Source organism: Vibrio sp. HS-50-1 (genome assembly GCF_024747315.1).
In the GTDB taxonomy this organism is placed as follows: Bacteria; Pseudomonadota; Gammaproteobacteria; order Enterobacterales; family Vibrionaceae; genus Vibrio; species Vibrio diabolicus.
Window position 1 is genome coordinate 1 of the sequence record NZ_JAMPZF010000042.1, and the last position, 115,343, is coordinate 115,343.

Consider the following 115,343-nt stretch of genomic DNA (forward strand, 5'->3'; position numbering starts at 1 on the left):
TCCGTAGAAATATGATGAAAACGGAATGCCGATTGGCGCGCTTCATCTAGGTTCGACCAATATTGGCGAGCCGCTTCAAGCAAATGGTAAGTGCCCATCACGTTGGTCTCAATAAAAGCAGCAGGACCATCAATAGAGCGATCGACATGAGACTCGGCGGCCAAATGCATCACCCTATCGGGTTGATGCTCTGAAAACACGCGATCTAGTTCAGCTCGGTCACAGATATCTACTTGCTCAAAATAGTAACGTTCACTCTCTGAGACATCAACCAGTGATTCTAGATTCCCTGCGTAGGTCAGTTTATCTAAATTGATAACGGTATCTTGGGTGTCACGAATGATATGTCGGACAACAGCTGACCCAATGAAGCCTGCTCCACCGGTTACTAATATTTTCATTACAAATGTTACCTACGTTAATTTTTGTGCCATCAGATACACATGAATACTTTATGATTATTGTAGTTTATAGACTCACTCGAGCATCGTTAGACTCAAGAAGGCTTACTTAGAGCAATCAATATAAAATGATAAAAAACTCAATTAAGATTGAGAAGCATAACCGTCCTGAAAATGTTCAAAATCGGATTCTTGCCAAATAATCTGTCGCTTTAAACGCTCTTTATTAAATGAACGCAGAAGTCTATTTAGATTTTGATGCTTCCAGTCACCAGAAGTTTCAAAACGACACTTATCAAAATCGATAATCCATACCTTATCTTTGTCGTCGATCAAGATATTGTGGATATTCAAATCGGTATGGTTAACGCCAACCTGATGCATCTTGGCAATTTCTTGCCCTATTTTCTGATACATTTCTGCCGATAAGGATTGTTCTTGCAAGATACTGACCAGATCTCTGGCGTTCGGGATTCGCTCACTTAATAAATCAGCTTGATAGAAGAACCCTGACTTTACGGCTCTTGCTGCAATTGGACGAGGAACGTGCACCCCAGCCTCGATTAGCGCCAACAAAAGCTGAAACTCTTGCGCACAACGGGTGTTATCCCAGCCAGAGAACCAATAATGATCGTTAACCAACTTCCCAAACAAACCGCCACGACGGTAATGACGCAGTGCTGCTTGCATGTTCTCTAGTTGGATAAACCAAGTCGTGCCTCTACCCGTCGCACTGCCAACCACCTTGTCTAAGGACTGCCAGTATTCCGCATCAAATATCGGTTGGCTAGGGTCTGTAATGATCTCGTCATCAAACCAGATCATTTGGTTGTTGTTTGGATACTGTTGAGTCACGCGCTTACCCTCTAGCCTAAATATCGGCTGGCTAATATATACAACCAAGTAAATCCGGCGAACGCCAATGCAACCATAACGGCAGCAGAGCCTATGTCTTTAGCTCGACCACTGAGTTCATGCCGCTCAATACCGATACGATCAACCACAGCCTCAATAGCTGAATTCACAAGCTCTACAATCAAGACTAACACCACGACCCCGATCATTAAGATACGCTCAACCATGCCGACATCCACTAGCCAAGCCAAAATCACAGCGATACTCAACAGAGCCAACTCTTGTCGAATGGCAGCTTCATGCTTAAAAGCCGCTTTTAATCCTTGGATCGAATAACCCGTCGCTTTAACGATGCGCTTTAGCCCGGTATTACCCGGTTTGCCAGATTCTTGCGATTGATGCGGTGTTGTCTTTGACATTGCAGAACACTTATCAGTACTTAGCTATATTCGAGCCGTGTATTTTACATTTATTGGGGATGTCTGCATAATTTACCTGCCTCTATTCATCGAATCAGACAATAATTATGTTCACTTCTGCCCCATCGTCATTATGCATCTTGCGTTTGTCCGCTATTGGAGACGTTTGCAATACCATCGCCACCGTTCAAGCTATTCAGAAACACTGGCCTTCGACCCAGATTACTTGGATAACGGGTAAACTTGAAGCCCAGTTATTAGCCGCCATTGATGGCGTAGAAGTGATTGTTTTTGATAAAAAAGCGGGACTCGATGGCTACAAATCGCTTTGGCGACAGCTGAAAGGCAGAGAGTTTGATGCGCTATTGCATATGCAGTACGCGATTCGAGCGAGTGTCGCGACGTTGGGCATTAAAGCAAAATACAAACTTGGTTTCTCTTCTGATAGAAGCCAAGATTTTCAGACGCTATTTACCAATGTCAAAGTGCCTTCCCCGCAATCTCTGCATGTCGCAGATGGCTTAATGGCCTTTGCCCATCAAATTGGGGTACCAAAGGCAGAACTGGACTGGGTACTTTCTTATTCAGACCACGACCAAGCTTGGGCAGAGTCTCATATTTCTCGTAATAAACCTAACCTGCTGATTGTGCCTGGTGCGAGCAAAGCTTATAAAAACTGGAACGCGGAAGGTTATGTGGATGTGATTCATTACGCCAGAGCAAAAGGCTGGAACGTGATTCTGGCAGGCAGCCCTGCTCAGGTAGAATTGGACCTGGCAGAGGCCATTCAATCTCGCTTGGAAGAACCGTGTCTAAATTTAGTTGGACAAAGCTCAATTCTGCAAATGCTTGCGTTAATAGATAAGGTTGAAATGGTCATCGCCCCCGATACCGGACCAGCACACATGGCAAATGCCATGAAAACGCCAATCATCGGGCTCTATGCACACCATAATCCGCTTCGAGTGGGACCTTACCGCTACCTAAAATACGTTGTCTCGGTTTATGAAGAAACGATCTTTGCAGAAACAGGTAAAAACCGTCACGAGTTAAACTGGCGAACTCGCGCTAAAGATGAAACGGCAATGAACCGCATTACTAACACTCAAGTAATGAGCATGTTCGATCAAGTCTTAGAAGATTTGTATCCTCAATACCAGTAAACTTACTGTCTTGATTTGTTAAGAAGGAAATGACCTTGTCCAAACCAACCTTAGCCGTTGCCTTAATTGTAAAAAATGAAGAGAAGCACTTACAAGCTTGTCTAGACACAGTAAAAGATTGGGTCGATGAGATTGTCCTTCTAGACTCGGGCAGCACCGATCGCACCGAAGAAATCGCCCGACAATACACGGATAAGTTTTACACCAACCTAGATTGGCCAGGTTTCGGTAAACAACGCCAACTTGCGCAGCAATACGTTACGGCAGACTACGTTTTATGGCTTGATGCGGACGAACAAGTCACTCCAGAGCTAAAAGAAAGTATCTTACACGCGGTATCAGCCAATAAGCCGAACGTTTTATACAAACTTAATCGACTAAGCTCAGCGTTTGGTAAGTTCATCTACCATTCTGGTTGGTCTCCAGACTGGATTGTGCGCTTATATCGCACCGAATATACGCAATATAATGATTCGCTCGTTCATGAAAAAGTTGATGAGAAAAACTATCAAACTGAAAAACTGGATGGTCGACTGCATCACTACACTTACGAGCACCTTCATCATTACATCAATAAAACCACTGGCTACCTCAAGGCCTGGACGGATGAACGTGAAGGTAAAAAGAAATCCGGCTTAACCACTGCAATTGTTCACGCTCTTGCGAGCTTTTTGAAGATGTATGTTCTCAAACGAGGCTTCCTTGATGGCAAACATGGTTTCATTCTAGCTTGGCTAAGCATGCACTCTACTTTTGTAAAATATATCGATCTCTACTTACGTGAACAGGCAAAAAAATCATGAAAACGACTTTAATTATCACCACTTACAACTGGAAAGAAGCATTAAAAGCGGTGTTAGAAAGCGTGAAACGTCAAACCGTTTTGCCTGATGAAGTCATCGTTGCAGATGACGGTTCTCGAGACGATACCAAAGCAATGATCGACCAACTGCGTGACGGCTTTCCCGTACCACTTATTCATAGCTGGCACGAAGATAATGGCTTTCAACTTTCAATGAGCCGCAACCGTGCTATCGCAAAAGCATCAGGTGACTACCTCATCATGATTGATGGCGATATGGTGTTGTCTCAAACGTTTATTGAATCACATAAACAAGTCGCAAAGCCAAATTGGTTTGTGCAGGGTGGACGTGTGTTAACGGATGAAAACTGCAGCAAGGCCATCATGGAAAACGGCTTAGTGCCTTCTATCTTCAGCAAAGGCATTCGCAATCGTAAAAACTGCATCACCAACGCTTTGCTATCGAAATGGTTCTCTTACGAGCGCAATAACGATAAAGCCACTCGCGGTTGCAACATGGCGTTTTGGCGACAAGATGTCATCGAGGTGAATGGCTTCAACCAAGATTTTGTTGGATGGGGACGCGAAGACAGCGAGTTTGTTCATCGCATGTTGAATGCGGGTAAGTCACGTCTTTACCTAAAATTCGCAGGTGTAGGCTACCACTTGTACCACGTAGAAAACTCTCGTGCGTCACTCGGACAAAATGACGAGATTTTAGAGAACACCATTAAAAACAAGCTTAAACGCTGTGAGAATGGTGTTGATCAATTTCTAGAAGCTTAAGATTATAAAAAGGGGCGTTTCGCCCCTTTTTTATTGTTGCTGAGATAAAGCGAAGTACTTATCGGCAACCATCAATGAGATCAAACGCTCTTTACGTTTATCTTTGAACTGCTCAACCCACTGGTGCGCATTTTCAATGATCGCTAATGCTTCTTGCTCATTCGCTAGATAATAGTCCATCTTTTCGGGCAAATCCGAATAGTCATCCTTCACTTCAACATAGTGGACACCAGCCTCTAACTTACCTTCCATAAACCAAGTCTCATATTTTGGCTTTGACATAATAACCAAGGAGTTAGACGACATAGCCCACTTAAGGTTGGTGGCCACATCATTGCCTTCTATACACAACAAGAACTTGTATTGAAGTTGCTCCTCAATGCTCATAAAGTCTTTTTCCCAAGGCTGCCCTTCTACCGGGCGGGTCTGGCCAATGTTGCATTGCGGATGGTTGTAGAACGCATGAATCACCTTTTGACGATGAGGCTGAAAGCCCACACCACGCCAAGCGACCATGTCCTTTTTATCTTGATAGCGAACAGGATCATCAACAAATTTAAAATGACGAACTTGGTTGAGTTTCAATACCACTGAATTTTGGTTGCTACCAAAAATAGGGCGGCTTTTTATAAAGCTCGGTACATTGGGAATGTGTGTAACATCACCGTTGATGTAGTTAAACGCAAAACTGGAAGGGAAATAGCGTACAACTTGGCGAAGATCGAAAAAATACGTCCAACCTTTCGTTTTTTTGAATGTATCGACAGTCGCGTAACTTTGTTCTCGGCTATCGACTGAAAACGGCGTTTCACACTTGTTGTAATAGTTCATCCGCTCAAGGCAGAGTTGCTTCTCGGCTTCAGTTAAATTCGAAAGTAAACGCTTTGCTTGTGCTCGATATACAAAACAAGGGATAAGTATCGAGAGAGCGTTTGAGAAATAATAAGGGAATTTACTGTCTTTCATTCAGTTTTTCCCCAATCGCGATGGCTACTGGCTTGGGAACGAACTGATCGATACTTCCGCCATGAATGGCCACTTCTCTCACGATAGTCGACGATAGAAATGCAAACTCTTCTTCAGGTGTCAAAAATACACTTTCGATACCTGGTAATAGCTTTCGGTACATGTTGGTCAGTCCAAACTCGTATTCAAAGTCTACCGTTGTTCGCAAACCACGAATAAGAACCTTAGCTTGCTCATCTCTCGCGAAATCCACTAATAACCCAGAGAACCCCTTTACCGTCACACCAGGTAAATGCGCTACAACGTCCTGCATCAGTGCAACGCGCTCTTCCAATGAAAACATTGTGTTCTTCGATGGGCTTGCGGCTACGCCAATCACAACCTCATCAAACATTTCGTGAGTACGTTCTATTAGATTGAGATGACCATTAGTCACTGGATCAAAAGTGCCCGGATAAATGACTTTCATATAATTTACTAAGTTATTCGAAACTGATTGAATTATTGAGGCTCGAGCGCAAGATTACAACAACTTAAGCTCGATATTAGCTCGTCTTACTTCTGACACTCACTACAAAAGAAGGTATTACGCTGCCCTATTTTTAGCTCTTGAAGTAGTTCGCCACATTCTGGGCATGGCTCTCCGGCTTTTCCGTAAACTAATAACTCTTGTGCAAAATAACCCGGCTTTCCATCGGCTTGCGCAAAGTCTTTCAGCGTAGTCCCACCTTGCGTAATGGCAATCTCAAGTGTCATTTTGATATTTTCAACAAGTAACCCCCACTCTTGAGAAGTTAGCTTACCTGCAGGCCTTGAAGGGTGAATTCGAGATTTAAACAACGACTCATTCGCGTAGATGTTCCCGACACCAACCACGACTTTGTTGTCCATGATGAACTGCTTGACGGCGACACGCTTATTTTTAGCTTTCTCCGCTACATATTCCGCATTGAACTCTTCAGTTAAAGGCTCAGGCCCCATGTTTGCTAGTACAGCATGTGACTCGCCAGGAGCACACCACAGCCATGCCCCAAAACGACGCGGATCGTTATAACGCAGTATTTTTCCACTGCTTAGTTTGAGATCCACATGATCGTGCTTTGCTGGCGGAAAGTCGGCATCTAGGACACGTAAAGACCCAGACATGCCCAAGTGAACAATGGCTGTACCTGTGTTTGTCTCGATCAGTAAGTATTTCGCACGACGGCTAATCGCACGGATCACCTGCCCTTCCAATTTTTTAAGCTCTATAGGAATATCCCAGCGCAATTTAGGCGTTCGAAAAGTAAACGACTGGATCGTTTGTCCAACCATGTGGGGGCTAATTCCCATACGACTGACTTCAACTTCTGGCAACTCAGGCATTAGATTCTCCAATTCACCGGCTAATAGTTCTCGCTGCTAGCATAATCGAAAAGAAAAACGATAAATAGAGAAGCTTATTAGGGGTATAGACGCAAAAAGGCTTTACTCTGGCATAAGGTAGTTTTCATCGACGGAGATAGCGACCCATTTGTCTTGCCAAGTTTTAAATAGCCAAAAATCAGGTAAACGAAAGAAAGTCACCCGCTGCGGCTCTTCGAGATCCTGATACCAGACTTCTACCGTTTCAGGTATCGTCAGGTTAGGTTTTAAATGATCGAACTGTTCCGAGGTAAGCTCGGTCCCTTCCAATGATTGCCAGCGTGATACAAGTTCACTGATCGGTGCATCGACTTTGATGTTGGATTGCCATCGTCCATCATGCAGTTCGAATTCCCAGCCACTATAGTACAAAGACTCCACTGTATAGTCGGAGCGAAGTACATTTGGGTAAGGGTCTGCTTGGTCTGTTAATAGGTAAGTTTTGATCCACATCGGCGCATTTAAGATCACTATAAACGCGATAATGCCCAGAATAAGAATATTGTTCCATCGGCGGCGACGAGCCGGACTCACACGCATAACCATCTCTACTCTCTTATAGTTATGAGTAAACTACCAAAGAGTATTGAGCTTGACTAGAACAACGGTGTGCAAGTGTGTAGGGAAGTGGTAACTAAGCGGCAGAGAGCGATCAATCAAAAAATTCGAGTATAGAGTCGGACCAGTAAAATAACTTCAGCAGTACTTTATAATCCGATGACGTACTGAACACTTTTTTATTCAGGTAATAAAAAACCCAACTCGAAAGTTGGGTTTTTCAATTCATCAAAGAGACTGAAACCAATTATTTGATTTTTGCTTCTTTGTACATAACGTGCTGGCGAACTACTGGATCAAACTTTTTGATCTCAAATTTGCCTGGCATGTTACGCTTGTTCTTATCAGTTGTGTAGAAGTGGCCTGTACCTGCAGAAGATACTAGACGGATTTTCTCACGAACGCCTTTCTTTGCCATTGCTTATTTCCTCTTAAACGTTTTCGCCACGTGCACGCATGTCTGCAAGAACAGTATCAATACCTTTCTTGTCGATGATGCGCATACCTTTAGCAGATAGACGTAGTTTAACAAAACGTTTTTCGCTCTCTACCCAGAAACGATGAGTTTGTAGGTTCGGCAGAAAACGACGCTTAGTAGCATTTCGTGCGTGTGAACGGTTGTTACCCGTTACTGGACGCTTACCAGTTACTTGGCATACTCGTGACATGAATGTCTTCTCCAAAATCGTTTCAGCTCGATATCAACCTTGGTGGCCGAACCTCTCTATCTCTCGAAAAGAAGTTAGAGGTTAAGAACCGCTATGGAAAATCCATACAAGGCTATCAAAGGTCGCGCATTATACTAACTTGATATGCATTGCTCAAGACCCGAACAGATCCTTTTTACAGGTTTTCGTGATCTTTTTTTAGACAGCAGATTTTTTTAGCAGTCCAAGCTGAATTCAGTTAAAAATTTAGTGGCGTGGATGATAGCAGATTTTTAGCAACTAACAACCTAAAAAACGCACAGTTATATCCAACCTCTTTCAGCAAAAGAGACACTTTCCCCATCTCCGATGACGAAATGGTCCAAAATACGAATATCCACCAATGCTAATGCGTCGGTGAGACGCCTTGTAATCCTTCTGTCAGCTTGGCTCGGCTCAGCAACGCCTGAAGGATGATTGTGCGCTAAAATCAAAGCCGCCGCATTATGATGCAGAGCACGCTTGACGACTTCTCTTGGATAAACCGACGCGGCATCCAACGTTCCTTCAAATAAAATTTCATCTTTTATCACTCGGTGCTGGTTATCGAGAAAAAGAATATAAAAAGCCTCTCTTTGCCGATCCCTTAAAATAGAAGACAGATATAACTTAGTTTGGTCGGGGCTGGTTAAGGCGTCACCACGCTTTAGCGTTTCCGCTAAATAGCGCTGCGTCATTTCTAGTACCGCTTGCAACTGAACATACTTGGCTTGTCCCAACCCTTTATGACGACAAAACTCTTGCTCTGATGCTGAAAATAGTTGTCTTAGCGAACCAAAGTCTTGAATAAGGAAGTCTGCAAGTTCAATTACGTTCATTCCGTGGGTGCCCGTGCGCAAGAAAATAGCCAGTAGCTCAGCATCGGTTAATGCTTGCGGTCCTCGTTGCAGCAGCTTCTCCCTGGGCATGGACTCAGTTGGCATAGCTTTCAGTATCATCTGATGTCTCTTTATATGGAAAGTGCCCCTATTCCACAAAACAAAAAGCGAAAGTCGAGTGTGACTTTCGCTTTCTTCGTACCATCAGTGCTTTCAATGCAACTTAACAGTTCATCAGAGTTTAAAGTTGCCAACCAAGCCGTGAATTTCTGTTCCAGACTGTGATAGCTGCGTGCTGATTGACTCGGCATGCTGCAACGTCTCATTAATGTTGTTCACGATCTGTTGAATAGCCACTAAGTTTTGGTTGATGTCTTCTGCAACCGCACTTTGCTCTTCGGCGGCAGACGCGGTTTGAATACCCATATCTCGAATCGTACCGATAGAATGATGAACACCAGAAAGAGATTGCTGAATGAGCGCCGATTCTTCCGCCGTTTTTACACCTCGTTTTTGGCTCACCGACATTGTACTGACCGCTCTTGATACACCATTTTGTAGCTGCTTGAGCATGTCGCCAATTTCATGAGTACTATTTTGTGTACGACTGGCTAACGAGCGAACTTCATCCGCAACGACGGCAAACCCTCGGCCTTGCTCACCCGCTCTAGCCGCTTCAATCGCCGCATTTAGGGCCAACAAATTCGTTTGCTCGGCTATCTCGCCAATCACATCCAGCACTTTGGTTATTTTTTCGGTCTGTAAACTCAACTCAGAAATTGCATCTGACGTGCTATCTATCTCCGTCACGAGTTCGGTAATGCCTTCTATTGCTTGCTCGACCTCATGCTGAGCGGCGGTGACTTGACTGTTGGCATCCTCAATCGCCTGTGCAGTCGCATTGGTATTGCTCGCTACTTCTTTCGCTGTCATGCTCATTTGTGTCACCGCAGTCACGACTTTGTCCGTCTCTAAACAGTGATCCTGCATTTGACCGCTCGCTTGGCTGGTCTGAGTGTTCAGGCTTTGAGAAACGGTCTGTACTGTCGTCGCAGAGCGGTGGATATCCTGCATCAGTGGGTGCAGCTTATCCATAAACTCATTAAACGCGGCCGCCACTTCACCGACTTCATCCTGACTTTCGACTTTTAAACGAGCCGTTAAGTCACCGCCGCCTGCGGCTACATCTTTCAATGACGCCGCGACATGTTGTAATGGCTGAATGCCTTTCGACACCACGATACTGGTGAGAACACTGGTAATGATCAACCCAACAACGGAAATCAACACGGCAGATAACGTATGCTCTTTTAGCTCTTGAGTCTTTAACTCTCTGTGCATCGCAACTTGCTGGTCGATGTCATCAATATAAACACCAGTGCCTAAAACCCAGTCCCATTTCGATAAATATTCTGCATAGCCTAGCTTAGGCGCTTGTGCGTCAATGGTCGGTTTGTGCCACGAGAAATAGAGGAACCCATCCCCTTTTTGAGAAGCATCAATCAAGCCCGCGATAACTGCGACCCCATTTTCATCTTTTAAGTCGTAAAGGTTTTTACCCTCTAAAGAAGGTTTGATGGCATGTAACGTATTCACACCTTGAGAGTCGTAGGCAAAAAAGTAACCATCGCTTTCAAAGCGCATGGCTTTCAGAATTTCTTTTGCTGCCTCTTTATTACTTCCATTTACATCCGTGTCGTATAACGGTTTTATCGCCGTCACGCCCATCATCATGTAGGCTTGTAGCTCTTTCTTCTTCGTTTCGATGAGCTCTTGTCTGTCTCTTGCCAGCTCCGCTTCCAAACTTTTACTGCTGTTGATGTAATACACCACTGAGATCAACGTGGTGATCAACAACAGCGGAATTAGGGTTATCAGCAGCAATTTGTTTCGACTTTTCAACACCATGGTTTCCACTACCTCTTTTTCTTTTCAGACTTGCAAACTCCGCGCAACTTGTCTGTGAGGTAGGCGAGAATTTTCCCTTCCTCGGTCAGATTAATACTCTGGAGTTTGATGTGAATTATCTTCTCGTTATATATGCTCGGGCGGTCAGACTTTGAATTGTGTTAAAATCCGGTCATCAAATTGGAGATCTCACATGCAAACACTAGCAGGAAAGAAAATTCTACTCGGCATCAGTGGCGGTATTGCTGCGTATAAATGTGCGGAGCTAACCCGTCGCCTCATAGAGAGAGGAGCGCAAGTTCAAGTTGTAATGACGAAAGCAGCAAAAGAGTTCATTACCCCTTTAACCATGCAAGCCGTTTCGGGCCGTCCTGTCTCGGACAGTTTATTAGACCCAGCGGCGGAAGCCTCTATGGGCCATATTGAATTGGCCAAGTGGGCAGATTTAGTGCTATTAGCGCCAGCGACCGCGGACTTAATCGCGCGCATGTCCGCAGGCATGGGGAACGATTTACTTACTACGCTCGTGCTCGCGACGGATTCCCCTGTTGCTGTTTCTCCTGCGATGAATCAACAGATGTATCGCAATATCGCAACCCAAGAGAACATCGCTACGTTAGCGCGTCGTGGTATGCACATCTGGGGCCCCGCTGCAGGAGAGCAAGCCTGTGGTGATGTAGGACCAGGTCGAATGCTGGAACCAATGCAGCTAGTACATCTATGTGAACAGTTCTTTCAACCAAAATTGCTAGAAGGTAAGTCGATACTCATTACCGCCGGACCAACTCGCGAAGCGATTGATCCAGTGCGTTACATTACGAACCATAGCTCCGGGAAAATGGGCTATGCATTGGCGAGCGCCGCAGCGCAGATGGGAGCAAAAGTCACCCTCGTGAGCGGTCCTGTCAGTTTAAATACGCCCGTAGGTGTTGAGCGCATAAATGTTTCCAGTGCACAAGAGATGCACGAAGCCGTTATGACACATGCAAACCAGCATGATGCCTTTATTAGCTGCGCTGCCGTTGCCGACTACCGCCCACAAACGATCGCGTCTCAAAAGTTGAAAAAGACAGAAGACAACGACGAAATGGTCATTAATATGGTTAAAAATCCTGATATTGTTGCATCTGTGGCAGCAATGACGGAGAAGCGTCCGTTTACCGTCGGCTTTGCGGCTGAAACCAATGACGTAGAGACCTACGCTCGAGGCAAGTTAACAAAGAAAAACCTCGATATGATCTGTGCAAACGACGTTTCGGTTGCAGGGCAAGGATTTAACAGCAACGACAACGCGATTACCCTGTACTGGCCTGAGGGTGAACTTGCGCTCGATTTAGAATCAAAAGAAGCATTGAGCTTTAAAATTCTCGAAAAAATGCATCAATTGATGTAACTAACGTTTGAAAACCCTGCCAACTTTTCACAAAAGCTGGCATAAATTTGGTACAAACATGACAACTAAGGGTGTTAAATCTCCCATTCCACCCTTAGTGGTCTAGTTTGAGGCGAAATAGCGTCTTATAATCCCCTCCGCTCAACTTTGTATTTTGAAAGGAAGTAACTAATGGCCGGCAGTAAAAAATCCAACCGTCGTGAAGAGATCTTACAAGCATTAGCAGAAATGCTTGAATCAACAGAAGGCGCTTCACGTATTACTACGGCAAAACTGGCCAAGCAAGTCGGCGTTTCAGAAGCCGCGCTGTATCGTCATTTCCCAAGTAAAGCGCGCATGTTCGAAGGGTTGATTGAGTTCATTGAAGAAGCCTTGATGACACGTATCAACCGTATTCTAGACGACGAAAAAGATACACTAGAGCGTATTCGTATGGTGATGCACCTTATTTTGGCGTTCTCTGAACGTAACCCTGGTCTGACACGCATTTTGTCGGGCCATGCTCTAATGTTTGAAAATGAACGCCTACGTGAACGCATCAATCAACTCTTTGAGCGCATAGAAACACAATTGCGCCAGATCCTGCGTGAACGTAAGATTCGTGAAGGGAAGTCTTTCCCTGTCGAAGAGCGCATCCTAGCCGCGCAAATTCTGGGACAAGTTGAGGGTAGCCTAAACCGCTTTGTGCGTAGCGACTTTAAATACCAGCCGACTGCAAACTTTGACGAGTACTGGGCGCTTTTGAGTGCACAAATAAAGTAAAAGATTATGAGTAAAGACAAATACACGCAGCCCGAGTTTTCTCTTTCACTTCTTCACCCTCGTAACTGGGGCGTATGGCTTGGGTTTGGTCTGTTGGCCATCCTCGTCAATATTCTTCCTTATCGGCTGCTGCTTTCATTAGGTCGTTCACTCGGTAAACTTGGCATGCGCTACGGTAAAAAGCGTGTCCACGTTGCTCAACGTAACTTAGAATTGGCCTTTCCAGACAAAACACCTGAAGAGATTCAACATATTGTTGAAGAGAACTTCAAAAATACCGGTATGGCACTCATAGAAACCGGGATCACTTGGTTCTGGCCGACTTGGCGCTTTAAAAACCTGATCGTCGAGAAAGATCTCGGCGCACTGCGTGAAAAAGCCAAAGAAGGTAAAGGCGTCCTACTTTGTTGTGTCCATGCTCTTAATCTAGAGATCACTGCGCGTGCTTTCGCCGTGTTAGGCGTGGCAGGGTACGGCGCGTTTCGTCCGCATAATAATCCTGCTTATAACTTTATCCAGTATTGGGGACGGACACATAACGGCAATAAACTGATTGATCGTAAAGATGTAAAAAAGATGATTCGTGTTTTACGCAGCGGTGAGCGTCTGTTCTATTTACCGGATCACGATTACGGTCGCAAAAAATCAGTATTTGTGCCCTTCTTTGCCGTAGACGATGCGTGTACGACAACAGGCACGAGCATTCTGGCGTATACCTCAAAATGTGCGATCATCCCAGGCTCAGGGTTTCGCAATGACGAAGGAAAATACGACATCATCGCCGATAAGTGCATTGAAGCCGATTATCCACAAAAAGACGAAGTCGCCGCTGCCGTTTATATGAACAAGTATGTGGAAGAAGTCATTCTACGCGCTCCAGAGCAATGGATGTGGCTCCATAAACGCTATAAAACCATGCAAGATGAGCATGTCGAGAAAGGCATTCGCTATAAGTAAGTGGTCAAGGCGATGAATCCAAAAACAAAAAAGGGCAGATGAATATCCATCTGCCCTTTTTACTTTTTCAGAAAAAGTAACGAATTAAATGCCGTATTCTGCGCGGTACGCTTTGACTGCTTCTAGATGCTCTTTGTCTGTGCCTTTCTCTTCAAGGAAAGTCACAAGGTCAGTCAGGCTAACGATTGAGATGATTGCACAGCCAAAGTCACGCTCAACTTCTTGAATCGCAGAAAGCTCGCCCTTGCCCTTCTCTTGGCGGTCGATAGCAACCAACACACCCGCAAGATCAGCGCCATTTGCTTTAATAATTTCCATCGATTCACGGATTGCCGTACCCGCCGTAATCACGTCGTCCACCAGCATGATGCGACCTTCTAACGCAGAACCAACAAGGTTGCCACCTTCGCCATGATCTTTTGCTTCTTTACGGTTGAAACAGTAAGGCGTGTCGATATCGTGGTGATCCGCCAGCGCGACTGCTGTTGTCGTTGCAATAGGAATACCTTTGTACGCAGGGCCAAACAGTACATCGAATTCAATGCCTGAATCTGCAAGCGCTGCTGCGTAAAAACGACCAAGACTCGCTAGGTCACGACCAGTATTGAAAAGACCAGCGTTAAAGAAGTACGGGCTTTTACGGCCAGATTTCAAAGTAAACTCACCAAACTTAAGAACTTCTTTCTCAAGTGCAAACTCAATAAATTCACGCTGGTATGCTTTCATTATTTTCTCTCTATGTCCTTAGTTTCTTGTGTCTCTTCTCGACAATCATTCATTTCTCTATTGTCGAGATAAAAAAATAGCCCCCATAATGGGAGCTATTAAAATCAATTGGCTAACGCCGCCTTCTGCGCTGCGACAATTTCCGTAATGCCGATTTTCGCCGACTCGAGCAATGCCATCAGCTGTTCGTGACTGAACGGTTCACCTTCTGCAGTGCCCTGAATTTCAATCATCTTGCCTTCTTCGGTCATTACCACGTTCATGTCTGTGTCTGCCGCTGAATCTTCAACGTATTCAAGATCACACAATACTTCATCGCCTAGCAAGCCGACAGAAACCGCCGCTACGTGGCCTTTCATTGGATTCGCTTTTAGCTTACCGCTATCCACTAGGTGTTGGAACGCATCAGCCATTGCAACGCTTGCGCCGCTGATAGATGCAGTACGCGTACCACCGTCAGCTTGGATAACGTCACAGTCAACGGTGATCATGAACTCACCCATGGCTTTTAGATCGACAACGGCACGTAAGCTTCGCGCAATAAGACGCTGAATTTCCATCGTACGGCCGCCTTGTTTGCCACTTGCCGCTTCACGACGAGTACGAGAATGTGTTGCTCGAGGTAGCATGCCGTATTCAGCTGTAACCCAGCCTTTACCTTGACCTTTTAGCCAACGTGGCACAGATTCTTCGACGGTCGCATTACACAACACTTTGGTGTTACCGAACTCAACTAGCACTGACCCTTCAGCGTAAGCTGTGTAGTTACGAGTAATTTTGATAGGGCGAACTTGATCCGCCTTGCGATCGTTTGGACGCATGGGCATCTACCTTAAATATGAGGAGAAGACGATTTGGTTGGGCGAAGATTATAACGGAATCGATTCCGGATTCATAGGTTACGCCGCTGGCACAACATAAACAATCCATACATCCCGCGCACCTATCGACGCAGCGTGATACACTCTTTAAGTAATTTTCAAAAAATGAAGACAGGAAAATTCGATGATTTACAGTATGACAGCGTATGCACGCAAAGAAGTAAAAGGCGACTGGGGTTCTGCGGTATGGGAAATCCGCAGCGTGAACCAACGTTATTTGGAAACATACTTCCGCATGCCAGAACAATTTCGCGGATTAGAGCCCGTTTTACGCGAGCGTTTTCGTAAGCGCTTAGCGCGAGGCAAAGTGGAATGTAATCTGCGTTTTGAAGCAAACCCTGCCGCAAAAGGTGAGCTTAGCATCAACGAAGCGCTTGCTAGCCAAGTAATTAAGGCCGCTGAACAAGTCATGCACATGACTGGTGAACTGAGCCGAATCAATCCATTTCAAGTCATGCAATGGCCGGGGGTAATGGAAACGCCAGAGCAAGACATGGATGCGGTAAATAAAGTGCTACTAGAAGCGTTTGATGGCGCAATGGATGAGTTTATTGAAGCGCGTGCTCGTGAAGGCGAGAACATGAAAGCGCTGATTGAACAGCGTTTAGATGCCATCTCTGCAGAAGTCGTAAAAGTGCGTGCCCGCATGCCAGAAATTTTAGAATGGCAACGTGAGCGACTATTCTCGAAGTTCGAAGACGCTAAAGTGGAACTGGATCCGTCTCGTATCGAGCAAGAGTTGATTTTGCTAGCGCAAAAATCGGATGTTGCTGAAGAGCTCGATCGCTTGGACTCTCACGTAAAAGAAACCACAAACATTCTGAAAAAAGGTGGCGCAGTGGGTCGTCGTCTGGACTTCATGATGCAAGAGTTCAACCGTGAATCGAACACGCTAGCGTCGAAATCCATCAGCACCGACATCACCGCATCGGGCGTTGAACTGAAAGTTCTGATCGAACAGATGCGTGAGCAGATCCAAAATATTGAATGATCTAAAAGTCATCGAGTATTGAAACAAAAAAGCCCCGCTAGTACGGGGCTTTCTTTTATTCATCTTTTTCCAAGGTTCTGTTATCAACGTAGGGCCAATAATGATGCCCGACTCTGATGAGCAACGTTGCCGCAGCTAAGATAAACGCTGCCAGAGATAACCACACAACCAAAACCGCATCCAGCTCTTTCATTCCGAGTGTGATATAGCGGGCGATCGCCATCATCGCGATATAGATAGGATAGCGTACCGGAATTTTACCGTTCATCACGAACTGCTGCACCATGGCGAGCACTTCCAGATAGATAAACATCAAAAGAATATCCGTGAGTAAGACACGCTTCTCGACAAATACGTGTACAAACTCTTGCATCATGGCGTACAACGTCGCCAAGGTAATAGAGACTAGTAATACCGCCTCCAAAATATGGAAGATTTTCAGGAACGGTCGACTAAAGGATTTCGGTAAATTCGACGGCATGGTCCATTATCCAGACAAATAAGATAGGCCTTGAGTTTAGCATGCAACGATCTTCAATCAATCATAATACTCAGGCGTCAATCAACACCAAGACCTAACATAGACCTATAAAAATGCTCCGCTTATTTGGCGGAGCGTTTTTGTGTTATAGGACCTGTGGCATCACTTACGCCACTTGCTGCTTTTTTTCAGCCAGGCGCTTTTTCTTCCGATATTTAGGGTGGGTGATCGGAATCGCAGATAGGAGTTTCTTGGTGTACTCGTTTTGCGGGTTTGCATAAATTTCTTTCGCGCTGCCTGCTTCTACCACTTTACCAAAATACATCACGGCAACTTTGTCAGAGACGTGTTTCACCACAGAGAGATCGTGAGAGATAAAGATGATCGCCAAGTTCATCTCTTGTTGCAGTTGTAGTAATAGGTTCAAGATTTGTGCCTGTACCGACACATCTAACGCAGATACCGATTCATCACAAATCAGTAATTTAGGCTTCAATGCTATCGCGCGAGCAATACCGATACGCTGACGTTGGCCGCCTGAAAACTCATGTGGATAGCGGTTGACTGCCGTTTCTGGCAAGCCCACTTTGATTAAAAGCTCTTTTACCCACTGTTTGCGCTCGGCTGGCGTACCGATTTTATGAATAACAAACGGTTCTTCTAGAATCATACCGATGGTATGACGCTGATTGAGTGATTCCATTGGGTCTTGAAAGACGATTTGCATGTCTTTACGCAGCGATCGCATCTCTTTGACAGACAGTTTAGTGATGTCTTTACCTTCAAAGAAAATCTTACCTTCCGTTGGCTCGTATAACTTTAAGATCGTGCGCCCAAGGGTGCTTTTACCACAACCTGACTCACCAACTAGTCCCAGTGTTTCACCTTCAGAAACAGACAGTGAAACCCCGTCTACCGCTTTGATGGTGTAGCCTTTCTTGAACAGCCCTTTACCAGAAACAAAGTGCTGCTTAAGATTTTCAATTCTTAATACTTCTTTTGCCATAACATCCTCTTTTATGACTCGTTCACTTTGCCCAGTTAACTGGCAAACATACTGGCATCAATAGGCTTGATATCGATCATCTGCTTCGGCTCATTATCTAAGCTCGGCATCAACCCCATCAAACGCTCTGTGTATGGGTGCTGTGGGTTATCAAACAACTCAAAAATTTCTGCTTTTTCGACAATACGCCCACCATACATCACGGCAACATCATCACACACTTCTGCCACAACCCCGAGGTCGTGAGTAATGAAGATCATCGCCATGCCTGTTTCTTCCTGAAGCTCATTCATCAGTTCAAGGATAGACGCCTGAACCGTAACATCCAACGCCGTAGTCGGTTCATCACAAATCAGAATGTCCGGCTTACAGGCCAACGCCATCGCGATCATGACACGCTGGCGCATACCGCCAGATAGGTTATGGGGATACTCATTCAATCGCTTCTCTGGCATTGGGATTTTGACTTTTGCCAGCATCTCAATCGAGAAAGCCTCCCGCTCCTTTTTGTCGAGCTCTGGTCGATGGAGTTCAAGCACTTCACATATTTGACGACCAATAGTGTGTACTGGATTGAGCGCCGTCATCGGATCTTGGAAGATGATCGAAATGCGATCGCCACGCATGGCGTACATCTCTTCCGCAGGCAAATCAACTAGGTTGGTGCCGCGATAATTCACTTCACCTTTGATGATGTTGCCATATGGCTTAGGTAAAAGCCCCATGATCGACATTGAGGTTACGCTCTTACCACTGCCTGACTCTCCCACCAGACCGAGTGTACGTCCAGCTCTCACATCAAAGTTCACACCATGCAGCACCTTCACTGGTCCATCATCGGTGGTGAATTCAACTTCGAGATCTTTAACACTTAGGATTACATCGTTTTCCATAACCAATCCTTACAGCTTATAAGTGTCATCTACGACGACGACAGGTTCAAAAGCTTTGCCTGATTTCATCGCTTGTTTGGTTTCTTTCTTGATATCGCTATCAATCCAGTAAGTGCCATCCCCTATGATGCCACCACTAAACAACGCCTCTGTCATGCGATTCATTGGCTTATCAGGAAACTTTAGCCAGCGCCAGTGACCGTAGCGGACATAAGGAATCATGTAGCCTGTTACGATAACGTGCGCATCAATTATGTCACGCTGAATCTCATGACCTAGCTGGATCTTTTTATCCATATCCATGCTAAAACGATACTCGATGATCTTTTCATCCAGCTCTGGCGTGCTGTAGTTTGTGAAAGAGTTAGTTTGCGGCTTGTTCGCATTGACTGAATGGAAGTACTCCCAATACGTTGGGATCTCGGACGTACCCATATCTAAGAAAGCCAAATCGTGCTTTTTCTCACGGACGTATTTGAACATGGATGAGCCATCAACCAACTTGAGCTCAATATCCAACCCTGCTAGCTTGGCTTGCTCACGCAAAAAAGCAATACGAGGAGTATGAACAGGTGTTCCGTAGGTCAGCTCGAAGCTTAAACGCTCACCTTTATCATTGACACGAATACCATCGGAACCAATTTTGTTAAAGCCTGCGGCTTCGAATGCCTCGGCCGCTTTTGCGGGGTCAAATTTCGGTGCTTTCGCGTCTGGTAGGGTGTATTTACCATGGCCATAACCCGTCGGGTTTGGCTTACGGGAGTAGTCACCACGCATGATGTTCTCAATCATGCCATCAAAATCAATTGCGTAGGTAATGCCCTTGCGAACGTTTAAATCATCCAGCAAAGGCATCGCGGTGTTTATCCATACGCCGCCCGCACCGACTGGAAATTGGTTGTAACCCCAGAACTTTTGAATGTAACCCTTTTGGTACGGTTCCGTATTCGATTTATCGTGCCATAAGCTTGGCAGAACCAGACCAAATGCATCCAACTTACCCTTTTCAAAATGCTTCATCGCAATATCGCTATCGCGGATCACCGTGATGCGAATCTTGTCGACATTGTAGCGATTTTGGTAGTACTTATTGCTGTAACCCCACCAATCTTCACCAACATGTTTGAAAGTCACACTTCTACCTTTTTTGATATCATCTAGGTAGTACGCACTGGTCGTTGGTTCACTCTTAAAGTTGTAGTAACGGACAAAGTTGTCGTGAATACCATCACCATTTTCATCCTTTGAAGGATTGGCATAAAAGTGTGCGGGACGTGGGCGTAAAGCCCCCATTCTTAGCAATAATTCTTCCGGATTGAACTCTTTCGCGGCCTTAACAGCAAACGTATGAGCGTCGTACTTAATAACCTCCGCAATGGTTTTGTTGTAATAATCGTTGTACCAAGGTTCTAGGATATCCTTAGAACGATAAAACTTAAGCATGAATACAAAATCGTCGGCAGTCACAGGCTTGCCGTCCGACCATTTGGCTTCTGGATTGAGTTTGAAATAGACGGTTTTATTGTCGCCAGCTAACGCCCACTCATTAGCAAGTTCAGGGATGAACTCTAAAGTGTCTGGGTGGCGAACCACCAATCCAGGGGTTTCATCCAAGATAAAGGAACGCAACCCCGCATTGGCGTCTGGACCAACACTACGTAACGTCTGTGGAAAACTTGACATGAAGGTGCGATAGGTCCCTCCACGTTTCGCTTCAGGCGAACCATATTGAGGCTCATCCCAGTTTGTTTGCCAGTTTAAGTCCGTCGGAAGCGTTGCTGACATTGCACCAAAACTCAGGGCGCTCAGCGTGGACGCTAAAAATAATTTCTTCATAAAACTTCCCTTTTTTATGTTTTGCTCACAATGCTCGCTTAAACATAGCGTGTGAATTTTTTCGGGTCGAAGGCCGCTCGAATGGCTTCACCAATAAAGGTCACCATTACCAACACGAGTACAATTGACGTCACCACTGAGGCAACAATCCATGGCGAGTCTAGGTTAGATTTACCTTGTTGTAGCAGTTCCCCCCAACTTGGCGTTGGTGGCATCAGACCTAAACCTAGATAATCCAAAGCGGTCAGCGCAGTGATGTTTGCTGCAATAGTGAACGGCGCCAATGTCACAATCATCACCATCGTATTCGGTAGGATGTGATTAAACAAAATACGTCCCGTCGATGCCCCTAAAGCACGTGCCGCCATTACGTATTCTCGTGCCGCTTCTTTATAAGTCATGGTCCGCATGTACCATGTCATGCCCATCCAGGTGAAAAGCACGTTAATAGCGACAAAGAGAGCGAACGTCGGTTGAACGATTGAGACAAGAATCATAATGACGTACAAAAACGGTACCATTGACCAGATTTCGATAAGTCGCTGTACAAACAAGTCAAATTTACCGCCCCAAAAACCCATAGCACAACCAACTGCGGTACCGATCGCGTAGGAAATTGCCATGGTGAGCAACGCAAATCCCATTGCCGTTCTGAATCCGTAGACAAGTCGCGCCAAAATATCGCGACCTATCACATCTGTACCTAAATAATGCTTGTTTTCGGCACTAGGCGCTGTTGGCGGGAAATCACCACTAAAATCTTGTTCATATGGGTTCCATGGCACAAGCGGCAAAATAACAAAGTTGTCGCCCCCTTCGGCCTCAAACGCTTTTTGCAGTACGCGATAATCCGCTTCGCTGGATGACTCTTGGCCAAATTCACTGCCTAAACGGACATCACTGACAACAGGAAAATAGTAGCTACCATCGTACTTGACGACTAGCGCTTTACTATTAATCAGAAGTTCAGCAAAGAGCGACAGGATCAACATGATTGAGAGAATGACAAACGACCAATAGCCTCGTTTGATCTCTTTAAAGTGGCGAATTTTCTTTTGAGTTAATGGACTAACTTTAATCATGTTACGCTCCAAACTTCACACGTGGGTCGACTAAAGCAACACAAATATCTGAAATAATGTTACCAATGAGCAGCAACAGCGCATTAATGGCGACAATACCCATAACAACAGGGTAGTCACGCTCCATGATTGATTCGTAACCCAATAAGCCAATGCCATCAATATTGAAGATAACTTCAATCAGGAAGGCACCAGTCATGAAGAACAACAAAGAGTTACCAAAGTGACTCGCGATTGGGATTAAGCTGTTACGCAACGCGTGCTTACGAACCGCCTTTTTGAAAGGTAAGCCCTTCGCGATAGCTGTACGGATATAGTCTGAAGAAAGGTTTTCCATCAGGTTGTTTTTCATCGTCATTGTCAGTGTTGCAAAGTCGCCAATGAGGTAACAGATTAAAGGCAACACCGCGTGCCACATGATGTCCTTGGCGCGTTCAAAGAAAGTTTCGTAATCGTCGAAGTCATCGCCGACAAAGCCTCCCATCGGAAACCATTCCAAGTGATAACTAAATAGCGTGATTAGCAATACACCCACCACATAGCCAGGCAAGGCATAGCCCACAAAGATGAGTATTGAAGAAGCGGAATCAAACACAGAGCCGTGCTTGAGCGCCTTGTAATAACCAAGAGGGATCGAGATAAAATAACTGATAAAAAAGGTCATGCCGCCATAAAATAACGACACAGGTAAACGCTCTGCAATCATGTCAGAGACAGGCTCGTAGTAACGTGTTGACTCACCAAGGTCTAGCACGACCAAGCGACTTAGCCACTCCACATACGCTTCTGTCACTGGCTTATCCAGACCGTAAAACGCATTTAGCTCAGCGATTTGATCATCAGAAAGGGCGGTATTGCCACCAGCAGACGTCATTGATGCGGCACCATCCCCTTGAGACTGCATTTGTGACAACATGCGTTCAACAGGTCCGCCCGGCACGAAACGAGTGATAGCAAAGATAAGAATAGTTATCCCGAGAAACGTTGGTATCACCAACGCCAAACGGCGTAAAAAGTACGACAGCATATACAACTTGCTCCTTGTCTACTGTCCAGTTCAGGCAGAGTGAAAGAGGAAGTTCCCCGCCCAAAGTGGTGCATATTTATCTCGTAGTAACTAAAACTGTTGAAACACACTCCCTGCGTTTCAAGAACCAGACTTTTCTACTACTGCAATAATTTCAGCGTCATATTTATCTTGAATCCACATCAGCTTCAAGTGTTTGAAACCAAAACATGACAAACTTCCTCCGAAGTCGAAAAACAGAAATGTTTTTGTAAAAAATTATAAAAAACCACAAAAATAATTCACACAGAATATCAATCTAGGCTGTTTAGAGCCAAAACCCTACATAAAAATGCAAATACATGGAATAAATAGACATATCCACCACATGTATATTTGACCTAAAAATACGAGTGAGCCCTTTTACAGCAATGGGTATCATATTTTGATACCACCCTATAAGTTCGAGTCACCAAAGTATGGATTCGATATAAAACTCATCTCAGAACAATTCACTGGAAAAATATCTTTTTTCAGATTCAATTACCCACTAAAAAACCATAGGCAAGATAAGTCATTAAAGTTTATAAGAAACACAAAATACGGTGTTTTATTGAAATTTGATGTCGCCTTGGTAAGGCTATTTAGTTTTTTATTCCGCGTTTTAAACCAACCCTGGTTATTTACATCTTTTTTACATTTAAGCATCCCCGTTTACCACTGGTTTGACTTCCTTTTTTCATCTCGGTTATACATTGGCCGAACGTTAACGAAATATTAACGTCACAATTGGCCGCTATGCGGCCAGACATAGGAAATAATAATAATCGGAGCAACAAGGATGTATAAAAACACAACCGCTTTATCTGTTGCGATAAGCCTTGCGTTGGGGACAGCAGCAGTCGTAGCCCCAGCAACAGCACTGGCAGAAGAGCAACAAGTTGAAAAACTTCAAAAGATGAAAGTTACTGGTTCGCGTATCTCCACGACGGATATGGAAGGTCCTTCACCAGTTACTGTTATTAATAGTAAAGATATTGAATCTAAAGGTTTTAACAGCGCGCAAGACGTGTTGAACAGTTTGACTCAAAACACCGGTGGTGTAATGGCTCAAACGAACTCTTTCTCATTCACACCTGCAGCACAGTCAGTCAACTTACGTGGTCTTGGCGCTTCACGCACATTGATTCTTATCGATGGTCGTCGCCTTCCTCAATACCCACTGGCTCAAGATGGCACATCTAACTTCCAAGACATTGGTCAAATCCCTGTTGCCGCTATCGAGCGTGTTGAAGTAATGACTGATTCAGGTTCCGCTATCTACGGCTCCGACGCGATCGGCGGTGTCGTAAACTTCATTTTAAAGAAAGACTTTGATGGCGTTTCTGTAAAAGTACGTGCGGGTGACGCAACAGATGGTGGCTACCAAAATGGCCGTTTAGACGTTGTTGCCGGTAAAGATTTTGACGATAAACGTATTCTCTTCGTTGGCCAATTTGCGGGCAACGAAATGCTTAAGCAATCTGACCGAGATGATTGGGCTGGCGATGACGGTTCTAGCCGTTCTCAGCTAAGTGGTTACTCTAGCTACGGTGCAAACTTTGAAGGCGCAAACGGAACACTTCTAACACCAGCTGATGCTGGTTCTTCATGTAAAGAAGTCGTTGGTGATGCCGCAATTGAACGAGCGGATGGCAAGTGTGGTGTTAACCGCTCTGCATACCGAACGTTGAAACCAGAAAATAAACAAGTAGACCTGCTTTTACGTGGTGAAATGGACATTAACGACAATGTCACTGCCATGGCAGAAGCCCGTTTTGGCTACAAGTCTACAGAATCTGAATTCGAACCTAACCCTTACAGCGTAGAAGTTGATGCCACTCACTTCCGTGGCGAAGGTGAATACACTCGCCGTATGGTCGAATTTGGCCCACGCGAAAGTAACACTGAAGCCGATTCTTTTGGCTTAACCTTAGGCTTGAACGGCCTGCTTGCTGATACGTATGATTGGGACCTATCAGCTGGTTACTCTGAGCAAAGCGTTGAAACAAGCAACCCAGCAATCTTCCTAACTCTTGATCAAGCCGTACAAAATGGCGATGTCGATCTTCTAGGGCCTATCTCTCAAGACGTCGTAAACAAATACAGCGGCACATCAAGCAAAGAAGCCTACTCAAAGCTTTACTCTGTTAACGGCTCACTGGCTGGTGATTTGGTTGAACTGCCTGCTGGTATGTCTGGCTTTGCTGTTTATGGTGAATGGAACCGTACTGACTACAATGAAACGATTGATGCGACAACAGCAGCTGGTGGTTTCTCTGGTCTAGGCGGAACATCAGGTGGCGGTGACCGTGATCAGATTGGTCTTGGTGTCGAAGCCCTAATTCCTATCATTGAAGATTTGGAAATGACTGTCGCTGGTCGTTATGACCACTACTTCGACGACTCGGCAACAGGCGGAGCCTTCACTCCTAAAGTAGCACTAGCATACCGTCCTACTGACACTCTATTACTTCGTGGTAGCTACGGTCTAGGTTTCCGAGCTCCTGACTTGAAACGACTATTTGGCGATCAAACTCGAGGCTTTGGTTCTGGTTTTGACCCTGTGCTTTGTGCCAACGCTGGTGGTAGCGGCCCACAAGATAAAGATAAGTACCCAGAGTGTGATACTCAATACTTCGATACGCTTAACGGCCCTAACTCTGAGCTGAAAGAAGAAACAAGTACAAACATTAACTTGGGTCTAGCTTGGGAACCTGTGGATGACCTTGGCGTAACCGTTGACTGGTACCACATCAAGATGGAAGACGTCGTAACAGCACCAACTTACCAAGACGTAATTAACGATCCAGGTAAATACCCAGGCACAGAAGTAGTTCGTAATACAGATGGTACAATCAAGTCCGTATCTTACGGCCCAGTCAACCAGTCATATGAAGAGCGTTCTGGTGTTGACCTTGCTGTGAAATATGCTTACGACACTAATGAGTTCGGTTCATTCAATACGCGCGTAGCTGTAACTAAGATCTTGATTGCTGAATATCAAGAAAACGACAGTGAGCCAGTAACGGATGAAAGAGATTTCATGCCTGAATACACCGCAACGTTAAACCTTGGCTGGGCATACGAAGATGTCGCTATCAACCTATTTGGTAAATACCGTGACCGTATGTGTTCAAGCTATGCGAACCGTTACTACTTTGATGACTGTGACTCTGCTAAGAAAGCTGGTTACAAAGCAGAAATCGCGAGCATGACAACATGGAACCTAACGGCTTCTTACCAATTCAACGAGAGTGGTCGTGTAACTCTTGGTGCTATCAACATGTTTGACAAGGTACCGCCTGCCGATCCTCTAAATGATACCTCTCCATTCTATGCAACTGGATATGACGATCCAATCGGCCGTCAGCTTTACATCGAGGCATCATACGACTTCTAAAAAATATTTGGCGCGGGTTTTCCGCGCCCTTTTCGACTGACTAAAACACTGACAAGGATGCAACCATGAAATTCAAGGAATTTGGTCTCAGTGCCATAGCTGCAGCATTGCTTACTATCAGTAGTAGCTCTGTAGCGGCCAACTCTGGTGCTGTCGTTTCCACACAAGCAAAAGCAAATCAATCTTCAGAAGCTTCGCAACAAAAAATCGACAACTATGCCGAAAGCACTGAAGGCATGTTGGCAGAATACAAAGGCTTACTTCGTCAAATCGACAGTATGAAAGTCTACAACGAGCAAATTAACCGTATGGTTCAATCGCAGCAAGGCGAGTTGGACTCATTAAATAACCAAATTGCTCAAATCGATCAAACGGCAACAGAAGTGGTGCCACTTACATTAAAAATGATCGATGCACTCGACGAATTTGTGACTCTCGATCTGCCTTTCCAGAAAAAAGAGCGTAATAAGCGAGTTCAAGAACTGCGTCGTCTCATGGATCGCGCCGACGTAACAACTTCAGAGAAATTCCGTAAAGTGATGGAAGCGTACCAAATTGAAGAAGGCTTCTCTCGCTCAATCGAATCTTACAAAGCTAGCCTAGACCGAAATGGTGAAATCGTGACTTACGATTTCCTACGTATTGGTCGCACAGCACTTCTATTCCAATCTCCAGACGGTGGTGAGACAGGTATGTGGAACCAACAAACACGTCAATGGGAAACATTACCAGAAAGCTACCGCATCGCGGTACAGCAAGGCCTTCGTATCGCGAAGAAGCAAGCGCCACCAGCGCTAATCAAACTGCCTGTATTTGCTGGGGAGGAATAAGAGATGAAAGGATTCAAAACTCTAGCCGCTGGCCTACTAGCGAGCTTATTTATGGTTTCTGGCGTACAAGCAGAAGCGCCTAAAAACTTATCTGAACTACTTAAAAACGTAAAATCAGAAAGCATCGTTGAGTCGAAAGAGAACAAAGCCCGTGAAGCTGAGTTCAAGAACAATCGCGATAAGCAAGCGGCATTATTGCAACAAGCTCGCGAAGAGTTAGCTGCGCAGCAAGCACTGGGCGATCAACTTAAAGCAACATTTGATGAAAACGATAAGCAGCTAACTGAACTAACAGAAACCCTACGTGTTCGCTCTGGTACTTTGGGCGAAATGTTTGGTGTGGTCCGCCAGTATGCGGGAGAGTTTAAGGGCTTATTTGCAGCCTCTCAAAACGCAGTTCAGTTCCCAGAGCGTGACGCGCTACTAACGAAACTGGCTGAAAGTAAAGAACTGCCGTCAACACAAGAGCTAGAAGCTTTCTGGCATACCATTCTTCAACAAGTGGTTGCTTCTGGCGAAACTGCAACAACCCAAGCAACGGTTGTTTATGGCGAAGGTAAAGAAGCGGTTCGCGATGTCACTCTCGTCGGTGAGTTTAACGCGATTGCCGATGGTAAGTACGTTACTTATGTACCTCAAACAGGTAAGTTCGAAGAACTCTCTCGACAGCCTCGCACCAATATTACACGTCATGTTGCAGGATTTGAGTCAGCGTCAAACAGCTATGAGCCACTGTTTATTGACCCATCCCGTGGTGTAATTCTGTCTCTACTTGTACAAAGCCCTACCGTTCAAGAACGTATTGATCAAGGTGGCATTGTAGGTTACGTCATCCTTGGTATGGGTGCAGTAGGCGCTATCATTGCTCTTGTTTGCTTCCTACGCCTTCAAGTGATTGGCGGTAAAATGCGTAAGCAAGCGAAATCAGAAACCGTGATTCCTGGCAACCCATTGGGTGAAGTTATCCAAGCTTACCAAGAGCACAAAGGTGACAACCTTGAAGATCTGGAAGCGAAGCTGGACGAAATCATTCTACGTAACGCTCCAAGCATTGAACGCTTCATCAGCTCAATCAAGCTATTTGCTTCTGTAGCACCTCTACTTGGCCTACTGGGTACGGTAATGGGTATGATCGGCACATTCCAAGCTATTACTCTGTTCGGTACCGGCGATCCTAAACTGATGGCTGGCGGTATTTCTGAAGCTCTTGTTACCACTATGCTAGGTCTGGTTGTCGCAATTCCATTGCTGTTCCTTTACACCATCGTACACAGCAAAGGTCGTCGTTTGGTTCAAACTCTTGAAGAACAGAGTGCAGGCTTCATCGCTCGCTATCAGGAAAAACTGCATAAAGCCGAAAGCTAAGGAGGCGTTATGTGGTGGTTAGTTGGAGAACTTGAATCAATTAGGCGCTTCTTGGGAATGGGTGGCGATGTACTCGTCGCCATCTTCATCCTCAGCTTTATGCTGTGGGCAGTATTGTTAGAACGTTGGTTCTATTTTGCTGCCGTCGCTCCAAAAGCCATGAAAAAAGCCGTTGGCTCATGGCAAGGGCGCTCAGAGCATCAAAGTTGGAACGCTAAGATGATCCGACAAGAAATCGTTTCTCGTCAGGATATTGAGAATAAAAAGGGACTACCAATCGTGAAAGTATTGATTGCACTCTGTCCCCTACTGGGTCTACTCGGCACCGTTGTCGGCATGATCCAAGTATTCGACATCTTAGCGGTAACAGGAACAGGAAGCCCTCGAGCAATGGCCTCGGGGATCTCAAAGGCAACAATCCCAACTTTAGCCGGGATGGTGGCTTCTCTATCAGGGCTGTTCTTTAGTTCACGTCTTGATCATTTAGCCAAAGTCACAACGCAAAAGCTGGAAGATAAGCTAAAGCATATTGCCTGAGTAAATGGAATTAGAGGTATAGGTCATGAAAAGACGCTATAGCAGTGATAGCAGTGATGAAACCGCTATCGATATGACACCGATGCTCGACATCGTATTTATCATGTTGATCTTCTTTATCGTAACAACATCGTTCGTAAAAGAAGCAGGTCTAGAAGTAAACCGTCCGACGGCAAGCTCAGCGCAAACCGTTAAGAAAGGTAACATCATGGTCGCAGTTGGTGCGGCGGGTGATGTTTGGGTTGATAAACGCCGCATCGAAGTGGACGCGGTTCGCGCGAATATTGAACGTCTTCGTGCAGAAAGTCCTGATGGCGCAGTTGTTATCCAAGCCGACACTGAAGCAAATGCTGGCGTAGTCGTGAAGGTTATGGACCAGATCAAAATGGCAGGTGTAGAAAGCATCTCCATTGCCGCAACCAATAAGGATTAAGCTTATGCGGTATCTGGCCTCAATTGCACTGGCGCTCATTGTCTCTCTCGGGTTGTTCTGGGGGATGGACAAGCTAGTAAACAAAGAGCGCCACGAGTTAGTGTCGAATGATGACCTGCGTATGGTCGAGTTTATTCGCATTAAACCAGAAGAAAAAATACAGGAGAAAAAACGCGAACTTCCAAAACCACCACCACCTAAGCGTCCGCCGCCGCCGCCAGAAATGAAAGTGACAGCGACAGTAAAACCGGTGATGGAGCAGACCCCAATGGATATGCCAAAACTTGACCTACCCGTAAATGTTACAGGTGGCTCGGTGCTTGGACATTATAGCCAGGGTGGAGGTGCACAATTAGCGGGTAGCGGAGGTCCGACCCCTCTTGCAACATTCCAGCCTCAAATGCCTAGAAAGGCTGCGAAAGCAGGAATTGAAAAAGGGGTCGTCTTACTAGAGTTTACTGTAAATGCACGTGGTGCCGTAGAGGACATCAAAGTTCTTAAAGAGCAACCACGACGCTTAGGCCTCGGTCGAGCGGCAAGAAAAACAGTCTCTAAATGGACATTTAAACCAAAATTGGTTGACGGGAAACCTGTTAGCTCGCGCCTATCGCAAGAAATAGAGTTCTCAACCAATTAAGGAGTCACGATGAAAAGTTTATGGAAAAGCAAAGTGGCTTCTTTAATTCTCTTCGCAGGAGTGGCATTTGCCGCTCCTACGATGGCAAAAGAAGCTCCTCAGTTATCAGATCGGACATTTCGAACCGTCAACAAAGTGCAAGAGTTGATCGCAACTGAAAAATATTCAGCGGCGAAAGAAAAACTAGCAAGCGCTTTAGAAAGCACAAGTTCGAAAAAATACGACCGAGCAGTTTTACTTCAGCAAACGGGCTTTTTGTATTCGCTACAAGACAATTATGTGCAAGCCGCGAAATACTTTGCCGAAGCATTAAAGCTCGATGCGCTTCCCGTTCCAGTCGCTCAACAAGTTCGCTACAGCTTGGCTCAACTTTACCTAGCTGAAGAGAAGTACACGTTGTCTGTGAAAACGATGAAGGAATGGTTCAAAGTTGCAGAAACAACCAAAGAGAAGCCTCAAGCTCATGCTTATATCACGTTAGCAAGCGCTTATGTCCAGTTGGAAGATTACAGAAATGCAATCCCACCAACCAAAAAAGCAATTGCGATGAGCAAGAGCCCAAGTGAGTCTTGGTACTTAATTCTCGTTGCCTCTCACTACGAGTTAGGACAGCTGAAAAGCGTTGCCAGTGTGCTTAAAACCCTTACTTCAAAGTACCCTCAGAAAAAGCGTTACTGGATGCAACTTTCTGGCGTTTATATGGAGTTGGGTCAAGAGCAAAACTCTTTAGCAACCTTAGAAATGGTTTACAAAATGGGGAAACTGGAAGGAGAGAAAGAGTACTTACGTTTTGTAAACTTCTTAGCTTACCAAGGTATTCCATATAAAGCGGCCAAAACTCTTGAGAAGGAGATGGCATCTGGAAACATTGAAAAGACGAAGGAAAACTATGATCGCTTGGCCAGCTTCTGGCAGCAAGCTAAAGAGCTAGATAAATCGATTCTCGCTTATAAAAAGTCATATAACATCGCTCCTTCTGCTAAAACGCAAATTCAGATTGCTCGCTTAATGGTACAAGACAAGCAGTATTCTGAAGCGACTCGCTTTGTAGAAAACGCAGCATCGAATGCCTCTAAAGAGCAAAAGGCAGAACTTGAATACATTCGCGGGATGGCCTATTTCGAGCTTAAGCAGCCACAAAAGGCCTTACAGGCTATGAAAGGCGCGGCTCAATCGCCAAAATTCAGGTCTACCGTTAGCCCTTGGATAAATTTCCTAGAATCCCAAGGATAATTTGAAGATTAAGTGTGAGTCAGTCGCACGCCTGGGGAAGTGAAAGCTTCCCCTTTTTTCGTTTGTTTGTGCGCACGCGAGCTCTTTTCAACATTTAAGTAAGACGAAAAGATCAACTGGTAACAAAATAGAGATCATGATACTCTTCGCCTCCATTTTTCTGGCGGGATTATCACCAATATCCATCCCTTTGGTGGTTGATTTATCATTGCCAGTGCTATCGTTATAAGAATGTCGGACTTTCCTTCGGCACTCAATCAATCCAATCAAAAGTGGAACAGTACAATGGGCAAAGGTACTCTCTATATCGTATCTGCACCTAGCGGCGCAGGTAAATCTAGCTTGATCTCAGCGATGTTGGAACGCAATCCAACCTACGCAATGAAAGTGTCTGTGTCTCATACCACGCGTAACATGCGACCTGGTGAAGAAAATGGTGTCCACTACCATTTTGTAGCGAAAGATGAGTTTGAAGCCCTGATCGCTAAAGGTGATTTCCTAGAATACGCTGAAGTGTTTGGTAATTATTACGGCACCTCTCGTGTGTGGATTGAAGAAACGCTAAATAAAGGTATCGACGTTTTTCTAGATATCGACTGGCAAGGCGCACGTCAAATCCGTGAGCAAATGCCTGAAGCCAAAAGCATCTTCATCCTGCCACCATCAAACGGTGAGCTAGAGCGTCGCTTGAACACTCGTGGTCAAGATAGCGATGAAGTGATCGCAAAACGTATGGCTGAAGCCAAGTCAGAAATCTCTCATTACAGCGAATACGACTACGTGATCGTAAACGACGATTTTGATACCGCTTTGATGGACTTTAAAGCCATCTTGCGTGCAGAGAGATTGAAGGAAGAAAAGCAAGCTGCTAAATATAAAGGTATGCTTGACGCGTTGTTAGCAGAGTAACTTCAAAAAAGTCACGCTGTAAAACATAAAGAATTTCTCGTTTTTTGCTCAGTGCGAAAAACACAATAAACTACCTGAGAAAGTCCACAAACGGTGGCTTGTCTAATTGCTAGTAAATAAAGTAGTTAGGTTGTATACTTTCTCGTCATTCTAAAATTTTAGTTAACTATTTGGAGTCCTCATGGCACGCGTAACTGTTCAAGACGCTGTTGAAAAAGTTGGCAACCGTTTCGACCTAGTACTGATTGCGGCTCGCCGCGCTCGTCAAATGCAAACTGGCGGTAAAGATGCACTAGTGCCAGAAGAGAACGATAAGCCAACGGTTATCGCTCTACGCGAAATCGAAGAAGGTTTAATTACTAAAGAAGTTCTAGACGCTCGTGAACGTCAAGAACAGCAAGAGCAAGAAGCGGCAGAGCTAGCGGCAGTAAGCAGCATCGCTCACAACCGTTAATTCTGACTTTAGAATTCAACAACCTCCCGGGCCTATAATTTGTATCTATTCGATAGCCTCAAAGACGTTGCCCAAGAATACCTAACAGAGCCTCAGATTGAGGCTCTGCGTCAATCTTATGTGGTAGCGAGAGATGCCCATGAAGGGCAAACCCGCTCTAGCGGTGAACCATACATCATCCACCCTGTCGCTGTGGCTCGTATCTTGGCCGAAATGCGCCTTGATATCGAAACCCTCCAAGCTGCTTTGCTACATGACGTCATTGAAGACTGTGATGTAACTAAAGAAGATCTCGAAGAGAAATTCGGCAACACTGTCGCAGAATTGGTTGATGGTGTATCTAAACTGGACAAACTCAAATTCCGCGATAGGAAAGAGGCTCAGGCCGAGAACTTTCGTAAGATGGTTCTGGCCATGGTGCAAGATATCCGCGTCATTCTGATCAAACTGGCTGACCGCACGCACAACATGCGTACGCTTGGCGCGCTTCGACCAGATAAAAAACGTCGTATTGCTCGTGAAACGTTAGAGATTTACGCGCCACTCGCTCATCGTCTTGGTATTCACAATATCAAAACCGAACTCGAAGAGCTGGGCTTTGAAGCGCTATATCCCAACCGCTACCGCGTACTAAAAGAAGTGGTAAAAGCGGCACGCGGCAATCGTAAAGAGATGATCCAACGTATTCACAGCGAAATAGAAGGCCGTCTGCAAGATTTCGGCTTGAATGCTCGCGTCGTTGGTCGTGAGAAAAACCTGTTCTCTATCTACAACAAGATGAAAACCAAAGAACAGCGCTTTCACACCATCATGGATATCTATGCGTTCCGAGTCGTTGTTGATACCGCTGATACTTGTTATCGCGTTTTAGGCCAAGTACACAGCTTGTATAAGCCACGTCCTGGTCGCATGAAAGATTACATCGCGGTACCAAAGGCGAACGGCTACCAATCGCTACACACTTCCATGGTTGGCCCACATGGCGTACCTGTTGAAGTTCAGATCCGTACTGAAGATATGGATCAAATGGCGGACAAAGGTGTCGCGGCGCACTGGTCTTATAAAGACAAAGGCGACAAGTCTGGCACCACTGCGCAAGTGAAAGCTCAGCGTTGGATGCAAAGCCTGTTAGAGCTACAACAAAGCGCGGGTAACTCATTCGAATTCATTGAAAACGTAAAATCCGATCTTTTCCCAGATGAGATTTACGTCTTCACACCAAAAGGTCGTATCGTTGAATTACCTTTAGGCGCAACGGCTGTCGACTTTGCCTATGCCGTACATACCGATGTAGGCAACTCTTGTGTTGGTGCTCGTGTTGATCGTAACCCTTACCCATTGAGTAAGGCATTGAAAAACGGTCAGACGGTGGAAATTATCAGTGCCCCTGGTGCGCGTCCGAATGCGGCATGGCTAAACTATGTCGTGACTTCTCGTGCCCGCACTAAGATTCGTCAAGTACTGAAAACGATGCGTCGTGAAGAGTCGATTACTTTAGGTCGTCGCCTACTTAATCACGCACTTGGCCGCCACTCGATTGATTCAATTTATCCAGAAAATATCCAAGAAGTCTTGAATGATCTTCGCCTAGAAAGCATCGATGATTTATTGGCTGCTATTGGATTGGGTGAGTTGATGAGCATTGTGATCGCACGTCGTCTCCTTGGTGATACCGAAGAGCTCACGACAACAAGCTCAATCCCAACGGACTCGAAGAAGAAGCTTCCGATTCGTGGCGCAGAAGGCTTATTGCTGACGTTTGCAAATTGTTGTCATCCTATCCCAGATGATCACATTATTGCTCACGTATCGCCTGGTCGTGGTTTGGTTGTTCACCGAGAAACATGTCCGAACGTTCGTGGTTATCAGAAAGAGCCAGACCGTTATATGGCTGTCGCTTGGTCTGACGACTACGATAAAGAGTTCATTGCTGAACTTAAAGTCGACATGCTTAACAACCAAGGTGCTCTTGCAGAACTGACCAACGTGATCTCGAAAACAGGGTCAAACATTCATGGTCTTTCAACGGAAGAACGTGATGGTCGTTTGTACACTGTGACTGTGCTGTTGACGACGAAAGATCGCGTCCACCTTGCTGGCATCATGCGTAAGATTAAGGCAATGCCTCAAGCAACCCGAGTCAGACGCAGAAAGAACTAACCTCTATCGCCACCTACCCTGTTAGGTGGCGATTTTTTATACCTCAATAAATATGAACCTAGAACGTTACAACCGCATTCACCAAGTCCTAAAAAATCGCCAAACTGATCTGACACTTTGTCTCGAAGAAGTGCATAAGCCAAACAACGTCTCTGCCGTGATCCGCACCGCTGACGCGACAGGTTTACACAAAGTTCATGCCATTTGGCCTGATAAAATGCGTACGCTGAGCCATACCTCAGCAGGCGCGCGTAACTGGGTTGAAGTGGATACTCACGACTCGATTGAAACTGCGATTACCGAACTCAAAGCGCAAGGTATGCAGGTTTTGGTGACCAATCTTTCGGACACCGCCGTCGATTTTCGCGAGATCGACTACACCAAACCAACGGCAATCATTTTAGGCAGTGAAAAAGTTGGCGCTTCAGAGCAAGCCAAACAACTTGCCGATCAAGACATAATTATCCCGATGATAGGCATGGTGCAGTCACTAAACGTATCGGTTGCCAGTGCTGTAATTTTGTATGAAGCGCAACGTCAACGTGAAGCCGCAGGCATGTACGACCAAGAAGAAAGCGCTCTGCCTAAAGAGACAATCAACCGTATTCTCTTTGAACGTGGTCACCCAGTGCTGGCAAAGGTCGCGAAACGAAAAGGGCTCGTTTACCCACCACTCGATGAAGAAGGTCAAATCATCGCCGATGACGCGTGGTGGCAAGAGATGCAAAGCAAGTAACAGACTTTCGTCATCCTGAACAGCGGCGAAGGGGCGTGATTCAAGATCTAATTCTGGAGTATACAGATGCTGGTAGTGTTAACTTCAGCGACATACTTGTTGGAAATAGAATCCTGATGTCGCTAAAGCTCCTCGGAATGATAGGTTATCAGTCAAATCATGACACTAACTAAAGCATGACTATTTTTTCCTGTACAAAAACACAGCTCCATGGTTAACATACTGCTATGTTAACCATTTTCTTGAGCCCTCTATGTCCGCCCAAATGTTATCTGCCGTCCCATTAACCTCCCTTTCTGGAGTTGGCGCGAAAGTCGCAGAAAAACTCGCCAAAGTTGGCTTACATAGCGTTCAAGATTTGCTGTTTCATCTTCCACTGCGCTACGAAGATCGTACCCGTATTTATCCTATTGCTAAACTGCATGCTGGCCTTTGGGCGGCCGTGCAAGGCAAGGTCATGGCAGTCGACACCATCTTCGGTAAGCGCAAAATGCTAACGGTAAAAATCAGCGACGGTAATGGCACTATCACGCTGCGCTTTTTCAACTTTACCGCAGCCATGAAGAACAATTTCACGCAAGGTAAGTTAGTACATGCTTACGGTGAAATTAAGCGCGGTGGCATGGGCTTGGAAATTGTTCATCCTGACTACAAGTTTTACGTCAGCGAGCAAAAGCCCGATGTAGAACAGAGCTTAACTCCTGTTTATCCCACTACAGATGGTTTACGCCAAATCACATTGCGCAACCTTACCGAACAAGCTTTAGCCCTGCTTGATAAAACCGCAGTGCAGGAATTACTTCCAGCGGGGTTGTATGACCATCAAATCACGATGTCGCAAGCGCTGCACACCATTCATCGCCCACCACCAACCATTAATTTAGATGAGTTTGACGAAGGCAAACATCCTGCCCAAATACGCTTGATCATGGAAGAGTTGCTAGCACAGAATCTCTCGATGTTGGCGGTGCGTAGCAAAGGTCAGAAGGATTCAGCGCTACCTCTCGGTCCTTGTAATAAACTAAAAACGCAGCTTTTAGCCCAACTGCCTTTCTCTCCTACAAACGCTCAAACCCGAGTAGTACAAGAGATTGAAACCGATTTAGAAAAACCCCACCCAATGATGCGCCTAGTGCAAGGTGATGTGGGATCGGGGAAGACGTTGGTTGCCGCTCTGGCCGCCGTTCGTGCCATTGAGCATGGCCATCAGGTGGCACTCATGGCACCAACCGAACTATTGGCTGAGCAACACGCGATCAACTTCGCCAACTGGTTTGAAACAATGGGCATTCAAGTCGGTTGGTTAGCGGGCAAACTCAAAGGTAAAGCAAAGGAAGCCGAGCTGGCTCGCATTGCCAGTGGTGAAGCGCAAATGGTAGTGGGTACTCACGCGCTATTCCAAGAGCACGTTGAATTTCATCACCTTGCTTTGGTCATCATTGATGAACAGCACCGCTTTGGTGTCCATCAGCGATTAGAGTTACGTGAAAAAGGCGCTAAACAAGGCGCCTACCCACATCAGTTGATCATGACGGCAACGCCCATTCCTCGCACGTTAGCGATGACCGCTTACGCCGATCTGGAAACTTCCGTGATTGACGAACTGCCACCAGGTCGAACGCCGATTCAAACCGTCGCCATTCCTGACACAAAACGTGACGACATCGTCGAGCGTGTCCGAAATGCCTGTTTAAACGAAGGTAAGCAGGCATATTGGGTGTGTACTCTGATTGATGAGTCGGAAGTATTAGAAGCGCAAGCCGCGGCAGATACCGCTGAAGAGCTTCAACGTAAGCTACCGGACGTAAAAATTGGTCTAGTACACGGCCGAATGAAGCCGGCAGAGAAACAAGCGGTGATGCAAGATTTCAAAGACAATAAACTACATTTGCTGGTCGCAACGACGGTGATTGAAGTTGGCGTGGATGTGCCAAACTCTAGCTTGATGATCATCGAAAACCCCGAACGTCTTGGTTTGGCACAATTACACCAGCTAAGAGGTCGTGTGGGCCGAGGCTCCGTTGCTAGCCATTGTGTGCTGCTGTACCACTCTCCACTGTCGAAAACCGCGCAAAAACGTCTGGGAGTACTACGTGAAAGTAACGATGGCTTCGTCATCGCACAGAAAGACTTAGAGATTCGTGGCCCGGGCGAACTCTTGGGTACAAAGCAGACTGGTCTTGCTGATTTCAAAATTGCAGACTTAGTTCGAGATCAACGCCTGATTCCCGAAGTTCAGCGTATTGCGCGTCATATTCATGACAATTACCCGACTAACGCAACAGCGATTATCGATCGCTGGTTGGGTGAGCGGGATATTTACTCCAAAGCGTAATGATTGAAAGCGAGCCAAATGGCTCGTTTTTTAATACGCTAAAAACCAAAGCAATCGTTTGCTTTTTAAGTAAATCTCTCTATAATCGCGCACAAATTTTTAAGTGTGTTGCATCACACTCCACCAACCTGAGTTGACTCTGATTAACAGCAATCACAGGTAACGACGTCAACTCCACCCTGCTCTCCCATTCAGCGAGATCTGGGAATATATTGCGACTAGCGAGACAAACAATGACAACTTCAAACCGATCTTCGGAACTGGTCTATCAACTCAATGATCGACCACCTTTGCCTCAAACCATTTTTGCCGCACTTCAGCACTTATTGGCGATGTTCGTCGCGGTTATCACTCCGTCACTGATCATCTGTCAGTCTTTGGGTGTACCAGCAGACCAAACGAATACCATCATCAGCATGTCTTTATTTGCGTCAGGCGTGTCTTCGTTTATTCAAATTCGCACCTTTGGCCCAATTGGCTCTGGTTTACTCTCTGTTCAAGGCACCAGCTTTAACTTTTTAGGTCCTATTATTGGTGCAGGCCTATCGCTGAAAGCAGGTGGAGCAGACATCAGCACCATGATGGCAGCCATTTTTGGTACGATTTTAGTCGCATCATTTGCAGAGATTTTCCTATCTCGCGTATTAGAGCATGCTCGTCGCATTATCACTCCGCTCGTTTCAGGCATTGTCGTCACTCTTATCGGTCTCACTCTGATTCAAGTCGGCTTAGTATCAATGGGCGGTGGCTACGCGGCATTAAATGAAGGAACCTTCGGCAGCTTAGACAAACTTGCTCTGGCTGGGACGGTACTTGGCTTAATTGTGATTTTAAACCGCTCGAAAAACCCATATATCCGTGTGGCTTCGATTGTGATTGCGATGCTAGTAGGCTACATCATGGCGTATTTTATGGGGATGGTAGATACTTCTCAGCTAGGCACAACCGAGATCGTAGCACTACCGGTACCAATGCAATATGGCTTATCGTTTGACTGGTCTCTGTTCATTCCGCTGGTGCTGATTTTCTTTATTACCGCACTAGAAGCCATCGGCGATATTACCGCCACATCCGAAGTGTCTGGCGAGCCAGTCAAAGGCCCAGTGTACATGAAACGTATTAAGGGTGGTGTGTTAGCAGACGGCTTAAACTCTGCAATCGCAGCCGTGTTTAACAGTTTCCCGAACTCCACCTTTAGCCAGAATAACGGCATCATTATGCTAACAGGGGTTGCGAGCCGTTACGTGGGTTACTTTATTTCTGGCATGTTAGTGATTCTTGGCTTGTTTCCTGGTGTCGCTAGCTTTGTTCAGCTGATTCCTGAGCCAGTACTTGGTGGCGCAACGATTGTCATGTTTGGTACGATTGCTGCCGCTGGTGTACGTATTATCTCTCGTGTTGAGCTCGATCGCCGCGCAATTCTGATCATGGCCTTATCCTTCTCAATGGGGCTTGGTATCGCGCAAAAACCAGAGATTCTGCAATTCATGCCAGAATTTATTAAGAGTATTTTCTCCACTGGCGTTGCTGCAGGTGGTATCACAGCGATCATTTTAAACCTACTTCTGCCAGAGAAACTGGAAGACGAAGATGAACTTCCTCAAGAAGTAAAAGAGTCTTAATAAGATTGTAGAGAAAAGCAAAGCCCAACCTGTTTAGGTTGGGCTTTTTGTTTTAAATGGTACAGTCACCGACTTACTTGGTAGGAAAGCTGATTTGAGCGATTAAACCGCCTTCACTGCGATTACGCATCACCACAGAGCCTGAGTGCTGGCTGATTATACGCTTCACTATCGCCAGCCCAAGCCCTGTACCTTCACTGCCGCGAGCTGTATCACCACGCGTAAAGGGTTCAAATAATTTTGCGATTTGAGAATGCTCGATACCCGGTCCGTTGTCTTCTACCGATATCCACACTAGCTGCTTATCTGCCGTCACCCCGGTACTGATTTTGACCCAGCCATTGCCGTAACGCAGTGCATTGACAACTAAATTACTGATCGCCCGTTTAATCGCAATGGCGCTTCCTTTGGCTGGTGGCAGGTTAGGATTAAGATCCGTTTCAATTTCAGCCTCATAACCACCTTCCGAACTGGCGACATCACTGGCAATCGTACTGATATCCACAGGTTCAAACGATTCTTTGTTCACCGGTTTGAGGTAGTCCATAAACTGACTAATGATCTCATTACATTCTTCCGTATCGCTAATGATCCCTTCAGCAAGGTAGCTATCCTCGGGAGACATCATTTCTGTCGCTAAGCGAATGCGCGTCAGCGGTGTTCGCAAGTCATGGCTAATCCCCGCCATTAATAGGGCGCGATCTTCTTCGAGCTCCTGAATGCCTTTGGACATTTGATTAAACGCTCGGGTTACAGAACGAATCTCCGATGCGCCTTTTTCTGCCAACGGTGGCGGGATTTCACCTCGACCGACATCTTTCGCGGCTCTCTCTAAAGCCAAAAGTGGGCGGTTTTGTAAACGAATAAACAACCAACCACCAGCAATGATCAGCAGCGCCATAATCAAGCTGTTACGAAACAGCGGTGCAAAATCTTCTTCTTGCAGCTCAGATAAAGGAATACGAATGATGGAGTTCGGCAACTTTTCGATGTGCATCCACAAGATGTAACTTTCATCGCCAAGCAATAAGCGCACTTCGGTGGGCGAACCTAGCTCTTGGCTCATTTCTTCAGACATCAAATCAATCGACATCGCGTGATGAAATTCAACCGCTTTATCGCTGTCGAGGCTGTGAACCGTCACCCCCAGCCTTTCTAATAATTGACGTCTCAGCGGTGCATCAGATTTTAATGGCCCTTCATCATCAAGCACCAAATTGAGCTCATGGGCGAGAATTTTATTGAACTGCTGCAAACTCGGCATCAACGCGTAGTTAAAAACGGCGTAGTAAGAGAAAACTTGGCTAGCGAGGAGCAAAGAGATGAACAGCAGAATAGATTGTGTCAGTGAACTTCGGATGCGCATGGAACGTTCCTGGTGGTCCTAATCGCGAAATTTCAGCCTTCGAAAGGAAGGACTTGAAGGCTGAAGTTACTATAGCCAAGTGCTGGCTATGGAGTGAGGAGATTACACCTCTTTGCCGTCTGGGACGAAAACGTAACCTAACCCCCACACGGTTTGAATGTAGCGTGGCTTGCTCGGATCGTCTTCTAGCATGCGACGCAAACGTGAGATTTGCACGTCAATAGAACGTTCCATCGCAGAATATTCACGGCCACGTGCCATGTTCATCAATTTGTCTCGTGACATCGGCTCTCGCGCATTCGTCACGAGCGCTTTCAGAACAGCAAACTCTCCTGAGGTCAGCGGCATTGCCTCGTCACCGCGGAACATCTCGCGAGTGCCTAGATTGAGTCGGAACTCGCCAAACTCCACTACTTTTTCTTCGGTGCTTGGCGCGCCCGGCAACTCTACGGTTTGACGGCGTAATACGGCTTTAATGCGAGCGAGTAATTCACGTGGGTTAAATGGTTTTGGCAAATAATCATCCGCCCCCACTTCCAGACCCACAATGCGGTCCACTTCATCACCTTTCGCGGTGAGCATTAAGATTGGCAGCATGTTGTTTGCATGGCGTAGGCGACGACAAATCGACAAACCGTCTTCACCTGGCAACATTAGGTCCAGCACCATTAAGTGAAAGTTTTCGCGCGTTAGTAGGCGATCCATCTGTTCGCCATTGGCGACACTTCGGACCTGAAAACCTTGCTCAGAAAGGTAACGCTCCAATAGAGCACGTAAACGAGCATCGTCATCAACCACTAAAATTTTATGATTTTCTTGCATTGAAACATCCTTTCAGAAGCATCTATTGTCGAAAATGTATCACTGTTTTTCCTAACGTGCTCAAGCAAATTGTTACTCTTTTTATCTTAAGCGCTTTATTCTCTCTCTAGCAGGTATTTTCAGCACCTACTATTGGCCATAATTCCATTCCAGTTCACGTTTGGCTTCAAGCAACTCTTGCTGTGCCTCAGCCAATTTGTGACGTTTTTTCTCGATTTTGTCTGCTTTCCCTGAGCGCTGCGCTTCCGCTAGTTCTTGCTCACGCTCCTCAACGTCTCGCGCCTTTTCGTCCACTTCCGCTTGCAGTTCTTGACGCAGTTCACCTTCCGAACATTCATTCTGGATAGCGGTAAGTGCCTGTTCTAAGCCTTTAATTCGATGTTCATTACCTTGTGCTTTCGCATACTCAAGCTGCTGTTCTACCGCTAACTCTTTGGCGTCACAGCCTTTCACTTCATCTTGAGCAAACACTGAGAGTGAGAATCCTATTGTTAGTGCAGCGCTACACATGACTGCTTTGTTCATTTTACTTCTCCGAGAAAGGCACCATGCCTTTATACCAAATATTCTGACGTTGAGACCCAAGTCACTTCTAGTGAACTTCATGAGACTTGAATCGGTGATAAAGCCTCAGTCTTCCGAGGCCGGTTGAGTGTATTCAATTGAGTTGATGAACCACTCTTTTTCACCTTCTGGGGTGCGTACCGTGAACTCTTCATCCACTTGTTTTTTCAACATCGCTCGCGCCATAGGTGAATCGATAGAGATGTAGTCTTTCGCATCTCCATAAATCTCTTCAGGCCCAACAATGCGGAACTTCTTCACCTCTCCTGCCTCATTTTCTATTTCAACCCAAGCACCAAAAAAGACTTTGCCTTCTTGCTGCGGAGAATAGTCAACGATCGTGACTTCAGGCAGAAACTTGCGAAGAAATCGAACACGACGGTCGATCTGACGAAGCAGACGTTTATTGAAGGTGTAATCCGCATTTTCTGAGCGATCGCCCAGGCTCGCCGCCCAAGTGACGATTTTGGTGATTTCAGGACGCTTTTCATTCCAAAGGTAATCATGCTCTTGTTTGAGTTTGTTATAACCTTCACGGGTAATCAGCTTAGTTTTCAAGTTAACTCCTATCTCAACTAAAAAATGCCGCTCTTGAGCAGCATTAAGGAGATGATATACCCAAAGCACTGGCTTCGTTCGGGCTTTGGGTATCAAGATAATAAGGCGGCCAGAGTGCTACTTTTCGTAATCTGGTTTTTGCGTCACGATGTAATTCGTATCACTCGAAACAACCGCGCCATGTTTTAGGAAGTTTTTACCTAAAATCATGCTGTAATGGAAGCGACCTCGGTCTTGCAAATTGACTCGGATCTTCTTCTCTAACTCGCCAAGCTTAACGTGCATTTCTACTACAGGCCGTTCGTTGGCCTTTTCTCCTTTTTTGGCCGTTATACGCATGACATCCACTACCTCACGGGTAAACGCTTTGGTCATGCCTAGATCGTTTTCATAAGTAAAGCTCACCATATCTTTACCATCTTTTTGAAAGCGCTTGATGTCCTTGGCATTAATCGAGCTCACGTCAGCACCAGTGTCCAATTTAACAGGGAAAGACATCCCTTCCACTTCAGCCACTTCGATATGACCAGCTTTGAAAAGTGGCCTTGCATCTAGTAAATGGTCGGCGCGAGTATTCAGCAGCACACCGCCTTTGGCGATATCATGACCAAAGACGAAAAATGGTTGCGTCTCGTCTGCATCTAGCACGTCGAGTGCAAATTCCATTGATGTCTCTTTGCTACCGAAAAGGAAATCGCCATCAACAACGGGACGCACAGTGCTACCCACTTTGAGTTTTTTCACCACAGGCTTGGTAATTTTTTCTTCTTTACCCTCATCGTTCATTAAATAAAACGTGACGGATTCATCCTTACCTTTTTCTGTTACTTCAAAGCCATTTACACGCAGTAATGGCGTTTTCACCGTAAACGTGGGGTAAGCAGGAACGGTATAACCATCAATGGTGACTTGTTCTTCCGGCGAAATCACGAGGGGCTTTGACTTGAGTGCGCTCTTGAACGTTTTTTCAACACCGCCCAATAGGTTTTCTCTGTCGGTATCAATCACAAAGTGTTGGCTCGCGACATCCTGACCCAAGCGAATTTGTGAACTGAACTTACTGCGGTCACGCAAATAGACTAACCAACGTTGAGTTTCGTTTTCGTCGATTTTCACTGGTAAGTAGACCAACGGACGCTCGCTCTTAGTGGTTTTCAGCATGCGTACCAAAGGTAACGTCATTGGGTGGCGCTTGCCGTTTTCACCTTCTAGCGTGAAAGAAACTGCATTGTTCTTTTTATCAACCTTGATATCCAGTGCGTGAACGTTGGTGTAGCGGCTGGTGGTTGATATGCTGATCTTGTATGGCACGCCCTCGACTTCCACCGTCTCTTTTTTGCCGATCATTTTTGCGCTTGGTTGCTCTTGAAGATAGTCGTAGCCAGCGAATACCCACGCATTGTTATCGAGATAGGTTTTACCAATCAAGATAGGAGAAGAGAATTGCGTGCGCTTGGTCAGATTCACTTCTGTATCAACGGTATGGCCTGCAATCGTCATCGGCATTTTTATCGTCGGGCGTAAAATAGGCTTTTTGCTTGTTCGACTACGAATGGCGCTCACTCGCTCCAGATCATCGGTAATCTGTATTTCTTTTCCTGTGTAAGGATGAGGAACCGTAAAGCTCACCTTCACTTGATATGGTTTAAAAGTATCGGCATCCCACTTCGCCTTCGTCCCACCTAAATCATCGACAATCGCCCACAACAACTCGTTGTCTTTCAAGTTCTGGTAGTCGGGATGAGAGCTACTGACATGGATGTTCTCTGCATGCATAGACGTGGTGTCAGCACCAGTATCAATCTTGCCAATAAATGGTACCGCTTTTAGCTCTGGAATATCACTGTAGTAAACGCTCTCCACTCGTCCAAGCACCAACTTGTCATCAAGCTGATATACAGGGTCTTGTGTGGTTGCTGATATGGATTGTGCCCAACTAAGCGGGGCGACAAGTAAGGCACTCGTAAGCGCTAACGCCAAAGACATTTTTTTCATCATGATTATCCGTATAAGCCGAGGTACATTTAGTTATATCAATAACCGTGGATATAGGTTAGTCGATAGTTGCGGATATAAGTTCTCAATTTAATTACAGTTTTGACACAAATCTGACTGATGTCCACCAGCGCCCGGTAAATTTTTGTCTCGTTAATTTAAAACATTGCAAATTCTTCGAACGACCCCAATGTTCTATACAACCCAAACCGAATTGAAAGAGAAAACACGGATGAGCCAAGCTATCTGTCGTATGATTGCTCAAGAACTGAATGTTCGCCCTGAGCAAGTCAACGCCGCTGTCACCCTAATTGATGACGGTAACACCGTCCCTTTTATTGCACGTTACCGCAAAGAGGTGACGGGTGGCCTTGATGATACCCAACTGCGTACTCTGGACAGCCGTCTGTCTTACCTTCGTGAAATGGATGACCGCCGTCAAACCATTCTCAAATCGATCCAAGAGCAAGGCAAACTGACGCCTGAGCTTGAGCAAGAAATTATTCAAGCCGATAGCAAGACTCGTCTTGAAGACCTTTACTTACCTTACAAACCTAAACGCCGCACTAAAGGCCAAATCGCCATTGAAGCCGGCCTAGAACCGCTAGCTGACATGCTGTGGAATCATCCGCAAACCGAGCCAGAAAGCGAAGCAAGTAAATATCTTGATGCCGACAAAGGCATCATAGATACCAAAGCCGCCCTAGACGGTGCCCGTGCGATCATCATGGAACGCATTGCTGAAGACGCAAACTTACTGGAAAAAATCCGTAACCACTTAAATCGTAATGCGGAACTTGTCTCACTAGTCGTTGAAGGAAAAGAGCAAGAAGGTGAGAAGTTCAAAGATTACTTCAATCACAACGAACCGCTGAGCAAAGTCCCTTCTCACCGTGCACTTGCGATGTTGCGCGGCCGCAATGAAGGCTTCCTAACTTTAGCCATGAACGCTGATCCAGAGCAGGAAGAAGGTGCTCGCCAATCTTACTGTGAAACCATCATTGCCGACCATTATGGCGTGACGTTAAGTAGCGCACCAGCAGATGCATGGCGCAAACAAGTGATCAGCTGGGCATGGCGCATCAAAGTATCGATGCACATGGAAACCGAGCTAATGGGCGCAATGAAAGAGCGTGCTGAAATTGAAGCGATTGAAGTATTTGCGACTAACCTAAAAGATTTGTTAATGGCGGCGCCAGCAGGTCCTCGTGCAACACTTGGTCTCGATCCTGGTCTGCGTACCGGTTCAAAAATCGCGGTTGTCGATTCAACGGGTAAAGTTCTGGCTACGGAAACCATCTACCCTCACCCTCCGCAAAAACAATACGACAAATCAGCGCAAATCGTTGACCAGTTAGTGCGTAAGTACAACGTGGATTTAATTGCGATTGGTAACGGCACGGCTTCTCGTGAAACCGATAGCTTTGTCGCAGACGTAATCAAACGCGGCAACCTAAAAGTTCAGAAAATCATCGTCAGCGAAGCAGGCGCATCAGTGTACTCGGCCTCTGAACTCGCAGCGAAAGAGTTCCCGAATATGGACGTATCACTGCGTGGTGCAGTGTCGATTGCGCGTCGTTTGCAAGATCCATTGGCTGAGCTCGTGAAAATCGATCCGAAATCGATCGGTGTGGGTCAATACCAGCACGATGTAAGCCAATCTATGTTGGCAAAACGCCTAGATGCGATTGTGGAAGACTGTGTAAACGCGGTTGGCGTTGATGTGAACACGGCTTCTGCCGCACTATTAACGCGCGTAGCAGGCTTATCAAACACCATCGCGCAGAACATTATCGACTTCCGCGACGAAAATGGCCGCTTCGAAGCACGTACGACGTTGAAGAAAGTACCTCGCTTGGGTCCTAAAGCGTTCGAACAGTGTGCTGGCTTCCTACGTATTATGGACGGCAAGAACCCACTTGATGCTTCAGCGGTCCACCCGGAAGCGTACCCAGTAGTCAAAGCAATCGCTGAGAAAAACAGCAAAGACATCAAGGCACTGATTGGTGACTCAACATTCCTTAAAGGCTTACACGCTGTGGATTATACCGATGAACACTTTGGTGTCCCAACGGTTACCGATATCATCAAAGAACTGGATAAACCGGGTCGTGACCCACGTCCTGAATTCAAGACCGCTACGTTTGCAGAAGGCGTCAATTCAGTTTCTGATCTAGAACCGGGCATGATCCTCGAAGGCGTGGTCTCGAACGTAGCCAACTTTGGTGCCTTCGTCGATATCGGTGTTCACCAAGATGGTCTGGTCCACATTTCTGCGCTGACTGACCGCTATGTTTCTGATCCACGTGAAGTCGTGAAAGCAGGTGACATCGTCAAAGTAAAAGTGATGGAAGTGGACGTACAGCGTAAGCGTATTGGTCTATCTATGCGTTTGAACGACGAGCCGGGTCAAGATAACCGTAGCCAACGCTCTTCAGCCGCACCACGTCGTAATGACCAAGCACAACGTCGTCAGCCTCGCCGCGATGAGTCTTCATCGAACAGTGCAATGGGCGGTGCTTTTGCGGCGGCGTTTGCTAAAGCGAAAAAGTAACCTTACCTAGGTTTCACTGCTAAAAAGAAAACGCTCCAATCAGTTCAATCTGCTTGGAGCGTTTTTGTTTGAGTAGGATATTGAGTCGTCATAATACTGCTATCACTTCTGACGGGGTATGGGGAGCGACTGCATGACCATAATGAAACTTGATCACCTTCCTGCGCTTTTCCATTAATCCTTCATTGATCGCAGCATCCAAAATGCGCTTTGGTAAGCGAAAACGAATTGCGTAGCCCTTACCTTGGTCTTCACTGTACGACTTGAGCGCAAGCAAACTAAAAAGCCGTTCTAGTGTATCTTCCGGCTCTTCTTGATAACGCGTGTCGACTTCTGTTTCCATGTCATAATCAGGATGCTCTGAAGGATCCCAAGAAGACTGACGTCGGCGCTTGTCATCGCCTTTTACTTTTCGCTCTGCATTGGTTTTGGCCAATGCGACCGTTGGCGTCACAGGCTCTCGGACTTTATTGTCGCGAGCTGCTTGTTCCGTCTGCACATTCACGGATGGGGCGATCAGTGGCACACTTACGTTGGTCGGTGACACAATCATTGCGAACCCTCCTCAGAGTCGCCCAACTCGTCAATATGGCTTAGCTTTATTGGCTAATAAAACCTCACCAACCTTTATGTCGACCACTTTTTAAACAGCTTGAGCTTTTTCCGCTTGTATTTGATTAATCGTGAGCAAACTCTCGAATTTGGGCACAAAACTCGTCATGTTCGGTCATAAAGGGCGCATGAGAGGACTGATTGAAAACAAACTGCTGAGTATGAGGTAACTGTTCACTTAAATCATTCGCCACTTTAATCGGCACCAATCCATCCAAACGACCATAAAGACGCAGCATTGGTACAGAAAGAGACGTCAATGCATCGCGCAGATCCACATCAGCAAGGATGTTTAGCCCAACCAACAGCGACTCAGGGTTTGGCTGAGGGCGCGACAGTACCGCTTGCTTGAGTTGTTTCACATCTTTGCGTGCAGATGGACTGCCCATCGCTTGCAACGCCATAAAGCGCTCAATGGTCAGTGAAAAATCTTCTAACAACTGAGAGGTGAATGCGCTCAGTACATTCGGTTGAATACCGCGCCAAGGCTTCTCTGCGGCAAATTTTGGTGAACTGGCGACGGTGATCAACTTAGTCACACGCTCGGGCATGTTTAATGCGACATGCGTCGCCACTAAGCCCCCGAGGGACCAGCCAAGCCAAATCGCTTTCTTTGGCGCACTTTGCGCGACCAAGTTAGCAATATGGTCTAAATCTTCACCATGATGTTCGGCACTGTGTCCATAGCCCGGAAGGTCAACAACATGAACACGGAAATCGGTTTGAAGTGATTCGACGGTTTGCTGCCAAACCGCGCCATTCATACCCCAACCATGTAACAACACCAGATCAGGTCCTTCACCAAACGACTGCCAATGTAATTTCGTGCTCATGCTCTCAATCTCTCCCACTAATTTTATTCCCTACGCCATCAGCCAAGCGTTAGGCTGAGTAAAATATCACCATGAATAAGCGCTATGTTATCTCATCACTGGCAAAACATCATGCATCGCGTGTTGAGCAGTCAATGCGGTCTGTGTCGATTCCCGATTCAAACACCAAACCACACGCATGCTCTGCGTTGGTGTGAGCACTGTTTACAGCACCTAACTCCAATCAAGCGATGCCAACGTTGCGGTTTAACGTTACAGAAAGAGGAGATGAGTACGGAGAGTATTTGTGGTGAATGCCTTTCAGAACCACCGCCATGGCAAAGACTATATACGTTAGGCGATTACGACTTTCCCCTTTCACGGGAAGTACAACGCTTTAAAGATCATGGAGAGTCTTGGCATGTAAAAGCTCTAACCCAGCAACTGGCGCAGCGCATTACAACACCAGCTCCAATCATTACCAGTGTGCCACTGCACTGGCAGCGTTACCTGCGCCGGGGTTTTAATCAAAGTGATGTTTTAGCCCGACACCTCGCCCAGCAATTGCAAACCAATTTCGACGCGAAGGTCTTTCGCCGGGTCAGACTCGCCCAATCACAGCGCGGCAATACTAAAGCGAGCCGTGAACAAAACCTAAAAGGCGCATTTGTTCTCAATAAGCGACCACCATCTTCCCACGTTGCCATCGTCGATGATGTGGTCACCACAGGCAGTACCGTCCGACAATTATGTCATTTACTACTTGAAGTTGGCGTAGAAAGCATCGATATTTACTGCATCTGCAGAACACCTGCTCCTCGTTCTCTCTAGATCGCTTCGCCATGCCTTAGCATCAAAAAGACTAGACCCATACGTCAACAAGAGTAGAATAGCAGCAGTAACCTACAAATTTACTCGGGTATTCGTCGTGTCAAATATTACTATTACAGAAACTGCGCAAACGCATTTCGCTAACCTTTTAGGTCAACAGCCTGAAGGGACTAACATTCGTATTTTCGTTGTGAACCCAGGTACACAAAACGCTGAGTGTGGCGTGTCTTACTGCCCACCAGAAGCAGTAGAAGCGACCGACACTGAAATCCCTTACAGCGGTTTTTCAGCTTACGTGGATGAGCTAAGTCTGCCATTCCTTGAAGACGCTGAAATCGATTTTGTTACCGATAAAATGGGCTCTCAGCTAACGCTAAAAGCTCCGAACGCTAAAATGCGTAAAGTTGCGGACGACGCGCCACTGGTTGAGCGCGTTGAATACGTTATCCAAACTCAAGTCAACCCACAGCTTGCTGGCCACGGTGGTCACGTAAACTTGGTTGAGATCACTGAAGACGGCATTGCTATTGTTGCATTTGGTGGCGGCTGTAATGGCTGTTCTATGGTTGACGTAACACTAAAAGAAGGCATCGAGAAAGAACTGCTAAACCAATTCGTTGGTGAACTAACCGCAGTTCGTGATGCTACAGAACATGACCGTGGTGATCACTCTTACTACTAAGAGTAAATACGGTCAGAAAATGGGAGGCTTCGGTCTCCCATTTTTGTATCGATACTGAGGTAACCTTGAGATGCTTAGTTCTGCCCGCAAAATCCGCTAGAAACTCAGGCGGAGTTCTCATATATTAAGAATCTTACGCATCTCGTAAACGCCAACGACACCAAGGAGCCAGCGCCATGTCGAAACGGACCCCACCAGAGATACTCTCATGCCAAACGGTCGCAAAATCCAAACTGTTTGCCGTGGAAGCGCTCGACCTTCGTTTTTCCAATGGTGAACACCGTACTTATGAACGCATGAAGCCAAGTGGACGCGATGCGGTGATGGTGGTTCCTGTGACTGAGCAAGGCGATTTATTACTGGTACGTGAATACGCCGCTGGGACTGAACGCTACGAGTTGGGCTTCCCGAAGGGGTTGATTGATCCAGGTGAAACCCCACACCAAGCTGCGGATCGAGAATTAAAAGAAGAAATCGGCTTTGGCTGCAATCAGCTGACTCCGTTGAAACAAGTTATCCTCGCGCCGTCTTACTTTTCGAGCAAAATGACTCTATTTTTAGGACAGGCGCTTTATCCAGAGAAGCAAGAAGGCGATGAGCCTGAGCCACTGGAAATTGTGCGTTGGCCACTTGCGCAAGCCGAAGAGTTATTAACTCACATGGATTTCTGTGAAGCACGAAGCATCACCGCGCTAATGTTGGCACTGAAACACTTACCAAACACCACTCACAAACATAACCAATAACGGTCATGAGAACCGAATAATACTGTGAGTAAGGACTATCACTTATGCCAATGACAAAAGATCTATCTCACCTGCTTCCTCAAGTCATCGAAATTGCCCGTAGTGCCGGGCAAATGATCCTCGAAATATATGAAAAAAAACAGTACGAGGCCTACACAAAAAGTGACGAGACTCCGGTAACGAGCGCAGATATCGCGGCTCACAAACTCATCACAGAACGCTTGAGTGAACTCACACCCGACATTCCCGTATTGTCAGAAGAAGACGCAGACATCAGCCTCGAGCAACGAGCTCAGTGGGAACGGTATTGGTTAGTCGACCCTCTCGATGGTACTCAAGAATTCATAGCTCGCAGCGGCGACTTTGCGACTATTATTGCACTGGTCGACAACAACAAACCAACCATGGGGGTCGTTTATGGCCCTGTCTCTGGCGTGACTTATTACGCTTATAGTGGCAAAGGTGCTTGGAAAATTCCCGACATGTCGGACAGCGTAAAAATCCATACGCACAAACACGAGCAGCCAGGGCAAAGCATCGCGATTGCTATTAGCCGCCGTCAAGATATCAATCGCATCACTAGCCGCATGAGCAGTGCTTGGAATTACGATTTAATTCCGCTCGGCTCTGCGGCATTAAAAGCGTGTCTTGTTGCAGAAGGCGCTGTGGATTGCTATCTCAGACTAGGCCCAACAGGTGAGTGGGACACCGCCGCGACACAGTGCATTGTTGAAGAAGCGGGCGGTCGCATTCTCAGCACGCAATTGGAGCCGCTGTCATATAACGAGCGTGAAACGCTAGAAAACCCAAACTTTATTGTGCTTGGTGATGCGGATTTACCTTGGAATGAGATTTTACAACGCAAAGATTAAGCGCTCTATCCGTAAAGTTAGCGCCTAAGTACTAGCAATTGAAAGGCCACGAATATGTTCGTGGCCTTTTCTTTTTGACCTATTTGTACAGCGTTAGGAGCATTTAGCCTACTATGTTCCAATCGCTTAAAGCGCTGAACACAAGAAAAACACCCCTTTAAAATCAAAATCTTATAATTACATCCTATTATCACCACGATCTTTGTACAGCGAATAGAGGGTTTCGCCTACTATGTTCCAAAAGCAAAAAGAGCTGCACAATCGCAGCTCTTTGAGAATTTTGGTTTTTGTCATGATAGGTTAGAAGCGACCTTGGTAATTAAACTCGTATTGGCCTTGAGGGTTCGGCTTGCCCAACCATTTCAGTTGCTCACTCATGCTGGATGGGAACTCAGCTCCTGGCTTAAACCAGGCTTTGGTTGAGTATCGCTGATTAGGCATCAGCTCTGCCGAGAACGCCGCTGAGACTTGTTTACTGCTTTGCTCACCTGCAGCCGTCAACACACTGTCCTGACAGTTTAGATCGGCAATCACAGGACCGAGTTCTAGGCTACCAACAGGGCTTTGAATACCACTGGCATTCCATACTAAAGTGCCTTCACCATTCTTACACCAAGGCGCGGCATAAGTCGCATGACGAATATTTAACTCAAGTTGCCCATCAACGCCGACGGGAACAGGGAGACGTGCTTGCTCAACAACTTTTACTGCCGGGATCGAGGCAACTAAGTTTTTGGCATAAGGGCCATCACTCAAGCTATAGCCAACAAAACCGCGACCACGAACGTCCATTTCACTACCACGACCAAAGCGTACGGCAAACTCAGCTTTACCAGTTAGTAGACTCGACCATTGGAAATCCCAATTAACTTCTCCAAGGTTCTGGCGCTGCCAACGAACACTAGAAGCTTGACCTTGCCATACAGAGCCATTGGCACCCTGAATGTCTAGTCCTCTCACGGTTGGTGCTTGCTGTAACACCCAAGAAACGGGTAATCCCATTAAAAGACTGACTGAAAAAAAGACGATAAAGATAACAACGTAAAGTACTGCTCGCTTCACCTTAACCTCGCTTAAACTGAAGGCGGTTCACATCAATCATGCCCGCTTGATCCGTTCGGTCGATATCTAAAAATTCGACTTCAATACCCTGTTGCTCTTTCAAGTAACGTAACCAATCCACCAGCTGATTAAACGCGAGTGGTTTGATCCACACCTGAACACTCTCATTGCGAGGTTGTACTCGAATCAACTCAACTTTATAACGACGGGCTGAAGAAGAAACCAGTTGATTCAACGGTTGGCTAGAGTAGCTCACACCGCTGCTTTTGCGCAGTGCAGTAATGCCATCCGCTTTATCTTGTACCCAAGCCAGCAACTGTTTTTCACTTTGAATGCGTGATTGAGCTAGCTCCGCACGTTGGCTCATTGGCTGTAGCAATCCCCAATAAATAATGCCGATAACGGCAATAGCGCCACATCCCATGACCAAACGCTGCTCACGCTGTGAGATGCTGCTCCACCAAACCTGAGCTTGAGAAATTAAGTTTTTCATCATCACCTCACAAACGCTTCAAAACAAAGCTGCCAACCACAACGTTATCGCTACGGTTCAGCTGTCCTTGCTCAACATTAAACTTCTCTGCCAATTTCACGCGAGCCTGCTCAAAAGGTTGGAAGTCTGAACTGCGAGCTTGAATTCGCACTTCGCCACGTTGACCATCATATTTAAAGCTGGTGATTTCCAAATCGCTGACCTGACCCAGTGTCGCGGGCAGTGCCGCCAACCAAGACAACATCGCCTGCTGACCGCCACCACCAGATAAGCGGCGCTCTTCATCATCCATTTGTCGTTTGAGATAACTAACGGTAGGAATTCGTCGTTTATTCGGGAACACCTGGCGGAAAATACGCTCACTCTCCTCACGATACGCTTGTGCTTGTGCTTCGTACTTGTGGACGACGAGCAACTGCTGCGCAACCATAACAACGATAAGCACGCCCGCAGCAATGGTGGCTTTTTGCCAGAGCTTCCAGTATTTACCCCAAGAAGATTTAGGCTTGAAGATCCCGGTCAGCAAATTGACTTTGCTTTCTGTCACCCCCTTCGCCAGTAACCCCATGGTCATTTCTTCTGGCTGCGGCTCCCATACTTCAGGTAACGCAGATTCAGGGACTGAGCTATAGCAATCGAGCTTCCAACCTTCATGATTTTGTAGATAAGAAGAGAGGTAAAGGTCTAACCAAGAAGCATCGACAACCGCACCCTCTGTCGCTGAGTGACGAATCAACCATTGATCACCAAGCATCGCGGCACTGCTATGCTCTCCCTGAACAGGTAACGCAAGCACATCTGGCAAGATGCGTTTGATGGTGATGCCTTGGCTTGAAAAACGCTGCAATACGGTCTGAATCCAAGCGCGTTCAACAGCGCACACTTGCGCTTTATCCGCTTGTTTACCTAACACGGTAAAGTGAAGGCCATCAACGTCCTGCGCGACTTCATCTTCCACGAGGTACGGTAACATCGCGTCGAACTGACGTGTTGCGCCTGGCGGTATATCCACTTGCGTCAAGACCACATCATTACTCGCCAATAGCGCCACAACTTGGCGCTGACCTGCATAAGAGATCAACTCATCTAAGTGTTCCCATCCGGCGATTTCACCGCTGGCAATCACTTCCTGTTGATCTGTCGACCACACCACCCAAGGAATGGTACTTTGTTGTTCGCTACTCAGCCGAACGGTCAGAAACTCGCTCACTGATCCCTCCAAAACGACGGCGAACTACGGTCACCGTCTCTCTATTTGTACTTTGCAAAAGGCTTCGGATACGTACACGTGATTCATCCACCAACACTTGTGCATCCAATTCAAAAAAGGCGCTATCCACACCCAAATAGCCTTTGGCGTTTTTCTTTACATCTTCACTTAAGCCAGCCATTTCTGACTCTGCTAAAAATTCATCAATGCTATCCCACCCATCAAATGGGCGTTTTTCAATTAGCTGAATCGCATCACTACTGCTTAAGTTTGGTGAGAACATTGCCACCAAAATCGGAGCTTGCTCGACTTCAATCGTATTTACGTTTAAACGCCAGTCATCACTTGGTAATGCACAGACCAGCGGTTCCAATTTTTGGAAAATTTCACCACTCACCTGATAGACAGCCCGTAACTCGGAAGCATCTGCCATCCAGCCATTTGACGCTAAATACGCGGGTTTCATCGCTTCATATGTGCTGTCTTCGACCCCGGTTGTGGAGCGAACGGTGTCATCAGCATCAATGTATTCCCAGGTAGAGTCTGCAATGATTTCTGCCTGATACGACTCCACATCCGATTCTTCCAATAAACGCTGCAATACATTGACTAAATACGGTCTTGCGATTTGCTGTCCCGTCGGTTGCACACGGCTCAATACATTGAGGTTAAAGCACGCTTGTTTATCTCTAATTCGTCCCGCCGCTTGACCATAATCTAGCGGATAGACTTGTTCTTTTATTGCCCACGGCTGACTCATATTGATCGTATCGGTGTCTTTGTAGCTTTGCTCGATACCGACTTTTGCCAACGCCTCTACCCCAAGGCTATACCAATACGCTTGCTGATAGTTAACTTGATTGGCGCCCCGCTGAAACTGCAAAAACAAACGCTCCGACATACTGGCGGCAACTGTCGCCATAATCGCCAGCAACATCAGCACAATAATCAAAGCGACACCGCGCTGACGATTAACCATTATTGCTGCCTCCTGAACTTCCTTCTTTCTGACTCAATGTGCCATCAGGAGTCAGATAAGTGCGGGCAATCTCTCCATAATCTTTTAGAGTAAGGATCACAGAAACCGCTTTCGGTAGCGACTTTTCATCATCCCACTCTTTTTTCCATTGTTTACCATCGTAAAAACGCATATCAAACGATTCGACCTGCGTCAGCAATGGGGTAACGATGCCTTGTTGACCCACTGGCGTGTCAGGGTAGCGCCACCATACTCGTTGTAATGTTTCTTCTTTTAAACGATAGCCAACCTTAGTGACCTCCCCTCGGGGAAACTGCAGTTGAGGGTTGTGCCATCCTAAGCGAGCAAACATTAGCCCTTTAGTATCGGAGTCGAGCAAGTAATCTGACCAAAAAATCAGTTGGCTCGCGGGCTCTTCACCATTTGTCCGCGTTTGGCGCATCGCCATTTGACGAAAGTCATTATCCATCATCACCATGGCGCGCTGAATTTCATTTAAGCGCTGAGTTCGCTCTTGTGATAGTGCATTGCTGCGCTGCACTTGCGATACCACTTGATACGCGGCGACACTTAAACTGGCAAAAATGGCAATCGAGACCAACACTTCAATAAGTGTAAAACCTTTTACCAGTTGGCGCTTACTTGCGCGTGGATTCTTATTGCGCCACATAACTTCGTACCGTCACGACTGGGCTCGCGTTTTTCTCGAGCGCGACGCTCACATCAAATGCTTTCAGCAATGGCTGCGTGGTGGCAACAGGCGTGATTTTCCAGTACCAAGTGCGCCCAGCCAGCTCTTCTGTGCCGTTCTTTACTTTAAGTTCACTGGTACTCAACATCACGTTGGCCATCTGATTATCCACAACCATGGCTGCAAACATTTTTTCTTCTAAATAACTGATCGTATTAATATGCTGGCTCACCGAGCGAATGACGCTGATGGCAGCGGTGGCGAAAATAGCCAGTGCGACCAATACTTCCAGTAGTGTCATGCCTCTCGTCCGGCGATGACTCCAATGTGGGCGAGCTTGCTTAGAATTTCGCATTCTCATCCTCTTTCACTTCTTCGCCCGGCGCTAGTAACAAGATTTGTCCACTTTCTTTGCCGATGACTCGCCAGCCGTCATTAAAGGCGTCACCATTTTGCGGAAAAAAAGACAGAGTAAATGGCGTAACTTCTGCACTGGAAAAGATAAACACTTGCGGTGGCTTAACTTTCTTTTCGTCGTCTTCTTCTTCAGCAAACATGTCTTCATCAAAAAGAGAGCCCGGTTTGAATAGGCGATCATCATTATCCCAAGCACCGCCACCTAGCTCGAGCAGTAGCGTAATGTCATCTTCCAACTTGGTTTTGCTCGGAATCTGCTTTAACTCCAGAGGCTGCCAACCTTCCGCGGTCAAACTCAGTAGAGTGTACGTCGATTTAGCGTCATCCACTCGAACGCCAAAATCTTTACCGCTTAGTACGGCTTCTTCGTTAAGCAGCTGTAAACGCTGAAAAAAGCTTTGAGCATACTGTTTGGAAAGATCTTTTTGGCTGGTCGGTAATGTCGAGATCACGGCCACTGCCGTGAGGGATAGCAAAACCAGCACCAATAGAATTTCTATCAATGTAAAACCGTTGTGTTTTCGCATTTGCTTCATTAGTGCTGGCTTAGGCTCTATTTATTGGAAATCTTGCATGTTCCAGTTGCCAATATCTGCAGCTGGACCTTCTCCACCCTCTTGGCCATCTGCGCCTAGAGTGAAGATGTCAATCGTACCGTTATCACCTGGGCTTAGGTACTGGTACTGGTTACCCCAAGGGTCATTAGGAAGACGTTTGATGTAACCGCCATCACGGTAGTTGCGAGGCTCTGGGTTAGAAGGCTTGCTAACTAATGCTTCCAGGCCTTGGTCTGTCGTTGGGTAAACGCTGTTATCCAACTTGTACATATCTAGGGCATTTTCCAGCGCTACGATGTCCGTAATCGCTTTTTGTTGGTCAGCCTTCTCTTTGTTACCCAATAGGTTTGGAACAACGAAACTTGCCAAAATACCAAGGATAACGACAACAACCATCACTTCTAAAAGTGTGAAACCGTGTTGTTTACTACGTTTAAATTTCATTTTTTTCTCCGAAAGTTAGATTCAAGCCATGCCGTAAGTAGACACGTCTTAATTCGAATTTATCCGCTCATCAAGTTATTCATTTCTAGCATTGGCATCAAGGTCGCCATCACAATGAACAACACTAATCCAGCCATTAAGGCAATTAATGCCGGAGTGAATACGCCTAACGCAATATTGACTGTAGATTCAAAGTTTTGATCTTGGTTATCGGCAGCACGCGTCAACATGCTCTCCAATTCACCACTTTGCTCACCACTGGCGATCATGTGTAGCATCATTGGTGGAAACAGACGAGTTTGATCCAACGCCTTACGCAGGCTGGCACCTTCTCGAACGTTATCCGCAGCAAGCAATACTTGCTGCTTCACATAGCGATTAGACATAACATCTACCGCAACGCGCATGCCTTCTAGAATTGGAATCGCACTGGAAGTACAAATCGAAAGTGTTCGTGCGAATCGTGCGGTATTCAAACCTCGAGAGATTTTGCCTAATAGCGGTAGGCTCAAGATTTTTCTATCCCAAGCTAAGCGAAAGTCTGGTTTTTGCAACGCCAGTTTGAGCCCATAGAAAAACACGACCAGCACGACGAAGATGATAAGCCCCCAATCTTGCACAAACTCACTGGCTGCCAGTAAGAACTGCGTTGACTGAGGTAACTCTTGTCCCATCTGAATGATTGGCTCAATGATTTTGGGTACCACTGTCGCTAATAAGAAAGAAACAATAACAACCGCAAACACCACTAAAACCACCGGGTAGATCATGGCTTGAAGCAGTTTGGAACGCATCTTCTGACGGTTTTCGACGTAGTCCGCCAAACGCTCTAATACCGTATCAAGATGGCCTGACTTTTCACCCGCCGCAACCATGGAGCGATAGAGCTCATCAAACACGTGTGGGTAATCAGCAAAGCTGTCGGCGAGCGGATAACCCTCGGTTACTTTCGAGCGAACCGCAGCCAGCATAGAACGAATTCTCGGCTTTTCAGCCTGCTCAGAGACCGCGCGCAAACATTCTTCCAGAGGCATACCTGATTGGACTAACGTGGACAATTGACGTGTGATTAGTGCCAGCTCAGATGTTGAGATGCCGCGCTTAAAGCTGACTGAGCCTGAAGACTTAGCCGATTTAGCTTTCGTCTCGACCACTTCAATCGGGATCATCCCTTGCTCTTTGAGTCGCTGGCGCACTTGTCGGGCGTTGTCCCCTTCTATCGTGCCTTTTTTATGCTTGCCTTTTGCATCTAGCGCTTTGTACTCAAATGCCGCCATTAGGTTTCCTTCGTCACTCGCATCACTTCTTCAAGTGACGTAATACCACGACGTACTTTGCTTAGACCATCACTGCGAATACTTGGCGTATGGGCGCGAACGGCTCTCTCAATTTCTTGCTCACCAGACTCTCGGTGAATCAATTCTTGCACTTGCTCATCGACCATAATGAGCTCGTGGATACCTGTTCGACCTCGGTAGCCTTTTTGGTTACACGCTTCACAGCCTTTAGCACGGTGTAGCTCTAGTGGTTCATGCGCTTCCATACCAAACAGTTTCTTCTGTTCAGCATCGGCTTCATACGGTTCTTTACAACTTGGGCAAAGCGTACGAACCAAGCGCTGTGCTAACACACCCAATAACGATGAAGAAATAAGGAATGGTTCAATGCCCATATCGCGTAGACGCGTGATCGCACCAACAGCGGTGTTGGTGTGAAGGGTCGACATTACTAAGTGACCCGTTAAGGACGCTTGCACTGCAATTTGTGCGGTTTCTAAGTCACGGATCTCACCGACCATCACCACGTCAGGGTCCTGACGCAGAATAGCACGCAAGCCACGCGCAAAAGTCATGTCGACCTTCGGGTTCACCTGAGTCTGACCGATGCCATCAATGTCAAATTCGATCGGGTCTTCAACCGTTAAGATATTGCGTTCGTTACTGTTGATCTCTTGCAAGCCAGCGTACAAAGTCGTCGACTTACCAGAACCCGTCGGGCCGGTGACCAAGATGATACCGTGAGGACGCTGAATAAGATGACGGAAATTGTCGTGCACGGAAGGCGTCATACCTAAGCTATGCAAATCGAGACGCGTCGCGTTTTTATCCAACAGACGCATAACTACTCGCTCACCATGTGACGACGGCATTGTAGAAACACGCACATCAACCGCACGACCACCAATACGCAGCGAGATACGACCATCTTGAGGTACACGCTTTTCTGCAATATCCAGCTTCGCCATGACCTTCACTCGCGACACTAACAGTGGTGCAAGCTTACGACTTGGGGTGAGCACTTCACGCAATACGCCATCGACACGGAAACGAATCGAAAGGGTTTTCTCGAAAGTTTCGATATGAATATCCGACGCCCCTTCTTTAATTGCTTCACCCAACATCGCATTGATCAACTTAATGATTGGTGCATCGTCTTCTGACTCTAGCAAGTCTTCATCATGCGGCAGCTCTTCAGCCAATGAGAAAAAGTCGTCGCTATCGGCACCGATGTCTTCCATCAATTGACGCGCTTCAGACGAGTCACGCTGATAAGCTTCAGTTAACTTTTTATCGAAGGCTTCTTTATCGATAGGTTGCGGCACGAAGCTTTTCTTCAGCACACGACGGACTTCGACCAGAGCCGCTGGGTTGAGCGGCTCGACATAGTAAAGAATGGGCGGACGCTCAGGATGCTCTGTCTCCAGCACCAGTTTAAAGCGATTGGCAAAACTGAATGGCAGACGACGCATACTTGGCGCTGTGTCTAACATATCAACCATTAGTTATTTTCCATTTGATCAATAAACGCTTGTATCTCAGTTGGGTGCTGACGCTCCTGGCCAAAGGCTGGCATGACTGGGATCTTCTCGTCAGCCATCAACTTCAATCCTTGATCCGCTTTGTAGAGCTGTTCTGCGCGAATAAAGTTGTATTTGCGCTGTGTAATGCCGTCTGCAGTCATACCATCACGAATAATCGTCGGCTTGATGAACACCATCAAGTTACGCTTTTCTGTTTGCGTGCTGGTTGATTTGAACAAATGACCAAGCACTGGGATGTCACCCAGTAGCGGTACTTTTGACTCACTTTCAAGTGCACGTTCATCAACCAAACCACCAAGAACCAGCATCTGACCATCTTGGATCATGACTGAGGTATTTAGCTGACGCTTAGCAAATCGAACGTCAACCGCACCGTTTGCACCCAACACATTGGACACTTCTTGCTCGATATTTAACTGAACAGAGTCACCTTCGTTAATTTGTGGCACAACCTTAAGCTTGATGCCCACTTCTTTACGATCAACCGTTTGGAATGGATTGTCGTTGTTTGAGCCAGCCGTAGAGCCTGTGATAACAGGCACTTCTTCACCAACAATAAATGATGCTTCACCATTATCCATTACAGTGATACTTGGAGAAGATAGAATGTTTGAGTTGGAGTCGGTCGCTACCGCGCTGACCAAAGCAGTCCAGTCACCCATCACGATGCTCATCGCAGCACCGTTAACACCGCTCAGTGCCGATGCAAGAGTAGAATAGTCACCAGATTCAGTAACATCATATGGCGTTCGTTCGCCATTCGCATTTGTGTAGTATTCAGTTCGAGTTTGATCTTTTGCTTCTTCTAGACCAACCATCACCTGACCAATCGGTGCACCAGAGTTACCGTACTGAATCACCGCACCGGTTTCCAGTGAGCCCCACTGAACACCTAAGTTAATGCCGTCACCTTCTGACATTTCAACGATCAGCGCCTCAATCAAGACTTGAGCACGACGAATATCAAGCTGAGCAATAACATCTTGTAGCGCATTCATGATATCTGGTGGAGCCGTTAATACTAAGGCGTTGGTCGCTGCGTGCGCAGCAATCACCACTTCACCACGCTGGGCACCTGACGCTTTCTGGCCGACTTGCTTTTCAGCTTGTAGGTTATCGGAGACACCTTTTAGTACATCCACCAAATCTTCAGCTTTCGCGTTCTTCAGGTAAACCACGCGGTTGTTACCTTTGGTCGCCATTTCAACGTCAAGTTGACGAATCAATCGCTTCAGACGCGCACGTACTTTAGGATCGCCAGAAATCAAAATCGCGTTGGTGCGTTCATCGGCAACAATTTTAGGCTCAAGGAACTCAGGCGTGCTCTTCTGATTGGTGCTTTTATTCAGTGCTTCAACAATACGCACCATTTCGGCAGCAGAAGCATTGCGCAGTTCCACCAGCTCAATTTCTTTATCACCCGCTTGGTCAACACGCTTAATAATTTCTGCTAAGCGATTTACGACCGCCGCACGACCTGTGATTAAGATGATGTTCGCAGGATCGTAGTGAACTACGTTACCAGCACCAGCATTATCAATCAGTTGACGAAGTAGAGGAGACAACTCACGAACCGACACATTACGCACCGCAACAACTCGAGTGATAACGCTGTCGCCTTGCGCGCTGCCATCACCTAATACAGGGATTGCTGACGTTTTTGAGTCTTTCGCTTTGATAACCTTAAGTACACCGTTGTCCATTTCTACGACGGCGTAGCCGTATACTTCGAGTACGTTAAGGAAAAAGCTGTAGTATTGCTCTTCGTTAAGCACATCATAGCTGCGGACATCGATTTTACCGCGCACTGAAGGGTCAACAATGATGGTCTTTTCGAGATTACGACCCACTATGTTGATGAATTCTTGAATATCAGTGCCTTTAAAGCTGGCACTAAATTCGTTTGCTATTGCACCTGGGACGCAGAGTAAACTTCCTGCTAGTAGCCAAGCACTTTTGCTGAACCAATGTTTCACGTATGTCTCCCTGAACTTACGCCGGTTGCCTAAGTCTTACAATTGGATATAGATATCGTACTGTTGGCCGTCGCGCTCAACAGTTAAATTTAATTCTTGCGGATCGCTCATCACTTGCATCAGTTGTACTGAAGAAGACGGGTCACTTAAATCGATCCCATTAAGCTGCACCGCAATATCACCAGGTTCTAGACCCACATCATTAAACAGCGCGGCATCACGACCAGGTGACACTCGATAACCAACAATGCCCCCGTCTCTTTTGACGGGTGAAATGGTGATGTATTTGAAAACGCTTTGTGGATCTTTCGCAATTTCCTCTCGGATTTGCTCTAATTTTTCTCCAACGTCAGACGCTGATTCTGCTCGTTGAGATTGGGCTCTGGCTATCTGCGGCGATTCAGATAGCTTCTTATATTCTATACCCTGCATCATTAAGGTCTCGTCTCGACCTTGGTTATCAATGATGACGCGATCCACTAATACGGCTTTTAGTGTCGCACGCGTACCTTCAATTTCTTCACCTAAACCATACGTTGCTTGCTTGCCACGGTTGGCAATGACAGCAAGGCTGGTATTCGCATCACTGCTTGCAACCGCGCCAACCAGTGTAAGGTTAAGGCGCGTCTTAGGGGCGTCTTTAACAACAGGTTGTTCTACAACTGCAGGCTTTTGTTCAGTGAATTTACCGAATAGGTTGGCATTCTGAAGGGCATTAAAATCTATCGCGTCGCCTTTATTGCTCGCAACAACGCTGCTCGTCGATGGACGCCATTGCGGCACTTCCGACGATTGAGGTATGGCTAACCATACAATTTTGCCAAGTATCCATCCGGTTATTGCAATAAACAGACAGGTGAGCAACAAGCTAAGTTTGGCTTGAATTGTATAATTATTGGACTTGATCTGAGCCAGTAGCGGTCTGCTTGATAATCCTGCACTTAGCTCTAAACGTTTCACTGAATGGATTCCTTTATTCTAACGTTCGTCATTTAAGCTATAACAATAGCTATCGACTTTAAATTGCTAAATTTGCAATAAAATTATTACTCAACAAAGAGCAGTGAACTATATCACAAGTTGTCTTTCATACCTTTTTCTTATGCAGTTTTTGCCAACTCCCTTGAAAAAAATACGCCTTGACTCCATCTGTAGGTGAATAATCCATCACTCATTGCCATATTCGGGCAGTGATTAGATAGCGTAGTGTTCTATGAGTTCCCTAAATGAAGCCGTTAGGCTAGATAAATGGCTATGGGCCGCAAGATTTTATAAAACCCGCTCTATCGCTCGTAACATGGTCGATGGTGGTAAAGTCCACTATAATGGCCAACGAAGCAAACCGAGTAAAATCGTTGAAGTGGGCGCCGAAGTAAGACTTCGTCAAGGCAACGAAGAAAAAACGGTGATCATCGAAAAAATTTCTGATCAACGCCGAGGCGCTCCCATCGCACAGACCTTGTATCGCGAAACTAATGAAAGTATAGCGAAACGTGAGGAACACGCGACTCAACGTAAGCTTAATGCCCACAACCCAAGTCCAGAACGCCGCCCAGATAAAAAGCAGCGCAGAGACATCATTAAGTTCAAACACCAATAAAAGCCGGAATTACCAACGAGGAAAGCACTCCATGGCAAATAATGTTTTAAACCGCTACCTATTCGAAGATCTTTCAGTACGTGGCGAGTTGGTACAATTGGATGAAGCGTACCAACGTGTTATCTCCAGCAAGGAATATCCGGCAGCAATAGAGAAACTGCTGGGTGAGCTACTCGTTTCAACCACTCTTTTAACTGCCACTCTTAAGTTCGAAGGCTCAATCACCATTCAGCTACAAGGCGACGGCCCTGTATCTCTTGCCGTTATCAACGGTGACCACAAGCAACGCGTTCGTGGCGTGGCTCGCTGGGAAGGCGATATTGCCGATGATGCAAGCCTCCACGATCTCATGGGCAAAGGTTACCTCGTTATCACTATCGAACCGAAAAACGGTGAGCGTTACCAAGGTGTCGTTGGATTAGAAGGTGATACTCTAGCCGACGTACTAGAAGGCTACTTCGCAAACTCAGAGCAGCTAAAAACGCGCCTATGGATACGCACGGGCGAGCACGAAGGTAAAGCCCACGCAGCAGGCATGTTGATTCAAGTAATCCCTGATGGCACTGGTTCACCAGATGATTTCGAGCATCTAGAGCAACTGACTGACACGGTAAAAGATGAAGAGCTATTTGGTCTAGAAGCTAACGAACTACTCTACCGCCTATATAACCAAGACAAAGTGCGCCTTTACGAACCGCAACCTGTCGAATTCCATTGTGGCTGTTCTCGTGATCGTAGTGGTGCCGCTATCATCACCGTTGAGAAAGCTGAAATTTATGACATTTTGGCTGAAGTAGGATCCGTTTCTTTACATTGTGATTACTGTGGCACGACCTATACGTTCGACGAAGCGGAAGTCACCGAGCTGTATGCACAAGCTTCTGCGGACAAGAAAACCCTGCATTAATTTACATAGCTTATCAAGCACGTAATTTACCCTACAAAATGCCAGCTTAATGCTGGCATTTTTGTGATCAACCCCTCGTAATACCTCGCTTCAAGCGTAATAAAACAACTGCTTAATTTTAAACAATTAATAATGATTTTGCCCTAGCGCAAAGGATTGCGTGCACGATAAACTATTCCCACCAATATGTGACGGGTTACCTAAAACCTTATTGAAATCATGGATAAATTTTGAGCTATCTCCCTGTTTTCTCCCCGCCCCGTTGCTAGCATGGTGAGCAGATTAAAATTAAAACATTCTTACAAAATCCCTACAAAAATCCTTATAAGGAGCACCTATGACCGTTATGGAACATACTAAGGCTGCAACACTTGATCTAACCAAGCACGGACTGCATAACGTTAAAGAGGTTATTCGCAACCCTAGCTACGAAATGTTGTTTGAGGAAGAAACGCGTGAAGACCTAACTGGTTATGAGCGTGGCGTGGTTACTGAACTAGGTGCGGTTGCCGTTGACACTGGCATCTTTACTGGTCGCTCACCAAAAGATAAATACATCGTCAAAGACGCTACGACAGAAGAGCATATGTGGTGGACGTCTGATCAAGTAAAAAATGACAACAAACCAATCACTCCAGAAGTGTGGGACGAGCTGAAAGAACTGGTCACAAACCAGCTTTCTAACAAGCGCTTGTTTGTTGTTGACGGTTACTGTGGTGCAAACCCAGATACGCGTTTGAGCATTCGTGTTATCACGGAAGTCGCATGGCAAGCGCACTTCGTTAAAAACATGTTTATCCGCCCAACGGAAGAAGAATTGACAACATTTGAACCAGACTTCGTGGTAATGAATGGCGCAAAATGCACTAACCCAAAATGGGAAGAGCAAGGTCTGAACTCAGAAAACTTCACCGTATTTAACCTAACCGAGCGCATGCAACTTATCGGTGGTACTTGGTACGGCGGTGAGATGAAGAAAGGCATGTTCGCAATGATGAACTACTTCCTTCCTCTAAAAGACATCGCATCCATGCACTGTAGCGCTAACATGGGCAAAGATGGCGACGTAGCGGTATTCTTTGGTCTCTCTGGTACCGGTAAAACCACACTATCAACTGACCCTAAACGTGCGCTAATTGGTGATGATGAGCACGGTTGGGATGATGACGGCGTTTTCAACTTCGAAGGCGGCTGTTACGCGAAAACCATCAAGCTATCGAAAGAAGCGGAGCCGGACATCTACAACGCAATTCGCCGTGATGCACTGCTAGAAAACGTAACGGTACGTAGCGATGGTTCTATCGACTTTGATGATGGTTCGAAAACAGAAAACACTCGTGTTTCTTACCCTATCTACCATATCGACAACATCGTTAAGCCAGTATCAAAAGGCGGTCACGCGAATAAAGTGATCTTCCTATCAGCGGACGCATTTGGTGTGCTACCTCCAGTGTCTAAATTGACACCTGAGCAAACTAAGTACCACTTCCTATCTGGCTTTACTGCAAAACTGGCAGGAACAGAGCGTGGTATTACTGAGCCTACACCAACCTTCTCTGCATGTTTTGGCGCAGCGTTTCTAACGCTTCACCCAACTAAATACGCAGAAGTGCTGGTTAAACGTATGGAAGCAGCAGGCGCTGAGGCTTACCTGGTGAACACAGGTTGGAACGGCACTGGCAAACGTATCTCGATTCAAGATACGCGCGGAATTATTGATGCGATTCTTGATGGTTCGATTGAAGATGCACCAACTAAGCACATTCCTATCTTCAACCTTGAAGTACCGACTTCACTACCAGGTGTGGATCCAAGCATTCTAGACCCTCGTGACACGTACGTTGATCCACTTCAGTGGGAAAGCAAAGCGAAAGACTTGGCTGAACGCTTTATCAATAACTTTGATAAATACACGGACAATGCGGAAGGTAAATCTCTGGTTGCCGCTGGCCCTCAGATTGATTAAGTCGAGTAACAACGACGTCGCGTAAACCACAGTGGTAAGTGGTCAGCCACTTATCACTTTTACGTAGACCAAGTTACAAAAAAACCGCTTCAAGCCCCTCTTTTGAGGGGCTTTTTATTGAATACCGCAGAATATTGATACAAGCTAAAGCCTATCTAGTTTTATTTAATAGCAAACGTAGGTTCTAGCAGGGATGAAAACAGCGCGTCGAGTTCTAATTCTGTTACTGGTTATCTTAGTTGCCATTCCGGCCACTATGATTGCGCTGTTAACAACATCTTACGCCGATGCAACTTGGCGTCTGCTATCAAACAGCCTCTCCCTGCCCTTTAAAGCAGAAAGCGTGCGTTACGATTTTCCCTACCACTTAACTTTACAGGGTGTGAACACAAACGTAGACGACGGCTCTTACATCGAGCAAGTCGATTTATGGATGAATCCCGATGTTTATCGCGATGGTAAATGGATCGTTGATAGCTTATTGATTGATGGACTTAATTTGCAGTATGGCGCGCCAAAGCTCCCGCCTTTAGATAACGTTTTGTTCCATCAAATCGCGCTCAAAAATATTGATTACGCCGACGAGCAGTTTTCTGGTAATGGCATTGACCTTCAAATTCAATCACCACAATGGAATGGCCAGTTAATACCATATGGCGAGGTTCAACTTGCAGCCGACCAGATCTATTGGAATGGCGAAGCCTTTAATCAGGTCTTGGTCGACATGGACTACAAACCGCAAGACAGTACGCTCTATGGCACTTCATTTAACTGGCGTAACAGTCAAATTTCAGGGCAAGGCGAGCAGTATCCACAAGGCTGGTCTTTAGTGAATGTGACCATCAATAAGTTGCAACTCAATCATATCCAGCTCCAATCACTGCTTGCTAAGCCTTGGCAAGCAATACCATTCAAGATTAATCACATTAATAGCTTAGACTTACTGAACGCCGATATTGAATGGGGCGATTGGCACTGGCAAAACTTAGAGCTCTCCGTAGAAAACGCCACACTGCCACTGTCTCTCTGGGAGACAACGGCTCAAGTTTCATTGCAGGCGGATAGCGTCCGATTCCAACAGCAAACCGCAATAGAGCCACGTTTAAGTGCTGTTATCAAGCCTGAAAAAATCCAACTCAACGAGCTCAGCTTAGATTGGCAGCAAGGTCGAGTGCAGGTCTCTGGGGTGTTCACTCCAACGCAATGGCAACTCGAAGAAGCCTCCATTCAAGGCCTCAAGTGGGCAATACAACCTGAAGATAACCAAAACTGGTGGCACGCCGCCATCAGTAAGTTAGATCATGTCACAATCCAACGACTCGACATTGAGCGCAGCCAAATCATTCAGCTATCTCACGAACCTTATTGGCAGTTCTCCGGTTTAAACATCGAAGGGCAGCAGCTTGATCTTAAACAGGTCAATCAACGTTGGGGCCTTTGGCATGGCGATCTGGAAGCTAGCGTTGTAAACGCCAGTTATAACCAAGTGCTCACGTCTCATGCTGCACTTGCCATGCAAAGTGAGAATGGCTTTTGGAAACTGACACGCCTTTTTGCACCACTCGAGCAAGGCTACGTAGAAGGCATCGGACAGATAGACCTAAGTACTCCGAGCCAGCCTTGGGCACTCAACCTCAATGCCGATGGCATTCCCTTATCACTCTTCCACGATTATTTACCCAACACACTGGCCATTGATGGTTTTTCCGATCTCAGCCTCGATCTACAAGGGTTATCAGGTGATCGCAACATGCTGGCCTACAGCTTATCTGGTGAAGTGGAAGCCAACCTACGAGATACCCGTTTAAAATCCCAAGCGGATCATTCGCTCAAAGCCATTACCTTAAGTCCGCTGCGTTTAACCGCGCAACGAGGGGAGGTCGCCATAGAACCAGTCACCATTTCTGGGAAAGCCATGATTGGTAAGGTTTGGGGCGAGTTTGATATGGCCAACAACCCGCTAAGTGGCATTGCTTATCAATGGAAAGAGTCGTGCGGGAGCGTTGAAGGCGATCTACTCAGTGGCGAAACCCATCATAACGAGTGTTTAAAAGCACCAGCACCAAAAGAACCGGCTGATGTTGAAAGCACTCCACAAACAAGTGAATCAGCCATGGAGCTGCCAACTGCGATTGATAACATCAAGGTGGAGATTCAAGAGGAAGAATTTTCCGAAGAAATTGTCGAAGAAGACGAAGCATCTGTCACTGATCCCACCGCAGAGGAACAAATCCTCCCACCGACAGAGCAAGAAAACGAAACGAATAAGCGCCCTACAGATCAGTAAGGCGCCCTCTCAATTAACAGCTGAGTAATTGCGAATAGTTCGGTATCAGCATATAGGTACCAACAAAATCTACGGCTGGCGTGTCGCCACTATAAATCACCACGTGAATGACGATGCGTGCTTTACGCCCTGACTCCAATCGATCTAGGTCACCACTGATCCCATCTAACGAAGTACTTGCCACGGGGTTTTGTTCGACTGGTTGACGATAACGAATCGAGCTGTCGGCCAACACAATATCACCATGCAAACCGCGCTCTTTAAGCAGCAGCCACGTCATACCCCACCCCGTCAAGGTAGCTAAAGTAAAAGCCGACCCCGCAAACATGGTGTTATGCGGATTAAGGTTTGGATTAAGTTGCGCGCAGCATTCAAACTGGTAACCCGTGTACTGGTTAATTTTTATCCCCATTTTGTCACTAATTGGGATCTGTTGCTCCCAGCGCTGCTGAAGTTCAGTGCACCATTCTGGGCGACGCAACACATTCGCCATCGGATCCAATGGTTTCACCATTTGCTGGTGACGCACAGGACCGCGCTCGTCGGTCAGTTCACCGCGACGCTCAAAGCCATTTTTCTCGTAAAAGGCGATGGCATCTTCACGGGCATTACACACCAAGCGCTTCGCCCCTTCTTGGCGTGCTAACGACTCTAGCGCGACCAGAACCAGCGAGCCCATACCTTTACTGCGGCGATTATTTTTAACCGCCATATAGCGGATTTGGCCATCATTATCCGGCGTAATGTATAAACGACCGATCGCCATAGGACGACCTCGGCCATCAACAATCATACGGTGATGGCTCATTTCATCGTATTCATCGCGTTCAGAGCCAATTGGCATACGCCATGGCTCACGAAGCAGTTGCCAGCGAAACTGATAATACTTGTTTATCTGATTATCGGTTTTGGGAGTAATGAGTTTGAACATATCAATCCTTTGAAAGCACAACACTAATAAATGTCGGGAAAATCACTCCAAGCCAATTCCATGAGCTTGGAGTTAAAGCTTAGACCATGGCGCTTGTGTTACCAGACTAGACCTGCAACCAAAACGTCACCGGACCGTCATTCACTAAGGACACTTTCATATCGGCAGCGAAGCGGCCACGCTGTGTGGGTAAAACTTGTTCACACAAATCAGAAAAGTAATCATACAAGCGCTCAGCATCAGCAGGATGCGCACCGCGAGAAAAGCCAGCACGAGTGCCTTTTTTTGTATCCGCAGGTAACGTAAATTGAGAAACCACCAGCACTTTGCCTTCTACCTGTTTGACATTCAGGTTCATCTTACCTTCATCATCTTCGAACACGCGGTAGGTCGTAACACGCTCCATCAAGCGTTTTGCTTTGGCCTCATCGTCGTCTTTCTCTACTCCTAATAAGACCAGCAGACCACGATCAATTTCCCCTACGACTTCACCATCCACACGGACGGCAGCTTCACTGACTCGTTGAATTAGCGCTATCACTACTCTCGCTTCCTTCATCTGTTAACTGAGATTCAGCGGTCGAGTGTATCATGTCTAAATCTTCACTCCAGTGCTCTCGCTCACCAAGCGCAGCTGTGACTTCCGCACCCAATAACACGATCATCCAGCATAAATACACCCAAACAAACAAGATAGGAATCGCGGCTAACGCGCCGTAAATGAGCTGATAAGAGGGGAACTGCGTGATGTAGAGTGCAAAGCCCTTTTTACTTAATTCGAACAGTATCGCAGCGACTGCTGCCCCCATCGCGCCATGAGCCAGGTGCACTTTTTTATTCGGCACCAGAATATATAAGCCAAGGAAAGCGAAAAAAGACAACAACAGCGGTAACCAACGTAAAAACAGATTGAACGCACCAGATAATGTCTCGTTCTCTAAAATTTGCAGTGAGGTCACGTACGATGTAGCCGCGATACTCGCACCGACCATGATCGGCCCTAACGTGAGTACCATCCAATACATAGAGAATGAAAATACTAAACGGCGCTTATCTTTAACTCGCCAAATGTAGTTTAAGTTCTTATCAATGTTCGAAATCAGCATGACTGCAGCAATGAATAAAAACCCACCGCCAACCGCGCTCATTTTGCCCGTATTCGCCACAAATTCCTGCAATGCCGTATGTACAGCTTCTCCAGAAGCTGGCACAAAATTCTCAATAATGTAGCCTTGCAGCACCTCACCAACGTTCGCAAAAACGGGAAATTTCGACAATATTGATAACAATACTGTCAGCATTGGCACGATGGATAACAAGGTAATGTAGGCAAGATAGCCCGCGTTCACATTGACGCGATCATGCGTTAATCGCTTAAGAAGATACTTAAAAAACGCGACGCAACTTGGCAGTAGATTGATTAATCTTGCCTTGTAACTCTCTGATAACTGGTTCATAGTTCATCCCATAATTAGCGTCGAGGACATAAGAATGCCTTATTTATTAGCAATTGTACTATCAATTTTCACTTTAACAGGGTGTCAATCTGCTTATTACTCAGCGATGGAGCAAGTTGGGTACCATAAACGAGATATTATGGTCGACCGCGTTGAAGATGCCAAAGAATCTCAACAAGATGCACAAGAAGAATTCACCAGTGCACTCGAGGCCTTATCTGCGATCACTAATTTTGATGGTGGTGAGCTAGAAAGTGTCTACAACAAAATCAATGACAAGTACGAAGACAGCGAAAAAGCGGCGCAAGACGTTCGTGACCGCATTGCTGCGATTGAAGACGTTTCCGGCGCACTGTTTGATGAATGGCAAGACGAACTAGAGCTGTACTCGAGCGCGAAATTGCGCCGTTCAAGCGAACAAAAGCTACGTGAAACCAAAGCTTCGTACAAAACCATGCTTAGCGCAATGAAGCGTGCAGAGAAAAAGATGACGCCTGTACTAAATACACTGCGCGACAACACGTTGTACTTGAAACACAACCTTAACGCGAGTGCGATTGGCTCTCTACAAGGTGAGTTTTCTAGTCTAGAGAAAGACATTCAGTTTGCAATCAAACAGATGAACGAAGCGATTGCAGAGTCTGATAAGTTCCTGCAAAAGCTCAATCAAAAGTAAATGATTCAAACCTCCTCCTAGCGAGGAGGTTTTAGTCTGTGACCTCACCAACTAAACCGATGACTCTTCGAACAAAGCCTACTCGTTCTAGCACACTGCCCCATGGCACTTCTACCACTTCGTAACCCAACTCAGCATAGATATCCACTAAGGACTGATGAATCTCCAATGCTTCTTCAAAGCTGTGTGGACGCACTTCATCTTGCACGTAAATGGATGCTTCAGGTCGACAAGTAAACACCTGACTATGGTACCCAGCACTTTCAGTTAAGAAAGCTTGGTCAACCTTACAACCGCCCACTTGTAAGTAAGCAATGATGTCTGGGATGGCGCGATCAACAAACGCAACGTCATGACAACGCGCATCACTCTTTTGCTTGCTCATCAAGTTGAGACACAATTGAGCAAACTTAGGCAGGTTCGTCCACGGCAAGATACCGTCGTCTAACTGGTTTTGCTGTTCAATTAGCGTACGAGAGCTCTCTACAAACGTCGCATACCCTTGCCGCTCTAATGCATTCAGTAGGGTGGTTTTCCCCGCACCAGGGCCACCAGTAATCACGATTGGCTTCATGCTGATATTTTCATTCTCTAGATACAAAAAACCCTGAGCATAACTCAGGGCTTCTTCTTAATTGAATCGCTTAACGAAAGTTATTTCGCGCCACGAGAAGCACGTTTACGATCGCTTTCCGTTAGGAATTTCTTACGGATACGGATGCTTTCAGGTGTTACTTCTACTAGCTCGTCGTCATCGATGAACTCAAGCGCTTGCTCTAGCGTCATGATGATTGGCGGAGTTAGAACCTGTGCGTCATCTGTACCAGATGCACGAACGTTGGTTAGCTGCTTACCTTTCAGTGCGTTTACTGTTAGGTCGTTGTCGCGGCTGTGAATACCGATAACCATGCCTTCGTAAACTTCCACACCGTGACCGATAAATAGACGACCACGTTCTTGAAGGTTGAACAGTGCGTTAGTTAGCGCTTTACCCGCAGCGTTAGCAATCAGAACACCGTTGATACGCTGACCGATGTTACCGCCTTTGTGTGGGCCGTAGTGGTCAAACGTATGGTATAGAAGACCAGAACCAGAAGTCAGTGTCATGAATTCCGTTTGGAAGCCGATCAGACCACGAGATGGCATGATGAAGTCCATACGTACACGGCCTTTACCGTCTGGAGCCATATCTTTCAGCTCACCTTTACGTAGGCCGATATTCTCCATGATACCGCCTTGGTGCTCTTCCATTACGTCGATAGTTACCGTTTCAAACGGTTCCATTAGCTGACCATCTTCTTCTTTGATGATTACTTCTGGACGAGATACGGCAAGCTCGAAGCCTTCACGACGCATGTTTTCGATCAGGATAGACAGGTGAAGCTCACCACGGCCTGATACGCGGAATTTGTCTGGATCGTCTGTTTGTTCAACGCGCAGTGCAACGTTGTGTACCAGTTCCTTCTCTAGACGCTCAAGGATGTTACGTGAAGTGACGAACTTACCTTCTTTACCAGCGAATGGAGACGTGTTTACTTGGAACGTCATGGTTACTGTTGGTTCATCAACAGACAGTGCTGGTAGTGCTTCTACTGCGTTTTGTGCACAGATAGTGTCAGAGATTTTAAGCTCGCCAAGACCAGTGATTGCAATGATATCACCCGCGTTAGCTTGCTCAACTTCGTGACGCTCTAGGCCTAGGTAGCCCATTACTGTGCCCACTTTACCGTTGCGAGTTTTGCCGTCTGCACCAACAACCGTTACTTGCTGGTTTGGCTTAACGCTACCACGAGTTACACGGCCAACGCCGATAACGCCAACGTAAGAGCTGTAATCCAACTGAGAGATTTGCATCTGTAGTGGACCATCTAGGTCAACTTCTGGTGCAGCTACTTCGCCAACGATAGTTTCGAATAGCGGTTCCATGTTCTCGCCAGTTTCGCCTTCTTCTAGAGAAGCCCAACCGTTAAGAGCAGAAGCGTAAACCACTTTAAAATCTAACTGTTCGTCAGAAGCACCTAGGTTGTCGAATAGGTCGAACACTTGGTCCATAACCCAATCAGGACGTGCGCCAGGGCGGTCAATCTTGTTGATAACAACGATTGGTTTTAGACCATGAGCAAACGCTTTTTGTGTTACGAAACGCGTTTGAGGCATTGGACCATCAACCGCGTCAACGATAAGTAGTACAGAGTCTACCATCGACATGATACGTTCAACTTCGCCACCGAAGTCCGCGTGTCCCGGAGTATCTACGATGTTGATACGGTAATCGTTCCAGTCGATTGCTGTGTTTTTAGCAAGAATGGTAATACCGCGCTCTTTCTCGATGTCGTTCGAGTCCATGACTCGCTCTTCAGCTTCACCGCGAGACTCAAGCGTGCCTGATTGTTGTAGCAGCTTGTCAACCAACGTGGTTTTACCGTGGTCAACGTGCGCGATGATCGCGATATTTCTTAATTTATCAATCTGTGGAGTAGCCATGGATATTGATTCACTTAGATAGATGAAATGCCCCCACGCTGAGAACGGGTGCTCTCTGGCGACATTTGCTGATTAAAAAAACGGCCATAATGTACCAGATTTTAGCAAAAAGCCTAGAAATATGTGATCTACTCCCGAGCATTTCTGCGATTTTTACGCTTAATGCCCATTTTCTTCCTCAGAACGAATTGATTAAACGCAACTTTATTCCAATCGATGCATAATTCAAATTGACTCTTGCTCAAAAACTGGGCTGAATAAGCAATGCGCCTGTCACATTATGGTGCAATAATGATTTTCCGCACCACAATGGTGCGAGTAAAGATCATTTTGGTGCAATCATCTGCACCAAGCTAGCGCCAAAAAACACAATTGCTTGAAATTAATGGAATATTTTTTTTGGCACGGTTTTGGCTTTAGTTAAAACAGCATCGATTAATGAAAAGTCAAATTGATTAATCAATGCCAGGTTTCATGAATAATTCATAAATCGAGCTTTTACCGCTTATTAACACTGGAGGTTATCCAAGATGTCAGTAGAAAACGTTCTATCGCTGATCCAAGAAAACGAAGTTAAGTTTGTTGACCTACGCTTCACTGATACAAAAGGTAAAGAGCAGCACATTTCGATCCCTGCTCACCAAATCGACGCAGACTTCTTCGAAGAAGGTAAAATGTTCGATGGTTCATCAGTTGCTGGCTGGAAAGGTATCAACGAATCAGACATGGTAATGATGCCTGACGCATCTTCTGCTGTGCTTGACCCATTCACGGAAGACGCAACACTAAACATCCGTTGTGACATCTTAGAGCCGGCAACAATGCAAGGCTACGACCGTGACCCACGCTCTATCGCAAAACGCGCTGAAGACTTCATGCGCTCTACTGGCGTTGCAGATACTGTACTTATCGGTCCTGAGCCAGAATTCTTCCTATTTGACGACGTGAAGTTCGCGACTGACATGTCAGGCTCTTTCTTCAAGATCGATGACGTAGAAGCAGCATGGAACACAGGTTCTGATTACGAAGAAGGTAACAAAGGTCACCGTCCAGGCGTTAAAGGTGGTTACTTCCCTGTAGCTCCAGTGGATTCATCTCAAGATATCCGTTCTGCTATGTGTCTAGTAATGGAAGAGATGGGTCTTGTTGTTGAAGCACACCACCACGAAGTGGCAACAGCGGGTCAAAACGAAATCGCAACTCGTTTCAACACGCTAACAACCAAAGCTGACGAAATCCAAATCTACAAGTACGTTGTACACAACGTTGCTCACGCGTTTGGTAAAACGGCAACATTCATGCCTAAACCACTTGTTGGTGACAACGGTAGCGGTATGCACGTTCACCAATCTCTAGCGAAAGATGGTGTAAACCTATTTGCTGGTGACAAGTACGGCGGTCTATCTGAAATGGCGCTTTACTACATTGGCGGTATCATCAAACACGCTCGTGCAATCAACGCATTTGCTAACCCATCAACAAACTCGTACAAACGTCTTGTACCAGGCTTCGAAGCGCCAGTTATGCTTGCTTACTCTGCACGCAACCGCTCTGCTTCAATCCGTATTCCAGTGGTACCAAGCCCTAAAGCACGTCGTATCGAAGTTCGCTTTGGTGACCCAGCGGCTAACCCATACCTATGCTTTGCATCAATGCTAATGGCTGGTCTTGACGGTATTAAGAACAAGATCCACCCAGGCGAAGCAATGGATAAAGACCTTTACGATCTACCAGCAGAAGAAGCAGCAGAAATCCCAACGGTTGCATACTCACTGAAAGACGCACTAGCAGAGCTAGATGCTGACCGTGAATTCCTAACAGCAGGTGGTGTATTCTCTGACGACTTCATCGACTCTTACATCGAGCTGAAATCTCAGGACGTAGAGCGCGTGAACATGACAACTCACCCAGTTGAGTTCGAACTTTACTACTCTGTATAAGGTCGACACTGTGTAAAATGTAAACACAGCAACAAAATATTAGGCTCGCCTCGCAGGCGGGCCTTTTTTGTATTCGTCAGTCAAGATTCGACGTTTAACATGAGGGGATAATAAAAATACGCTTGGACTTTTTACCTTGTAGGTCAAAGAGCTAAGCCATTGAAACGTGAAATCATCGATCAAAAGAAGGTGAGCAATGAAAGTTCAGCTTATTCCATCGCTATGTGCTCTCAGCGGATTATTAATCGTCTCCATCGCATCAGCGCAGGTTGCTTATACATGGGTAGATAAAAATGGCGTGGTTCATTTTAGTGATACGCCAAACCAAGGTGCAAAAGCCATCGCGCTGCCAAACCTTGAAGCCAGCGCACCGGCTCCTAAGGTAGAAAGCACGGAATCACTCGCCCCTCAGACCAAGCTATCTAAAGAGCCACAAAACAAGCCGGAAAAGAAAACCGATAAACCTCTCCCATTAAAGCTCTCGATGCTGACTCCTCAACATAACGAAACCATCCGCAGCAACCGAGGCATCATCAATATTCAACTGGAAACCAATCGCAAGCTTGGTATCGGTGAACAGTTGCAACTGCTGCTCGACGGAAAACCTTATGGTGCGCCACAAAGCCATATGACGTGGCAGTTAAACAATATTGACCGAGGTACCCACACACTGGCCGTGCACGCGAAAAGAAGCGGCAAGCTTATTGCATCTACTAGCCCTATAACGGTGCATTTACATAGAGCAAGTGTTAAGCCGACCGTAAAAGGGGCAAAATAGAATATCTGGTGAAAAAAATAGCATCACTGCGGTGCTTTTCACTTTTTCTTCTGAGATTTATTCGCCATACTTAACGTTCAATTGCACCATTATTGTGCAACGCACAATCTTAAAGCAAAACAAGGACGTAATGTGGATACCAGTCTTCCTAGTGCCATTCTCAACAACATGGTGACAGCAACGCTGATTCTTGATGATGGATTGGCTATCCGTTATGCCAATCCGGCTGCCGAGTTGCTGTTTTCTCAAAGCGCGAAACGTATTGTTGAACAATCGCTTTCTCAATTGATTCAACATGCGTCGCTGGATCTCGCGCTGCTCACTCAACCATTGCAAAGTGGCCAAAGCATCACCGACAGTGACGTCACTTTCGTTGTTGATGGCCGCCCCTTAATGCTAGAGGTGACAGTTAGCCCAATCACTTGGCAAAAGCAGTTGATGCTTCTGGTTGAGATGCGCAAAATTGATCAGCAGCGCCGACTCTCTCAAGAACTGAACCAGCACGCCCAACAACAAGCGGCGAAACTGTTAGTCCGAGGGCTTGCACATGAGATCAAAAACCCGCTAGGTGGATTACGTGGTGCAGCGCAATTGCTAGAAAAAATGCTGCCAGATCCCTCTCTCACCGAGTATACGCACATCATTATTGAGCAAGCCGACCGTTTAAGAGCGCTCGTTGATCGATTACTCGGGCCACAAAAGCCAGGTAAGAAGACACAAGAAAACTTGCATCAAATTCTGGAAAAGGTCCGCCAGTTGGTTGAATTAGAATCGCAACGTTCAATCGTGATTGAACGCGATTACGACCCGAGCTTGCCAGAAATTTTGATGGATGCGGACCAAATCGAACAGGCGATGCTTAATATCGTCAGTAATGCGGCGCAAATTCTTAGCCATCAAGAACACGGTAAAATCACCATTCGCACCAGAACGGTGCATCAAGCTAATATTCACGGCAAACGCTGTAAACTCGCTGCGCGTGTCGAAATCACAGACAACGGCCCTGGCATTCCACCGGAATTACAAGACACGCTGTTCTATCCCATGGTCAGTGGCCGCGAGGGAGGAACTGGCTTAGGGCTGTCTATTTCACAAAATTTGATCGACCAGCACAATGGAAAAATAGACGTAGAAAGCTGGCCTGGTCACACAACATTTACTATTTATTTGCCGATCTGATTGCACTAATGGACTTCAAGTCGCATCAGTTTTTCGGTTTGCTGCAAGGATTACTACATGAGTAAAGGATATGTTTGGGTCGTTGATGACGACAGTTCCATTCGCTGGGTGATGGAGAAAACGCTCTCCTCTGCCAACATAAAATGCGAAACCTATGCCGATGGGGAAAGCGTTTTGATGGCGCTCGAACGCGAAGTACCAGATGTGCTGGTATCAGACATTCGCATGCCGGGCATTGATGGATTAGAGCTGCTAAAACAAGTACAGCGCGATTACCCAGACCTTCCCGTGATTATCATGACCGCCCACTCAGATTTGGATGCGGCAGTGAATGCGTACCAAAAAGGCGCCTTTGAATACTTACCAAAACCTTTTGATATCGATGAAACCTTAACTCTGGTTGAACGAGCGATTGCACACAGTCACGAAAATAAACGTGAGCAACTCTCTCCAGAAGACATTCCAGCGGAAACGCCAGAAATCATCGGTGAAGCGCCAGCCATGCAAGAAGTATTTCGCGCCATTGGCCGTCTTTCTCGCTCCTCAATTTCAGTATTGATTAACGGTGAATCGGGCACGGGTAAAGAGCTCGTTGCTCATGCGTTGCACCGCCATAGTCCTCGCGCCAACAAACCTTTTATTGCACTCAATATGGCGGCGATTCCCAAAGATCTGATTGAGTCAGAGTTGTTTGGTCATGAAAAAGGGGCATTTACCGGGGCGAACAATGTTCGTCAGGGTCGATTCGAACAAGCCAATGGCGGCACCCTATTTTTAGACGAAATCGGTGACATGCCGTTAGATATTCAAACCCGTTTGCTGCGTGTTCTGGCCGATGGACAGTTTTATCGAGTGGGCGGTCACTCCCCAATCAGCGTCGACGTAAGGATTGTCGCGGCAACACACCAGAATTTAGAAAAGCTGGTGCATGAAGGCGATTTCCGTGAAGATTTATTCCATCGCTTGAACGTGATTCGAGTGCAGATTCCGGCATTGCGTGAACGTAAGCAGGACATCGAAAAACTTACGCAGCATTTTCTTATCCGAGCGGCTGATGAGCTGGGGGTCGAAACCAAAACTCTGCATCCGTCGACCGTTGAAATTCTTAACCGCCTTGATTGGCCGGGCAACGTGCGTCAATTAGAGAATATTTGCCGTTGGTTAACCGTCATGGCCAGTGGTAGCGAGGTATTGCCAAACGACTTACCAAGCGAACTGCTCGAAGAGAAAAAATCCATTTCGGACTCTGAGCATGGCAGCTGGCAAGAACAATTGGCGGATTGGGCACGTCAATCACTCGCGGCAGGAGATAAAGAACTGCTTTCTTATGCTTTACCAGAATTTGAGCGCATTTTATTAGAGGCAGCTTTGGAGCACACTAAAGGTCACAAGCAAGATGCCGCTAAAGTATTAGGCTGGGGGCGAAACACGCTTACCAGAAAATTAAAAGAATTGTACTGACAATCACTTACGTGGTGCGTTAACAACGAGAGTCGTTTGTCACTCGATATTAACAAAAATATCAGTACAATTGTGGCGCACCACCATCTATGTGATTAGGCAATGTCTACTGCTACGACTCAAATTACACTGCGTACCGCTGTTCTCATTCCATTTGTCATGATCTTCTTACTGGCGATCGGTGTCATTGTCTACGTCCAAAAACAAAGCTACGAAGAAGTGGTCACAGATATCAGCGACAAACAACTTTCCGTGTTAACCGAAAGTGTCCACGACCACCTTAATAGCTATCTACGCAAGCCGTTTACTGCGGTTATGGCTCTCGCGCATAACGTCAGCTATCACAACCTTTATCACCCTCACGACACCTCAGATATTCAAAGCTACCTGCTGAGTGCATTCAAAAACCTTTACCAATCGATACCGCAGTTGGATGTCATCGCATTTGGTTCAGAAAGCGGTGACTTTGCCGGGTTCCGCCGCGAGCTTTCCGACGATTACACCTTAATGGTTCAAGATCGATATACCGATGGTGATCTGATTATTTATGGCACCAACCATGTGAGTAATAGCATTCGAACGGTTATCTCTCCATACGATCCTCGCACTCGCCCATGGTATACGCCCGTCGCTGAGACTCAAACCTCGATGTGGTCTGAGATTTATACGAATGCCGATGAACGCCAGGATATTACGCTGTCAGCCATGACACCAGTGTATAAACACGACCAATTTGCTGGCGTGTTGGTGACAGACATTCGCATCAACACATTTAACGAATTTCTACGTGAGTTAAAATACAACACCAAAGCTTCGGTCTACATCATGGACCCAGAGCATCGTTTAATCGCTCACTCAGGCCCGGGAAGCGTCATCTCATGGGGCACAAAGTTTTCTGATAAAGGGCAGCGTTTGTTTGCGGCTGAAAACGCAGATCCGATCATCAAAATCAGTGCGAGCCGCGTTCGGTCGTTTGATCTCAACAATACTAAGCAACCTTACACCTTTTCATTTGAGCATGACGGCCAACGTATTTTCAGCCGACTAACCCCATACCGAGATCAAAACGGTTTAACATGGTTTATTGGCACCTCTATATCTGAATCCGAGTTGCTGGGTACATTGCCGAAAAGCCAACAAAAGAGTTGGCTGGTCGGGTTTATCGTCAGCCTATTTGGTATCGCCATCAGTTGGATCATTTTCAACCGAGTCACCAGGCCGATTAACGCGACGGCTGACGCCGCTCAACACCTTGCGAATGGCGATTGGGACAGCAGTATGCCAAAACCTGGTTATGTGTATGAGACAACGGTACTTGTGCATGCCTTTAATGAGATGACGAGTAACCTCAGAGCCTCATTTAAAGCGTTGCGTGAACAGTTGGTTTATGACTCTCTGACACGCTTATACAGTCGTCAGGGCTTGGTCGAAATCTGTGAGAACCAATCTCACCTGTGCCACGGCAGTTTATTTTTACTTGGTATCAACAAATTTAGAGATATCAACGACAGTGTGGGTCATCATAACGGTGATCAACTGTTGGTCAGCATCGCAGAAAGGCTAAAACAAGAGTTTAGTGATAACGCGTTACTGGCTCGGATTGGTGGTGATGAGTTCGCAGTGTTTCTCTCAAGCGCCGATACTGAAGCCCAAGTTAAACAAACCGAGCGTCGATTACAGCAACTCTTTTCCACCCCATTTATGGTGGAAGGTGAGAATGTAGTGATGAAGATTTCACTTGGCATTGTGCAAACCCAACCAAATGAAACCATGCCGCTGTGGCTTCGCAACGCCAGCATCGCATTAAGCTACGCCAAGCAAGACTCACTGACCGGTGTCTGTCATTACAGCCCTGAACTGGCAAGCGCTTCAAAGTTCCGCACCCAAATGCTGACTAAGATTCAAACTGGCATCGAAAACCAAGAATTTGTCCCTCATTATCAACCTATTGTGGATCTCGCTAGTGGTAATGTGTGTGGCGCAGAAGCGCTGGCGCGCTGGCACAGTGACTCAGGAATGGTGTCACCACTAGATTTTATTCCAATCGCAGAAGAAAGCGGCATGATCAAAGCCATTGGCCAACAAATTCTGTTACAAGCTTGCCGCGATACATACCAAGCCATTCAAAGTAATCAGTGGCCATCAGACTTCCAACTGCATGTGAACATCTCCGTTAATCAACTGTCCTGCCCTGATTTTGTCGATACGGTGACCAACGTATTGGATATCACAAAATTACCCGCCAGTAACCTAACACTGGAGATCACCGAGTCGCGCATTATTGATAGCGCACCAACCACACTGGAAAATATGACCAAACTGCGTGATATGGGGATTGGTATCGCGATCGATGATTTCGGTACCGGTTACTCATCACTGGGTTATCTTCACTCACTGCCATTTACTTGTTTGAAGATTGATCGCACCTTCATCAATCAACTCACGCAAGAAAACTTAGACAGTTCGGTCGTTGCTGCGGTCATCAATATCACCGCGGGCCTCAAAACCAATGTCGTCGCAGAAGGCGTAGAGGATAGCAATCAAGCACAATTACTACGCTCTTTAGGCTGCAACCAAGTGCAAGGCTTCTATTACAGCCGTCCAATGCCACTAGAAGAGTGGCCAACACATTTGGTTAACATGAAGTAGAAAAGAGCGAGAATCGTTGATTTCCTAGTCATCCTCTACTGACAATCTACCTAACTGTTATTTATACTTAACTGCAAATCTTACCCATGTATTGTCACAGATGATGTTTGGGCCCTGTTCCAGTTCATAACTATCCGGATCGACATAATGATAACGAAGAACCTTCCTCTTACTGATTTGCACCGCCACCTTGACGGTAACATTCGTACTAAAACGATTCTTGAGCTTGGCCAAAAATTTGGTATTGCTCTGCCAGCGTACGATATTGAGTCTCTAACTCCTCACGTTCAAATTGTCGAAGCGGAACCCTCTCTTGTTGCTTTCCTTTCTAAGCTCGACTGGGGTGTTGCGGTACTGGGCGACCTAGATGCATGTCGTCGTGTGGCGTACGAAAACGTGGAAGACGCACTAAACGCTCAAATCGATTACGCTGAACTGCGTTTCTCACCATACTACATGGCAATGAAACACAAGTTACCAGTAGCGGGTGTTGTTGAAGCAGTCGTGGACGGTGTGCAAGCGGGTATGCGCGATTTTGGCGTGAAAGCCAACCTGATCGGCATCATGAGCCGCACATTTGGCACCGACGCGTGCCAACAAGAACTGGACGGCATTCTGAGCCAAAAAGATCACATCGTTGCTGTCGACTTAGCGGGTGACGAACTGGGCCAACCGGGCGATCGCTTTGTGTCTCACTTCAAACAAGTACGCGACGCTGGCCTTGGGGTAACGGTTCACGCTGGTGAAGCAGCAGGTGCAGAGAGCATGTGGCAAGCAATCAATGAGCTGGGCGCAACTCGTATCGGTCACGGCGTAAAAGCGATCCACGATCCAAAACTGATGGATTACCTAGCAGAAAACCGCATTGGTATTGAGTCTTGCCTAACATCAAACTACCAAACAAGCACGGTAGAAACGTTAGAAAACCACCCTCTCAAACAGTTCCTAGAGCATGGCGTTCTTGCGTGTCTGAACACTGACGATCCAGCGGTAGAAGGCATCGAACTGCCATACGAATACGAAGTAGCGGCACCAGCAGCTGGTCTGAGCCAAGACCAGATTCGCCAAGCGCAAATCAATGGCCTTGAGATTGCGTTCCTTTCAGAAGCAGAAAAAGCGGAACTGAAAGCAAAAGTAAAAGATCGCGCTTAAATCCAGCGAAAACATAAAAAAATGCCAGCATCTGCTGGCATTTTTTATATCTTGAATCGGCGTCTATGATTAGATAACACGAGAGAATTGTTGCTGACGCGCCTTCGCTCGCAGGTACTTATCGAAGCTCATACAAATATTACGGATCAGCAAACGACCTCGCAGTGTCACACGAATTTCATTGTCATCCACTTCCACCAGCTCATCGTTGATGAAGGTCTGAAGTAGCTGCAAGTCTTCTTTAAAGTACTGATCAAACTTCACTTTAAACTCAGACTCAATCGCTTTCTTGTCTAACTTAAAATTACAGATCAGCTGCTTAATCACTTCACGACGGAGCAAGTCATCAGAATCCAGCGAAACCCCTTTCCACAGTGCGTGACGAAGTTCGTTGACTTGAGCGTAGTATTTCTTCAGCTCTTTCTGGTTTTGCGCGTATGCATCGCCGATCATCGAGATTGCAGAGACACCAAAGCCAACCAAATCACATTCACCTTGTGTGGTGTAGCCTTGGAAGTTGCGATGCAAAATACCTTCGCGCTGAGCAACGGCAAGTTCGTCATCAGGCAATGCAAAATGGTCCATACCGATGAACTGGTAGCCAGCACCAGTCAGTGTCGCGATGGTATCTTGCAGAATCGCCATCTTCTCTTCTGCTTTAGGCAGATCTTCGTCTTTAATCTTACGCTGCGCTGCAAATAGCTGTGGCATGTGCGCGTAGTTAAACACGGACAGACGGCCCGGCTGCATTTCCAGTACTTGTTCTAACGTCTTGGCAAAAGAGTCTTTGGTTTGCTTTGGCAAGCCGTAGATCAAATCTAGGTTTGTCGAACGGAAACCCAACTCTTTTGCGCGCGCAACCATCGCAAAGATGAACTCTTCATCTTGCTCACGGTTCACCAGTTTTTGCACTTCTTTGTTGAAGTCCTGAACACCGATGCTCAAGCGGTTAAAGCCTTCGCTACGCAGGTGATCCAACATGGTGATCTGAATTTCACGCGGGTCAACTTCGATACTGATTTCAGCATCACTGCTAAAGGTAAACTCTTGGCGCAACAGGCTCATTACGCGTGTAATTTGCTTTTCAGAAAGGAACGTTGGCGTACCACCACCAAAGTGCAATTGCGTTACCGTTCTGCCCACCAATAAGGCTGCACGTTGACGAATCTCATGCTCAAGCACATCGAGGTATTCGTCCGCTTTGTGCGAGTGGCGCGTGATGACTTTATTACAACCACAGTAGTAACAAAGCTTGTGACAGAACGGAATGTGTACGTACAGCGATAATGGGCGGTCTGGGTACTGAGTGCATGCCATATCATAATCAGAAATGGTGAACGCTTCATGGAACTCCAGCGCCGTTGGGTACGACGTGTAGCGAGGACCGGAATAGTTGTACTTATCCAATACCGCTTGATCCCAGACGATTTGCTGCTTCGATTCAGTGTGTTGATTCGACATGGTGGTACTTTCCGTTAAATGCTAGGGCAACGAAAGCCGTCACCCGATATTCAGAGCCGCTATTTTGCCATACGACGATGACAAGCGTGGCAACGCCGACTGGCTTTTTAATTATAAAACTAAAGAAGTGCTAGCGTGATCACGATACCCCCAGCAGTCATAAGGAAACCATTGGGGGTAACTATTAAATCATCTGAATATTGATTTGATTATTCAGTGGCTGGACGTTTTTCTGCAACACTTTGAGCTCTTCAATGATCGCATCAGTGAGGCGGCTTTCCGCTTTATGACGCGTCAAGTTCTGTTGCATACGCTCTTTCTTGGCAAGTTGTTGGCGTTCTTCACCACGCGCCATATCTTTCACGATATGGTAAAGCTCAGAAATTGCTGGGTACGTTTTATCGAAATCGACACGGTCTTCACCTTGTACATAATCCATGATGTTATACACACGAATACTGATTTCAGATAAATCGCATTGGCCTTGAATACCCGCCTGACACAAGGTATGCACATTCTCAAAAATGTTGGCGTTACGTTTATCTATCGCCAATTTTTGATGCTTTAGCTGCAATTCCTTTTGCTTTTTCAATTGAAGCAGAAGGTAACCTGCATAAGAAGCAAGTGCGATGATAATCACAACACCAGCAATAGCTAATAAGGTTACATTCATAGCTTAATTATCCTTTGTAGTCGTCGAAGTTAATGTCGTCGAAATCTGCCAGCAAGTCATCATCATTGCGCGTGCTTTTCTCAGCAGGAGCAGTGAAGTCTTCCTCTTCTTCAGGTTCCAACAAACCTAGTTGGTCCATTAGCTTCTCAATGCGGTCGAGCTTCTCATCGACGTATTTCTGTAGACCTGTGCCTAGGTTTTCACCCGCTTCAATACGGTCTAGCAACACGTTCAATTGCGCGTCATTTTCTAGCATCTCTAGTTCTTGCTCTGCCGACAAACGACGCTCTTGCTTCGTCATTTTCTTCGCAGGCTCAACAACCAGAGGAATTTTCTTTTTACTGCCTAAACGCGGGTCGCGGTTTTGTGCAGCAGCTTGCTTTTTCTGCTCGTTAACTTCTGAGTTACGGTTACCCGTTTTCAAGCCTTTGCGCTTTTTAGCACGCTTGCGTAGGCGGCCTTCCACATCAGATTCTGTACGGTTACGAGTTACAACAAACTCAGGTGCGCCAGCGGCACCTGGCTTTCTAGATTTTTTACTACGGCTCATTACTGGGGTTTCCTCAGTAAAATTACATCATTACCAATAAATTCGAGTTCGAGCTTATCCCGCTCTGCTAGGAACTGGAACGTGTCACGACTAAAGAACACTACATGAGTGAGATCGTTCTTATAATGCCATGATTTGAAAGCCTCCACGTCGATGACCATTTTCGTCATCAGGCCTATCCAGCCCCCTGGCTTAACTAAATTCAACCATTGCTTCCACACCAAGTCTGGGTGGTAGAGGTGCTCTATCACCTCTGTTGCTGTCATGAAGTCATACGTTTTTTCTAAAACCGACGTATCAGGGTGGTAGTAGAGATCGTACAACGCCATGTTGTGCCCCGCCTCTTCCAGCATCAAGGAGAGCGTTGGGCCAGGACCACAACCAAAGTCGATACCATTTGATTGTGGAGAAATTCGCTCTGTGATCGGGTCAGCAATACGCGACAAAAAGCGTCGGTAACCTAAATCTTCAGGGTTGTTCTCATGCAAATCATAGTGAGCTTTTTCGGTTTCCGCATCCAAACGTTGGTCTGGATTCACAAACACCAAACTGCACTGCTCACATTGAAGATATTCACGTCGCTTATCTTCAAAATAGTGGTGTGTACGCTGATTTTGGCATAAAGGACAGGTATGCATGCTGACTTCCTCAAACAGGGATGCGAAACATACCAGAAAGTGAACTCAGATTGGAGTGTTACTGAGCATTTTTTCAGCAATTTTTGTTAAAAAACTTTGTTTACAACCCATCGAAGTAAATAAGTGCAGTAATCGTAATTCAGATTGCGACTTACCAAGGGAAAAGAATATAAAAAAAGCGACAGTCAGACTGTCGCTTTCTAAGTGCCATCAAGTGGCGAAACTGTGTTGCACACATTTGGTGCACCAATGATCCCTTTGTTTTTCGAGCTTTCCCTGCCAAAAAGAGTTGTTTTTCATCTTCCTGATGAGTTTTGGCTATCCGTTTACTTCCTGTCTACTGAGCAACTTCCTGTGCCTGATCCGTTTCACTGTCTTAACCGTCAGACGAGATGACCATCCTTATCAGATAGGCTCCCTACCTATCTAAATCCCTTTCTAAATCACCAAGCATCCGAGCTACATCCTTGGAGACCTAAACCGTAGTCTTAAATCCTTACATTCACCCCCTGTGAACAACTTCTACTTTACGCCATCCCGCGATGCTCACAAGTAATGGGTTGAAAAAATAATCCGCCTATTTTTCTAAAACATCAAAATTATCATTTAATCAAAAAGTTAAAAACACCAACAAGAAAAAGCCAACATCAAGTATGGCAAATGTCTCACAAACTACCGAGCTAACTATCGCTTTCGAACTCAAAGTCGACTGTGATATTTGTCACGAACAAAAATGCCCTAGTGGATTCACTAGGGCATTTTTGTACAAGTTGCTCGAACGATGTAGGGACATCTACCCAACCAGCTCAAGATGCAGGATCTTGAGCGATTTAGGTATATTAGTGCAGACCGCCAACGTATTTAGACAGCACTTCGATATCTTCGTCTGTCATTTTCTTCGCGATGTCGCGCATCATGGCATTCATATCATTACCACGGTCGCCATCACGGAATTTTTCTAGCTGAGCTTTGATGTAGTCAGCATGCTGACCAGAAATTTTCGGGAAACCTGAAAGCTCAGTACCATTGCCACGAGGACCATGACATGCAATACATGCGGTTAGGCCACGCTCGGCATCACCAGCGGTATAAAGCGTTTTGCCTTTTGCTACCACATCTTCAGGTGTTGAGTTTTCTGAAACTGGTAGCGAAGCGTAGTAAGCAGATAGGTCTGCGATATCTTCATCGCTCAGTGGCATTGCCATACCACTCATTACAGGATCGTAACGACCTTGTTTACCACCACTTGTCATGCCTAGCTTAAGTTCTTTTAACTGCTTCTCAAGATACTTAGCGTGTTGGCCTGCGAGTTTCGGGTACGTTGTTATTGCACTGTTGCCATCTGCTCCGTGACAGGCGACACAGGTTTGTGATTTTGCTTTACCAGCCTCAATATTACCTTGGGCCCATACTGAGCAACTGGCTAAAAGACTCAAAATTAGCGCTAATTTCTTCATGACATTCCATTATAATTATCAAGCTTCCAGTACCACGGAATGTGAACATACCGCGTACACTCATGGTACAATAGGCGACCTTATGCCGAGCACGGTTATTTTACACATTTTCACAAAAAAGTAATCAATCGACTACACAAAGTCGAGATGGAGTTAACAGTGAGCGTAAAAATTCATTACCAAAATACGCATTTCATCACCAGCGCACCCGATATTCGTCACCTACCGGAAGACGAAGGTGTCGAAATTGCGTTTGCAGGACGCTCAAACGCTGGTAAATCGAGTGCACTTAACCGTCTAACTAATCAAAAAAGCTTAGCCAAGACATCAAAGACACCTGGTCGTACGCAATTAATCAACCTTTTCAAAGTAGAAGAAGGTTGTCACATTGTCGATCTACCTGGATACGGTTTTGCTCAAGTACCGGTAGAGATGAAAAACAAATGGCAGAAATCTTTAGGTGAATACCTACAGAAACGCGAGTGCCTAAAAGGCTTAGTGGTTCTGATGGACATTCGTCATCCAATGAAAGATCTCGACCAGCAAATGATTTTCTGGGCCATCGATAGCCACATTCCTGTGCAAGTTTTGCTAACCAAAGCAGATAAACTAAAAAGTGGCGCACGCAAACAAACCCTGCTGAAAGTTCGCAAACAAGTGGAAACTTTCGGTGGCGACGTTTCCGTTGATGTGTTCTCTTCCCTTAAAGGATTAGGCGTTGATCAGCTGCGCGCAAAACTGGATATCTGGTTTGCACCGGCGCTCGCGCACCTGATAGAAGAAGACGAACTGGATACCCCAACAAGCGACGAAGAATAATTAACAATATTTGTTAAATTTTTTCGACACGGCCCTACCATTTGGTGGGGCTTTTGTTTATCTGAGCTAAATAACAGGCAATAAAAATCCCCACCTTCCTGGCAGGGATAACGGGAGAGAAAAATTGGTAATTATTGTTATGTGACGAAGCATTGCTGAACTATCGGATGATTTCAATAGCTTAAAAAGCCGCCTAACTTTAGCTTTCGCTTAATCAACTCACAGCCATAACCAATAAAGAAAATACAATTCAACAAGTTAGACAGAAATCTGCCCATTTTCCCTTCAACTTAGTTTCCTTCAAGAAAAAATCATAGTGTGATTGGCATAAATTTACAGACTGAATAGTTTGCGAGTTTTTTAAGAAAATTGGAGTGTAGACAATAGGTTAAAGATGGGAGAAATATAAAGACAAGTCGTTACCAACCCAACACATTGAACAAAAAGAAAAATTTTCTTTCGCCCAATAAAAAACGCCCCAGTCAAAAGCTGACTGGGGCGGCTGAATCAGCCTAATCCAATAACGTGAAACAAAAGGTCTGAAAGATAGAACATCTTACCTCTGTACCCTACGAGTATTAATGTACAACAATTGGTCAGAATTGCAAAGAATTTTTGTAGTTTTTTTTCATGAAATTTTTATTAAGCAACATCAAAGTTAACTTTGCGCTAGCTTTTTTAATCGCAAAAAAAAGCCAGCGTTTGTGCGCTGGCTCATAATTAATTGGTTATTTTGGTCTAAAAGTGACTAATGAGCTTGATCCCAGTTGTCACCGTGCCCTGCTTCTGCAACCAACGGTACTTTTAGCTCTGCTGCAGATTCCATCAATTTCTGTACTTTACTTTCAATTTCGGACAATGATGACTCTTCAACTTCAAAGACCAATTCATCGTGTACTTGCATTAACAACTTCACACGGCCATTGCCTTCTTCCTGAATCCACTGATCAACCAACAGCATCGCTTTCTTAATGATGTCCGCAGCTGTACCTTGCATCGGAGCGTTGATTGCCGCACGTTCAGCAGCTTTACGACGCATCCCGTTGCGCGATTTGATTTCTGGTAAATGCAAACGTCGACCAAAAATCGTTTCAACATAGCCCTTATCTGCAGCCGTGCTGCGCGTGTCTTCCATGTACTGCATAACGCCAGGGTAACGCTCAAAGTATTTATCCATGTAGGCTTGTGCTTCGCCGCGAGGGATACCAAGCTGCTTCGCCAAACCAAATGCACTCATGCCATAGATAAGCCCGAAGTTAACGGCTTTAGCACGGCGACGCTGCTCACTGGATACCTGTTCAATATCCAGGCCCATAATTTCTGCCGCAGTTGCCGCGTGAATGTCTTTACCATCACGGAAGGCATCCAATAACGCTTGGTCGCCAGAAAGGTGCGCCATGATGCGCAGTTCGATTTGCGAGTAGTCGACCGCTAAGATTTTATGGCCAGCTGGTGCGACAAACGCTTGGCGAATACGACGGCCAGATTCGTTACGAATTGGAATGTTCTGTAAGTTCGGATCGGTAGAAGATAGACGACCTGTTGCGGTTACCGCTTGATGGTAAGAAGTATGCACACGCCCTGTTGTTGGGTTGATCATCTTCGGCAGCTTATCCGTGTACGTCGATTTAAGCTTCGCCAAACCGCGATATTCCAAAATCAATTTTGGAAGTGGGTAATCTAAGGCAAGCTCTTGTAGCACTTCTTCATTCGTCGATGGTGTACCTGATGGCGTTTTCTTCACCACCGGTAACCCCATTTTTTCAAATAGGATGGCTTGTAATTGCTTTGGCGAGTTCATGTTGAACTCTTGCTCTGCAATTTCATACGCTTTCTTTTCAAGCTCATCAAGGCGAGCGGTAATCTCTACCGACTGCGCACTCAGCTTCATTTCGTCAATAAAGACCCCGGTGCGTTCAATGCGCGAAAGAACTGGCACCAACGGCATTTCAATCTCTTCGTACACTGTCTTCAGGCTTTCATCCTGCTCGATATTCGCAAACAAGCGATTGTGCAGACGAAGGGTCACATCCGCATCTTCTGCCGCGTATGGCGATGCTTGTTCCAACTCGATTTGGTTAAACGTAAGCTGATTTTTGCCTTTACCTGCAATTTGCTCAAAAGAAATGCAACTATGTTGTAGGAAGCGCAGCGCCAAGCTGTCCATATCGTGTTTACCGCCGACACTGTTGTAAATGTACGATTCCAACATCGTGTCGTGCTTGATACCTTTTAGCTCAATATCATAACGAGCCAATACAGACGCATCATACTTTAAGTTTTGACCAACTTTTGCTTTCGCTGCATCTTCAAGAATTGGCTTAAGCTGTCCTAGAACCCAATCACGATCAAGCTGTTCAGGTGCATCTAGGTAGTCATGTGCAACAGGCACATAAGCGGCAATGCCTTCATCGACAGCGAATGACAAACCAACCAGGTTCGCTAGCATGTAATCTAGGTTGTCGGTTTCCGTATCAAACGCAAACAACTCGGCCGTTTGAAGTTTGTCTAGCCACGCATTGAAGGTTTCTTCATCCAGAATCGTTTCATATTGGCTGCGGTCGATTGTCACTGCGGAAGTTTCCATCTCAGCATGAGAAGCAGAGGCTTGAGCAGAGCCAGCAAGCTCAACAGCTTCTACCGACCCAGAACCACCTTCAAGTAGCTCGTTCAACCAAGATTTAAACGTCAGTTGACCATACAACTTCGCTAGTTCGTCTTTATTTGGTTCCGCTTTCAGCAGTGATTCTGGCGTTTCTTCAAGTTCAACATCCAATTTAATGGTCGCGAGCTCGTACGACAGCATAGCATTTTCTTTGTTATCGATGAGCTTCTTCGCCATGGTTTTAGAACCACGGAAGCCAAGCGCAGCAATGTCATCGAGATTTTCATACAGCTTAGTCAGACCGCCAATACCTTGCAGTAGTGCGGTCGCTGTTTTGTCACCCACGCCTGGTACACCAGGGATGTTATCTACTTTATCGCCCATCAGCGCTAGGTAGTCGATGATTAACTCAGGTGGAATGCCAAACTTTTCAACCACACCTTCACGATCCATCACGACGTTCGTCATGGTGTTGATCAAGGTAATATTATCATCCACCAACTGCGCCATGTCTTTATCACCAGTACTGATCAATACAGGCATGCCCTTTTGTGATGCTTGATACGCCAACGTACCAATAACGTCATCCGCTTCGACACCAGGAACGCAGATTAGTGGTAAACCCATCGCGCGAATAACATTGTGCAATGGTTCAATTTGGCAACGCAGATCATCCGGCATTGGTGGACGATTAGCTTTGTATTCTGCATACATATCATCACGGAAGGTTTTTCCCTTCGCATCGAAAACCACCGCGATGCGCTCAGACGCAAACTGACGCATCATGCTGCGTAACATGTTCACGACACCGTAAACGGCATTAGTTGGAATTTCACCATTACTCATGGTGCCCGGGTAGGCGTGAAAAGCGCGATATAGGTAAGAAGAGCCGTCGATAAGGATCAACGGATTTTCAGGAATACTTGCCATAATTGTCTGTATCCAATTCAGTACTTGAGAGATCTGCCTAGGATGCCATGACTGCTGATCCGAATCTATCTTGTTCGCTCGATCTAGGTCGCGTAAATTTTTCGATTTTATTCACGAAGATAACCTCACCCTGTGGATAACTCTGTTTATAGAAATTATCCACTGGTTATCCAATGATAGAAAACACAAAAAACATACAAGGTAAGTTATTGTTTTTAAATATTTATTTTATAAAACGGCGAGAAGATCAACGATCCTTAAATGATCATCGCGTGTGGAAAAAATACGAATAGTGACGTCAAATAGAAATCGTAGAAAAGAAAAAAGCGACCCGAATGGGGTCGCCTAGCAGAAGTGGTAAAGCAAATTCTGTAAATAGAGCAGCTTAACCAAGAAGCTATAAATTACACTGGAAGCAATGTGAGCAATGTCGTGTCAAAAAGAATTCGTGCAAGTTCTCGGAAAAATGTTTCATCACTTCTCAACTTTCAGTTAATCAACTTCTGTTAATAAGTCATTCAACGTCCTTGTGAACTCTTCCTCATTCCCTAAGACAGGTTTAATAATAATGATTCTCATTTCGTAGTCAACAGTTAAATGAGAAAAAATCTCATTTATTTTCACATCGCTTTAATGAAATGAACTCGAGATTCACGAAGATTGATTTTTTCTTCAAATTTTTCAATGATATAGCCATTTCTCAATAACAATCGAAGCATAGCAGGAAACTGATTTCGAGATTTCACTTTTAACGTGTTATAGCCTTGCTCAGCCGCCCAATCTTCTTGTGCTTCCAAAAGTAATTGTGCCACGCCTTCATTTCGAGCCTCAGGAACGACACCACCCAACCAGCTATAGAAAACACCATCCTCTAATTCGTAACCTATTTTGAAGCCGACAATCGTGCCATTTTTTTCTGCAACGAGGATTAAACTGTTTTTCTCTTCTAAACGTTGAGTCATGGAGTCTACCGTTTCTCCTTTCGAAAATTCGGTAACACGTGCCACAACTTGAAGTGCTTCTTCCAATGTGCCTTCACGAATCAGCATTGTCATTGTTCTCTTCTCCAAAATAAAAATACCCAAGCACCTTGGATTGTTACTGTTGTAATCCGCCTGAGGTTACTTGGGTATATACAGACGAACAACTCTTGTTGGTCTGGTGTTTCTCACTGAGCGATAATTACTCTTCAGTCGCTTCCGGAGTACGATTTAGGTGTTGAGCAGTTTGTGCATTCTCTTCTGCCAACCACTCAGCCACATCTTTCGCAAAGTACGTTAAGATGCCGTCAGCACCTGCACGTTTGAAGCACAGTAGTGATTCCATCACAATTTCGCGCTCTTTGAGCCAGCCATTCATGATCGCCGCTTTATGCATCGCGTACTCACCAGACACCTGATAAGCAAACGTCGGTACCTGAAGTTCGGTTTTAACTCGGCGAACTACATCTAAGTATGGCATACCAGGTTTAACCATCACCATGTCCGCACCTTCATTGATGTCTAGCGCCACTTCATGGATCGCTTCGTCAATGTTTGCTGGGTCCATTTGGTAGTTTTTCTTGTTGCCGCCTTTTAGATTTGAAGAAGAGCCAACCGCATCACGGAATGGTCCGTAGTAGTTCGACGCGTACTTAGCCGAGTAAGCCATGATTTGTGTATGAATGTAGCCCGCATTTTCTAATGCTTCGCGGATCTTACCAATACGGCCATCCATCATGTCTGAAGGCGCGACAACGTCAGCACCCGCTTCTGCATGAGACAAAGCCTGCTTAACCAATACTTCTGTGGTTTCATCATTCATTACGTAGCCATCTTCATCGATGATGCCGTCTTGGCCGTGCGTCGTGAATGGGTCAAGTGCCACGTCTGTGATCACACCGATTTGAGGAATATGTTCTTTAAGCGCACGTACTGCTCGCTGGACCAAACCTTCTGGGTTGTAGGCTTCAGTAGCACATAAGCTTTTAGCGTCTTGGTTTACGACAGGGAAAAGCGCGATTGCTGGAACGCCTAGATTTGCAAGGTATTGCGCTTCTTCTAGCATTAAATCAATCGACAAACGCTCTACACCCGGCATGGACTCCACGCTCTCACGACGATCTTTACCCATTAGGATGAACATTGGATAAATCAGATCATTAACAGAAAGTTGGTTCTCAGCCATCAAACGACGACTAAAATCGTGCTTACGTAAACGACGCATACGGCGTGCAGGGAATGGACCTTGAATTGATACAGACACCATTTTCTCCTTGTCTGGACGGTTATGATGATCAAATCATCTGGTGAACAAAATCATATCACTCTTGATGCATGTTGCGAGTGACAATCTGGAAAAAGGTAATGAAAAAAACTGAAAATGACCCAGCACTCACACTCAAGTATACTTCGAATACGAAACCAACCATGAAGCACAGAGAGTAACGATGATCGATACCCACGCGCACATCTATGCCAGCGAATTTGATAACGACCGCGATGAAGTAGTACAACGCGCCTTAGCGCAAGGCATTAATAAGATCCTGTTGCCAAACATCGATCTGGACTCTATTGAGCCCATGCTACAAACCGAAGCGGCGTATCCAGACGTGTGCCACTCAATGATGGGACTCCATCCTTGCTATGTGGATAACAACGTTGAGCAAACGTTGGAAATCATCCGCGGCTGGTTTGAGAAACACAAGTTTATTGCGGTGGGCGAAATTGGTATCGACCTGTATTGGGACAAAGCCTATCGCGCCGAGCAAGAGATGGCGTTCGTAGCTCAACTTAACTGGGCAAAAGAGATGGATTTACCAGTCGTTATCCACACTCGTGATTCGATTGAAGAAACACTCACTTTGCTAAGACAAGAGCAAGATGGTCGTCTGCGTGGTGTATTCCACTGTTTTGGAGGCAGCTTAGAAGAAGCGCAAGCAATCAATGAGCTAGGCTTCCACTTAGGCTTGGGTGGCGTATCGACCTTTAAGAATGGCGGGATGGATAAAGTCATTCCACATTTGGATATGCAGTGGGTCATTTTAGAAACCGATTGTCCATACTTAGCGCCTGTACCGCACCGTGGTAAGCGTAATGAACCAGCCTACACTTCTCTCGTTGCACAACGTGTTGCCGACTTGCGTGATGTCGATGTCGCAACTATCGATGCAATAACGACTGAAAATGCCAAAAAGCTGTTTAATATTTAATTCACGAAAATTGAAAAAAGCGACGAAATCAACGTCGCTTTTTTATTACCTAAACTATTGAATGAATGATTCAACCTATTGAAATAATAGAACACCCCACACAAAGTTATTGATAAACATAATAATTAACTAGCAACTCTACTTACCTCTCATATCGCCACTTTACTTCGTCTGTTTTGCAAAACTGTCGACAATTAGACATATTCTTTTTCTATACTGCTTTATGCCCATTAATTAGCACAAATGTAAACAGCATGAATATGGAAGTTGAAGTGTGTACACATGGTGCTTACTTACAACGCGTACCGCGCAGTTTTTTTCAAAAGCTGCTGGGCATCAAGGAAGTATACGTATGCACAAAGTGTGGTTACGTCATGAAAGTTAAGTAATTAGCCCAAGAAACAAACCAACCGCAAAAAAAAGCGGCTCAGTTGAGCCGCTTTTTACATCTACAGTAAACTTATTCTTCGGTTTCCGCTTCTGCCTCTTCGCCTCGACGCGTATAAAAACGCGCAAAGAACAAACCGACTTCAAACAGTAAACACATCGGAATAGCGAGTAAGGTTTGCGAGATCATGTCTGGTGGCGTTAACACCATACCTACGACAAACGCCGCCACAATGATATAAGGCCGTTTCTGTCTTAGATCTTCTGGAGTGGTGGCACCAGTCCAACACAACAAAATGATCGCCACAGGCACCTCAAACGCGATGCCAAACGCCATAAATAGTGCTAGAACAAAATCGAGATAGCTAGAAATGTCGGTCGCAAACTCTACACCACCCAATGAGATAGCAGTAAAGAAGCCAAACACTAGTGGAAACACCACAAAATACGCAAATGCCACACCGCAATAAAACAGCAGTGAGCTGGAAAACAGCAACGGCATAATCAAACGACGCTCATGTTTGTATAAGCCAGGAGCAACAAAGGCCCAAACTTGATACAAAATAAACGGCACCGCAATAAATACCGAAGCGATTAACGTCAACTTCAGTGGCGTGAAAAAGGGTGAAGCCACATCCGTAGCAATCATGGTCGCGCCTTCAGGTAGACGCTCTACTAAAGGTGCGGAAACAAACTCGTAAATGTGGTTAGAGAAATAAATTAGTCCGACAAACACCACCAACACTGCCAAAATTGAGCGCAGTAGTCGGTTGCGAAGCTCCAACAAATGACTAATTAAAGGTTGTGTCTGCTCGACGGTAGACATGGCAAACCTCTTATTAAAAACCAGATCAAAAAGGAGCTACCAATCACTAGTAGCTCCTCCTAATGAGACTATTCGGCTTTCTTATCTGCCGCTGTAACCTTGCTCTCTTCCGCTTTCTCTACCTTTTCTGCTGCTGGCTCTGTTTTTACAGGCTCAGCCTCTGAATCGGTGTTCTTTGCGTAAGGACGATTTACAGATTGCGCTGCCTTCTTCAATTCTTCGACTGAAGATTTCAACTCAGGGGACAAATCATCCATCCCCATTTGCTCTGCTTTGCGCAAGTTTTCTTGCAGCTCTTGGACTTTCAGCTCGTGTGACAATTCGTCTTTGACGCTATTTGCCATACTCTTAGCGGCACCGATAAAGCGAGACACGCTGCGAATAGCATGAGGCAAACGCTCCGGCCCAAGAACGACCAGACCAACAACAGATATTAATACCAGTTCCCAAAAACCGATATCAAACACGTTTTACGCCTGCTCTTTGTCTTTTTTCGTTTCAGGAGCAGCTTCTTTTTTCTGCTGCTCTTCTAGACTTTTTGGTTCGAAGTCTGCGTCTTTGTCATTTTTCGCAGGTTCATCTTCGCTCATCGCTTTTTTGAAGCCCTTAACGGCACCACCCAGATCGCCACCGATACCGCGTAGTTTCTTAGTTCCGAATAGCAATACAACAATTACAGCAATGATTAGAAGTTGCCAAACACTGATACCACCCATTCTCTTTACCTCGGGTCTTTAAATAAACAAAAATATTTCAAGAGTTTAACGTCTATTGACGATAAGCTCGCCAACTAAGCAGCCAAAATGTGACACCTGCGATACCGCTGGCCAACGAAAGCTGCTCAAAAGCATTGTTCACCAATATTGCCGAGCATACGACTAAAGTGGCGCCAACGCCAAATAAAAACTTTCCTGTCGCCTGCTGGCGCTTGCTCTGACGATACCCTTGGTAAAGCTGATCCATTCGTTGGTTCATCGCTTTACCTTGTTTCAGGCTATCGTAAAGCAGCTCTGGCAGTTCCGGTAACTTCTCCGCCCAAAATGGCGCGCGATCTTTAATCGCATTCACCAAAGCTTGCGGCCCAACTTGATTCATCATCCATTCTTCAAGGAATGGTTTTGCGGTCTCCCACAAATCAAGCTGAGGGTACAGCTGCCTACCAAGACCTTCCACGTACAGCAGCGTTTTTTGCAGCAATACAAGTTGTGGCTGAACCTCCATGTTGAATCGACGTGCCGTGTTGAACAAATTCAACAACACATGACCAAAGGAGATTTCGCACAGTGGCTTAGCAAAAATAGGCTCACACACAATGCGAATCGCGAACTCAAACTCATCGACATTGGTATCTGCAGGCACCCATCCTGAGTCCACATGTAACTCCGCCACTCGGCGGTAGTCTCGATTGAAAAACGCCAGGAAGTTTTCCGCCAGATAACGCTTGTCTTCACTATTAAGTGTACCAACGATTCCGCAATCTAGCCCGATCCACATTGGGTTCTCTGGGTGTTCTGGTTTGACGAATACGTTCCCCGGATGCATATCGGCATGGAAGAAGCTGTCTCGGAACACTTGAGTGAAGAACACACTCACGCCGCGCTCCGCGAGCAATTTCATATTGGTGCCATTTGCTTTCAAGCCATCAATATCAGAGACTTGAATGCCATATATTCGCTCAGAAACCATGACAGTTTCATTACTGAAGTCAGGAAAAACTTCAGGAACATACAATTCTTCGCTGCCTTCAAAGTTGCGACGCAACTGAATGGCATTCGCCGCTTCACGTCGTAAGTCGAGTTCATCAAGCAATGTTTTCTCGTACTCACGTACAACTTCAACCGGTTTCAAACGACGTGCTTCAGGCATCGCTCCGGCGACTATACGCGCCATTCGGTGCATCAGTTTTAGATCTGAATCAATGACCGGGCGAATATCTGGGCGGATAACCTTTAATACCACTTCTTGGTTAGAGTCTTTTAAACGCGCAGTATGCACCTGAGCAATCGATGCTGACGCCAGTGGTTTGATATCAAACTCGGTAAACCAGTTTTCTAACGGGCCACCTAATGCTTGCTCCATCTGCTTTTTTGCTAGCTCACCATCAAATGGCGCGACTTGGTCTTGAAGCAAAGCCAGGGGATCAGCAATGTGCGGAGGAAATAAGTCACGGCGCGTTGACATCATCTGACCGAACTTAATCCAAACTGGCCCCAGCTCTTGCAACGCTAAACGCAGGCGCTCACCGAGTGGTTTTTCTGGATGCTTGTTCTTAATCCAGAACAAGCTTTTGCGCAGTAATAACGGAGCTTTGGTCAGTTGGTGATCGGGAAGCAGCTCATCTAAGCCGTATTCCAGTTGTACTTTGGCGATGTGGTATAAGCGCTTTAGTTCTGCTGGCGTCATGGTTTCTCCAATGCCGGCTTATCTGCATCCAGCTTATTCAGCAAAGCAGTCAAGCGAGCTTCAACGCGAGAAGCCTGGCTGCGAACCTCATCAACCTGGTCGCAAAAATACGCCACTTCTAGAGGAGCAGGTGCCAACTTCCACTCTTCAGTCACTACTTGCGCAAGATGACGCTGGTGTTTCTCTGCTTGAGATGCGAGGAAGTTGCCTATGTTTTTTGAACCTTGCACAAAGGTATGTGCGGCGACATCGCCAGTCACGCGAGACAACCACTCTTCAACATCTGGCTTGTAATCCACCATCAACTGAGAGAATTTCTGCGCCAATTGAATATCGCCTTCAAGCTCAAGTTTATCTTGTTTAATAAGGCGAGTGATGTTGGCCTGATCACGCAGCTCTGGCAACACGCTCAAGTTGAGCGATAAGTAGCAGTTTGGCTGTCCTTCATAATGACCGAGCACATCAATTTGCTGACTAAAAACGAACGTCAGTGTTTTATTGATCTCTTTCAGGTGAACTTGAATAACTTGACCTTTTAGACGCGCTAAACGACGGCCCAATGCAGGGTCGTCTTTGATCAGTGTATTCAGTGACGTTTCAATCACAGCGGTGATAAGTGGTTCAAATGGCATGCCGTTAACCCTTAGAATTTATAACCGCGATGCAAAGCCACAATACCACCAGTTAAGTTGTAGTATTTGGTGTTTTCAAAACCTGCGTCTTGCATCATGCCTTCCAGCGTTTCTTGGTCTGGATGCATACGGATTGACTCCGCTAGGTAGCGGTAACTCTCTGAGTCATTCGCAACTAGCTCACCGATTCTCGGCAATAAGTGGAATGAATATGCGTCGTATACTTTCGATAACGGCTCTAGCACTGGTTTCGAAAATTCTAGCACCAATAGACGGCCGCCTGGCTTCAATACGCGGAACATTGAACGAAGCGCTTTGTCTTTGTCAGTCACATTACGCAAACAAAAACTGATGGTGATGACATCAAAATAATCATCAGGAAACGGCAGTTCTTCTGCGTTGGCTTGAACGTAATGCACGTTACCCACAATTCCGTTATCGCGCAGTTTATCGCGACCAACGTTAAGCATTGAGTTATTGATATCGGCAAGGATGACATGACCTTCATCGCCAACAATACGCGAGAATTTCGCCGTTAAATCACCCGTACCACCACCTAGGTCAAGAATACGTTGGCCAGGGCGAGCGCCACTACAATCGATTGTGAAGCGCTTCCAAAGGCGGTGAATACCACCAGACATCAGGTCATTCATGATGTCGTATTTTGTTGCCACGGAGTGGAATACTTCGGCAACCTTAGTCACTTTTTCGTCTTTTGCCACTGTAGAGAAACCAAAGTGAGTGGTTTCATTCTCTAACGCTGTATTGGATTGCAAACTTGTGTCCGTCATTCTAATTCCTCTTAGGCAGCGCTTTCTCTCTGCGGGGCGTTTGCTGACAAATAAAATCGCCCACTGCACTGCGGGCGATTAGTTTACTTTATCCTCAGCCGGATGTCTTTCTACTAACGGGTCATTTTCTGAAAATGAATCACTCTGCGCTAACTGTGCGAGGTCAGAAGAAATTGGTCGTTTGATTTCAACCCCAAGGTGCTTAAAGCTTTCGGCTTGACGAATCACATTCCCGCGCCCTGTGGCAAGCTTGTTCATTGCGCCTTGATAGCTTTGATTCGCCTTATCCAGCGCACCGCCGAGCCCTTCCATGTCATCCACAAACAATCGTAATTTGTCGTAGAGTTTTGTCGCGCGCTGCGCAATCATTTTGGCGTTTTCGTTCTGGCGTTCATTGCGCCATAGATTATCAATGGTGCGCAGTGCCACCAGCAACGTTGTTGGGCTCACCAAAATGATGTTTTGCTCCATCGCGTCTTTGATCAAGCTCGGATCGGCTTGAATCGCAACTTGGAACGCAGGCTCAACCGGAATAAACATCAGCACATAGTCCAAACTCTGAATACCTTTGAGTTTGTGGTAGTCCTTCATGCTTAAACCCTTAATGTGAGCACGCAGTGCGGCTAAGTGCGCACTCAAAGCCTGGTCTCGCTCGGCATCAGTTTCGGCGTTGAAATAGCGCTCATAGGCGACCAGCGCCATTTTGGAATCCACAACCACTTGTTTGTTTTGTGGGAGATGAACAATCACATCAGGTTGGTAGCGCTTGCCTGCTTCATTTTGCAAATTCACCTGAGTCTGATATTCGTGCCCTTCACGCAGTCCCGACTCGGCAAGTACCCTCGCGAGCACCACTTCGCCCCAGTTACCTTGCTGCTTGTTGTCCCCTTTCAACGCTTGGGTCAAATTAACCGCTTCGCGCGTCATTTGCTCATTCAAACGTTGCAGGTTTTTGAGCTCATGCACTAAGGTATGGCGCTCTTTAGCTTCTTGGCTAAAGCTGTCATTAACGTGCTTTTTGAATCCTTCTAGCTGCTCTCGGAGCGGTGACAACAAACCTTCCAAACTCTGACGGTTTTGCAAGTCGACCTTCGCGGTTTTTTCTTCAAACAGTTGGTTGGCCAAGTGCTCAAATTGCTGTTTCAGGCGCGCTTCCGCTTGCTCTAGAATTTGCAGTTTTTCGGCATTGGCTTGGTTGATTTGCTCATGACGTGCTTGCTGCTCACGCAGTTGCGTTTCTAGACGTGATTTGTGCTCACGCATCTGACCAAGCTCATCAAAGTATTGTTGGCGCTCTTGCTTTACGGCCTCGAAGTAACGCAGTTTTTCCATTGCTGCCATCAGCTTTCCGTGTGTTTGGCGTACTTCAAACGCAGCTTTATCGCGCTCATCATCTAATTCATCCAACTCTTGCTGGGCATCGGCAAGGCTTTGTTTAACCTGTTCAAGCTGCTGTTGGTGAAGCTGCTTTTCTGAAACAAGTTGTTGTTCGAGAAGCTGAGTTTGGGTGATAAAACGTTGTTTCACCCACCAACCGACGGCGACACCACTAAGCGTGGCAGCGCAAAGAGAAGAGAGAATGAGAGATTGGTACTCAAGAATCCATTGCATAATAGCGAGTTAGCCTGTGTTTTGTATCTATAACAATGGTATTTAGACACTGGATAAATGTCCAGTTTGTTGGATGAAAAATCCTCGCATACACTAGGCCTTCCTATAATATTCTTTCTTCCGCTCAAATGAACCAAACCGAGCGGCACATCATCACGCAGAGGCATCATGAACGAGCGTCGCGCCCTAGGATTTGGGCTCTCAGCAGTATTACTTTGGTCTACCGTTGCAACCGCATTTAAACTCACGTTGGCAGAATTTACGCCAATCCAAATGCTGTGCATTGCCAGTATCGTCTCTGCGATTGCGCTGACGATAATCTGTGGTGTGCAAGGCAAGTTGGGCCAGTTAAGTGCCACCTTCCTCTCAAACCCTTGGTATTACCTACTGCTTGGGTTGATTAACCCCTTGGCGTATTACGTCATTCTCTTTAAAGCGTATGACTTGCTGCCTGCATCCCAAGCCCAAGCGATCAACTACAGCTGGGCCATTACCTTGACGCTAATGGCTGCTATTTTCTTAGGGCAGAAGATCCGTGCTAAAGATTGGCTCGCTTGCGGTTTTAGCTATGTAGGCGTGATTGTGATTGCCACACAGGGCAATGTTCTCGGCATGCAATTCGAGAGCCCGTTGGGCGTGGGGCTGGCGCTGCTATCGACTCTGTTGTGGGCTGGTTACTGGATTTTAAACACCAAAAATAAGGCCGACCCTGTGGTTGGTGTCTTACTTGGTTTTTTGGTCGCTATTCCATTTGCCATTGGTTTAAGTCTTTATGAAGGTGCGAGCTGGCAGGCAATCTCAATTAAAGGTTGGGCAGCGGTGACGTATGTCGGGTTATTTGAAATGGGGATCACTTTCGTCCTATGGCTGAGCGCACTCAAATCGACGCAAAACACAGCCCGCATCAGTAATCTGATCTTTGCTTCGCCATTCATCTCACTGATGCTATTGGCAACCATCATTGGTGAAGAAATTCATCCATCAACCTTGATTGGTTTAATACTGATCATCAGTGGATTAGTGGTCCAACAAGTATCGTGGGGTAAAAAAAGCAAAGCAATGAGCACTTCTCAATGATGAACAAAAAAACTCAACAAACGATGCAATGAGTTGGATAAAAAAGAGATATAGCTAACAGTTTAATGATAGAAAGCGCCTTACGCTGCTGGGAATTACCTAAGCGTTGGATACGATACCAACACGGCCCAATAGCTTAAGCTAGATTCTAATACCACTATCTTTGGGCGCTTCAGGACACGTTATTAATTATGTTTCGCTTCGCTATTCCTTCGCCTTTGATGGCAGACTGGCAACAGGCTCTGCAACAATGCTGTGATGCTACTCAAGCTCAGGGACAACTTTATACTCTGAGCGATACCCAGCAGTGGCTATCAACTGAGGTGTCCACCTCGGCTCAAAATCATCGCGCTATCGTCGAAGTGGTAGTGCAAGTTGCCGCTCAATTTACACCGACAGACTTGACGATAAGCCACACATCCTTTGGACAGCAAACCTTGAGCATAGGTCCAATTTGGCTACCAAATGGCGATCTGTTTGCCGTATTAGCGCTGACTCACCCTGACGATCAAATCACGGTAGTATCTGCTTGGCTGAGTGCATTAGTGGGAAGAATGAGCTTTGATATCAGCTCACACTACCAGCAAGAACGAACACGCCATCAAACTGCAGCGACCACACCATTACCGACGCTGCAAGAGTTTATCGACTGCCTTGAAGACCATATTTGGATAAAAGGCATGGATGGTCTTTATTCGATGACCAACCGAAGCGTAGAAAATGCGTGGCAAAAGACCAACAGTGAGATCATCGGCAAAGACGATTTCGCACTGTTTAGCCACGAGCGAGCAGAGAAGTTCATTGAGGCCGATAACTTGGTCGTGGCGACAGGCATGCTGAACATCGTCGAAGAATGCCGCCAAATTGATGAAAACAATAACCCAACTTGGCTAGAAACCATTAAGTCTCCTGTCCGTGATAATGACGGTAACTTAATTGGCATTCTGGGCATGACGCGCAACATCACACGCCGGAAAATGGTCGAAACGCAACTCTCATTGGCGTCCAAAATTTTTAATAACTCACAAGAAGGCATGGTCATTACTGATCGCAATGCCAACATCATTGATGTAAACACAGCCTTTACTCAAATCACCGGCTATCGCTCTGAAGAGGTGATTGGAAAGAACCCTAGAATTCTGCGCTCAGGTCATCATGACCAAGGCTTCTATAAACAGTTGTGGCATCAGCTCGAAACCAAAGGTCAATGGAAAGGCGAGTTCATCAACCGAAAGAAAGATGGCAGCATTTACCCGCAGTTAGCGACCATTAGTGCCGTAATGGACGATAAAAATCATCTCATTAACTACATCTGTGTATTTGAAGATATTTCCGTGCGTAAAGCGCACGAAGAAAAACTGCAGCGCATGGCCTTTTATGATCCGTTAACGAATCTGCCTAATCGCACCCATTTACTTAGCTTGCTTGAACAACACATTGAAACCGGGCACAAGAACCAACAGACGTTTGCCACCCTATTTCTGGATATCGACCATTTCAAGCACATCAACGATAGCATGGGTCACTTTTGTGGTGATCAGTTGCTGTCTAAGTTGGCTATCCGTCTACAAGATATTCTTCACTTAAATGCGCATGTGGCTCGTATTGGCGGCGATGAGTTCGTGATCATTTTGCCGGACGTCCACAGTGATGTGGCTTTGCTAGAAACCGTCGGCGATATTCTCAGCGTTTTCCAACAACCGTTCGACTTGGCAAATCACGACTCACTGCGCGTCTCGACCAGTATTGGCATAGCCTTATACCCAAGAGACGGCCAAGACAGCGAAACCTTACTCAAAAACGCAGATACAGCAATGTACTTAGCGAAGAAAAATGGGCGCAACGGCTACGCATTTTACTCACCAGATTTAACCGATAAATCGGTATCCCATGTGCGCATTCAATCTGCTTTGCATCAAGCGATAGAAAAACAGCAGCTTCGATTAGAGTTCCAGCCACAATATAACTTGGAGCAACATGCGATTGTTGGCGTTGAAACCTTATTACGCTGGCAGCACCCCGAATTTGGCCTTGTACCACCAGCCGACTTTATTCCAATTGCAGAAAAAACGGGGCTTATCCAAAGCATTGGCGAGTGGGTCTTGCTACACGCTTGCCAGCAAGGAAATACTTGGCTGAAACAAGGCGTTGAGTTTGGCAGAATTGCGGTTAATGTGTCGGCATTACAGCTTCAGCAATCGAATTTCATTCAGAGATTGAGCGATATCCTCAATCAAACTGGTTTCCCTGCTCAACGGCTGGATTTGGAGATCACCGAGAGCTTTTTACTGATCGACCCTCAACAAGCCATTGCGTCGTTAAATCAACTAAGAGGGTTAGGCATCGAGATTTCTCTGGATGATTTCGGCACAGGCTATTCGTCTTTGTCTTATTTGAAAGGTTTACCCATCAATAAGCTGAAAATTGACCGCTCGTTTGTCAGTGATGTACCCAGCAACAGCGATAGCAATGCGATTGTGAATGCGATTATCGCCATGGGCAAAACACTGTCATTGAAAGTCGTAGCAGAAGGAATAGAAACTCAGGAGCAAGCCGATTACTTGTTCGAAAAAGGCTGTGTTTACGGTCAAGGGTATCTTTTTAGCCAGCCAGTAAGTGCGGAAAAACTTTTTCGTTGAGCCAGCTTGTAGCCCAAGTCATTCTCGTGGAGCCACATCCTCGGGGATGGTTTGGATTGGTTGACTTTGAGTTGATTGACACAGCTCCAGACGCTCAACCAAAATATTAATGCAGACCAATAGCGGTACACCGATTAAGAGCCCCATACCGCCCCAAAGCCAACCCCAGAACACGAGCCAAACGAAGATCACTAACGGATTTAAATTGAATCTTTTCCCTAATAACGTTGGCGTGACAAACTGACTTTCAATCAAGTTGATCAACAAATAGATAGACACCACAGTGAGCATAAAACTGACCGACTCCAACTGCAGATAAGCCACAAAACCGAAACTCACCATGGAGATGACTGGGCCGAGATACGGCGCAAAATTCATCACGCCAGCAAACGCACCCCACAAGAACGGGTCCTCAAGGCCTAAAACAAAAAACACCGCCCCAACACTCAACCCAAGTCCCGCATTCACCAACGTGATAGTGCCAATGTATCGAGATAGGTCTTTCTGTAGTGCTTTGACCAGTTCAATCGCTTGGCGCTGCTTGGCAAACCCATGCAAGTACGACACTGACTTTCGAAATAAGCTGCGTCCGTGATTGAGCATAAAATAAACCATAAACAGCACGATCATTGCTTGTGTCAAAATGGTCGGCGTCGTGGTCGCGAGTGTCTTCACCAAAGAAAATACGGTATTGTTCCCGACTTCATCCATACCCATATCGCCGGCAATATTCAGCGGCGTATTAAGGTGATCCGCCGAGGCTTGAGTCACTTCACTCACTTCTTGCGACACATTTTTCACGATACTGGGTAGTTCAGACCACCACTGCTTGGCAGGCTCCGACATGGCAGCAAGGCCAATAATTGAAGCACCAACCAAGAATGACAGAGTCACCACGACGGTAATCGCGCGCGGTAAACCTTTGTCTTCAAGATAGTTAATGAAAGGACTGCATAACAGAGAAATAAAGGTACTAAGCACAATAGGTAACAAGATTGGCTTAGCAAAATACAGCCCAGGAACGAGCAATAAGACAAGAAGGGTTGCACCAATCGCGGTGTTGGCAGGGATGTTCAATTTCGCTGTCATAAAAAGGCTCAAGGTCGGTAGGAATGATTATCGGCGAAAGCCGTTATTGGGGTTGCTCGACTTCTGCTTATGTCGCGGTCTCTTCTGTCGAAGCAGTATTGCTTGCTTGTGGTTCTGCATTTTGACCTTGTTCTACGCCCGACTGGTTAGAAGACGCTGCCATAACTGGCTTGGCAAGCGAATCCGTCAGTTCGGAGACACTACTCGCCAATAGCCCCATGGAAGAGATAGAGGAAGTCAGTCGAGACAATCGACCCGCTTTGGCAGCGGTAACAGCAACGACAGCACTAATACCTAGCGTCGTCCAAGGATTTTCTTTCACAAACTTCTTAGTGGTAAACGTGAACATTTCCATCGACAAGCAGCATTGCTCTAAAGATGCCTTACCTTCCATCCGCTTGATTCGCATGGCTCGATTGAGCTTTTGTAGCGAGCGCATCCCACCCCTCCTGCAACTGTTCTGTCGTATTTTTGAATCCAAGGAAACCAACTAAACGCTTCTGCCACCAAGCTAAAGACAGTAATGCCAAACCTAAGGACGCAATAAATACGCCCACGGCAACATACACGTTAGCGGTCAGCTGATAAGCCACCACACCAGAGGCAAGGCACAAACTGAACACGAACAATACCGACAATAAGGTAAAAACAATGGTGCACAGCAAAATCTGTCGCGCTGCGGACGCATTAACTTTCACCTCCAAGAGGAACAAATCCAACGTTGAACCCGACCACGCTTTCAGCGATTGAGTCAATTGGTCCAGTTGTGAAAGAATACTGCTCAAACCATTGATGGTTTGTTGGATATCCTGCTCTTCTGCCCCACTTGGGGCTCGACCGCTGTCTGCTGCGGCCGAGCCCGGTTGCTGGTTGGTGACTTGTCCGGAATTATTCATTGGAACCCTCGCCTTCTGTTATGTGGCTTAATCCGTTGGACCGTGATTATTTGATCAGCTTCGAAACCGCCCAACCCGCAAGGAAGGCACAACCAATGCTCAGCAATGGACGCTCCTTGATAACGTTCTCTGCCGACTTGGTCGCCTGCTGAACGTGTTCCGCGCCCACATCAAATTTCTCTTTAGCTTGGTCTTTCATTGCGCCGACGGCTTCCGTCGTGGCTTGCTCCGCTAAGTGATATGCTTCTTCTAACTGCTCTTGAGGTTTTACTGTGCTTTCTTTTGTTGTAGCCATAACTAGCCTCCGTTGATGAGTTGAGTAGTAAATCAAGTGAAACAACTTTTGAACTCACTTACTCACAACAAAGCCATATCCGTGCCAAAACTATAAGTATTTGTTTTTATTTGATTTTTATTTTGTTTCACGACAAACCCTTATCTGTACGTGTAATTCTTTCCAGACTTCCCCAACATTCTTGTAATTTTTTCTTAGCACCACGTCTGCCCCCCTCCAATTCTTGCGCAATAAACTCATAACCAATTGATTAATAGAAAAATAACATTCATTGGCATACAACCTGCAACTAAAGATGAAACATCTGTGTTTGTTCCCCATACGTACAAACACTCCCATCACCAACCAAATCAGGAGTGAGATATGAAAAATGAAAATATCGCCTCAATCATTGAGCTTATCGAGAGCGGAAATGACATTTACAACAAGGCCATTGAGAACATTGACAACACTTCTTTGAATAATGTGTTGGTAGAACTGCTTAGAGTACGTGAGCGAGCGGTGCTTGAGCTTACTCCCTACACATTGGCAAATAACCAGGAAGACTCTGCCGACGACACTCCGGTTTCCTACACCATTAAAGCGCGTGAGGTATACAGCGATGTGATGAAGGAGGTGTCTTCTGACAAAGAGTCCATGTATTTGGAACAGCTCGAAGGTGTTGAAAGCAAGGTGCTCAAAGAGATCGAAAACCTAATTACTAGCCACCCAGAGCAAGCGGATAATTCGGTTCTACTGAAAGTTCGCAGTGATATCAAAAGCTGTAAAGAAAAGCTCGGCAGCATCAGCCTTATCAGCTGATCCATAGTGGTCGCCTTTGCAATCAAGCGCTGGCAGAGAAAATGGCCAACTCGTTTTGGCCATTTCTGATAAGACCACTGGCACCTCAATACAACCAAAACTAGAAAACACTAAACCGAGTAATCAACACGGTAGTCATAAATAAAGAGGTCAGTATGACATTGGATAATAATCGAGTAAGGGAGCTACTCGTAAAAATGACACACCATCGCCAAACGTGTTTGCCTCTCGTTAATCCGCAATCGCATATGACACTCGCAAGAGCGGCGTATCGATTCGTTAAAATAGAAAAAGTGATGATCAAAAAGATGGCGAAGTTGTTCTTCGACCAAGATGGTGAACAATTCATTGCGGAAAATGCCACCGAATACGGCGTTGCCGAACTAGGTAATTACAAAGAAATGCATTTCATGAACAAGTTGTTGTTAGATGATTTAAAAGCGCTACTCAGAGCCATTGACGACACCAACTTAACGGCGCTTGTTTCTTACTGGTTAGCTGCTTTACAAGTCGAAAACGATGAAATTGAAAAGCACTTACCCCAGGGTGAGTAGTCATACTCACCCCCTTCTTCCTTTCACTTCGAGAACGATAAATAGACGCTCTCTCAGATACAAAAAATGCCGATATAAAAAAGCCGCTGCACCTACGCAGCGACCTTATTGGTTCCCTCAAAACTACGACTAAACCGGTAAACAAAGGTACGCTATAAAGCACTAGGCAAATGGCGCATTATCCACTGCTTATCTGTTTTAAAGCTAAGCCGATTTACTTCTCCCGCTTGGGACAAATACATTCAACGATTTTGGACGAAGCTTAATCGCTAATTGCTCATCAGAATAAAGCTCACCATCAATCACATACTCAATCGGTTTGTTCGCAGAAATAGTGACATTCTGAGCCGTCGCGTATTGAAAATGAGTCGATTCCTCCTGCGCACCTACGCTGGTTAATGTCAGATCAGACAATGCGATGAGGCGTCCACCTAAAGATTCGGTGTTATCTAAATACGTGATATGCAGCTTGCCATCGTCAGGCTGCGGAGCACCACCACCTTGCGCGAGCAACGTACTAAAAGGAGCGATGTTCGCAACGACAAAGCTATGAACTTCTAGCGTTTGTGATCCATTTTCGCGGTTTTCATCTTCAAATGGCGCATCCATCGCAACAGTCAACGTCTGCATCTCTTCCGCCACCACCGCGTTAAAAAAGCCCGTTAAGTAGGCCAATTGTCCAAAGGTGTTTTTCTCTTCTCGCTGCGCATGCTCGATCATTTTCTGCTCTAGGCCAATACCTAGGACTAACAATATAAGCCTCTGATTACACTCCGCCGTATCAATACGTTGACAGTGACCTGCTAGCAATGCTTCACACGCTTTTTCGACTGGTGAGAATTTTGCGCCAACTCCATAGAGCACATGACATAACGCATTGGCGGTTCCGAGCGGAACAATACCGAGTTTGATATCAGTACCTACCAGCTGGCTCGCCACTTCCGTCACTGTGCCATCGCCACCCGCTACGATAATTTGCTTAGCCCCACTTTCTTTTGCCTGTTGTGTTAGCTGCTCGGCGCTGAGGTCTGTCGTCGTTTGATGAATACTCAAACGATATTTTTTGGTTAGCTCACGAATCAAGTGCTGTTCGTTTTCCTCCCATTTGCCACCACCTGCAACAGGGTTAACCACCATCCAAGTGGATTGATCCAGACCCAGTACGCCTTTTTCACTTATCGCTCGTAACGTTTTGATCTGCAATTTATTCAATCTCGCGGTACTGCGCACGTCATTGATTTTTTTCATCACAGACTCAACCGTCAGCGACGGATCTTTGCTCAGTAGATACGCCGCAACAACAAACACCGAACGACCGCGCCCTAACGCACAATGCACAACCACAGCTCGCGAGCACGAGATTTGCGTATCAATCCAGTTAATCGCATGACGCAAGCGCTCCAACGTTGGGGCTTTGTGGTCAAGTACCGGAATCGAAAGGTAATGAAACTGCTTGTCGGTCATCGCACTTTCAAGCCCAGCAAATTCTGCGGTGACATCGACAATACAAGAGATGTCATTGGATTCGAGAAAATCTAAGTCACTCTGAAATAGCCGACGGGAGAGGTATAAATTATCGCTGACTTTTTGGATTGGAGGCACAGTATCGCGCCGTCTTTCCCAGGCATTATATGCTCTAGCGCCCAGTAAAAAGGGGATGAATGCCCAGCGGATCCACCTGACAATCTTGCCGTCTTGGTTTTTTCTAAAAATGGAGGGAATGTCGAAAACGTAGGCTACGCTGACTAATGCTAAAGAAAGAGATACCCACAAGAACAACAGGCTAACCATGATTTGGGGAATATAAATAGCGGCCAATAAACTGATCAGAGCGCCAAGAATATAATATTTGATGATAAACATTCGCTCTCCTTGCCTTCAGCGAGTGCGCTTTTTTAGTGAAAGTGAGAATAAGCTGGTTTTAGTTTAGACTAATTAGCTTGGTAAACGCTTTGATTGGGCCCCTTCCCGTGCCGAAATGGCACGAAAAGGACCAATACTCCACCTAGCTAGCCATTTCATCGACGTAGCTATCCGCTAGTTTCATTTTCTGCTGATCGGTCATCACCTTACCGGCCAATTGGAAAAAACGCTGCTCTTCTTCTTCGAGGTGGTGCAATACTTTGTGACGCAAAGTTTTCATGAGGTTGAGCCATGCTGGCGAGCTCATGTCGGTTGCATCAAGCTGTGCAATCACTTTATCAATCTCGTGGTGCTCTGCGATGCCATGACGAGTAAGATCGATGGTTTTATCGCTCTCAATTAAAGGCGCGTAGAAAAAGCGCTCTTCTGCGGCGGCGTGCTGTTCGAGTTCATCCTTAAGATTGTGGTAAAACTCTTCGCGTGCAGGGGAATCTCCAGACGTTTCCATCAGAGCATCGAGTAAAAGGCGTTGCTTTTCATGACTCTCTTTTAGTACATCAAATATGTTTTTCATCTTTGACTCCTTATCTGATTGTAAACACTTGGGATAAAAGGAAGGGCGGTGATTGACCGCCCTTCTCTTACATTGCTGTGAACAAAAAGCTGACCTGACTCGACTAACAATCTTGGTCTTCTGCGTTCAAGTTCTCTTTAATATTTTCACACTCATCTTCAATCGCGTTTTGAGTTTCTTCGGCGGCTTCATCTATCTTCTTGCCTGCCTGTTCCATTGGCCCTTCTTCACTACAAGCAGCCAGTGCGAACACCAAACCAAATACTGCGGCGATACGGTAAATTAATGACGTAAGTCGCATGAAATCTCCTATCTATTTACGTTTTTTCTTCCTAGCAGAACAATCACTATTGATACAATTAATGACAATAGGAATAGGTAAAATATCACTTGCGCGATAGAGGCCGCCGCCCCTGCAATACCAGTAAAACCTAGTAGTGCAGAAACCAGTGCCAAAGCCAGAAAAATAAACATCCAACGAACCATAGTGTTACCTCCTAATAAAATTGGGTTAGGTCACTCGGCTCGTTATTATTGAACCACTTCTAGCTTATCAATCACCTTATTTACATCATTGGTATTATTTGCAATTGAAAGTGCAAGATCATGCTCCGCATCTGAATTAACCTTACCTGCCAACGTTACCGTTTTACGTTCCGTCGTTACATCAATGTCCGTACCACTTACATTGGTATCCATCAGTAGGCGAGTTTTAACTATAGTCGTGATTTTAGAGTCGGTCAGTGTGGCTAATGCCTCTGAATCGGTTTCTTTCTTACCTTCATTCACCACTGACAATTCGTTGTTTACTTTTTTCACACCATCAAGACCTGTTACAAGCTCTTCGGCAAGCGATTTTTCAAGGTCATTGTTTACCGAACCAGAAAGGGTAACTACCTGATTTTCAACATCGGTGTTGATATCAAAAGAGTTAAGGTTACTGTTTAGCAGCAGCGTCGTTTCGGCTTTACCATCTAGCCAAGCGTCCATGGATTCTTTTTCCCATTTATCACTCGCTAAGACTGCTGTAGATGAAGTAGCAAGAACTGACGTAAGTACAATTTTAGCTGCGATGTTATTCATGGTAATTCTCCTTTATTGACGTTGTATTTCCATAGGAGCAAACCATGTGCCAAGTTTGTAACTTGTTGTTTTTAAAGAAATAATAAAAACGAGAGGTAAAAATAAGACGAACAAGAAAATATAAGCATGAATTATTTACACAGAAGAAATGTAATTTTTAATCGTTAATAATTTCGCAATCAATTACATAATACGCCAACAAAAGATGAGACATTATTTCTTCGACTTCACTTAATCGCAGAATTATTATTTAAAGCGTGAGACACCCGAATAAAGAAGCAATATTTATCAGAATTATTACTGATATATACCAAGAGAGGATCAACGACATTAAAATAGCCTACAGCCCCTTAAATCTATGCTGACAATATTTTGTCTTGTGCACTTAGAATAATCCACGTACATTGTTTCTGTCATAGTAAAGAGGACATTTCTATGTCGTTGCCAAGCCTGTTTCTACGAATACAAGACCCGACACTTAAAGATGCTATCGCCTCTTGCCAGGAACTGAACAAATTTCGTCTGCATAATACCGATGCCGCAGATGGTTGGATTGAAGATTTCCTACAACTCAAGCCGGAAGTTGCGATTGTTGAAGTCGCCCACTTTACTAGCGCAGATTACCAGCGCCTTTCTAATATCGAAGACATCTACGATATGGACTTGATCATCATTAGCTCTGGTGCTCCAAACGAAAATTTGGATAAGCTAATGAACTTAGGTGCAATTTTTCACTACAGAAAACCCGTCGATATTGCCATTTTGACGGACACCCTAAGCGAAGTCAGCCAGTACTATCAGCAAAAACAAGATCAAGGACGTAAAGTGTCCACTAGCGATCTCGACCAATTTGGCCTTTTGGTAGGGTCCTCATCGCCAATGCATCAGCTCTATCGCATGATCCGACGCGTCGCAAAAACAGAAGCCAACGTCCTCATTGTCGGTGAAAGCGGCTCGGGTAAAGAGTTAGTCGCACAGACCATTCATTTAGCCAGTGATCGCAAGCAACAACCCTTTATCGCGATTAACTGTGGTGCGATTAGCCCAGAGTTGGTCGATAGTGAACTGTTTGGCCATGAAAAAGGCGCCTTTACCGGAGCGAATAAAACTCACCAAGGTGTATTTAAACAGGCAGAAGGCGGCACGCTGTTTTTAGATGAAATCACCGAGATGCCTATCGAGCATCAAGTGAAGCTATTGCGTGTGTTGGAAACCGGAGAGTATCGCCCAGTGGGCAGTAATACGGTGCATATCGCCAACACTCGCATCATTGCCGCCACCAACCGTGATCCTAAAGTCGCCATTGAAGAGCAGTTCCTGCGTGAAGATCTGTTTTTCCGTTTATCGCACTTCCCATTAACGATACCGCCACTGCGAGATCGAGGCGGTGACATCGTCGGTCTGGCTAAACACTTTATCGCGCACCGCAACGCAAATGAGGCTAAAACCAAAACCATTCTTGATTCTGCCATCC

The 115,343-nt window shown here is 45.9% G+C and carries 110 protein-coding genes (1 of these 110 running past the window's edge); 43 read left to right on the top strand and 67 right to left on the bottom strand.

Going from position 1 to position 115,343, the window contains the following annotated elements:
- The 3 genes from NDJ01_RS17535 to NDJ01_RS17545 form a co-directional block, all read right to left on the bottom strand.
- Positions 1–401: GDP-mannose 4,6-dehydratase (locus NDJ01_RS17535; protein WP_258586551.1), on the bottom strand; the 401-nt coding region annotated here is incomplete at its 3' end.
- Between the two features lie 144 nt (positions 402–545).
- Entirely contained in the window at positions 546–1,256 is a 711-nt protein-coding gene (locus tag NDJ01_RS17540) for a 3-deoxy-D-manno-octulosonic acid kinase (RefSeq protein WP_258487785.1), read from the bottom strand.
- Positions 1,257–1,267: 11 nt separating this feature from the next.
- Positions 1,268–1,675, bottom strand: a complete 408-nt coding sequence (locus tag NDJ01_RS17545) for a diacylglycerol kinase (protein ID WP_138939698.1) — start codon at positions 1,673–1,675, stop codon at positions 1,268–1,270.
- A gap of 107 nt (positions 1,676–1,782) precedes the next feature.
- Here NDJ01_RS17545 and NDJ01_RS17550 point away from each other — a divergent pair, with 107 nt between their 5' ends.
- From NDJ01_RS17550 to NDJ01_RS17560, 3 genes are read left to right on the top strand one after another with little or no spacing between them, the layout of a single operon-like run.
- Entirely contained in the window at positions 1,783–2,838 is a 1,056-nt protein-coding gene (locus NDJ01_RS17550; RefSeq protein WP_258587068.1) for a glycosyltransferase family 9 protein, read from the top strand.
- A gap of 35 nt (positions 2,839–2,873) precedes the next feature.
- Positions 2,874–3,641 carry a glycosyltransferase family 2 protein gene (locus tag NDJ01_RS17555; protein WP_054867810.1) on the top strand — a complete coding sequence of 256 codons (768 nt, stop codon included), beginning with the start codon at positions 2,874–2,876 and terminating at the stop codon, positions 3,639–3,641.
- A complete protein-coding gene (locus NDJ01_RS17560) occupies positions 3,638–4,426 on the top strand; it encodes a glycosyltransferase family 2 protein (protein ID WP_053808663.1) in 789 nt (262 codons plus the stop codon). The genes NDJ01_RS17555 and NDJ01_RS17560 overlap by 4 nt, the downstream gene beginning before the upstream one ends.
- Positions 4,427–4,456: 30 nt before the next feature.
- On the opposite strand, the gene NDJ01_RS17565 is transcribed toward NDJ01_RS17560, so the two are convergent.
- The 8 genes from NDJ01_RS17565 to NDJ01_RS17600 form a co-directional block, all read right to left on the bottom strand.
- Positions 4,457–5,392 carry a glycosyl transferase family 90 gene (locus NDJ01_RS17565; protein WP_257889413.1) on the bottom strand — a complete coding sequence of 312 codons (936 nt, stop codon included), beginning with the start codon at positions 5,390–5,392 and terminating at the stop codon, positions 4,457–4,459.
- Entirely contained in the window at positions 5,379–5,861 is a 483-nt protein-coding gene (gene coaD / locus NDJ01_RS17570) for a pantetheine-phosphate adenylyltransferase (RefSeq protein ID WP_005395788.1), read from the bottom strand. Before coaD ends, NDJ01_RS17565 begins: the two co-directional genes overlap by 14 nt.
- A gap of 86 nt (positions 5,862–5,947) precedes the next feature.
- Positions 5,948–6,757 carry a bifunctional DNA-formamidopyrimidine glycosylase/DNA-(apurinic or apyrimidinic site) lyase gene (mutM, locus tag NDJ01_RS17575; protein WP_258587069.1) on the bottom strand — a complete coding sequence of 270 codons (810 nt, stop codon included), beginning with the start codon at positions 6,755–6,757 and terminating at the stop codon, positions 5,948–5,950.
- A gap of 102 nt (positions 6,758–6,859) precedes the next feature.
- The gene (locus tag NDJ01_RS17580) at positions 6,860–7,336 is read right to left on the bottom strand and encodes a hypothetical protein (RefSeq protein WP_192943668.1); all 477 of its coding nucleotides are present in this window, start codon (positions 7,334–7,336) and stop codon (positions 6,860–6,862) included.
- Between the two features lie 265 nt (positions 7,337–7,601).
- A complete protein-coding gene (gene rpmG, locus NDJ01_RS17585; protein ID WP_004410866.1) occupies positions 7,602–7,772 on the bottom strand; it encodes a 50S ribosomal protein L33 in 171 nt (56 codons plus the stop codon).
- Positions 7,773–7,785: 13 nt separating this feature from the next.
- A complete protein-coding gene (gene rpmB, locus NDJ01_RS17590) occupies positions 7,786–8,022 on the bottom strand; it encodes a 50S ribosomal protein L28 (protein ID WP_005384783.1) in 237 nt (78 codons plus the stop codon).
- 302 nt (positions 8,023–8,324) lie between these two features.
- Entirely contained in the window at positions 8,325–8,999 is a 675-nt protein-coding gene (gene radC, locus NDJ01_RS17595) for a DNA repair protein RadC (protein ID WP_047009421.1), read from the bottom strand.
- Between the two features lie 114 nt (positions 9,000–9,113).
- Positions 9,114–10,787 (bottom strand): methyl-accepting chemotaxis protein, encoded by a 1,674-nt coding sequence (locus tag NDJ01_RS17600; RefSeq protein ID WP_085343399.1) that lies wholly within the window; start codon positions 10,785–10,787, stop codon positions 9,114–9,116.
- Between the two features lie 193 nt (positions 10,788–10,980).
- Here NDJ01_RS17600 and coaBC point away from each other — a divergent pair, with 193 nt between their 5' ends.
- The 3 genes from coaBC (at position 10,981) to NDJ01_RS17615 (ending at position 13,899) form a co-directional block, all read left to right on the top strand.
- Complete coding sequence (gene coaBC / locus NDJ01_RS17605) at positions 10,981–12,180, top strand: bifunctional phosphopantothenoylcysteine decarboxylase/phosphopantothenate--cysteine ligase CoaBC (protein ID WP_085343398.1); 1,200 nt, start codon at positions 10,981–10,983, stop codon at positions 12,178–12,180.
- Positions 12,181–12,351: 171 nt separating this feature from the next.
- Positions 12,352–12,942, top strand: a complete 591-nt coding sequence (gene slmA / locus NDJ01_RS17610) for a nucleoid occlusion factor SlmA (protein ID WP_005395778.1) — start codon at positions 12,352–12,354, stop codon at positions 12,940–12,942.
- 6 nt (positions 12,943–12,948) lie between these two features.
- A complete protein-coding gene (locus NDJ01_RS17615) occupies positions 12,949–13,899 on the top strand; it encodes a Kdo(2)-lipid IV(A) acyltransferase (protein WP_258587070.1) in 951 nt (316 codons plus the stop codon).
- Positions 13,900–13,983: 84 nt separating this feature from the next.
- Here the strand turns inward: NDJ01_RS17615 and pyrE are convergent, their stop codons facing one another.
- Positions 13,984–14,625 carry an orotate phosphoribosyltransferase gene (pyrE, locus tag NDJ01_RS17620; protein ID WP_258587071.1) on the bottom strand — a complete coding sequence of 214 codons (642 nt, stop codon included), beginning with the start codon at positions 14,623–14,625 and terminating at the stop codon, positions 13,984–13,986.
- 104 nt (positions 14,626–14,729) lie between these two features.
- Positions 14,730–15,446, bottom strand: coding sequence for a ribonuclease PH (rph, locus tag NDJ01_RS17625; protein WP_104971148.1), 717 nt, complete (start codon positions 15,444–15,446; stop codon positions 14,730–14,732).
- A gap of 184 nt (positions 15,447–15,630) precedes the next feature.
- On the opposite strand from rph, the gene NDJ01_RS17630 reads away from it, so the two are divergent.
- The gene (locus NDJ01_RS17630) at positions 15,631–16,497 is read left to right on the top strand and encodes a YicC/YloC family endoribonuclease (protein WP_005395766.1); all 867 of its coding nucleotides are present in this window, start codon (positions 15,631–15,633) and stop codon (positions 16,495–16,497) included.
- A gap of 55 nt (positions 16,498–16,552) precedes the next feature.
- Here the strand turns inward: NDJ01_RS17630 and NDJ01_RS17635 are convergent, their stop codons facing one another.
- The 6 genes from NDJ01_RS17635 to NDJ01_RS17660 form a co-directional block, all read right to left on the bottom strand.
- Positions 16,553–16,978: a phosphate-starvation-inducible protein PsiE gene (locus NDJ01_RS17635; protein ID WP_012841209.1), complete on the bottom strand. Its 426-nt coding sequence runs from the start codon at positions 16,976–16,978 to the stop codon at positions 16,553–16,555.
- A 166-nt stretch (positions 16,979–17,144) separates the two neighbouring features.
- On the bottom strand, positions 17,145–17,984 hold the full coding sequence (locus NDJ01_RS17640; RefSeq protein ID WP_005394930.1) for an ABC transporter ATP-binding protein: 840 nt from the start codon (positions 17,982–17,984) through the stop codon (positions 17,145–17,147).
- 35 nt (positions 17,985–18,019) lie between these two features.
- The gene (locus NDJ01_RS17645) at positions 18,020–18,877 is read right to left on the bottom strand and encodes an ABC transporter ATP-binding protein (protein ID WP_005394932.1); all 858 of its coding nucleotides are present in this window, start codon (positions 18,875–18,877) and stop codon (positions 18,020–18,022) included.
- A gap of 9 nt (positions 18,878–18,886) precedes the next feature.
- Complete coding sequence (locus NDJ01_RS17650) at positions 18,887–20,713, bottom strand: extracellular solute-binding protein (RefSeq protein WP_258587072.1); 1,827 nt, start codon at positions 20,711–20,713, stop codon at positions 18,887–18,889.
- A gap of 38 nt (positions 20,714–20,751) precedes the next feature.
- Positions 20,752–21,795, bottom strand: coding sequence for an ABC transporter permease (locus NDJ01_RS17655; RefSeq protein WP_006741815.1), 1,044 nt, complete (start codon positions 21,793–21,795; stop codon positions 20,752–20,754).
- 1 nt (position 21,796) lies between these two features.
- Positions 21,797–22,822: an ABC transporter permease subunit gene (locus tag NDJ01_RS17660; protein ID WP_005394935.1), complete on the bottom strand. Its 1,026-nt coding sequence runs from the start codon at positions 22,820–22,822 to the stop codon at positions 21,797–21,799.
- A gap of 820 nt (positions 22,823–23,642) precedes the next feature.
- On the opposite strand from NDJ01_RS17660, the gene NDJ01_RS17665 reads away from it, so the two are divergent.
- The 13 genes from NDJ01_RS17665 (at position 23,643) to NDJ01_RS17725 (ending at position 39,494) form a co-directional block, all read left to right on the top strand.
- A complete protein-coding gene (locus tag NDJ01_RS17665; protein ID WP_047009405.1) occupies positions 23,643–26,243 on the top strand; it encodes a TonB-dependent siderophore receptor in 2,601 nt (866 codons plus the stop codon).
- A gap of 65 nt (positions 26,244–26,308) precedes the next feature.
- Entirely contained in the window at positions 26,309–27,073 is a 765-nt protein-coding gene (locus NDJ01_RS17670; RefSeq protein ID WP_006741812.1) for a DUF3450 domain-containing protein, read from the top strand.
- A gap of 3 nt (positions 27,074–27,076) precedes the next feature.
- Positions 27,077–28,438 carry a MotA/TolQ/ExbB proton channel family protein gene (locus tag NDJ01_RS17675; protein WP_065275018.1) on the top strand — a complete coding sequence of 454 codons (1,362 nt, stop codon included), beginning with the start codon at positions 27,077–27,079 and terminating at the stop codon, positions 28,436–28,438.
- A gap of 9 nt (positions 28,439–28,447) precedes the next feature.
- Positions 28,448–28,975 carry a MotA/TolQ/ExbB proton channel family protein gene (locus NDJ01_RS17680; RefSeq protein ID WP_005379363.1) on the top strand — a complete coding sequence of 176 codons (528 nt, stop codon included), beginning with the start codon at positions 28,448–28,450 and terminating at the stop codon, positions 28,973–28,975.
- Between the two features lie 25 nt (positions 28,976–29,000).
- Positions 29,001–29,408, top strand: coding sequence for a biopolymer transporter ExbD (locus tag NDJ01_RS17685; RefSeq protein WP_005379359.1), 408 nt, complete (start codon positions 29,001–29,003; stop codon positions 29,406–29,408).
- A gap of 4 nt (positions 29,409–29,412) precedes the next feature.
- Positions 29,413–30,045 carry an energy transducer TonB gene (locus NDJ01_RS17690; protein ID WP_006741809.1) on the top strand — a complete coding sequence of 211 codons (633 nt, stop codon included), beginning with the start codon at positions 29,413–29,415 and terminating at the stop codon, positions 30,043–30,045.
- Positions 30,046–30,054: 9 nt separating this feature from the next.
- Positions 30,055–31,278, top strand: a complete 1,224-nt coding sequence (locus tag NDJ01_RS17695; protein WP_047009404.1) for a lipopolysaccharide assembly protein LapB — start codon at positions 30,055–30,057, stop codon at positions 31,276–31,278.
- Positions 31,279–31,563: 285 nt separating this feature from the next.
- On the top strand, positions 31,564–32,187 hold the full coding sequence (gene gmk / locus NDJ01_RS17700; RefSeq protein WP_005394946.1) for a guanylate kinase: 624 nt from the start codon (positions 31,564–31,566) through the stop codon (positions 32,185–32,187).
- Between the two features lie 181 nt (positions 32,188–32,368).
- Positions 32,369–32,641 carry a DNA-directed RNA polymerase subunit omega gene (gene rpoZ, locus NDJ01_RS17705; protein WP_005379346.1) on the top strand — a complete coding sequence of 91 codons (273 nt, stop codon included), beginning with the start codon at positions 32,369–32,371 and terminating at the stop codon, positions 32,639–32,641.
- A gap of 39 nt (positions 32,642–32,680) precedes the next feature.
- Entirely contained in the window at positions 32,681–34,801 is a 2,121-nt protein-coding gene (gene spoT / locus NDJ01_RS17710) for a bifunctional GTP diphosphokinase/guanosine-3',5'-bis pyrophosphate 3'-pyrophosphohydrolase (protein WP_005394948.1), read from the top strand.
- 52 nt (positions 34,802–34,853) lie between these two features.
- The gene (gene trmH, locus NDJ01_RS17715; protein ID WP_258587073.1) at positions 34,854–35,537 is read left to right on the top strand and encodes a tRNA (guanosine(18)-2'-O)-methyltransferase TrmH; all 684 of its coding nucleotides are present in this window, start codon (positions 34,854–34,856) and stop codon (positions 35,535–35,537) included.
- Positions 35,538–35,790: 253 nt separating this feature from the next.
- Positions 35,791–37,872: an ATP-dependent DNA helicase RecG gene (gene recG, locus NDJ01_RS17720; RefSeq protein WP_258587074.1), complete on the top strand. Its 2,082-nt coding sequence runs from the start codon at positions 35,791–35,793 to the stop codon at positions 37,870–37,872.
- Between the two features lie 233 nt (positions 37,873–38,105).
- Complete coding sequence (locus NDJ01_RS17725; RefSeq protein ID WP_046874138.1) at positions 38,106–39,494, top strand: uracil-xanthine permease family protein; 1,389 nt, start codon at positions 38,106–38,108, stop codon at positions 39,492–39,494.
- 73 nt (positions 39,495–39,567) lie between these two features.
- Here NDJ01_RS17725 and envZ read toward each other — a convergent pair whose 3' ends face one another.
- The 5 genes from envZ to NDJ01_RS17750 form a co-directional block, all read right to left on the bottom strand.
- The gene (gene envZ, locus NDJ01_RS17730) at positions 39,568–40,860 is read right to left on the bottom strand and encodes a two-component system sensor histidine kinase EnvZ (RefSeq protein ID WP_047009400.1); all 1,293 of its coding nucleotides are present in this window, start codon (positions 40,858–40,860) and stop codon (positions 39,568–39,570) included.
- Positions 40,861–40,962: 102 nt separating this feature from the next.
- Positions 40,963–41,682 carry a two-component system response regulator OmpR gene (gene ompR / locus NDJ01_RS17735; protein WP_005394960.1) on the bottom strand — a complete coding sequence of 240 codons (720 nt, stop codon included), beginning with the start codon at positions 41,680–41,682 and terminating at the stop codon, positions 40,963–40,965.
- Positions 41,683–41,811: 129 nt separating this feature from the next.
- On the bottom strand, positions 41,812–42,207 hold the full coding sequence (locus tag NDJ01_RS17740) for a DUF1090 domain-containing protein (RefSeq protein ID WP_005394961.1): 396 nt from the start codon (positions 42,205–42,207) through the stop codon (positions 41,812–41,814).
- A 105-nt stretch (positions 42,208–42,312) separates the two neighbouring features.
- The gene (gene greB, locus NDJ01_RS17745; protein ID WP_005379321.1) at positions 42,313–42,804 is read right to left on the bottom strand and encodes a transcription elongation factor GreB; all 492 of its coding nucleotides are present in this window, start codon (positions 42,802–42,804) and stop codon (positions 42,313–42,315) included.
- Between the two features lie 117 nt (positions 42,805–42,921).
- Complete coding sequence (locus NDJ01_RS17750; RefSeq protein WP_258587075.1) at positions 42,922–44,802, bottom strand: RimK/LysX family protein; 1,881 nt, start codon at positions 44,800–44,802, stop codon at positions 42,922–42,924.
- A gap of 229 nt (positions 44,803–45,031) precedes the next feature.
- Here NDJ01_RS17750 and NDJ01_RS17755 point away from each other — a divergent pair, with 229 nt between their 5' ends.
- A complete protein-coding gene (locus NDJ01_RS17755; protein WP_258587076.1) occupies positions 45,032–47,353 on the top strand; it encodes a Tex family protein in 2,322 nt (773 codons plus the stop codon).
- An 88-nt stretch (positions 47,354–47,441) separates the two neighbouring features.
- Here NDJ01_RS17755 and NDJ01_RS17760 read toward each other — a convergent pair whose 3' ends face one another.
- Complete coding sequence (locus tag NDJ01_RS17760) at positions 47,442–47,906, bottom strand: hypothetical protein (protein ID WP_005379316.1); 465 nt, start codon at positions 47,904–47,906, stop codon at positions 47,442–47,444.
- Positions 47,907–48,030: 124 nt separating this feature from the next.
- Positions 48,031–48,798, bottom strand: coding sequence for a pimeloyl-ACP methyl ester esterase BioH (gene bioH, locus NDJ01_RS17765; RefSeq protein WP_006741796.1), 768 nt, complete (start codon positions 48,796–48,798; stop codon positions 48,031–48,033).
- 84 nt (positions 48,799–48,882) lie between these two features.
- Here bioH and NDJ01_RS17770 point away from each other — a divergent pair, with 84 nt between their 5' ends.
- From NDJ01_RS17770 to cysQ, 4 genes are all read left to right on the top strand, one after another.
- Positions 48,883–49,608 carry a ComF family protein gene (locus NDJ01_RS17770; RefSeq protein ID WP_225461830.1) on the top strand — a complete coding sequence of 242 codons (726 nt, stop codon included), beginning with the start codon at positions 48,883–48,885 and terminating at the stop codon, positions 49,606–49,608.
- Positions 49,609–49,705: 97 nt separating this feature from the next.
- Positions 49,706–50,290: a Fe-S biogenesis protein NfuA gene (gene nfuA / locus NDJ01_RS17775; protein ID WP_005394968.1), complete on the top strand. Its 585-nt coding sequence runs from the start codon at positions 49,706–49,708 to the stop codon at positions 50,288–50,290.
- A 176-nt stretch (positions 50,291–50,466) separates the two neighbouring features.
- Positions 50,467–51,036, top strand: a complete 570-nt coding sequence (gene nudE / locus NDJ01_RS17780) for an ADP compounds hydrolase NudE (RefSeq protein WP_005394971.1) — start codon at positions 50,467–50,469, stop codon at positions 51,034–51,036.
- Positions 51,037–51,080: 44 nt separating this feature from the next.
- Positions 51,081–51,908: a 3'(2'),5'-bisphosphate nucleotidase CysQ gene (gene cysQ, locus NDJ01_RS17785; RefSeq protein WP_005394972.1), complete on the top strand. Its 828-nt coding sequence runs from the start codon at positions 51,081–51,083 to the stop codon at positions 51,906–51,908.
- A 300-nt stretch (positions 51,909–52,208) separates the two neighbouring features.
- Here cysQ and NDJ01_RS17790 read toward each other — a convergent pair whose 3' ends face one another.
- Genes NDJ01_RS17790 through gspC form a run of 12 tightly spaced genes read right to left on the bottom strand, consistent with a single transcriptional unit; the run spans position 52,209 to position 63,518 of the window.
- Positions 52,209–52,970 (bottom strand): type II secretion system protein N, encoded by a 762-nt coding sequence (locus NDJ01_RS17790; protein ID WP_104971139.1) that lies wholly within the window; start codon positions 52,968–52,970, stop codon positions 52,209–52,211.
- 1 nt (position 52,971) lies between these two features.
- Positions 52,972–53,463: a type II secretion system protein M gene (locus NDJ01_RS17795; RefSeq protein WP_085343383.1), complete on the bottom strand. Its 492-nt coding sequence runs from the start codon at positions 53,461–53,463 to the stop codon at positions 52,972–52,974.
- 7 nt (positions 53,464–53,470) lie between these two features.
- The gene (gspL, locus tag NDJ01_RS17800; RefSeq protein ID WP_005394975.1) at positions 53,471–54,673 is read right to left on the bottom strand and encodes a type II secretion system protein GspL; all 1,203 of its coding nucleotides are present in this window, start codon (positions 54,671–54,673) and stop codon (positions 53,471–53,473) included.
- Positions 54,642–55,652, bottom strand: coding sequence for a type II secretion system minor pseudopilin GspK (gene gspK, locus NDJ01_RS17805; protein ID WP_139060255.1), 1,011 nt, complete (start codon positions 55,650–55,652; stop codon positions 54,642–54,644). Before gspK ends, gspL begins: the two co-directional genes overlap by 32 nt.
- Positions 55,645–56,322, bottom strand: a complete 678-nt coding sequence (gene gspJ / locus NDJ01_RS17810; RefSeq protein ID WP_258587077.1) for a type II secretion system minor pseudopilin GspJ — start codon at positions 56,320–56,322, stop codon at positions 55,645–55,647. Before gspJ ends, gspK begins: the two co-directional genes overlap by 8 nt.
- Positions 56,309–56,704, bottom strand: a complete 396-nt coding sequence (gene gspI, locus NDJ01_RS17815; RefSeq protein WP_031780439.1) for a type II secretion system minor pseudopilin GspI — start codon at positions 56,702–56,704, stop codon at positions 56,309–56,311. The genes gspJ and gspI overlap by 14 nt, the downstream gene beginning before the upstream one ends.
- Positions 56,685–57,296, bottom strand: coding sequence for a type II secretion system minor pseudopilin GspH (gene gspH / locus NDJ01_RS17820; RefSeq protein ID WP_065646528.1), 612 nt, complete (start codon positions 57,294–57,296; stop codon positions 56,685–56,687). The genes gspI and gspH overlap by 20 nt, the downstream gene beginning before the upstream one ends.
- Positions 57,297–57,317: 21 nt before the next feature.
- Positions 57,318–57,761 (bottom strand): type II secretion system major pseudopilin GspG, encoded by a 444-nt coding sequence (gene gspG / locus NDJ01_RS17825; RefSeq protein ID WP_005394985.1) that lies wholly within the window; start codon positions 57,759–57,761, stop codon positions 57,318–57,320.
- 59 nt (positions 57,762–57,820) lie between these two features.
- Positions 57,821–59,038 (bottom strand): type II secretion system inner membrane protein GspF, encoded by a 1,218-nt coding sequence (gene gspF, locus NDJ01_RS17830; RefSeq protein ID WP_005394987.1) that lies wholly within the window; start codon positions 59,036–59,038, stop codon positions 57,821–57,823.
- A complete protein-coding gene (gene gspE, locus NDJ01_RS17835; protein WP_005394994.1) occupies positions 59,038–60,540 on the bottom strand; it encodes a type II secretion system ATPase GspE in 1,503 nt (500 codons plus the stop codon). Before gspE ends, gspF begins: the two co-directional genes overlap by 1 nt.
- On the bottom strand, positions 60,540–62,558 hold the full coding sequence (gene gspD / locus NDJ01_RS17840) for a type II secretion system secretin GspD (protein WP_005394995.1): 2,019 nt from the start codon (positions 62,556–62,558) through the stop codon (positions 60,540–60,542). The genes gspE and gspD overlap by 1 nt, the downstream gene beginning before the upstream one ends.
- 36 nt (positions 62,559–62,594) lie before the next feature.
- Entirely contained in the window at positions 62,595–63,518 is a 924-nt protein-coding gene (gene gspC / locus NDJ01_RS17845; RefSeq protein ID WP_005394996.1) for a type II secretion system protein GspC, read from the bottom strand.
- Between the two features lie 253 nt (positions 63,519–63,771).
- On the opposite strand from gspC, the gene hslR reads away from it, so the two are divergent.
- The 4 genes from hslR to NDJ01_RS17865 all read left to right on the top strand — a co-directional run bounded on the left by hslR (position 63,772) and on the right by NDJ01_RS17865 (position 69,318).
- Entirely contained in the window at positions 63,772–64,158 is a 387-nt protein-coding gene (gene hslR, locus NDJ01_RS17850; RefSeq protein WP_031780440.1) for a ribosome-associated heat shock protein Hsp15, read from the top strand.
- Between the two features lie 31 nt (positions 64,159–64,189).
- A complete protein-coding gene (gene hslO, locus NDJ01_RS17855; protein WP_046874147.1) occupies positions 64,190–65,065 on the top strand; it encodes an Hsp33 family molecular chaperone HslO in 876 nt (291 codons plus the stop codon).
- 337 nt (positions 65,066–65,402) lie between these two features.
- Positions 65,403–67,031 carry a phosphoenolpyruvate carboxykinase (ATP) gene (gene pckA, locus NDJ01_RS17860; RefSeq protein WP_047009389.1) on the top strand — a complete coding sequence of 543 codons (1,629 nt, stop codon included), beginning with the start codon at positions 65,403–65,405 and terminating at the stop codon, positions 67,029–67,031.
- A gap of 193 nt (positions 67,032–67,224) precedes the next feature.
- Complete coding sequence (locus tag NDJ01_RS17865) at positions 67,225–69,318, top strand: AsmA family protein (protein ID WP_258587078.1); 2,094 nt, start codon at positions 67,225–67,227, stop codon at positions 69,316–69,318.
- A gap of 13 nt (positions 69,319–69,331) precedes the next feature.
- On the opposite strand, the gene NDJ01_RS17870 is transcribed toward NDJ01_RS17865, so the two are convergent.
- The 3 genes from NDJ01_RS17870 to NDJ01_RS17880 form a co-directional block, all read right to left on the bottom strand.
- Positions 69,332–70,249, bottom strand: coding sequence for a bifunctional GNAT family N-acetyltransferase/hotdog fold thioesterase (locus NDJ01_RS17870; RefSeq protein ID WP_005395003.1), 918 nt, complete (start codon positions 70,247–70,249; stop codon positions 69,332–69,334).
- A gap of 106 nt (positions 70,250–70,355) precedes the next feature.
- Positions 70,356–70,790, bottom strand: coding sequence for a D-aminoacyl-tRNA deacylase (gene dtd / locus NDJ01_RS17875; RefSeq protein WP_012841223.1), 435 nt, complete (start codon positions 70,788–70,790; stop codon positions 70,356–70,358).
- Positions 70,762–71,706, bottom strand: a complete 945-nt coding sequence (locus tag NDJ01_RS17880) for a virulence factor BrkB family protein (protein ID WP_005379281.1) — start codon at positions 71,704–71,706, stop codon at positions 70,762–70,764. The genes dtd and NDJ01_RS17880 overlap by 29 nt, the downstream gene beginning before the upstream one ends.
- A 34-nt stretch (positions 71,707–71,740) precedes the next feature.
- Between NDJ01_RS17880 and NDJ01_RS17885 the strand changes: the two genes are divergently transcribed.
- Entirely contained in the window at positions 71,741–72,382 is a 642-nt protein-coding gene (locus tag NDJ01_RS17885; protein ID WP_031780441.1) for a DUF2959 domain-containing protein, read from the top strand.
- A 31-nt stretch (positions 72,383–72,413) separates the two neighbouring features.
- Here the strand turns inward: NDJ01_RS17885 and NDJ01_RS17890 are convergent, their stop codons facing one another.
- Complete coding sequence (locus NDJ01_RS17890) at positions 72,414–72,956, bottom strand: AAA family ATPase (RefSeq protein ID WP_258587079.1); 543 nt, start codon at positions 72,954–72,956, stop codon at positions 72,414–72,416.
- 80 nt (positions 72,957–73,036) lie between these two features.
- Positions 73,037–74,866, bottom strand: coding sequence for a translational GTPase TypA (gene typA, locus NDJ01_RS17895; RefSeq protein ID WP_046874152.1), 1,830 nt, complete (start codon positions 74,864–74,866; stop codon positions 73,037–73,039).
- A gap of 530 nt (positions 74,867–75,396) precedes the next feature.
- On the opposite strand from typA, the gene glnA reads away from it, so the two are divergent.
- From glnA to add, 6 genes are all read left to right on the top strand, one after another.
- Complete coding sequence (gene glnA / locus NDJ01_RS17900) at positions 75,397–76,806, top strand: glutamate--ammonia ligase (protein WP_005395023.1); 1,410 nt, start codon at positions 75,397–75,399, stop codon at positions 76,804–76,806.
- A 196-nt stretch (positions 76,807–77,002) separates the two neighbouring features.
- Positions 77,003–77,584 (top strand): DUF4124 domain-containing protein, encoded by a 582-nt coding sequence (locus NDJ01_RS17905; protein WP_176318921.1) that lies wholly within the window; start codon positions 77,003–77,005, stop codon positions 77,582–77,584.
- Between the two features lie 132 nt (positions 77,585–77,716).
- The gene (gene glnL / locus NDJ01_RS17910) at positions 77,717–78,763 is read left to right on the top strand and encodes a nitrogen regulation protein NR(II) (RefSeq protein WP_012841226.1); all 1,047 of its coding nucleotides are present in this window, start codon (positions 77,717–77,719) and stop codon (positions 78,761–78,763) included.
- Positions 78,764–78,820: 57 nt separating this feature from the next.
- Positions 78,821–80,224 (top strand): nitrogen regulation protein NR(I), encoded by a 1,404-nt coding sequence (gene glnG / locus NDJ01_RS17915; RefSeq protein WP_005395036.1) that lies wholly within the window; start codon positions 78,821–78,823, stop codon positions 80,222–80,224.
- A gap of 102 nt (positions 80,225–80,326) precedes the next feature.
- The gene (locus tag NDJ01_RS17920; protein ID WP_258587080.1) at positions 80,327–82,873 is read left to right on the top strand and encodes an EAL domain-containing protein; all 2,547 of its coding nucleotides are present in this window, start codon (positions 80,327–80,329) and stop codon (positions 82,871–82,873) included.
- A 147-nt stretch (positions 82,874–83,020) separates the two neighbouring features.
- The gene (gene add, locus NDJ01_RS17925; RefSeq protein WP_005395038.1) at positions 83,021–84,025 is read left to right on the top strand and encodes an adenosine deaminase; all 1,005 of its coding nucleotides are present in this window, start codon (positions 83,021–83,023) and stop codon (positions 84,023–84,025) included.
- Positions 84,026–84,094: 69 nt separating this feature from the next.
- Here the strand turns inward: add and hemN are convergent, their stop codons facing one another.
- The 5 genes from hemN to NDJ01_RS17950 form a co-directional block, all read right to left on the bottom strand.
- On the bottom strand, positions 84,095–85,486 hold the full coding sequence (gene hemN, locus NDJ01_RS17930) for an oxygen-independent coproporphyrinogen III oxidase (protein ID WP_048624602.1): 1,392 nt from the start codon (positions 85,484–85,486) through the stop codon (positions 84,095–84,097).
- A gap of 184 nt (positions 85,487–85,670) precedes the next feature.
- On the bottom strand, positions 85,671–86,159 hold the full coding sequence (locus NDJ01_RS17935) for a DUF2489 domain-containing protein (protein WP_005379254.1): 489 nt from the start codon (positions 86,157–86,159) through the stop codon (positions 85,671–85,673).
- A gap of 7 nt (positions 86,160–86,166) precedes the next feature.
- On the bottom strand, positions 86,167–86,709 hold the full coding sequence (yihI, locus tag NDJ01_RS17940; RefSeq protein ID WP_005394455.1) for a Der GTPase-activating protein YihI: 543 nt from the start codon (positions 86,707–86,709) through the stop codon (positions 86,167–86,169).
- Positions 86,709–87,347 (bottom strand): class I SAM-dependent methyltransferase, encoded by a 639-nt coding sequence (locus NDJ01_RS17945; RefSeq protein WP_005394454.1) that lies wholly within the window; start codon positions 87,345–87,347, stop codon positions 86,709–86,711. Before NDJ01_RS17945 ends, yihI begins: the two co-directional genes overlap by 1 nt.
- 839 nt (positions 87,348–88,186) lie before the next feature.
- Entirely contained in the window at positions 88,187–88,804 is a 618-nt protein-coding gene (locus NDJ01_RS17950) for a cytochrome c (protein WP_005379248.1), read from the bottom strand.
- Positions 88,805–88,963: 159 nt separating this feature from the next.
- Here NDJ01_RS17950 and yihA point away from each other — a divergent pair, with 159 nt between their 5' ends.
- Positions 88,964–89,623, top strand: coding sequence for a ribosome biogenesis GTP-binding protein YihA/YsxC (gene yihA / locus NDJ01_RS17955; protein ID WP_258587081.1), 660 nt, complete (start codon positions 88,964–88,966; stop codon positions 89,621–89,623).
- A 748-nt stretch (positions 89,624–90,371) separates the two neighbouring features.
- On the opposite strand, the gene polA is transcribed toward yihA, so the two are convergent.
- The 3 genes from polA to hemB all read right to left on the bottom strand — a co-directional run bounded on the left by polA (position 90,372) and on the right by hemB (position 95,402).
- Complete coding sequence (gene polA, locus NDJ01_RS17960) at positions 90,372–93,158, bottom strand: DNA polymerase I (RefSeq protein ID WP_258587082.1); 2,787 nt, start codon at positions 93,156–93,158, stop codon at positions 90,372–90,374.
- Positions 93,159–93,778: 620 nt separating this feature from the next.
- Positions 93,779–94,213, bottom strand: coding sequence for a GNAT family N-acetyltransferase (locus NDJ01_RS17965; RefSeq protein WP_012841227.1), 435 nt, complete (start codon positions 94,211–94,213; stop codon positions 93,779–93,781).
- Positions 94,214–94,340: 127 nt separating this feature from the next.
- The gene (gene hemB / locus NDJ01_RS17970; protein ID WP_031777176.1) at positions 94,341–95,402 is read right to left on the bottom strand and encodes a porphobilinogen synthase; all 1,062 of its coding nucleotides are present in this window, start codon (positions 95,400–95,402) and stop codon (positions 94,341–94,343) included.
- Between the two features lie 184 nt (positions 95,403–95,586).
- Here hemB and NDJ01_RS17975 point away from each other — a divergent pair, with 184 nt between their 5' ends.
- Positions 95,587–96,348, top strand: a complete 762-nt coding sequence (locus NDJ01_RS17975) for a TatD family hydrolase (protein ID WP_139059547.1) — start codon at positions 95,587–95,589, stop codon at positions 96,346–96,348.
- 460 nt (positions 96,349–96,808) lie between these two features.
- Here NDJ01_RS17975 and tatC read toward each other — a convergent pair whose 3' ends face one another.
- The 7 genes from tatC to rmuC form a co-directional block, all read right to left on the bottom strand.
- Positions 96,809–97,561 (bottom strand): twin-arginine translocase subunit TatC, encoded by a 753-nt coding sequence (gene tatC, locus NDJ01_RS17980; RefSeq protein WP_005394442.1) that lies wholly within the window; start codon positions 97,559–97,561, stop codon positions 96,809–96,811.
- Positions 97,562–97,629: 68 nt separating this feature from the next.
- A complete protein-coding gene (gene tatB, locus NDJ01_RS17985) occupies positions 97,630–98,028 on the bottom strand; it encodes a Sec-independent protein translocase protein TatB (protein WP_005382959.1) in 399 nt (132 codons plus the stop codon).
- Positions 98,029–98,031: 3 nt separating this feature from the next.
- Positions 98,032–98,277: a Sec-independent protein translocase subunit TatA gene (gene tatA / locus NDJ01_RS17990; RefSeq protein ID WP_005382958.1), complete on the bottom strand. Its 246-nt coding sequence runs from the start codon at positions 98,275–98,277 to the stop codon at positions 98,032–98,034.
- 52 nt (positions 98,278–98,329) lie between these two features.
- Complete coding sequence (gene ubiB, locus NDJ01_RS17995) at positions 98,330–99,964, bottom strand: ubiquinone biosynthesis regulatory protein kinase UbiB (protein WP_006741774.1); 1,635 nt, start codon at positions 99,962–99,964, stop codon at positions 98,330–98,332.
- Complete coding sequence (locus NDJ01_RS18000) at positions 99,961–100,596, bottom strand: SCP2 domain-containing protein (protein ID WP_258587083.1); 636 nt, start codon at positions 100,594–100,596, stop codon at positions 99,961–99,963. Before NDJ01_RS18000 ends, ubiB begins: the two co-directional genes overlap by 4 nt.
- Before the next feature lie 11 nt (positions 100,597–100,607).
- Positions 100,608–101,387, bottom strand: coding sequence for a bifunctional demethylmenaquinone methyltransferase/2-methoxy-6-polyprenyl-1,4-benzoquinol methylase UbiE (ubiE, locus tag NDJ01_RS18005; protein ID WP_005379210.1), 780 nt, complete (start codon positions 101,385–101,387; stop codon positions 100,608–100,610).
- Positions 101,388–101,465: 78 nt separating this feature from the next.
- Positions 101,466–102,998, bottom strand: coding sequence for a DNA recombination protein RmuC (gene rmuC, locus NDJ01_RS18010; RefSeq protein ID WP_005394435.1), 1,533 nt, complete (start codon positions 102,996–102,998; stop codon positions 101,466–101,468).
- A gap of 168 nt (positions 102,999–103,166) precedes the next feature.
- On the opposite strand from rmuC, the gene NDJ01_RS18015 reads away from it, so the two are divergent.
- On the top strand, positions 103,167–104,075 hold the full coding sequence (locus tag NDJ01_RS18015) for a DMT family transporter (RefSeq protein ID WP_258587084.1): 909 nt from the start codon (positions 103,167–103,169) through the stop codon (positions 104,073–104,075).
- Positions 104,076–104,266: 191 nt separating this feature from the next.
- On the top strand, positions 104,267–106,714 hold the full coding sequence (locus NDJ01_RS18020) for a bifunctional diguanylate cyclase/phosphodiesterase (protein WP_258587085.1): 2,448 nt from the start codon (positions 104,267–104,269) through the stop codon (positions 106,712–106,714).
- An 18-nt stretch (positions 106,715–106,732) separates the two neighbouring features.
- Here the strand turns inward: NDJ01_RS18020 and NDJ01_RS18025 are convergent, their stop codons facing one another.
- The 4 genes from NDJ01_RS18025 to NDJ01_RS18040 all read right to left on the bottom strand — a co-directional run bounded on the left by NDJ01_RS18025 (position 106,733) and on the right by NDJ01_RS18040 (position 108,994).
- The gene (locus NDJ01_RS18025) at positions 106,733–107,803 is read right to left on the bottom strand and encodes an AI-2E family transporter (RefSeq protein WP_258587086.1); all 1,071 of its coding nucleotides are present in this window, start codon (positions 107,801–107,803) and stop codon (positions 106,733–106,735) included.
- Between the two features lie 67 nt (positions 107,804–107,870).
- Complete coding sequence (locus tag NDJ01_RS18030) at positions 107,871–108,242, bottom strand: hypothetical protein (RefSeq protein ID WP_225311738.1); 372 nt, start codon at positions 108,240–108,242, stop codon at positions 107,871–107,873.
- Positions 108,187–108,699 (bottom strand): hypothetical protein, encoded by a 513-nt coding sequence (locus NDJ01_RS18035; RefSeq protein ID WP_065646517.1) that lies wholly within the window; start codon positions 108,697–108,699, stop codon positions 108,187–108,189. The genes NDJ01_RS18030 and NDJ01_RS18035 overlap by 56 nt, the downstream gene beginning before the upstream one ends.
- 46 nt (positions 108,700–108,745) lie before the next feature.
- Complete coding sequence (locus tag NDJ01_RS18040) at positions 108,746–108,994, bottom strand: hypothetical protein (protein ID WP_005394426.1); 249 nt, start codon at positions 108,992–108,994, stop codon at positions 108,746–108,748.
- Positions 108,995–109,357: 363 nt separating this feature from the next.
- Between NDJ01_RS18040 and NDJ01_RS18045 the strand changes: the two genes are divergently transcribed.
- Together NDJ01_RS18045 and NDJ01_RS18050 are read left to right on the top strand one after the other, a co-directional pair.
- Positions 109,358–109,795, top strand: coding sequence for a PA2169 family four-helix-bundle protein (locus NDJ01_RS18045; protein WP_257887478.1), 438 nt, complete (start codon positions 109,358–109,360; stop codon positions 109,793–109,795).
- Between the two features lie 155 nt (positions 109,796–109,950).
- Positions 109,951–110,349 carry a hypothetical protein gene (locus NDJ01_RS18050; protein WP_005379193.1) on the top strand — a complete coding sequence of 133 codons (399 nt, stop codon included), beginning with the start codon at positions 109,951–109,953 and terminating at the stop codon, positions 110,347–110,349.
- 204 nt (positions 110,350–110,553) lie between these two features.
- Here the strand turns inward: NDJ01_RS18050 and NDJ01_RS18055 are convergent, their stop codons facing one another.
- The 5 genes from NDJ01_RS18055 to NDJ01_RS18075 all read right to left on the bottom strand — a co-directional run bounded on the left by NDJ01_RS18055 (position 110,554) and on the right by NDJ01_RS18075 (position 113,869).
- Positions 110,554–112,212: a diacylglycerol kinase family protein gene (locus NDJ01_RS18055; protein WP_047009375.1), complete on the bottom strand. Its 1,659-nt coding sequence runs from the start codon at positions 112,210–112,212 to the stop codon at positions 110,554–110,556.
- A gap of 142 nt (positions 112,213–112,354) precedes the next feature.
- On the bottom strand, positions 112,355–112,786 hold the full coding sequence (locus NDJ01_RS18060) for a hemerythrin domain-containing protein (RefSeq protein WP_047009374.1): 432 nt from the start codon (positions 112,784–112,786) through the stop codon (positions 112,355–112,357).
- A 103-nt stretch (positions 112,787–112,889) separates the two neighbouring features.
- Entirely contained in the window at positions 112,890–113,087 is a 198-nt protein-coding gene (locus tag NDJ01_RS18065; protein WP_048624594.1) for a hypothetical protein, read from the bottom strand.
- Between the two features lie 8 nt (positions 113,088–113,095).
- Positions 113,096–113,272: a DUF1328 family protein gene (locus tag NDJ01_RS18070; RefSeq protein WP_012841233.1), complete on the bottom strand. Its 177-nt coding sequence runs from the start codon at positions 113,270–113,272 to the stop codon at positions 113,096–113,098.
- A gap of 45 nt (positions 113,273–113,317) precedes the next feature.
- A complete protein-coding gene (locus NDJ01_RS18075) occupies positions 113,318–113,869 on the bottom strand; it encodes a BON domain-containing protein (RefSeq protein ID WP_012841234.1) in 552 nt (183 codons plus the stop codon).
- Between the two features lie 435 nt (positions 113,870–114,304).
- On the opposite strand from NDJ01_RS18075, the gene NDJ01_RS18080 reads away from it, so the two are divergent.
- A protein-coding gene (locus NDJ01_RS18080; protein WP_048624593.1) for a sigma-54-dependent Fis family transcriptional regulator crosses the window boundary here: on the top strand, positions 114,305–115,343 show its 5' portion. It continues 305 nt past the right edge of the window; 1,039 of the gene's 1,344 nt are visible here — the first part of the coding sequence; its start codon is at positions 114,305–114,307; the stop codon falls past the right edge of the window.

Excerpts from the sequence above, each read along its gene's own strand:
- NDJ01_RS17640 (WP_005394930.1), bottom strand. The coding sequence starts at position 17,984 with ATGGCAAAAGAAGTATTAAGAATTGAAAATCTTAAGCAGCACTTTGTT.
- NDJ01_RS17920 (WP_258587080.1), top strand. The coding sequence starts at position 80,327 with ATGTCTACTGCTACGACTCAAATTACACTGCGTACCGCTGTTCTCATT.
- NDJ01_RS18015 (WP_258587084.1), top strand. The coding sequence starts at position 103,167 with ATGAACGAGCGTCGCGCCCTAGGATTTGGGCTCTCAGCAGTATTACTT.
- NDJ01_RS17865 (WP_258587078.1), top strand. The coding sequence starts at position 67,225 with ATGAAAACAGCGCGTCGAGTTCTAATTCTGTTACTGGTTATCTTAGTT.
- nudE (WP_005394971.1), top strand. The coding sequence starts at position 50,467 with ATGTCGAAACGGACCCCACCAGAGATACTCTCATGCCAAACGGTCGCA.
- hslR (WP_031780440.1), top strand. The coding sequence starts at position 63,772 with ATGAGTTCCCTAAATGAAGCCGTTAGGCTAGATAAATGGCTATGGGCC.
- NDJ01_RS17885 (WP_031780441.1), top strand. The coding sequence starts at position 71,741 with ATGCCTTATTTATTAGCAATTGTACTATCAATTTTCACTTTAACAGGG.
- recG (WP_258587074.1), top strand. The coding sequence starts at position 35,791 with ATGTCCGCCCAAATGTTATCTGCCGTCCCATTAACCTCCCTTTCTGGA.
- slmA (WP_005395778.1), top strand. The coding sequence starts at position 12,352 with ATGGCCGGCAGTAAAAAATCCAACCGTCGTGAAGAGATCTTACAAGCA.
- NDJ01_RS17660 (WP_005394935.1), bottom strand. The coding sequence starts at position 22,822 with ATGCTGTCGTACTTTTTACGCCGTTTGGCGTTGGTGATACCAACGTTT.
- polA (WP_258587082.1), bottom strand. The coding sequence starts at position 93,158 with ATGGCAAGTATTCCTGAAAATCCGTTGATCCTTATCGACGGCTCTTCT.
- NDJ01_RS17545 (WP_138939698.1), bottom strand. The coding sequence starts at position 1,675 with ATGTCAAAGACAACACCGCATCAATCGCAAGAATCTGGCAAACCGGGT.
- NDJ01_RS17550 (WP_258587068.1), top strand. The coding sequence starts at position 1,783 with ATGTTCACTTCTGCCCCATCGTCATTATGCATCTTGCGTTTGTCCGCT.
- NDJ01_RS17870 (WP_005395003.1), bottom strand. The coding sequence starts at position 70,249 with ATGTTCAAACTCATTACTCCCAAAACCGATAATCAGATAAACAAGTAT.
- NDJ01_RS17655 (WP_006741815.1), bottom strand. The coding sequence starts at position 21,795 with ATGATTAAAGTTAGTCCATTAACTCAAAAGAAAATTCGCCACTTTAAA.
- gmk (WP_005394946.1), top strand. The coding sequence starts at position 31,564 with ATGGGCAAAGGTACTCTCTATATCGTATCTGCACCTAGCGGCGCAGGT.
- NDJ01_RS17725 (WP_046874138.1), top strand. The coding sequence starts at position 38,106 with ATGACAACTTCAAACCGATCTTCGGAACTGGTCTATCAACTCAATGAT.
- NDJ01_RS17685 (WP_005379359.1), top strand. The coding sequence starts at position 29,001 with ATGAAAAGACGCTATAGCAGTGATAGCAGTGATGAAACCGCTATCGAT.
- NDJ01_RS17755 (WP_258587076.1), top strand. The coding sequence starts at position 45,032 with ATGAGCCAAGCTATCTGTCGTATGATTGCTCAAGAACTGAATGTTCGC.
- NDJ01_RS17770 (WP_225461830.1), top strand. The coding sequence starts at position 48,883 with ATGTTATCTCATCACTGGCAAAACATCATGCATCGCGTGTTGAGCAGT.
- yihI (WP_005394455.1), bottom strand. The coding sequence starts at position 86,709 with ATGAGCCGTAGTAAAAAATCTAGAAAGCCAGGTGCCGCTGGCGCACCT.
- gspJ (WP_258587077.1), bottom strand. The coding sequence starts at position 56,322 with ATGTGGCGCAATAAGAATCCACGCGCAAGTAAGCGCCAACTGGTAAAA.
- NDJ01_RS17905 (WP_176318921.1), top strand. The coding sequence starts at position 77,003 with ATGAAAGTTCAGCTTATTCCATCGCTATGTGCTCTCAGCGGATTATTA.
- NDJ01_RS17795 (WP_085343383.1), bottom strand. The coding sequence starts at position 53,463 with ATGAAAAACTTAATTTCTCAAGCTCAGGTTTGGTGGAGCAGCATCTCA.
- gspH (WP_065646528.1), bottom strand. The coding sequence starts at position 57,296 with ATGAAGCAAATGCGAAAACACAACGGTTTTACATTGATAGAAATTCTA.
- gspE (WP_005394994.1), bottom strand. The coding sequence starts at position 60,540 with ATGGTTGATATGTTAGACACAGCGCCAAGTATGCGTCGTCTGCCATTC.
- NDJ01_RS17880 (WP_005379281.1), bottom strand. The coding sequence starts at position 71,706 with ATGAACCAGTTATCAGAGAGTTACAAGGCAAGATTAATCAATCTACTG.
- NDJ01_RS18020 (WP_258587085.1), top strand. The coding sequence starts at position 104,267 with ATGTTTCGCTTCGCTATTCCTTCGCCTTTGATGGCAGACTGGCAACAG.
- pckA (WP_047009389.1), top strand. The coding sequence starts at position 65,403 with ATGACCGTTATGGAACATACTAAGGCTGCAACACTTGATCTAACCAAG.
- ubiE (WP_005379210.1), bottom strand. The coding sequence starts at position 101,387 with ATGACGGACACAAGTTTGCAATCCAATACAGCGTTAGAGAATGAAACC.
- NDJ01_RS18050 (WP_005379193.1), top strand. The coding sequence starts at position 109,951 with ATGACATTGGATAATAATCGAGTAAGGGAGCTACTCGTAAAAATGACA.
- NDJ01_RS17945 (WP_005394454.1), bottom strand. The coding sequence starts at position 87,347 with ATGCATACCTGTCCTTTATGCCAAAATCAGCGTACACACCACTATTTT.
- NDJ01_RS18070 (WP_012841233.1), bottom strand. The coding sequence starts at position 113,272 with ATGGTTCGTTGGATGTTTATTTTTCTGGCTTTGGCACTGGTTTCTGCA.
- glnG (WP_005395036.1), top strand. The coding sequence starts at position 78,821 with ATGAGTAAAGGATATGTTTGGGTCGTTGATGACGACAGTTCCATTCGC.
- tatA (WP_005382958.1), bottom strand. The coding sequence starts at position 98,277 with ATGGGTGGTATCAGTGTTTGGCAACTTCTAATCATTGCTGTAATTGTT.
- NDJ01_RS17975 (WP_139059547.1), top strand. The coding sequence starts at position 95,587 with ATGATCGATACCCACGCGCACATCTATGCCAGCGAATTTGATAACGAC.
- gspF (WP_005394987.1), bottom strand. The coding sequence starts at position 59,038 with ATGGCGGCATTTGAGTACAAAGCGCTAGATGCAAAAGGCAAGCATAAA.
- rpoZ (WP_005379346.1), top strand. The coding sequence starts at position 32,369 with ATGGCACGCGTAACTGTTCAAGACGCTGTTGAAAAAGTTGGCAACCGT.
- NDJ01_RS18045 (WP_257887478.1), top strand. The coding sequence starts at position 109,358 with ATGAAAAATGAAAATATCGCCTCAATCATTGAGCTTATCGAGAGCGGA.
- bioH (WP_006741796.1), bottom strand. The coding sequence starts at position 48,798 with ATGAGCACGAAATTACATTGGCAGTCGTTTGGTGAAGGACCTGATCTG.
- NDJ01_RS17760 (WP_005379316.1), bottom strand. The coding sequence starts at position 47,906 with ATGATTGTGTCACCGACCAACGTAAGTGTGCCACTGATCGCCCCATCC.
- glnA (WP_005395023.1), top strand. The coding sequence starts at position 75,397 with ATGTCAGTAGAAAACGTTCTATCGCTGATCCAAGAAAACGAAGTTAAG.
- gspI (WP_031780439.1), bottom strand. The coding sequence starts at position 56,704 with ATGAGAATGCGAAATTCTAAGCAAGCTCGCCCACATTGGAGTCATCGC.
- NDJ01_RS17630 (WP_005395766.1), top strand. The coding sequence starts at position 15,631 with ATGATTTACAGTATGACAGCGTATGCACGCAAAGAAGTAAAAGGCGAC.
- rmuC (WP_005394435.1), bottom strand. The coding sequence starts at position 102,998 with ATGCAATGGATTCTTGAGTACCAATCTCTCATTCTCTCTTCTCTTTGC.
- NDJ01_RS17965 (WP_012841227.1), bottom strand. The coding sequence starts at position 94,213 with ATGACAATGCTGATTCGTGAAGGCACATTGGAAGAAGCACTTCAAGTT.
- NDJ01_RS17615 (WP_258587070.1), top strand. The coding sequence starts at position 12,949 with ATGAGTAAAGACAAATACACGCAGCCCGAGTTTTCTCTTTCACTTCTT.
- pyrE (WP_258587071.1), bottom strand. The coding sequence starts at position 14,625 with ATGAAAGCATACCAGCGTGAATTTATTGAGTTTGCACTTGAGAAAGAA.
- NDJ01_RS18065 (WP_048624594.1), bottom strand. The coding sequence starts at position 113,087 with ATGCGACTTACGTCATTAATTTACCGTATCGCCGCAGTATTTGGTTTG.
- ubiB (WP_006741774.1), bottom strand. The coding sequence starts at position 99,964 with ATGACGCCAGCAGAACTAAAGCGCTTATACCACATCGCCAAAGTACAA.
- hemN (WP_048624602.1), bottom strand. The coding sequence starts at position 85,486 with ATGTCGAATCAACACACTGAATCGAAGCAGCAAATCGTCTGGGATCAA.
- trmH (WP_258587073.1), top strand. The coding sequence starts at position 34,854 with ATGAACCTAGAACGTTACAACCGCATTCACCAAGTCCTAAAAAATCGC.
- gspK (WP_139060255.1), bottom strand. The coding sequence starts at position 55,652 with ATGGTTAATCGTCAGCGCGGTGTCGCTTTGATTATTGTGCTGATGTTG.
- NDJ01_RS17565 (WP_257889413.1), bottom strand. The coding sequence starts at position 5,392 with ATGAAAGACAGTAAATTCCCTTATTATTTCTCAAACGCTCTCTCGATA.
- coaBC (WP_085343398.1), top strand. The coding sequence starts at position 10,981 with ATGCAAACACTAGCAGGAAAGAAAATTCTACTCGGCATCAGTGGCGGT.
- radC (WP_047009421.1), bottom strand. The coding sequence starts at position 8,999 with ATGATACTGAAAGCTATGCCAACTGAGTCCATGCCCAGGGAGAAGCTG.
- NDJ01_RS17935 (WP_005379254.1), bottom strand. The coding sequence starts at position 86,159 with ATGAATGTAACCTTATTAGCTATTGCTGGTGTTGTGATTATCATCGCA.
- typA (WP_046874152.1), bottom strand. The coding sequence starts at position 74,866 with ATGGCTACTCCACAGATTGATAAATTAAGAAATATCGCGATCATCGCG.
- NDJ01_RS17600 (WP_085343399.1), bottom strand. The coding sequence starts at position 10,787 with ATGGTGTTGAAAAGTCGAAACAAATTGCTGCTGATAACCCTAATTCCG.
- NDJ01_RS18035 (WP_065646517.1), bottom strand. The coding sequence starts at position 108,699 with ATGAATAATTCCGGACAAGTCACCAACCAGCAACCGGGCTCGGCCGCA.
- cysQ (WP_005394972.1), top strand. The coding sequence starts at position 51,081 with ATGCCAATGACAAAAGATCTATCTCACCTGCTTCCTCAAGTCATCGAA.
- NDJ01_RS18000 (WP_258587083.1), bottom strand. The coding sequence starts at position 100,596 with ATGCCATTTGAACCACTTATCACCGCTGTGATTGAAACGTCACTGAAT.
- NDJ01_RS17650 (WP_258587072.1), bottom strand. The coding sequence starts at position 20,713 with ATGAAGAAATTATTTTTAGCGTCCACGCTGAGCGCCCTGAGTTTTGGT.
- NDJ01_RS17580 (WP_192943668.1), bottom strand. The coding sequence starts at position 7,336 with ATGCGTGTGAGTCCGGCTCGTCGCCGCCGATGGAACAATATTCTTATT.
- gspG (WP_005394985.1), bottom strand. The coding sequence starts at position 57,761 with ATGAAATTTAAACGTAGTAAACAACACGGTTTCACACTTTTAGAAGTG.
- mutM (WP_258587069.1), bottom strand. The coding sequence starts at position 6,757 with ATGCCTGAGTTGCCAGAAGTTGAAGTCAGTCGTATGGGAATTAGCCCC.
- NDJ01_RS17695 (WP_047009404.1), top strand. The coding sequence starts at position 30,055 with ATGAAAAGTTTATGGAAAAGCAAAGTGGCTTCTTTAATTCTCTTCGCA.
- NDJ01_RS18075 (WP_012841234.1), bottom strand. The coding sequence starts at position 113,869 with ATGAATAACATCGCAGCTAAAATTGTACTTACGTCAGTTCTTGCTACT.
- NDJ01_RS18055 (WP_047009375.1), bottom strand. The coding sequence starts at position 112,212 with ATGTTTATCATCAAATATTATATTCTTGGCGCTCTGATCAGTTTATTG.
- NDJ01_RS17680 (WP_005379363.1), top strand. The coding sequence starts at position 28,448 with ATGTGGTGGTTAGTTGGAGAACTTGAATCAATTAGGCGCTTCTTGGGA.
- NDJ01_RS17890 (WP_258587079.1), bottom strand. The coding sequence starts at position 72,956 with ATGAAGCCAATCGTGATTACTGGTGGCCCTGGTGCGGGGAAAACCACC.
- NDJ01_RS17740 (WP_005394961.1), bottom strand. The coding sequence starts at position 42,207 with ATGAACAAAGCAGTCATGTGTAGCGCTGCACTAACAATAGGATTCTCA.
- NDJ01_RS17560 (WP_053808663.1), top strand. The coding sequence starts at position 3,638 with ATGAAAACGACTTTAATTATCACCACTTACAACTGGAAAGAAGCATTA.
- rpmG (WP_004410866.1), bottom strand. The coding sequence starts at position 7,772 with ATGGCAAAGAAAGGCGTTCGTGAGAAAATCCGTCTAGTATCTTCTGCA.
- NDJ01_RS17690 (WP_006741809.1), top strand. The coding sequence starts at position 29,413 with ATGCGGTATCTGGCCTCAATTGCACTGGCGCTCATTGTCTCTCTCGGG.
- NDJ01_RS17950 (WP_005379248.1), bottom strand. The coding sequence starts at position 88,804 with ATGAAGAAATTAGCGCTAATTTTGAGTCTTTTAGCCAGTTGCTCAGTA.
- ompR (WP_005394960.1), bottom strand. The coding sequence starts at position 41,682 with ATGCAAGAAAATCATAAAATTTTAGTGGTTGATGACGATGCTCGTTTA.
- NDJ01_RS18025 (WP_258587086.1), bottom strand. The coding sequence starts at position 107,803 with ATGACAGCGAAATTGAACATCCCTGCCAACACCGCGATTGGTGCAACC.
- envZ (WP_047009400.1), bottom strand. The coding sequence starts at position 40,860 with ATGCGCATCCGAAGTTCACTGACACAATCTATTCTGCTGTTCATCTCT.
- NDJ01_RS17635 (WP_012841209.1), bottom strand. The coding sequence starts at position 16,978 with ATGCCGTCGAATTTACCGAAATCCTTTAGTCGACCGTTCCTGAAAATC.
- NDJ01_RS17645 (WP_005394932.1), bottom strand. The coding sequence starts at position 18,877 with ATGGAAAACGATGTAATCCTAAGTGTTAAAGATCTCGAAGTTGAATTC.
- NDJ01_RS18030 (WP_225311738.1), bottom strand. The coding sequence starts at position 108,242 with ATGCGCTCGCTACAAAAGCTCAATCGAGCCATGCGAATCAAGCGGATG.
- NDJ01_RS18060 (WP_047009374.1), bottom strand. The coding sequence starts at position 112,786 with ATGAAAAACATATTTGATGTACTAAAAGAGAGTCATGAAAAGCAACGC.
- NDJ01_RS17750 (WP_258587075.1), bottom strand. The coding sequence starts at position 44,802 with ATGATGAAAAAAATGTCTTTGGCGTTAGCGCTTACGAGTGCCTTACTT.
- add (WP_005395038.1), top strand. The coding sequence starts at position 83,021 with ATGATAACGAAGAACCTTCCTCTTACTGATTTGCACCGCCACCTTGAC.
- NDJ01_RS17670 (WP_006741812.1), top strand. The coding sequence starts at position 26,309 with ATGAAATTCAAGGAATTTGGTCTCAGTGCCATAGCTGCAGCATTGCTT.
- rpmB (WP_005384783.1), bottom strand. The coding sequence starts at position 8,022 with ATGTCACGAGTATGCCAAGTAACTGGTAAGCGTCCAGTAACGGGTAAC.
- coaD (WP_005395788.1), bottom strand. The coding sequence starts at position 5,861 with ATGAAAGTCATTTATCCGGGCACTTTTGATCCAGTGACTAATGGTCAT.
- NDJ01_RS17665 (WP_047009405.1), top strand. The coding sequence starts at position 23,643 with ATGTATAAAAACACAACCGCTTTATCTGTTGCGATAAGCCTTGCGTTG.
- NDJ01_RS18040 (WP_005394426.1), bottom strand. The coding sequence starts at position 108,994 with ATGGCTACAACAAAAGAAAGCACAGTAAAACCTCAAGAGCAGTTAGAA.
- hslO (WP_046874147.1), top strand. The coding sequence starts at position 64,190 with ATGGCAAATAATGTTTTAAACCGCTACCTATTCGAAGATCTTTCAGTA.
- tatC (WP_005394442.1), bottom strand. The coding sequence starts at position 97,561 with ATGTCTACCGTCGAGCAGACACAACCTTTAATTAGTCATTTGTTGGAG.
- NDJ01_RS17675 (WP_065275018.1), top strand. The coding sequence starts at position 27,077 with ATGAAAGGATTCAAAACTCTAGCCGCTGGCCTACTAGCGAGCTTATTT.
- rph (WP_104971148.1), bottom strand. The coding sequence starts at position 15,446 with ATGCGTCCAAACGATCGCAAGGCGGATCAAGTTCGCCCTATCAAAATT.